This window comes from Pseudarthrobacter albicanus, from assembly GCF_018224015.1.
GTDB lineage: Bacteria > Actinomycetota > Actinomycetes > Actinomycetales > Micrococcaceae > Arthrobacter > Arthrobacter albicanus.
Map to the genome: position 1 here is coordinate 1 of NZ_JAGPOT010000017.1, position 84,958 is coordinate 84,958.

At 66.9% G+C, this 84,958-nt stretch carries 83 protein-coding genes and 4 pseudogenes; 44 read left to right on the forward strand and 43 right to left on the reverse strand.

Features of this window, described 5'->3' with window-relative positions:
- Nucleotides 1-388: 388 nt before the first annotated feature.
- Nucleotides 389-1,432, forward strand: coding sequence for a M4 family metallopeptidase (locus J9611_RS05450; RefSeq protein ID WP_372447763.1), 1,044 nt, complete (start codon nt 389-391; stop codon nt 1,430-1,432).
- Between the two features lie 95 nt (nt 1,433-1,527).
- Entirely contained in the window at nt 1,528-1,875 is a 348-nt protein-coding gene (locus tag J9611_RS05455) for a protealysin inhibitor emfourin (protein ID WP_211878386.1), read from the forward strand.
- A gap of 12 nt (nt 1,876-1,887) precedes the next feature.
- Here J9611_RS05455 and J9611_RS05460 read toward each other — a convergent pair whose 3' ends face one another.
- Nucleotides 1,888-2,853, reverse strand: a complete 966-nt coding sequence (locus J9611_RS05460; protein ID WP_211878389.1) for a GlxA family transcriptional regulator — start codon at nt 2,851-2,853, stop codon at nt 1,888-1,890.
- A gap of 81 nt (nt 2,854-2,934) precedes the next feature.
- Between J9611_RS05460 and J9611_RS05465 the strand changes: the two genes are divergently transcribed.
- A complete protein-coding gene (locus J9611_RS05465) occupies nt 2,935-3,102 on the forward strand; it encodes a hypothetical protein (RefSeq protein ID WP_211878391.1) in 168 nt (55 codons plus the stop codon).
- Nucleotides 3,103-3,187: 85 nt separating this feature from the next.
- Here J9611_RS05465 and J9611_RS05470 read toward each other — a convergent pair.
- The 4 genes and pseudogenes from J9611_RS05470 to J9611_RS05485 all read right to left on the reverse strand — a co-directional run.
- Nucleotides 3,188-3,808: pseudogene (locus J9611_RS05470) on the reverse strand (dioxygenase family protein); the annotation flags it as partial.
- 45 nt (nt 3,809-3,853) lie between these two features.
- Nucleotides 3,854-4,936, reverse strand: coding sequence for a DUF1648 domain-containing protein (locus tag J9611_RS05475; RefSeq protein WP_211878395.1), 1,083 nt, complete (start codon nt 4,934-4,936; stop codon nt 3,854-3,856).
- Nucleotides 4,933-5,325 carry a GntR family transcriptional regulator gene (locus J9611_RS05480; RefSeq protein WP_211878397.1) on the reverse strand — a complete coding sequence of 131 codons (393 nt, stop codon included), beginning with the start codon at nt 5,323-5,325 and terminating at the stop codon, nt 4,933-4,935. Before J9611_RS05480 ends, J9611_RS05475 begins: the two co-directional genes overlap by 4 nt.
- A gap of 292 nt (nt 5,326-5,617) precedes the next feature.
- Complete coding sequence (locus J9611_RS05485) at nt 5,618-6,064, reverse strand: LysR family substrate-binding domain-containing protein (RefSeq protein ID WP_307857027.1); 447 nt, start codon at nt 6,062-6,064, stop codon at nt 5,618-5,620.
- A gap of 200 nt (nt 6,065-6,264) precedes the next feature.
- Here J9611_RS05485 and benA point away from each other — a divergent pair, with 200 nt between their 5' ends.
- The 7 genes from benA to hrpA all read left to right on the forward strand — a co-directional run bounded on the left by benA (nt 6,265) and on the right by hrpA (nt 18,512).
- Nucleotides 6,265-7,635: a benzoate 1,2-dioxygenase large subunit gene (gene benA, locus J9611_RS05490; protein ID WP_211878399.1), complete on the forward strand. Its 1,371-nt coding sequence runs from the start codon at nt 6,265-6,267 to the stop codon at nt 7,633-7,635.
- A 27-nt stretch (nt 7,636-7,662) separates the two neighbouring features.
- Nucleotides 7,663-8,202: a benzoate 1,2-dioxygenase small subunit gene (gene benB / locus J9611_RS05495; RefSeq protein ID WP_211878401.1), complete on the forward strand. Its 540-nt coding sequence runs from the start codon at nt 7,663-7,665 to the stop codon at nt 8,200-8,202.
- 14 nt (nt 8,203-8,216) lie between these two features.
- Nucleotides 8,217-9,305, forward strand: a complete 1,089-nt coding sequence (gene benC / locus J9611_RS05500) for a benzoate 1,2-dioxygenase electron transfer component BenC (protein WP_211878403.1) — start codon at nt 8,217-8,219, stop codon at nt 9,303-9,305.
- Nucleotides 9,302-10,096 carry a 1,6-dihydroxycyclohexa-2,4-diene-1-carboxylate dehydrogenase gene (locus J9611_RS05505; protein ID WP_211878405.1) on the forward strand — a complete coding sequence of 265 codons (795 nt, stop codon included), beginning with the start codon at nt 9,302-9,304 and terminating at the stop codon, nt 10,094-10,096. The genes benC and J9611_RS05505 overlap by 4 nt, the downstream gene beginning before the upstream one ends.
- A gap of 117 nt (nt 10,097-10,213) precedes the next feature.
- Nucleotides 10,214-11,623 carry an MFS transporter gene (locus J9611_RS05510; RefSeq protein WP_211878407.1) on the forward strand — a complete coding sequence of 470 codons (1,410 nt, stop codon included), beginning with the start codon at nt 10,214-10,216 and terminating at the stop codon, nt 11,621-11,623.
- A gap of 45 nt (nt 11,624-11,668) precedes the next feature.
- Entirely contained in the window at nt 11,669-14,551 is a 2,883-nt protein-coding gene (locus J9611_RS05515; protein WP_211878409.1) for a helix-turn-helix transcriptional regulator, read from the forward strand.
- Nucleotides 14,552-14,564: 13 nt separating this feature from the next.
- Nucleotides 14,565-18,512, forward strand: a complete 3,948-nt coding sequence (gene hrpA / locus J9611_RS05520; RefSeq protein WP_211878411.1) for an ATP-dependent RNA helicase HrpA — start codon at nt 14,565-14,567, stop codon at nt 18,510-18,512.
- Between the two features lie 64 nt (nt 18,513-18,576).
- On the opposite strand, the gene J9611_RS05525 is transcribed toward hrpA, so the two are convergent.
- Both J9611_RS05525 and J9611_RS05530 read right to left on the reverse strand, forming a co-directional pair.
- Nucleotides 18,577-19,005, reverse strand: a complete 429-nt coding sequence (locus tag J9611_RS05525) for an HIT family protein (protein ID WP_211878414.1) — start codon at nt 19,003-19,005, stop codon at nt 18,577-18,579.
- Nucleotides 19,002-20,174: an NAD(P)-dependent alcohol dehydrogenase gene (locus J9611_RS05530; RefSeq protein WP_211878415.1), complete on the reverse strand. Its 1,173-nt coding sequence runs from the start codon at nt 20,172-20,174 to the stop codon at nt 19,002-19,004. Before J9611_RS05530 ends, J9611_RS05525 begins: the two co-directional genes overlap by 4 nt.
- A 203-nt stretch (nt 20,175-20,377) precedes the next feature.
- On the opposite strand from J9611_RS05530, the gene J9611_RS05535 reads away from it, so the two are divergent.
- The 4 genes from J9611_RS05535 (at nt 20,378) to J9611_RS05550 (ending at nt 23,819) form a co-directional block, all read left to right on the forward strand.
- A complete protein-coding gene (locus J9611_RS05535) occupies nt 20,378-21,553 on the forward strand; it encodes an efflux RND transporter periplasmic adaptor subunit (protein ID WP_211878417.1) in 1,176 nt (391 codons plus the stop codon).
- A gap of 11 nt (nt 21,554-21,564) precedes the next feature.
- Nucleotides 21,565-22,263 (forward strand): ABC transporter ATP-binding protein, encoded by a 699-nt coding sequence (locus J9611_RS05540; protein ID WP_211878498.1) that lies wholly within the window; start codon nt 21,565-21,567, stop codon nt 22,261-22,263.
- Nucleotides 22,260-23,453 carry an ABC transporter permease gene (locus tag J9611_RS05545; protein WP_211878419.1) on the forward strand — a complete coding sequence of 398 codons (1,194 nt, stop codon included), beginning with the start codon at nt 22,260-22,262 and terminating at the stop codon, nt 23,451-23,453. The genes J9611_RS05540 and J9611_RS05545 overlap by 4 nt, the downstream gene beginning before the upstream one ends.
- 63 nt (nt 23,454-23,516) lie before the next feature.
- Entirely contained in the window at nt 23,517-23,819 is a 303-nt protein-coding gene (locus tag J9611_RS05550) for a hypothetical protein (protein ID WP_211878421.1), read from the forward strand.
- A gap of 167 nt (nt 23,820-23,986) precedes the next feature.
- Here the strand turns inward: J9611_RS05550 and J9611_RS05555 are convergent, their stop codons facing one another.
- From J9611_RS05555 to J9611_RS05565, 3 genes are all read right to left on the reverse strand, one after another.
- Nucleotides 23,987-24,628 carry a ScbR family autoregulator-binding transcription factor gene (locus J9611_RS05555; RefSeq protein ID WP_211878424.1) on the reverse strand — a complete coding sequence of 214 codons (642 nt, stop codon included), beginning with the start codon at nt 24,626-24,628 and terminating at the stop codon, nt 23,987-23,989.
- A 101-nt stretch (nt 24,629-24,729) separates the two neighbouring features.
- The gene (locus J9611_RS05560) at nt 24,730-25,722 is read right to left on the reverse strand and encodes a hypothetical protein (protein ID WP_211878425.1); all 993 of its coding nucleotides are present in this window, start codon (nt 25,720-25,722) and stop codon (nt 24,730-24,732) included.
- Nucleotides 25,719-27,173 carry a glycosyltransferase 87 family protein gene (locus tag J9611_RS05565; protein WP_211878427.1) on the reverse strand — a complete coding sequence of 485 codons (1,455 nt, stop codon included), beginning with the start codon at nt 27,171-27,173 and terminating at the stop codon, nt 25,719-25,721. The genes J9611_RS05560 and J9611_RS05565 overlap by 4 nt, the downstream gene beginning before the upstream one ends.
- Before the next feature lie 454 nt (nt 27,174-27,627).
- Here J9611_RS05565 and J9611_RS05570 point away from each other — a divergent pair, with 454 nt between their 5' ends.
- A complete protein-coding gene (locus tag J9611_RS05570; RefSeq protein WP_211878429.1) occupies nt 27,628-28,248 on the forward strand; it encodes a PASTA domain-containing protein in 621 nt (206 codons plus the stop codon).
- A 58-nt stretch (nt 28,249-28,306) separates the two neighbouring features.
- Here J9611_RS05570 and J9611_RS05575 read toward each other — a convergent pair whose 3' ends face one another.
- The 7 genes and pseudogenes from J9611_RS05575 to J9611_RS05605 form a co-directional block, all read right to left on the reverse strand.
- Nucleotides 28,307-29,149, reverse strand: a complete 843-nt coding sequence (locus tag J9611_RS05575) for an amino acid ABC transporter permease (protein WP_211878431.1) — start codon at nt 29,147-29,149, stop codon at nt 28,307-28,309.
- Nucleotides 29,146-29,793, reverse strand: a complete 648-nt coding sequence (locus J9611_RS05580) for an amino acid ABC transporter permease (RefSeq protein ID WP_211878433.1) — start codon at nt 29,791-29,793, stop codon at nt 29,146-29,148. The genes J9611_RS05575 and J9611_RS05580 overlap by 4 nt, the downstream gene beginning before the upstream one ends.
- Before the next feature lie 10 nt (nt 29,794-29,803).
- Nucleotides 29,804-30,784, reverse strand: coding sequence for a glutamate ABC transporter substrate-binding protein (locus J9611_RS05585; RefSeq protein ID WP_211878435.1), 981 nt, complete (start codon nt 30,782-30,784; stop codon nt 29,804-29,806).
- A gap of 125 nt (nt 30,785-30,909) precedes the next feature.
- Nucleotides 30,910-31,647: a polysaccharide deacetylase family protein gene (locus J9611_RS05590; protein ID WP_211878437.1), complete on the reverse strand. Its 738-nt coding sequence runs from the start codon at nt 31,645-31,647 to the stop codon at nt 30,910-30,912.
- A 219-nt stretch (nt 31,648-31,866) separates the two neighbouring features.
- The gene (locus tag J9611_RS05595; RefSeq protein ID WP_211878439.1) at nt 31,867-32,178 is read right to left on the reverse strand and encodes a thioredoxin family protein; all 312 of its coding nucleotides are present in this window, start codon (nt 32,176-32,178) and stop codon (nt 31,867-31,869) included.
- A gap of 585 nt (nt 32,179-32,763) precedes the next feature.
- Entirely contained in the window at nt 32,764-33,108 is a 345-nt protein-coding gene (locus J9611_RS05600; protein WP_211878441.1) for a hypothetical protein, read from the reverse strand.
- Nucleotides 33,109-33,297: 189 nt separating this feature from the next.
- Nucleotides 33,298-33,518, reverse strand: a pseudogene (locus J9611_RS05605) (transposase); the annotation flags it as partial.
- A 101-nt stretch (nt 33,519-33,619) separates the two neighbouring features.
- Here J9611_RS05605 and J9611_RS05610 point away from each other — a divergent pair.
- The 6 genes from J9611_RS05610 (at nt 33,620) to J9611_RS05635 (ending at nt 38,179) form a co-directional block, all read left to right on the forward strand.
- Nucleotides 33,620-34,117 carry an SRPBCC family protein gene (locus J9611_RS05610; RefSeq protein ID WP_307857028.1) on the forward strand — a complete coding sequence of 166 codons (498 nt, stop codon included), beginning with the start codon at nt 33,620-33,622 and terminating at the stop codon, nt 34,115-34,117.
- 8 nt (nt 34,118-34,125) lie between these two features.
- Nucleotides 34,126-34,476 (forward strand): ArsR/SmtB family transcription factor, encoded by a 351-nt coding sequence (locus J9611_RS05615; RefSeq protein ID WP_307857029.1) that lies wholly within the window; start codon nt 34,126-34,128, stop codon nt 34,474-34,476.
- A gap of 3 nt (nt 34,477-34,479) precedes the next feature.
- Nucleotides 34,480-34,923 carry an SRPBCC family protein gene (locus J9611_RS05620; RefSeq protein WP_211878445.1) on the forward strand — a complete coding sequence of 148 codons (444 nt, stop codon included), beginning with the start codon at nt 34,480-34,482 and terminating at the stop codon, nt 34,921-34,923.
- A gap of 321 nt (nt 34,924-35,244) precedes the next feature.
- Nucleotides 35,245-36,828, forward strand: a complete 1,584-nt coding sequence (locus J9611_RS05625) for an ISL3 family transposase (protein ID WP_211878446.1) — start codon at nt 35,245-35,247, stop codon at nt 36,826-36,828.
- A gap of 195 nt (nt 36,829-37,023) precedes the next feature.
- The gene (locus J9611_RS05630; RefSeq protein WP_211878448.1) at nt 37,024-37,329 is read left to right on the forward strand and encodes an EthD family reductase; all 306 of its coding nucleotides are present in this window, start codon (nt 37,024-37,026) and stop codon (nt 37,327-37,329) included.
- 466 nt (nt 37,330-37,795) lie between these two features.
- Complete coding sequence (locus tag J9611_RS05635) at nt 37,796-38,179, forward strand: hypothetical protein (RefSeq protein ID WP_246527416.1); 384 nt, start codon at nt 37,796-37,798, stop codon at nt 38,177-38,179.
- A gap of 40 nt (nt 38,180-38,219) precedes the next feature.
- Here J9611_RS05635 and J9611_RS21735 read toward each other — a convergent pair whose 3' ends face one another.
- Together J9611_RS21735 and J9611_RS22695 are read right to left on the reverse strand one after the other, a co-directional pair.
- Complete coding sequence (locus tag J9611_RS21735) at nt 38,220-38,369, reverse strand: low affinity iron permease family protein (RefSeq protein WP_307857032.1); 150 nt, start codon at nt 38,367-38,369, stop codon at nt 38,220-38,222.
- Nucleotides 38,370-38,681: 312 nt separating this feature from the next.
- Nucleotides 38,682-39,095 (reverse strand): GGDEF domain-containing protein, encoded by a 414-nt coding sequence (locus J9611_RS22695; protein ID WP_372447764.1) that lies wholly within the window; start codon nt 39,093-39,095, stop codon nt 38,682-38,684.
- Nucleotides 39,096-39,126: 31 nt separating this feature from the next.
- Here J9611_RS22695 and J9611_RS05645 point away from each other — a divergent pair, with 31 nt between their 5' ends.
- Nucleotides 39,127-40,038, forward strand: a complete 912-nt coding sequence (locus tag J9611_RS05645) for an NADP-dependent oxidoreductase (RefSeq protein ID WP_307857030.1) — start codon at nt 39,127-39,129, stop codon at nt 40,036-40,038.
- 404 nt (nt 40,039-40,442) lie between these two features.
- On the opposite strand, the gene J9611_RS05650 is transcribed toward J9611_RS05645, so the two are convergent.
- Both J9611_RS05650 and J9611_RS05655 read right to left on the reverse strand, forming a co-directional pair.
- Nucleotides 40,443-41,177 carry a phosphatase PAP2 family protein gene (locus J9611_RS05650; RefSeq protein WP_211878452.1) on the reverse strand — a complete coding sequence of 245 codons (735 nt, stop codon included), beginning with the start codon at nt 41,175-41,177 and terminating at the stop codon, nt 40,443-40,445.
- Nucleotides 41,178-41,292: 115 nt separating this feature from the next.
- The gene (locus J9611_RS05655) at nt 41,293-41,835 is read right to left on the reverse strand and encodes a Chromate resistance protein ChrB (protein ID WP_211878454.1); all 543 of its coding nucleotides are present in this window, start codon (nt 41,833-41,835) and stop codon (nt 41,293-41,295) included.
- Between the two features lie 247 nt (nt 41,836-42,082).
- Here J9611_RS05655 and J9611_RS05660 point away from each other — a divergent pair, with 247 nt between their 5' ends.
- Nucleotides 42,083-42,754, forward strand: coding sequence for a DedA family protein (locus tag J9611_RS05660; RefSeq protein WP_211878456.1), 672 nt, complete (start codon nt 42,083-42,085; stop codon nt 42,752-42,754).
- A 168-nt stretch (nt 42,755-42,922) separates the two neighbouring features.
- On the opposite strand, the gene J9611_RS22880 is transcribed toward J9611_RS05660, so the two are convergent.
- Nucleotides 42,923-43,102 carry a hypothetical protein gene (locus J9611_RS22880; protein ID WP_281414534.1) on the reverse strand — a complete coding sequence of 60 codons (180 nt, stop codon included), beginning with the start codon at nt 43,100-43,102 and terminating at the stop codon, nt 42,923-42,925.
- Here J9611_RS22880 and J9611_RS22300 point away from each other — a divergent pair.
- Nucleotides 43,016-43,228: a recombinase family protein gene (locus tag J9611_RS22300; protein WP_281414531.1), complete on the forward strand. Its 213-nt coding sequence runs from the start codon at nt 43,016-43,018 to the stop codon at nt 43,226-43,228. The genes J9611_RS22880 and J9611_RS22300 overlap by 87 nt on opposite strands.
- Nucleotides 43,229-43,283: 55 nt before the next feature.
- Here the strand turns inward: J9611_RS22300 and J9611_RS05670 are convergent, their stop codons facing one another.
- The 4 genes from J9611_RS05670 to J9611_RS05685 all read right to left on the reverse strand — a co-directional run bounded on the left by J9611_RS05670 (nt 43,284) and on the right by J9611_RS05685 (nt 45,406).
- Complete coding sequence (locus J9611_RS05670; protein WP_307857031.1) at nt 43,284-43,625, reverse strand: ArsR/SmtB family transcription factor; 342 nt, start codon at nt 43,623-43,625, stop codon at nt 43,284-43,286.
- The gene (locus J9611_RS05675) at nt 43,622-44,086 is read right to left on the reverse strand and encodes an SRPBCC family protein (protein ID WP_211878457.1); all 465 of its coding nucleotides are present in this window, start codon (nt 44,084-44,086) and stop codon (nt 43,622-43,624) included. The genes J9611_RS05670 and J9611_RS05675 overlap by 4 nt, the downstream gene beginning before the upstream one ends.
- A gap of 274 nt (nt 44,087-44,360) precedes the next feature.
- Nucleotides 44,361-44,783, reverse strand: coding sequence for a YkvA family protein (locus J9611_RS05680; RefSeq protein WP_211878459.1), 423 nt, complete (start codon nt 44,781-44,783; stop codon nt 44,361-44,363).
- Entirely contained in the window at nt 44,780-45,406 is a 627-nt protein-coding gene (locus J9611_RS05685) for a cation efflux transmembrane domain-containing protein (protein ID WP_211878461.1), read from the reverse strand. Before J9611_RS05685 ends, J9611_RS05680 begins: the two co-directional genes overlap by 4 nt.
- Before the next feature lie 399 nt (nt 45,407-45,805).
- On the opposite strand from J9611_RS05685, the pseudogene J9611_RS05690 reads away from it, so the two are divergent.
- The 5 genes and pseudogenes from J9611_RS05690 to J9611_RS05710 form a co-directional block, all read left to right on the forward strand.
- Nucleotides 45,806-46,002: pseudogene (locus tag J9611_RS05690) on the forward strand (hypothetical protein); the annotation flags it as partial.
- Between the two features lie 321 nt (nt 46,003-46,323).
- Nucleotides 46,324-46,659: a MoaF-related domain-containing protein gene (locus J9611_RS05695; protein WP_211878464.1), complete on the forward strand. Its 336-nt coding sequence runs from the start codon at nt 46,324-46,326 to the stop codon at nt 46,657-46,659.
- Nucleotides 46,660-46,830: 171 nt separating this feature from the next.
- Entirely contained in the window at nt 46,831-47,475 is a 645-nt protein-coding gene (locus J9611_RS05700) for an NAD(P)-dependent oxidoreductase (protein WP_211878466.1), read from the forward strand.
- A 94-nt stretch (nt 47,476-47,569) separates the two neighbouring features.
- Nucleotides 47,570-48,007 carry an ester cyclase gene (locus J9611_RS05705; protein ID WP_211878468.1) on the forward strand — a complete coding sequence of 146 codons (438 nt, stop codon included), beginning with the start codon at nt 47,570-47,572 and terminating at the stop codon, nt 48,005-48,007.
- Nucleotides 48,008-48,624: 617 nt separating this feature from the next.
- A complete protein-coding gene (locus J9611_RS05710; RefSeq protein WP_211878469.1) occupies nt 48,625-49,725 on the forward strand; it encodes a VIT1/CCC1 transporter family protein in 1,101 nt (366 codons plus the stop codon).
- A gap of 770 nt (nt 49,726-50,495) precedes the next feature.
- Here the strand turns inward: J9611_RS05710 and J9611_RS05715 are convergent.
- The gene (locus J9611_RS05715) at nt 50,496-51,476 is read right to left on the reverse strand and encodes an Lrp/AsnC family transcriptional regulator (protein WP_246527419.1); all 981 of its coding nucleotides are present in this window, start codon (nt 51,474-51,476) and stop codon (nt 50,496-50,498) included.
- Nucleotides 51,477-51,634: 158 nt separating this feature from the next.
- On the opposite strand from J9611_RS05715, the gene J9611_RS05720 reads away from it, so the two are divergent.
- Both J9611_RS05720 and J9611_RS05725 read left to right on the forward strand, forming a co-directional pair.
- Nucleotides 51,635-52,882 carry a M20 metallopeptidase family protein gene (locus J9611_RS05720; protein WP_211878470.1) on the forward strand — a complete coding sequence of 416 codons (1,248 nt, stop codon included), beginning with the start codon at nt 51,635-51,637 and terminating at the stop codon, nt 52,880-52,882.
- Between the two features lie 57 nt (nt 52,883-52,939).
- On the forward strand, nt 52,940-54,271 hold the full coding sequence (locus J9611_RS05725; protein WP_211878471.1) for an MFS transporter: 1,332 nt from the start codon (nt 52,940-52,942) through the stop codon (nt 54,269-54,271).
- 86 nt (nt 54,272-54,357) lie between these two features.
- Here J9611_RS05725 and J9611_RS05730 read toward each other — a convergent pair whose 3' ends face one another.
- Nucleotides 54,358-54,705 (reverse strand): hypothetical protein, encoded by a 348-nt coding sequence (locus J9611_RS05730; RefSeq protein ID WP_211878472.1) that lies wholly within the window; start codon nt 54,703-54,705, stop codon nt 54,358-54,360.
- Nucleotides 54,706-54,976: 271 nt separating this feature from the next.
- Between J9611_RS05730 and J9611_RS05735 the strand changes: the two genes are divergently transcribed.
- The gene (locus J9611_RS05735; protein WP_246527420.1) at nt 54,977-55,339 is read left to right on the forward strand and encodes a hypothetical protein; all 363 of its coding nucleotides are present in this window, start codon (nt 54,977-54,979) and stop codon (nt 55,337-55,339) included.
- A gap of 27 nt (nt 55,340-55,366) precedes the next feature.
- Here the strand turns inward: J9611_RS05735 and J9611_RS05740 are convergent, their stop codons facing one another.
- Nucleotides 55,367-56,641 (reverse strand): MFS transporter, encoded by a 1,275-nt coding sequence (locus J9611_RS05740; protein WP_211878473.1) that lies wholly within the window; start codon nt 56,639-56,641, stop codon nt 55,367-55,369.
- Nucleotides 56,642-56,734: 93 nt separating this feature from the next.
- Between J9611_RS05740 and J9611_RS05745 the strand changes: the two genes are divergently transcribed.
- Complete coding sequence (locus J9611_RS05745; RefSeq protein ID WP_211878474.1) at nt 56,735-57,436, forward strand: MmyB family transcriptional regulator; 702 nt, start codon at nt 56,735-56,737, stop codon at nt 57,434-57,436.
- A 50-nt stretch (nt 57,437-57,486) separates the two neighbouring features.
- Here J9611_RS05745 and J9611_RS05750 read toward each other — a convergent pair whose 3' ends face one another.
- From J9611_RS05750 to J9611_RS05770, 5 genes and pseudogenes are all read right to left on the reverse strand, one after another.
- On the reverse strand, nt 57,487-58,527 hold the full coding sequence (locus J9611_RS05750; protein ID WP_211878475.1) for an NAD(P)-dependent alcohol dehydrogenase: 1,041 nt from the start codon (nt 58,525-58,527) through the stop codon (nt 57,487-57,489).
- Nucleotides 58,528-58,607: 80 nt separating this feature from the next.
- On the reverse strand, nt 58,608-59,882 hold the full coding sequence (locus J9611_RS05755; RefSeq protein WP_246527421.1) for an MFS transporter: 1,275 nt from the start codon (nt 59,880-59,882) through the stop codon (nt 58,608-58,610).
- A gap of 254 nt (nt 59,883-60,136) precedes the next feature.
- Nucleotides 60,137-61,081, reverse strand: coding sequence for a helix-turn-helix transcriptional regulator (locus tag J9611_RS05760; protein ID WP_211878476.1), 945 nt, complete (start codon nt 61,079-61,081; stop codon nt 60,137-60,139).
- Nucleotides 61,082-61,277: 196 nt separating this feature from the next.
- On the reverse strand, nt 61,278-61,658 hold the full coding sequence (locus tag J9611_RS05765; protein WP_211878477.1) for a VOC family protein: 381 nt from the start codon (nt 61,656-61,658) through the stop codon (nt 61,278-61,280).
- A 256-nt stretch (nt 61,659-61,914) separates the two neighbouring features.
- A pseudogene (locus J9611_RS05770) lies at nt 61,915-62,807 on the reverse strand (sulfurtransferase).
- Nucleotides 62,808-62,856: 49 nt separating this feature from the next.
- Here J9611_RS05770 and J9611_RS05775 point away from each other — a divergent pair.
- Nucleotides 62,857-63,963, forward strand: a complete 1,107-nt coding sequence (locus tag J9611_RS05775; RefSeq protein WP_211878478.1) for a PLP-dependent cysteine synthase family protein — start codon at nt 62,857-62,859, stop codon at nt 63,961-63,963.
- 14 nt (nt 63,964-63,977) lie between these two features.
- Here J9611_RS05775 and J9611_RS05780 read toward each other — a convergent pair whose 3' ends face one another.
- Nucleotides 63,978-64,634 (reverse strand): MBL fold metallo-hydrolase, encoded by a 657-nt coding sequence (locus J9611_RS05780; RefSeq protein ID WP_211878479.1) that lies wholly within the window; start codon nt 64,632-64,634, stop codon nt 63,978-63,980.
- Nucleotides 64,635-64,726: 92 nt separating this feature from the next.
- On the opposite strand from J9611_RS05780, the gene J9611_RS05785 reads away from it, so the two are divergent.
- Nucleotides 64,727-65,191 (forward strand): Fur family transcriptional regulator, encoded by a 465-nt coding sequence (locus tag J9611_RS05785; RefSeq protein WP_211878480.1) that lies wholly within the window; start codon nt 64,727-64,729, stop codon nt 65,189-65,191.
- 374 nt (nt 65,192-65,565) lie between these two features.
- Here the strand turns inward: J9611_RS05785 and J9611_RS05790 are convergent, their stop codons facing one another.
- The 6 genes from J9611_RS05790 to guaB1 form a co-directional block, all read right to left on the reverse strand.
- The gene (locus tag J9611_RS05790) at nt 65,566-66,453 is read right to left on the reverse strand and encodes a metal ABC transporter permease (RefSeq protein WP_211878481.1); all 888 of its coding nucleotides are present in this window, start codon (nt 66,451-66,453) and stop codon (nt 65,566-65,568) included.
- Nucleotides 66,454-67,269 carry a metal ABC transporter ATP-binding protein gene (locus tag J9611_RS05795; RefSeq protein ID WP_211878482.1) on the reverse strand — a complete coding sequence of 272 codons (816 nt, stop codon included), beginning with the start codon at nt 67,267-67,269 and terminating at the stop codon, nt 66,454-66,456.
- A gap of 147 nt (nt 67,270-67,416) precedes the next feature.
- Nucleotides 67,417-68,343, reverse strand: a complete 927-nt coding sequence (locus J9611_RS05800) for a metal ABC transporter solute-binding protein, Zn/Mn family (RefSeq protein ID WP_211878483.1) — start codon at nt 68,341-68,343, stop codon at nt 67,417-67,419.
- A 115-nt stretch (nt 68,344-68,458) separates the two neighbouring features.
- Nucleotides 68,459-69,520, reverse strand: a complete 1,062-nt coding sequence (locus tag J9611_RS05805; protein ID WP_211878484.1) for a hemolysin family protein — start codon at nt 69,518-69,520, stop codon at nt 68,459-68,461.
- Entirely contained in the window at nt 69,517-70,854 is a 1,338-nt protein-coding gene (locus J9611_RS05810; protein WP_211878485.1) for a hemolysin family protein, read from the reverse strand. The genes J9611_RS05805 and J9611_RS05810 overlap by 4 nt, the downstream gene beginning before the upstream one ends.
- 312 nt (nt 70,855-71,166) lie before the next feature.
- Nucleotides 71,167-72,630 carry a GMP reductase gene (gene guaB1 / locus J9611_RS05815; RefSeq protein WP_211878486.1) on the reverse strand — a complete coding sequence of 488 codons (1,464 nt, stop codon included), beginning with the start codon at nt 72,628-72,630 and terminating at the stop codon, nt 71,167-71,169.
- 314 nt (nt 72,631-72,944) lie between these two features.
- Here guaB1 and J9611_RS05820 point away from each other — a divergent pair, with 314 nt between their 5' ends.
- The 5 genes from J9611_RS05820 to J9611_RS22700 all read left to right on the forward strand — a co-directional run bounded on the left by J9611_RS05820 (nt 72,945) and on the right by J9611_RS22700 (nt 79,314).
- On the forward strand, nt 72,945-76,754 hold the full coding sequence (locus tag J9611_RS05820) for a multifunctional oxoglutarate decarboxylase/oxoglutarate dehydrogenase thiamine pyrophosphate-binding subunit/dihydrolipoyllysine-residue succinyltransferase subunit (protein WP_211878487.1): 3,810 nt from the start codon (nt 72,945-72,947) through the stop codon (nt 76,752-76,754).
- A 166-nt stretch (nt 76,755-76,920) separates the two neighbouring features.
- On the forward strand, nt 76,921-77,520 hold the full coding sequence (locus J9611_RS05825) for a GDSL-type esterase/lipase family protein (RefSeq protein WP_211878488.1): 600 nt from the start codon (nt 76,921-76,923) through the stop codon (nt 77,518-77,520).
- A gap of 155 nt (nt 77,521-77,675) precedes the next feature.
- Entirely contained in the window at nt 77,676-78,503 is an 828-nt protein-coding gene (locus J9611_RS05830; RefSeq protein WP_211878489.1) for a DUF4097 family beta strand repeat-containing protein, read from the forward strand.
- Nucleotides 78,503-79,150 carry a PadR family transcriptional regulator gene (locus J9611_RS05835; RefSeq protein ID WP_211878490.1) on the forward strand — a complete coding sequence of 216 codons (648 nt, stop codon included), beginning with the start codon at nt 78,503-78,505 and terminating at the stop codon, nt 79,148-79,150. The genes J9611_RS05830 and J9611_RS05835 overlap by 1 nt, the downstream gene beginning before the upstream one ends.
- A gap of 89 nt (nt 79,151-79,239) precedes the next feature.
- Nucleotides 79,240-79,314, forward strand: a complete 75-nt coding sequence (locus tag J9611_RS22700; protein ID WP_104061284.1) for a 50S ribosomal protein bL37 — start codon at nt 79,240-79,242, stop codon at nt 79,312-79,314.
- 111 nt (nt 79,315-79,425) lie between these two features.
- On the opposite strand, the gene rsrA is transcribed toward J9611_RS22700, so the two are convergent.
- Nucleotides 79,426-79,686, reverse strand: coding sequence for a mycothiol system anti-sigma-R factor (gene rsrA / locus J9611_RS05840; protein WP_211878491.1), 261 nt, complete (start codon nt 79,684-79,686; stop codon nt 79,426-79,428).
- Nucleotides 79,683-80,525, reverse strand: a complete 843-nt coding sequence (locus tag J9611_RS05845) for a sigma-70 family RNA polymerase sigma factor (protein ID WP_211878492.1) — start codon at nt 80,523-80,525, stop codon at nt 79,683-79,685. The genes rsrA and J9611_RS05845 overlap by 4 nt, the downstream gene beginning before the upstream one ends.
- A gap of 383 nt (nt 80,526-80,908) precedes the next feature.
- Here J9611_RS05845 and J9611_RS05850 point away from each other — a divergent pair, with 383 nt between their 5' ends.
- The 4 genes from J9611_RS05850 (at nt 80,909) to hisN (ending at nt 84,822) form a co-directional block, all read left to right on the forward strand.
- Nucleotides 80,909-81,412: a DoxX family protein gene (locus J9611_RS05850; protein ID WP_211878493.1), complete on the forward strand. Its 504-nt coding sequence runs from the start codon at nt 80,909-80,911 to the stop codon at nt 81,410-81,412.
- A 7-nt stretch (nt 81,413-81,419) separates the two neighbouring features.
- On the forward strand, nt 81,420-82,844 hold the full coding sequence (gene aroA / locus J9611_RS05855) for a 3-phosphoshikimate 1-carboxyvinyltransferase (RefSeq protein ID WP_211878494.1): 1,425 nt from the start codon (nt 81,420-81,422) through the stop codon (nt 82,842-82,844).
- A complete protein-coding gene (gene rsgA / locus J9611_RS05860; protein WP_211878495.1) occupies nt 82,828-83,943 on the forward strand; it encodes a ribosome small subunit-dependent GTPase A in 1,116 nt (371 codons plus the stop codon). Before aroA ends, rsgA begins: the two co-directional genes overlap by 17 nt.
- Before the next feature lie 66 nt (nt 83,944-84,009).
- Complete coding sequence (gene hisN, locus J9611_RS05865; RefSeq protein WP_211878496.1) at nt 84,010-84,822, forward strand: histidinol-phosphatase; 813 nt, start codon at nt 84,010-84,012, stop codon at nt 84,820-84,822.
- The last annotated feature ends 136 nt before the right edge of the window (nt 84,823-84,958 follow it).

Genomic DNA, 84,958 nt, shown 5'->3' on the forward strand with positions numbered 1-84,958 from the left:
TCGACAGCACCTCCAACGCGGCACGCTGACCATCGGAGACCACCAAAGCAGGAGCTGGATTCGACATGCCCCCAGCTTAACGGAACACTCATAAACTATTTTGGAGACACACCACTAGGAGCCGGTCCGGACGCCAGGGCCAGGGCTGATCCTTTCCGGTGAAATATCGGGCTAACGTCGGATATTTCACTTTTTCACAAGCCCAGCTAGGCCCCGGCCGTTACGGGGCCAAAGCCGCGCCCCGCCAGGACCATCTCCTGCAAATAGTCGGCCACCCCTCGTAGGCTGTCCCTATCGGCAGCGGGGTTGCGGGCGGCCGGCGGCCGGCTCGACTCCGGATCGGCCGCCGCACCGCCCCGTGCCCCGCCGGAGCACTAAGGGGTCTCATATGTACTGTTCCATCGTCCCTCCATACATGTTGCGCCGGCTGGCAGCGCAGGACAGGCCGCATCTCCTCGAGGCTGCCGAGGCTGCCAGGAAGGCCCTGCGGCACGTCGAGAGCTTCCAGGCGTCCCGCGCCGTGCCATCACCGGCTGTTTCCCCGGGCATGCGCGAGCTGAAGCCGGGGCCACCCGAGCGAACCATCTACGACGCCAAGTCCCTGGAGAACCTACCGGGCAGCTTGGTCCGCAAGGAGGGGAAACCGCCCACCGGCGACGTCGCCGCCGATGAGGCCTACGACGGGCTGGGAGACACCCACAGGCTTTACGCGGAGGCCTTCGGCCGCAACTCCATCGACGGCAACGGACTCCCGCTCGATGCCACAGTCCACTACGGCGAACGCTATGACAACGCCTTCTGGGACGGACAGCAGATGGTCTTCGGCGACGGCGACGGCCAGATATTTCAACGGTTCACGAAGTCCCTGAGTGTGATCGGCCACGAGCTTACCCACGGCGTCACCCAGTATTCGGGGGGCCTGGTCTACCGGAACCAGGCTGGCGCGCTCAATGAGTCACTGTCCGACGTCTTCGGGGCACTCGTGGAGCAGTATGCGAAGCAGCAATCCACCACCGAGGCGAGCTGGCTCATCGGCGAGGGACTGTTCACGGACCAGGTCCAGGGCGCAGCCCTGCGTTCCATGAAGGCGCCGGGGACCGCCTACGACGACGACATCCTCGGCAAGGACCCGCAGCCGGACACGATGGATTCCTATGTGCGCACGAGCTCCGACAACGGGGGCGTGCACATCAATTCGGGCATCCCGAACCGTGCGTTCTGCCTGGTTGCCTTGGCTCTTGGCGGCAACGCCTGGGACGCGCCGGCCAGGATCTGGTACGAGACGCTGACCGGCGGAACGTTGAAGCCGAACGCCACGTTCGGCGCCTTTGCCAGGGCCACCGCAGCCTCGGCCAAGGAACTCTTCGGGGGCGGGTCCGCGGAGCATGACGCCGTGCGGTCGGCGTGGGAAACTGTGAAGGTAAGGCTCTGACCGGGTTGCCGCCGGTCCGCCGCACCGGCGGCCGACGGCGGCCAGGCACAGCATCCATTCCATGAAAATCACCGCCTGATGGAGATCACAGGCTCATGAAAATAACTGTCGAGCGCAGCGGCGGGTTTGCCGGGATGACGCGGACCTGGGCGGTCCAGACGGCGCCGCCGGACGACACCGACTGCTGGCAGCCCCTCATTGAGGCGTGCCCGTGGGACACCGTTCCGCCGCCGGGCCGGGCCGTGTCCGCCGGCCAGGCCGACCGCTTCACCTACAGCATCCGCGCCGGGCAGCGCCGGGCGACCCTTCCGGAACAGGCCCTGACGGGGCCGTGGCGGGACCTGGTCGAGCGCGCCAAGGCGGCCGCCGAGTCGGAGCAGGCCCCCGCCGGGTGGCCCGACGACCCGCCGTCGGACACCCCTGAAGCGGGGCCTGCGCAATAGCCCGGTCAAGGCTCAGACGGGGGCCAGATGCCCCCGGAAGGTGCGCCGGTAGGACTGCGGGCTGGTGTCCAGCGCCTTGGTGAAGTGGTGCCGCAGGAGAACCGTGTGGCCGAATCCGGATTCCCGGGCGACTTCGTCGATATTGAGCTCCGTGGTCTCCAGGAGTTCCTGCGCCCGCAGCACCCGCTGCGAATTGAGCCAGGCGGCGGGCGTTGCCCCCGTTTCCGACCGGAAGCGCCGCGCGAACGTCCGCGGCGACATATGGACGCGGGCCGCGAGCCCGTTGACCGGATGGTCCTTCTCCAGATGGCCGAGCATCCATTGCAGCAGTTCCTCCATGGGCTCCGAGCCGCAGCGCGGGACGGGACGGTCGATGTACTGTGCCTGGCCGCCGTCCCGGTGCGGGGGGACCACCATGTCCCGGGCAATGCCGGCGGCCACCTTCGCGCCGAACTCGAGCCGGATCAGGTGCAGGCAGGCGTCGATGCCGGCGGCCGTGCCCGCGCTCGTGATGATGCGGCCGTCCTGGACGTAGAGCACATTTTCGTCCACCAGCGCCGCGGGATACTTGGCCGCCAGCTCCTGTGAGTAGTGCCAGTGCGTCGTGCAACGCCGGCCGTCGAGCAGGCCTGCCCGCGCCAGGGCGAAAGCCCCGGAGCAGATGGACATGACCCAGGCCCCGCGCTCATGCGCCGCCCGGAGCACCTCCAGGACCGCCTCCGAGACGTCCTCATCCCGCCCGAACGGAGCCATGATGACAAGGTCCGCGTCCGCGGCGGCTTCCAGCCCCAGTCCCACTTGCATGGACAGGCCCGACTTCATCGGCACATCGCCCGGCTCCGGGGTGCAGACCCGGAAATCGAAGGCGGGGACGCCGCTTCCCCGAGCCGAGCGGTCGATACCGAACACCTCAAATGCGGTCCCGAACTCGAAGATCGAGAAGTTGGGGACCACGATCATGGCTACTGATGTGATCATGAATCCATTGTGGCAGAAATTAGATCTTTTTGGGCATTTCTGCCACTTTTTTTGGTTCCCGGAACGGAGAACCATGGAGGTATGGAATTCATCGGATTTGCCCTCATCATCCTCATCAGCGCCGCCGTCGCAGCCACCATCTCAGGCCTGCGCAACGATGGACGGGGCCATACCCCACCCGTCCGCTCGGAGAACGATTGGTCAGCCCTTGACCTGCCCAGCGTCAACTACACGCTGCGGATCTTCTGAGCCCAACCGGAACGTACAAGGGGCCGGCCCCGCCTGGGAATCCAGGCCGGGCCGGCCCCGTGAGGTGCCGGTGCGTGGCGCGATCTCAGCCGCGGACGGCGTCCAGCACGAAATCGTACGTGACCTCATTTCCGGCTGCACCGGCACGGGCCTGCGGGTGCAAGACAAGCTCAGGCTTGACCGCCGAGGCGATGTCATCGGACAGGTGCTGGTCGCCCTCGAAGTAAAGCTGCGCGGTGAGCAGCTGGCGGCCAGGAGCGGAGACCTTCAGGTGCAGGTGGGCCGGGCGCCAGGCGTGCCAGCTGGCGGCTGCGATCAGCTTGCCGCAGGCACCGTCGGCGGGGATCTGGTACGGGGCCGGCTGCACGGTGTTCAGCGCGAAGTTTCCCTGTGCATCGGCCACGACGGTGCCGCGGAGGTTCCACTCCGGCAGGCCCGGGGCGTACTGGGAGTAGAAACCGTTGTCATCGGCGTGCCAGATTTCCACGTGCGCACCGGCGAGCGGCGTCCCGTCAACGGCGCGGACCTGGCCCGGGAACAGCAGGGGAGTGCCGCTTTCGTCCGCACGCATCGGCAGGGTGGCCGGGGTCTCGAGGCTCGGCGAACCGGGCACGTAGTAGGGTCCCTCGATGGTGCCCTTGTTGCCTTCGCGGTCTTCCGTGGAGACCTCTTCGATCACGTGTTCGACCCAGACGTCAAGGAACAGCGACTTTGCGCAGGGACGGAAGTCCACTTGCGACGCGGGTCGTGGTCAGCCGCCAAAACGGAGGGTGATCAGCAGGCCGATCAGCGCGACCACGCCGGCCAGAAGCATTGCTGCCCTGGGATTGCCGAAGTTGAGCGTCCATCCCAGACCGAACCGGCGGGGAACCAGCAGCGCATGGTCTTCGGGGTTGATGTAGAACAGGCCGCCCCGCCAGTGCTTGTCGTCGTCCCGGTGGGTCAGGCCGGTGTCCTCCTCGCCCTCGTCCCGCTCGAGGTTGTGCCTGGCCAGGACCACGACGGCCACCACGACGCCGGTCAGGATCGGGAGCACGACCACCAGCGGCGCCCACGGCGTGACCGTCCCGGTCCATATCAGCAGCGATGATCCCAGCATCCCCAGGTCGATCATCGCGACCAGCCCGAGCAGCGCCTTGGCGCCCAGTGACATGTACTGGCGGTACCAGCGCGCGGAGCCGACCGGGTGTGCCGGGTCGATGTCGGGCCGGCTGCGGAAGATGGCCGCCGCGATACCCGCGAGCAGCGCGGTCACGCCGATCTGCACGAACACCAGAGAGAAGGCGGTCCCGACCGATTTGGCGGCCAACCGGTTGGGCACGCCCTTCGCGCCGTAGTGCACCGCGAGCATCTCGGGCATTGACGGGTAGCTGATCACGCCGATCGCCACCGTGGCGGCCGTGACGATCAGCGCCGGCGCCAGCCAGAGCCAGGGAAACCGCGGTGGATCGGTCCGCAGTCCGGTGTCCACCGCGATGCCTTGGTGCAGGCCCTCGTACCAGCCCCCGGCGGCCTTGGCGGCGCGGATCTCGTGGTTGGCCAGGAAGAAGCAGCCCCACCAGACGCCGTCGAGCACCAGCACCGACAACGGCAGCAGCAACGTTTCGCCGGTGATGCCGTAGATGACGACGCAGACACCGGCGGCGACGATCCCGCTGACGAGTACCCGCCATCGGTAGATGCGGGTCTGCCTGACCACCGCCGGGTCCTCGGCACGCTGGGCCGGTATCCGAACGCCGAAGGGCACGGCCGGGCTGGTGATCGAGGGCAGCACCAGGGCGAGTGCGAGCACCAGTGCTGACAACCCGGAGCTCAGGGCGATGGCAACGGTCATGGCGTGTCCTCTGGCTGCGTGGTACCGAATGAATCGAGTATCGACCGGCAGGTCTTGAGAACCTCGTCGGCCGGTAATCCTCTGGCGACGGCCTCGGCCAGCAGGGTCCGTGCCCTCGCGGTCCACTCCGCGGGGAACGGCGGGTCCGCGCCCGTCGGGGTCACCACCGCGCCGGTCTTGCGGTTGAGCCGGATCAGGCCCTGCTGGCGCAGGAGATCGTAGGCCTTGTTCACGGTGTGGAAGTTGATCCCGAAGTCCGCAGCGAGCGTCCTGGTGGCCGGCAACGAGCTGCCCTCGGCCAGCACGCCCTCGGCGATCGCCTCCACGATCCGGTCCCGAAGCTGCTGGTAGATCGGCACCTCGCTGGCCAGGTCGACGTTGAGGATCATCACTCCCACCTCCCGCCTTTGCTCTATAAGTTATAGAACAAATAGCGGCCGGCGGCAACGTCGAACCGTCCGGCCAACTACAGTGCTCAACTGGCCGGACGAAGTGCCCAAGTCCCACGCAGGGGCCGTCTAGGCCGAGCGCGACCGCATCATCGCAGAACGCGAGTCCCAGCCCTGAAAAGTAACCACGGCTGCCCAATAATCCTGCGTTCTCGAGAGCTATTCGTTCAAAAGCTACTCCGCAAACTACCGATACATTTGCCGTCCTCGCCCACGCCGATCAGCCACGCCTTCAAGGCAGGACGGCCACGCCCAGGCCCGCCGCCACGAGGGAGAGTTGGGTGGACGTCTTGGCTGATTCGTGGGCAATGCGCGGATGGAAACCGGCAGCCCGGCACGCCCGGATCACCGCATCATTGACCACCGACCGGGAGCCGGCGGTGTACATGATGAAATCCTCGATCCGCAGTTCACCGACGGCCACCGACTCCGTCGCGGCAAGCCGGTGGCCCTCCGGGAGTGCCACGACAAGCTGCTCGCGGGCTTCCAGCTGCCGGATCTGCTGGGACAACGGCGGCTGCGCCATCTGCAGCCGTTCGGCCGCCTGGCCGAAATGGCAGGTCTCCGCAGCCACCACGAAATAGCGCAGGTGCCGAAGTTCCAGGCTGCACCTGCTCCTTCCGGGCCTCTCGGTTCGTTGTTGGTTCAACAGCGTAGGGCCGTATTTGGTATTCAACACATAGGGAATTCGTCTTCTTTCAGACTTTCAGCGTCTGAATCGATGCCTAGGCGAGGCTAGGCAAATGCCTAGTGTGACGCGCACCACCCTCTGGCAGAGTTAAGGGCACTCACCATTGACCGACCGATCGTTCGGCGGTCCGCACGGGCAACGCAGCCCGTCACCCCGGGCAGCGAGGCCCGACACCGATAGGAGCCAACATGACCGAGACCCTGGCGGGCATCCGCGCCCAGCTTGACCAAGCCCTCGTGGAGGATCACGAAAACGGCATCTTCCGCGCGAACAGGAGCATCTTCACGGACGAAGACCTGTTTGACCTCGAAATGAAGCACATTTTCGAGGGCAACTGGGTGTACCTGGCGCACGACAGCCAGATCCCCAACGTGGGTGACTACTTCACCACGTACATCGGCCGCCAGCCGGTCATCATCTCCCGCGACAAGCAGGGTGGCCTGAACGCCCTGATCAACGCCTGCAGCCACCGCGGCGCGATGCTGTGCCGCCGCAAGACGGACAACCGCACCACGTTCACCTGCCCGTTCCATGGCTGGACCTTCAACAACACCGGCAAGCTGCTCAAGGTCAAGGATCCCCGCGACGCCGGCTACCCGGAGCAGTTCAACAAGGACGGCTCCCACGACCTCACCAAGGTGGCCCGGTTCGAGAGCTACCGGGGGTTCCTCTTCGGCAGCATCAACCCGGACGTGCTGCCGCTGGAGGAACACCTGGGCGAATCCACCAAGATCATCGACATGATCGTGGACCAGTCCCCCGACGGCCTGGAGGTGCTGCGCGGCGCGTCCACCTACACCTATGACGGCAACTGGAAGCTGCAGGCCGAGAACGGTGCCGACGGCTACCACGTGTCCGCGACGCACTGGAACTACGCGGCCACCACCTCACGCCGGACGACGGGCGAGTCCGCCAATGAAACCAAGAACATGGATGCGGGCGGCTGGGCCAAGCAGAAGGGCGGCTACTACTCCTTCGAGCACGGCCACCTGCTGCTCTGGACCGAGTGGCTGGACCCCAGCAACCGTCCGTTGTTCGACCGCCGCGACGAACTCGTGGCGAAGTACGGGGAGGCAAAGGCGGACTGGATGATCAACATCTCCCGCAACCTCCTCCTGTACCCCAACGTGTACCTGATGGACCAGTTCGGCTCGCAGATCCGCCACTTCCGCCCCATCTCCGTGGACAAGACCGAGGTCACCATCTACTGCATAGCCCCCAAGGGCGAGTCCGATGAGAACCGCGCCAACCGCATCCGCCAGTACGAGGACTTCTTCAATGCCTCCGGCATGGCCACCCCGGATGACCTCGAGGAGTTCCGGTCCTGCCAGAAAACCTACCTCGCCACCGCCGCCAAGTGGAACGACCTCAGCCGCGGAGCGATGCACCAGATCCAGGGCCCCAACGAGAACGCCGACAAGATCGGCCTCAAGCCGATCTCCAGCGGCGCCCGCACCGAGGACGAAGGCCTGTACGGCGTCCACCACGGCTACTGGGTGGAAGCCATGCGCAAGGCGGCAGCCGCCGAAGAAGAAGCCCAAGCCGCCGCACAGAACTAGGCCCCTACCGAGCCTGAGGAGAACACCATGACAGAGATAATCAACATCGGAGCCCAGGACGCTGCAGCGCCGGCCGGCGCCGTCACCCTGGAAGATATCCGGCAGTTCCTGTACCGCGAATCGCGGTTCCTGGATGACCGGGACTTTGACCGCTGGCTGGACTGCTACCACCCGGACGCCGAGTTCTGGATGCCGGCCTGGGCCGACGACGACCAGCTCACCAGCGACCCCCAGCGCGAAATCTCGCTGATCTACTACGCCAACCGCGGCGGCCTCGAGGACCGGGTGTTCCGCATCAAGACCGACCGCTCCAGCGCCACCAGCCTGCCCGAACCGCGCACCGGGCACAACATCACCAACGTCGAGATCGTCGAGGCCCGCGGCGCCGTCGTGGATATCCGGTTCAACTGGTTCACCCTGTACTACCGCTACCAGAACATCGACCCCTACTTCGGGACCTCGTTCTACACCATCGACTTCTCCGGCACGCAGCCGGTCATCACGAAGAAAAAAGTCGTCCTCAAGAACGACTACATCCACCACATCGTGGACATCTACCACATCTGAAAAGAGCAATTCACATGACGTATCAGGTTGCCCTGAGCTTCGAAGACGGCGTGACGAGTTTCGTCACGGTCAATGGCTATGAAACCGTGGCCGACGCCGCCTACAAGTCCCGCATCAACATCCCCTTCGACTGCCGCGACGGCGCCTGCGGGACGTGCAAGGCGTTCTGCGAGTCCGGCACGTACGACGGGGGCGATTACATCGATGAGGCCCTCACCGACGAGGAAGCCGAGAAGGGCTTCTGCCTGCCCTGCCAGATGACGCCCCAGAGCGATCTGGTGCTGCAGATCTCGGGCACGTCCGAGATGGCCAAGGTGACCGCCAAGACCTACAAGGCGGCGGTCCAGGATCTCCGCTGGCTCTCCGACAACACCGCGGCGCTGTCACTGCGGATCCAGGACCGCGGAACGCTGCAATTCCTCCCGGGCCAGTACATGAACCTGGCGGTCCCCGGGACGGACGCCGTCCGTTCCTACTCCTTCAGCAGCGGACCGGCGCTGGAGGAGCTGGCATTCCTGATCCGCACGGCCCCCGACGGCGCCATGACCGGCTACCTGAAGGACGCCGCCGCCGGGGACGAGCTGGAACTGACCGGCCCGATGGGGAGCTTCTTCCTGCGGGACGTCAAGCGTCCCGTGCTCATGCTGGCAGGCGGCACCGGCATCGCACCCCTGCTGGCCATGCTGGAAACAATCGCCACCACCCCACAAGGCCATCCCCTGCATCCGATCCACCTGGTCTACGGCGTGACCTTCGACAAGGACCTTGTCGAACTGGACAAGCTGGAGCACTATGCCGGCGTGATCGACCAGTTCACGTTCGATTACTGCGTGGCCGACAAGGACAGCACCGCGGAGAAAAAGGGCTACGTCACCCAGCACATCACCGGGACGATGCTCAACGACGGGGACGTGGACGTCTACCTCTGCGGCCCTCCGGCCATGGTGGACGCCGTCCGCGGCTATTGGGCAGAGCAGGGCATCACCCCCGAGAATTTCTACTACGAACGCTTCGCTGTCGGCTCCACCAGCTCGGTCAAGGAAACGGTGGAGGAACACGAGGGCCAGCGCACCTACGCCGAGGTCTCCGGGGACAACCATTGAGCCGATTCATCTCACCGAAGAGATTTGAGGGCAAGGTCGTCGTCGTCACCGGAGCGGCGCAGGGCATCGGCCGCGCCGTTGCCGAGCGCGTCGCTGCAGAAGGAGCAGACACGGTCCTGGTGGACCGCGCCGAACTGGTCCATGAAACCGCCGCCGAACTTGCGGCGGACGGCGCATCCGCGTTCGCCGTCACCGCGGACCTTGAGCAATATGACGGGGCCAGCGCCGCCATCGACGCGGCGCTGGCCCGGCACGGCCGGATCGACGTCCTGATCAACAACGTGGGCGGCACCATCTGGGCCAAGCCCTTTGAACACTACGAACCCGAAGAAATAAGCAAGGAAATCCAGCGCTCCCTGTTCCCGACGCTCTGGACCTGCCGCGCGGTCCTGCCGCACATGATCAGCCGGCGGGGCGGCGTGATCGTCAATGTCTCCTCGGTCGCCACGCGCGGCGTCAACCGGGTTCCCTATGCGGCGGCCAAAGGCGGCGTGAAAGCCATCACCGCCGCCCTCGCCCTCGAGGCCGCGCCGTACGGGATCCGCGTGGTGGCCACGGCACCGGGCGGGACGGAAGCTCCGCCCCGCCAGGTGGTCCGCGGCCCCCAGCCCGAAGGGGCGGAGGAAAAGGCCTGGTACCAGCAGATCGTGGACCAGACCCTCGATTCCTCGCTCATGAAGCGGTACGGCACCCTCGAAGAACAGGCCGGTCCCATCGCGTTCCTCGCCTCCGACGAGGCCTCCTACATCACCGGCAGCGTCCTCGCCGTCGCCGGCGGCGACCTGGGCTGAGCAACCGCCACCGCGGACGTCCAGCCACCGGGGATTCCCGGCCCCAGCTCAACCCCCAGCTCAACCCTGCCCACCCCACCCTGCCGCAATGACGCGGCCCAGGCACCGGAGCCACCTATGAACGCTCTACCCGCATCCACGGATGCAACCCGCAAGAAGACCCTCCGCTGGGTGATGGCCATTGCGGCCGCCGCCCTGCTCTTTGACGGCTACGACCTCGTCGTCTACGGGACCGTTGTCCCGTCCCTGCTGCGCGACCCCAGCCAGTTGGGTGCCCTGGACGCGGCCCAGGCCGGCGTCCTGGGAAGCTACGCCCTGATGGGCGTCATGGTCGGCGCGCTCACCGCCGGCGCCGTGGGTGACTTTCTCGGCCGCCGGAAGCTCATGCTCATCAATATCGTCTGGTTTTCGGTGGGCATGGCGTTGACGTCCATGGCTACCAGCATCCCGGCGTTCGGCTTCCAGCGCTTCCTGACCGGGATCGGCGTCGGTGCCCTCGTCGCGACGGCCGGCGCCGTCGTCGCCGAATTCGCCCCCGCCGGCAAGCGCAACTTCTACAATGCCCTTGTCTACTCGGGTGTGCCCGCCGGAGGACTGCTCGCGTCCCTGCTGGCCATTGTGCTGAACGGCGTGACAGATTGGCGTGGCCTCTTCATCATCGGCGCGCTTCCCCTCGTCATCCTCTTTCCCTTGGCCTTGCTGAAGCTGCCGGAGTCTCCCCGGTGGCTGCTGGCCCGCGGCCGCACCGAGCAGGCCCTCCAGCTCTCGATCACGACCGGTATTCCGCTGGAGGACGGCACGCCCGACGCCGGCACGACGTCCGTGCGTTCCCGTACCTCAGAGCAGCCTCCGCCAGCGGCAAGAAAGGACGGCCGTCCGCTCGCCGGTTTCGCGGCGCTCGCCTCCGGCAACTACCGCACGCCCACGATCCTGCTGGGCCTGATGAGCTTCTGCGGCCTGCTGCTGACCTACGGCCTGAACACCTGGCTCCCTGAAATCATGGGACAGCACGGTTACGGGAAGACCTATTCGCTGACATTCCTTCTGGCCCTGAACGGCGGCGCCGTGATCGGCGGCCTCGTCGCTTCGCGGAGCGCAGACAGGTTCGGACCCCGGGCCATTATTTCCACGACGTTTGTTATCGCAGCGGCCGCCCTGGTCCTGCTGACAGTCGACTTCCCGTTCGCGGTGCTGCTGACCGCCGTCGCTTTCGCCGGAGTGGGCAGCCTGGGAACCCAGGTGCTCGTGTACGGGTTCGTGTCCAACTACTACCCGACGCCGGCACGTGCGGCAGGCGTCGCCTGGTGCGCAGGCTTCGGCCGCCTCGGCGGCATCGTTGGGCCGCTGGCCGGCGGGTTCCTGATCAGCGCCAAGGCACCCAGCAATGTGGCGTTTGTGGTATTTGCCGCCGTGGCGCTGGCGGGTGGGCTCGTCACCTTCTTCGTCCGCAGGCACCGGGCGTCCACTGCACCGGATGCTGCACCGCTCGCAGCAGCGGACGAGGCGCCGGCAACCGCCCAACTGTAATGCCGCTCCCCGTGGCGATGAGTCCGTCCGCTACTGTTGGGAACCATGCCTGACAACGACGCCAGAGGACTCCATTACGCACGGACCGCGCAGGCCCAGCAGTTGCTGGGCCTGCTGCGGTCCGCTAGAACGGCCCGGCCCGCGCTGGCTGTCATCAGCGGCGGCGCAGGCATGGGCAAGACGGCCCTGGTGGAGAGCTTCCTCGAGTCCGACGCAGCCCGTGAAGACACCCTCATCCTGCGGGCCGCCGGCGCTGCGTGGGAGCAACAGCTGGAATTCGGCGTTCTGGAACAACTGCTCGCGAAGTGCCCGGACGGGACGGCGGGCGCCGGATGGCCCGGGCCGGGAGGCAGCCCGGCCGGCACCCTTCGGGCCAGCGGCGAAACCCTTCTGGCGGTCCTGGACAGCCTGGCCGGCCAGGACACCACCCTGATCCTCTGGCTGGACAACGTCCAGCTGGCGGACGTCCCGTCCCTGCAGGCGCTCCTGTACGCGCTCCGCCGGGTGGGCCCGCTGGCACTGTTGACCATCCTGTGCGTCGATCCCGGGCCCGGCGGACCGGCTTCCGGACTCGCCGACCTTTTCGGCATCCCCGGCGCCGCGGCGATCAGGCTTGGACCGCTGACGCCGGATGACGTGCTGGCAATGTGGCGCGGTGCCCCCGGCCCCGGCCTCACGGCGTCGGGCGCCCGGGCTTTGGTGGACCACACCGGCGGCAACCCGGCACTGATCCGGCCCCTCCTGGAGCAGTTCCCGGTGTCGGCCTGGTCGGAGGGCCCTGACACCTTGCCCGCACCCGCGGACTATGTCGCTTCGATCACCTCGTGCCTGAACGGACTCCCGCCGGACGGCGCTGCCCTTACCGAGGCGGCGGCCGTACTGGGCGTCCGATCGCCGCTTGCCCTGGCCGCGGAGCTGGCCGGCATCACCGACGTCGTGGCTGCCGTGGATTCCGCGCACACTGCCGGCCTGCTTCGCGTCAGCACGGCCGGACCGGAAACGATGCTGCAGTTCCCGTTGCCTGTCCTCCGGTCCGCGGTTTACCAGCATCTCGGGCCGGCCCGCCGGGCGGCCCTGCATACCGCGGCCGCCGCCATCCTGCCCGCCCCGGCCCAGCGGCTGAACCATCGTGCCGCCGCTGCCCTGCTCCCTGACGCCGCCCTCGCCGGTGAACTTGAGGAGACCGCCGAGGGATTCGCCTCGGCGGGCGCCTGGCACCGGGCGGCGGATGCCTATGCCACGGCGGCACGCCTGAATCCCTGGGCGCCGGCGCGTGAATTGCTCCTCGTCAAGGCCGTCGACGCCATGGTGGGCGCCGGCGAACTCCCCCGTGCCGTGGCGGCGCTTGATGCCCTGGACTCTTTCGCGCCCAGTCCGCGGACCGACGCCGTCCGCGGCTACCTTGCCGTTCTCCGGGGGCGCCCTGCGCAGGCGGACGCACTGCTCCAGAAGGCGTGGACCAGCGTCGACCCTGCCACCGACGCCGGGACGGCTGCCCGGATCTGCCAGCGGCAGGTCCTGCACGCCCTGGCCCGCTTCCACGGACCGGACCTCGTTTCCTGGGCGGAGCGGGCCAGACGCCTGGCTGCACCCGGCAGCCCGCCGGCGGTGGAGGCGCAGGCCATCGAAGGGCTGGGCCTGGGCGCCATGGGCCGTTACGCCGAGGCCGTGAAGAGTTACCAGGCCGCGGACCGCCTGCCGGAACGGAGCGCACAGCACCAGCGCATCGACATGGGCAAGGGCTGGCTCCATCTGGCCATGGACCGGGTGGAGGAAGCCCGGGCCGAGCTGGCCGGAGCCGTCCCGACGGAGTTCGCCCACGGTTCGCAGCGCATCTCGCTGTGGGCGCAAGGGTGGCTGGCCAGGACGGACTTCGCGCTGGGAGCCTGGGACGACGCCCTGACGACGGTGGAGCACGCGGTTGCCATGCAGGAGGAGTCCGGAGTCGAACTCACGCGGCCGCTGCTGCACTGGAGCGGAGCCCAGATCCACGCCCTCCGCGGGAATTGGGACGCAGCCGCCCACCATTTGGAACGCGGCGCTGCCGCGAGCGACAGCTACGCCACCATGCTGTTGCCCTTTTGCCTGGCGCAGGCCCAGGTCGCCGAGACGAGGGCCGACTACGACGGCGTCATCCGCGCGTTGATACCGGTGCTGCGGATGCAGCGCGACAACGGGATCGACGAACCGGGGTTCTGGCCGTGGCAGGACCACTACGCCAACGCCCTGGTGATGGTGGGCCGCGTGGCGGAAGCCGATGCCTTCCTTGTCCCGCACGAGCACCTGGCGGCGCGCCGCCGGCACCGGTCCACGCTTGCACGCCTCGCCTACGTCCGCGGCCGGATCCAGGCAGCCGCCGGAGATCTGGACGCGGCCCGCACCAGCTTCCAGGGCGGCCTCGCCCAGCTCGACAGCCTTCCCCTGCCGTTCGCGCGCGCCCGGGTTAAGTTTGCCTACGGCCAGTCCTTCCGCCGCGCCGGGAAACGCCGGGAGGCCGCCGCCATCCTGGCCGAAGCACGCGAGCTGTTTGCGGTATTGGGTGCCCGGGCCTATGTGGAGCGGTGCTCACGTGAAATACGGGCGAGCGGCGTCAGCACGGCAGGCACCTCCGGCCAGGCAGGAAACGGCCAGGCAGGAACCGGCCACGCCGGAAACGTCGACGCTGGAACCGGCCGGGCGGACCCGGGGGCCCCTGCCGGCCCCGACGACCTTACCGAGCAGGAAAAGGCGGTAGCCGCGCTCGTCGCCTCCGGGCTGAGCAACAAGGAGGCCGCGGCGGAGCTCTACGTCTCCGTGAAGACCGTCCAGTACCACCTCACCCGGATTTACGCCAAGCTCCGGGTCACCTCCCGCTCGGGTCTGGCCGCCATCTACGTCGGTAAACGATCCGACACCGCGGAACGGACAGCCCAGGCCCGCCCCCAGTAGACTGGGTCCAGCCATGACACTGCATATTTCCTACCCCGCCGAGCTGCCGGTCTCCGAGCGCCGCGAAGACCTGATGGCAGCCATCGCGGCCAACCAGGTGACCATCATCGCCGGCGAGACCGGCTCCGGCAAGACCACCCAGATCCCCAAGATGTGCCTGGAACTGGGCTTGGGCGAGGGCGGCCTGATCGGGCACACCCAGCCGCGCCGGCTCGCCGCCCGCACCGTCGCCGAACGCATCGCCGAGGAACTCGGCGTCGAGATCGGCCAGGAAGTCGGCTTCCAGGTCCGCTTCACCGGCGAGGTCGGCCGCAACACCAGGATCAAGCTCATGACCGACGGCATCCTGCTGGCGGAAATCCGGCGCGACAAGCTCCTGCGCAAATACAACGCCATCATCATCGACGAGGCCCACGAGCGCAGCCTCAACATCGACTTCATCCTCGGCTACCTCAAGCGGATCCTGCCGCAGCGGCCGGACCTGAAGATCATCATCACCTCGGCCACCATTGATCCGCAGCGCTTCGCCAGGCACTTCGGCACCGAGGAAGAACCGTCGCCGATCATCGAGGTCTCCGGCCGCACCTATCCGGTCGAAATCCGCTACCGCCCGCTCTCCCAGCCGGCCGGCGGCGCCCCCACCGGCGACGATGCCAGCGACGACGGCGTAGCTGCCTCCGACGACGAACTCGAGGAGGACCGCGACCCCCTCGACGCCGTGTGCGACGCCGTCGACGAACTCGCCCTCGAAGCCCCGGGCGACATCCTGGTCTTTTTCTCCGGCGAGCGCGAGATCCGGGACGCGGCCGAGGCGCTGGCCGCCCGGATCCAGAGCAACCGCCGGCTGGCCGGCACGGAGATCCTGCCCCTGTTCGCCCGGCTGAGCCTGCAGGAACAGCACAAGGTCTTCCACCCGGGCAGCAAGCGCCGGATCGTGCTGGCCACCAACGTCGCAGAAACCTCCCTCACCGTGCCCGGCATCAAGTACGTCATCGACACCGGCACCGCGCGCATCTCGCGCTACTCACACCGCACCAAGGTCCAGCGCCTGCCGATCGAGCGGGTCTCGCAGGCCTCCGCCAACCAGCGCTCCGGCCGCTGCGGCCGCGTGTCCGACGGCATCGCGATCAGGCTTTACGCGGAAGAGGATTTCGAGTCCCGTCCGCCGTTCACCGACCCAGAGATCCTGCGCACCAACCTGGCCGCCGTCATCCTGCAGATGACCGCCATGGGCGTGGCCCGCGGGCCCAAGGACGTGGAAAACTTCCCGTTTGTGGAGCCCCCGGACTCCCGCGCCATCAACGACGGCGTCAGCCTCCTCCGCGAACTCGGCGCCCTGCGTCCGGCCGGTACAGGCGACGGCGGCGGGCTGACCGCCGTCGGGCAGCAGCTTGCCCAGCTGCCCGTGGACCCGCGGCTCGGCCGGATGATCGTGGAATCCGGCAGGCGCGGCTGCGTCCGCGAGGTCATGATCCTGGCGGCGGCGCTCACCATCCAGGACCCGCGGGAACGCCCGACGGACAAGCAGCAGCTCGCGGCCGAAAAGCATGCGCGCTTCCGGGACGAGAACTCGGACTTCACCGGGTTCCTGAACCTCTGGAACTACCTCCAGGAGAAGCAGCAGGAGCTCTCCTCCACCGCGTTCCGCCGGCTGTGCCGCAACGAGTTCATCAACTACCTCCGCGTGCGCGAATGGCAGGACCTGTTCGGCCAGCTCCGCCAGCTCGCCCGCCCGCTGGGCATTGCCCTGGACAACAACCGGCTGACGGACCCCGTGGGCCACCACGAGGGCATCCACATCAGCCTGCTCGCGGGCCTGCTGAGCCACATCGGCATCCTCGACGAGCGCAAGCGCGAGTACGCCGGCGCCCGCGGCAGCCGCTTCGCGATCTTCCCCGGCTCGGCCTTGTTCAAGAAGTCCCCCACCTTCGTCATGGCGGCCGAACTGGTCGAGACCAGCCGGCTCTGGGCCCGCGTGGCCGCGAAATTCGATCCGCTCTGGGTGGAGCAGGTGGCGCCGGACCTGGTCAAGCGCAGCTACAGCGAACCGCACTGGTCCAAGAAAATGGGCTCGGTGATGGCCCATGAAAAGGTCACCCTGTACGGGGTGCCCATCATCCCCAGCCGGCGCATCAACTACGGCAAGGTGGATCCGGAGCTGTGCCGCGAGCTGTTCATCCGGCACGCCCTCGTGGAAGGCGACTGGCAGACCCACCACAAGTTCTTCCACCGCAACCGTGCCCTGCTCCACGAGGTCGAGGAGCTCGAGGCCCGGATGCGCCGCCGGGACATCCTGGTGGACGACGAGACGCTCTTCGAGTTCTACGACGCCCGGATCGGCCCGGACGTCGTCTCCGAACGGCACTTCGACAAGTGGTGGAAAGAAGCCCGGCAGCAGGATCCCACGCTGCTCGACTTCGACCAGTCGCTGCTGATCAGCGATGGCGCGGACGCCCTGGATGATTCGGCGTACCCCAGGACCCTCCTGCACAAGGGCTTCGAGCTGCCGCTGAGCTACGAGTTCCACCCCGTGGCGCCCGGCTCCCCGCCCAACCCCTCGGACGGCGTCACCGCCGAGGTCCCGGTGCTGTTCCTGAACCAGCTCGACGACGCCGCGTTCCGCTGGCTGATCCCCGGCCAGCGGGTGGAACTCGTGACCGCCCTGATCAAGTCGCTGCCCAAGCAGGTGCGCAAGAACTTCGTGCCGGCACCGGATGTGGCCCGGCAGGCCGTGGCGGCCCTCGAGGCCGGCTTCGATCCCGCCGCCGATGCCCTCGAGGCCTCCCTGGAGCTCGTGCTGCGCCGGATCCGCGGGCAAGTCATCCCGCCCGGTTCCTGGAACTGGGACGCCGTTCCCCCGCACCTGCGGGTCAGCTTCCGGGTGGTGGACTCCCAGGGCAGGGTCCTGGATGAGGGCAAGGACCTGTCCGGGCTGCAGGAACGCCTGGCACCGGCCACCCGCCGCGCGATCGCCGAATCCCTCGGCGCCACCCCCGGGACGACGGCGCCGAAGTCACCGGCCCGGACGGGGAAGGCTTCCGGCAACGGCGCCGCCCCGGACGCGGCCGCCGCGAGCTCTCCTGCGGGCTTCACCGAGAAGTCCGGGCTCACCGGATGGTCCTTCGGAACGGTGCAGCGCCAGGTCCAGGGCACCGTGAAGGGCCACACCGTCACCGGCTATCCGGCCCTGGTCGATGAGGGCAGCTCCGTGGCCCTGCGGCTTTTCCAGACCTCCTCCGAACAGGAACAGGCCATGCGCGGCGGCGTCATCCGCCTGCTCGCCCTCAAGGTTCCGCCGCCGGACCGCTACGTCCTGGAACACCTGAACAACACCGAAAAGCTGACATTCAGCCAGAACCCGCACGGCTCCGTCTCGGCCCTGATCGCGGACTGCGCCCTGGCCGCCATCGACAAACTCACCCCGGCCGGGCTGCCCTGGGACGAGGCGTCCTTCAAGGCCCTCTACGAGCAGGTCCGGGCCGAGCTGATCGACACAGTCTTCACCGTCACGGCCGTCGTCGAACGCATCCTCGCCAGCACCCGCCGGATCGAAAAGCAGCTCAAGGGCACCACCAGCCTGGCGCTGATCAGTGCGCTCAATGACATCAGGAGCCAGCTGCAGCAGCTCGTCTACCCCGGTTTCGTGGCACGCACGGGCTACGCCCAGCTCAGCCAGCTGCCGCGCTACCTCGCCGCGATCGAGAAGCGCCTCGAGAAGCTCCCCGGCAACGTCGCGCGCGACGCCCTGAACCTGGCCGCCGTGCAGGCCCTTGAGGATGACTACGACGACGCCGTGTCGGCCCTGCTGCCCGGACGGCGGGCCGGGACCGAGCTCGGCCAGGTCCGCTGGATGATCGAGGAACTCCGGGTGAGCCTGTTCGCCGTCGAACTGGGAACCGCCTATTCGGTCTCCGAAAAGCGGATCCGCGCGGTGCTGAACAAGGCGCTGGCGCCGGCCTGACGCCAGGCGGGGGCCTCCCGGCCGGCGCCGGTTCCTTCATCGTTGTGTAGGACGCCGTCCGGGCTCAGGCGCCGGGGACGTGCGCCGCGTAGCCGGCGTCGCGGAGGCCCCCGCGGAGCTTCTCCGCGTTGGCATCCAGTTTCGCGGGCTCGGGGTGCTGGTCCGCGGACCCGAAGTCGAAGTCCGCCATCGAGTTCGAGGGCCACACGTGCACGTGCAGGTGGTTGATCTCGTAGCCGGCCACGATCAGTCCGGCCCGCGCGGCGTCGAACACGTCCACCTGGACGGCGCCGATCTTCCGGGCCACCTCCATGACCCGGCCCAGCAGTTCAGGGGAGGCATCCGTCCAGCGGTCCACTTCCTCGGTCGGGACCACCAGGGTGTGGCCGTCGGCGAGCGGGCCGGCCGTCAGGAACGCCACGACGTCGTCCTCGCGCCAGACGAAACGGCCGGGGATCTCGCCCTTGATGATCCTGGTGAATAGCGTGCTCATGCGTCGGCCCTTTCCGTAGGTGACCCCAGGGTGCTGGTGTCCAAAACAAAACGGTACTTCACGTCGCCGGCGACCATGCGGTCATAGGCCTCGTTGAGCTGGTCCGCCCGGACCATCTCGACGTCGGAGACGACGCCGTGTTCGGCGCAGAAATCCAGCAGCTCCTGGGTCTCGGCGATCCCGCCGATCAGGGAGCCCGCGTAGGCGATCCTGCGCCCGATGAGCGCGCCCGGGTTCACCGGCGGCATGGCCTCGGAGGGCAGGCCCAGCTGGAACAGTGCACCGTCCACGCGCAGGGTGCGGAAGTACGGGTTGAGGTCGTGCGGCGCGGCGACGGTGTCGATGATGACGTCGATGCTGCGGTCAGCGGCCGCCATGGCGGCGGCGTCGCGGGAGAGGATGACGTCATCCGCGCCGAGTGCGCGGGCCGCGGCAATCTTGGACTCGGAGGTGGTGAAGACCTTCACTTCCGCGCCCATCGCCTTGGCGAGCTTCACGGCCATGTGGCCCAGGCCGCCCAGGCCGACGACGCCGACGACGTCGCCCTCCTCGACGTCGAAGTGGCGCAGCGGGGAGAACGTGGTGACGCCGGCGCAGAGCAGCGGCGCGGCCGCGGCGGGGTCCAGGCTCTCCGGGACCCGCAGCACGTAGCGGCGGTCCACCACGATGGAGGTGGAGTAGCCGCCCTGGGTGATCGCATCGCCGTTGCGGGCGTCCTTGGCGCCGTACGTTCCGGTCATGCCGTTCTCGCAGTACTGCTCCAGTCCGTCCAGGCAGCTCTCGCACTCGCGGCAGGAATCCACCAGGCAGCCGACGCCGACCCTGTCGCCGGGGGCGAAGCCGTCCACGGCGGATCCCACCCGGCTGACGCGGCCGACGATTTCGTGGCCGGGCACCAGCGGGTAGTTCTGGGTTCCCCATTCGCCCCGGGTGGCGTGGACGTCCGAGTGGCACAGCCCGCAGAACTCGATGGCGATCTCGACGTCGTCGTCGTTCGGCGCGCGCCGGGCGACGGTCAGCGGCACGAGTCCGCTGCCGTCGGACGTTGCGCCGTAGGCGGCGGCAAGGGAGGCTCCGGTGGCAAGCCGGGCGCCGGTGGCGGGTCCGGCGCCGTTGACGTCGGGCAGCGGCTTGGCAAGGGGCGGCGGTACGGGGCGTCCAGGAGTCATCCCTCGACGCTACCCCCGGTCCCGGCAACTGTTCCAATCAGAAGCGGCCGCTGCGGCAGGCCCATCCACGACCTGGCTGGACCAGCAGGCATGACCGCCTCGCCGGACTGATGCGTCGCTGACCGTTTCCGGCACGATGGCCCTATAGGCTGTGAATGCATCTCTCGCAGAGGTTCTGTGGGGAGTTACCGATTGGGGCAGAGATGAGGATTTTCAGGCGTGTCGTCATGCCGGTGGCATGGCTGGCCGTGTTCGCCGTCATAGCAGTGGCCTTGGTCAAGATTGCGTTCGTCGACGGAATGAAGCCGGAGCAGGCCCTGGCCGGTCCGGCGGCCGAAGTCGCCGTTCCCGTCATCCAGGCAACGCGGGCCACCGTGACCAATAAAGTCCAGGTCACGGCAACTGTGCAAAGTGACGCGCCGGTCGGCGTCCGGAACACGGCTGCCGGAGTGGTGACACACATTTATTTGGCCGCGGGGACCAACGTGAACTCCGGGGAACGGCTGTTTCAGGTCCGTGCCGAAGTTCAGCCTGAGCCCACTGCGCGGGTCGCTTCCGAGCCGACGGCGGCCACGGGACAGCCGGGCGGCGCAGCCGCCGCGCAGGTCCGGCCGGTTGCTTCCCCCACCTATACGTATACAGATGTGCTGGCTCCGGCTTCGGGTGTTCTGGAGACCCTGACGGTGCTCATCGACCAGCAGGTGAGCGTGGGCGAGGCTGCCGGAACGGTCAACCCCGGGACCTTCACGGTCAGCGGTTCGGTCGACGCCGCACAACAGTACCGGCTGTTGGCCAAACCCGGATCCGCGCAGATTTCCGTGGTGGGCGGCCCGGCTCCCTTTACCTGTGCCTCCGTGGTGTTGACGAGCGCCGCCGGCGCTCAAGGCAATGCCACCGGGGGTCTTTCCGGCGGTGTGAGCCGCTCGGTCCCCTACGCCGCGAGCCCCGTGCCTGGTGGCGGTATCCCCGAGCAGGGTGGAACGCCCACCGGAACGCTCAGCTGCGCCGTCCCGCCTGAGGTTGAGGTTTTTGCGGGACTGGGCGCCACAATGACCGTCACAGCCGGCGAGGCCGCCGATGTCATCACCGTGCCGCTCACGGCCGTGGAGGGCAGTGTCAAGGAAGGCCTGGTCTGGTTGGCCGGGTCGGGCACGGCTCCCGAGCCCGGCGGCAATGGCGCCAATGGTCCTGCCGGCGGTCCGGCCGGCGGGCCGCAGCAACGGAAGGTCCAGCTGGGCCTCAACGACGGCTCCATGGTCGAGGTCGTCTCCGGCCTGGCCGAAGGGGAAGCCGTCCTTGAGTTCATTCCCGGTGCCCCGGCACAGGTGCCAACGGGACCGCAGTTCGCCGGGCCCGGCTCGTACCGGACCGGAGGCTGACCGTGGAGGAACTGGTGTCCCTCAAAGGCGTGACGCGGACCGTCCTGCTGCCGGACGACCAGGAACTGCACATTCTTCGCGGCGTCGACCTCGCTGTTCACAGTGGTGACCACACCGCGGTGATCGGACGATCCGGGTGCGGAAAGTCAACCTTGCTCAACCTGCTCGGGCTGCTGGACCTCCCCACCAGTGGTGAACTCACGTTCCAGGGAACGCCCGTGCGGCAGCTCCACAGCAACGCCCGGGCAAAACTGAGGGGCGAGGCGGTGGGTTTCGTTTTCCAGCAATTCAACCTGCTGCCTGGCCGCACCGCCCTGGACAACGTGGTCACGCCCCTGCTCTATGCCCGCGGCCCTGCATTCTGGCGGCGCCGGGAAATCGCCATGGACATCCTGGACCGTGTCGGCCTTGCCCGGCGTGCACAGACCTTGCCCAACATGCTCTCCGGCGGGGAACAGCAAAGAGTCGCGATAGCACGGGCCCTGGTCCGCCGGCCGCGCCTGATCCTGGCGGACGAACCGACCGGCGCCCTCGACGTGGACACCGGGCAGTCCGTCATGGCCCTGCTCGACACTGTGGCGACGGAATCGGGTGCCGCCCTCATCACCATCACCCATGACGTGAATGTCGCCGCCCTGGCGCGGGCCTGCTACCGGTTGGAATCGGGTGTTCTCACCCCGGCCGCCATCCCGGCGGGGGTGACGGCATGACCGGAATAATTTCGGCCCTCGTGGAAGCCTGGCAGGAACTGCGGATCAACAAGACCCGGATCCTCCTGGCACTGCTGGGAGTGGCGCTTTCGGTCGCGGCCCTGACCTCGGTGGTGGGCCTTGGAAATCTGGCGCGTGAAGGCTTCAAAGCGGCCTCCGAGCGCAACGGCGGACGCTCCGCAACCCTGGGCATCGGAGTCTACGGTCCCACCCAGCCGGATCCGCAGAAACTCGAGGACGCCTACCGGGGCATCATCGACCGCTACGGAATCGCGCATTACACCCATGTGACCCAAGCCCAGCAGGGATTCCAGTTCCCCCGCGGCGTGCAGCAGGTGCAGCTCCAGGTCGTGGATCCGGGCTACGGCGTCATTCACCGGCTGGAGGTCAGCCAAGGAAGCTGGTTTGCGGCCGACGACGAAAAACGGCTCGCCCCGGCACTTGTCGTGTCAGAGGCGTTCTACGACGCCGCCGGGCGGCCAAACCTGGTCACAAACCCGACGGTGAAGCTGGCGGGCGGCCGGGCAACAACCGCGGTGATGATCGGGGTGGTTCCTGACCTGTACCCGGAGATGCCGCCGTCGGCGTATATGCTGACGGGCGCCGCGGAACGGGCGGGGGCTGCCGGGATCGGCGGGGCAGGACCTGGGCAGTTCAAATTCTGGGTCCAGGACGGCCAGGCCGAAACGCTCAAGGCCGCCGTCACGTCAGATCTCCAACGGCAGTTCCCGGGCATGCAGGCGCAGGTCGACCGGATGGACTACGCGAGCCAGGGCGATCCCTTCGCCACGGTCGAGCTCGCCGTAGGCGGCATCGCCGGACTGGTCCTGCTCCTGGGCGCGGTCGGAATGCTGAACATTTCCATGGTCACCGTGCGGTACCGCGTGCGCGAAATCGGCATCCGCCGAAGCTTTGGGGCCACGTCCCGGCGTATTTTCCTTGGCGTCATGATGGAATCCGTGGTGGCGACGGCGGTGGCCGGGATCGTCGGCGTGATGCTCTCCGTCGCCGTCGTCAAAAACCCCTGGATCCAGTCCAAGATCGCGCCGGGCCTGACTGAATATCCTGCCTTTCCGGTTGAAGCTGCCATGCTGGGCCTGGGATCGGCGGTACTGGTCGGTGCACTGGCCGGAGCAATACCTGCCCTCGTGGCAGTCCGGATCAAGGTGATCGACGCCATCCGCTTCTAGCAACTAGCCCATGGCGGGCGGCCTCTCCCCCGCCGCCCTTGATCACATCGAAAGGCTGACCCCATGCAACCCGACCTCGGCCAGCACGCGGCCAACGAACACGCGGACCTTGCAAAATCACTGCTGGCAGCTGCCGAAACCGCCCTTGCACAACGCCCGGGCAGCACGGAACTCCAAATCGAACTCGCCCAGGCCCACGCCACCCTGGCCCTCGCCCTCGAAACCCGCGCAGCAGCCTACGACACCCGCACCGCCGCCTACGTCGCATACTTGGCAACCCTGTCCACCGGACCCCACGCGGACAAGCAGCACGCCGCCATCGTGGAGAAACTGGTCCGCGACCGGCTCGGCTTCGAACGCGCCTGACCGGCCGCCTGCCGGCAGGCGGAAGGACCGCTGTGCCGACGCCCCCAATGACTACGTCGGCACAGCTGCCGGCTTACCGTGCCCGGCGGCCGCTCCCGGTAAAAGACCCGCCAGCGCCCAGCCAAGAGTAAACGGTCGACGTCGGAAAAACAATCCGGTTACCCGGTTTATGCGCTTTCTGTGGCAACCAGTCCGGACAGGGCCTGCGGGTCCTCGTCGGCATCTTCATGCATGATCCCGGGCAGCAGGATGGCCCACATCTCCTCGATCCGCTGCATGACGTCGGCGCGGCCGGCCAGGACACCGGAGACCATCTGGACCCCGGTGAACGACGCCACCAGGTATCTGGCAAGTGCCGCGGAGCCAACGGAGGACCGTACCTGCTTTTCTTCCTTGGCCCGGTCGGCCAGCTGTTCCATGGCAGCGATCCAGTCCTCGTACGGCTTTTGCACGGGCTGGCCGAATGCTGTCGCTTCCAGCGTGAGACGGATGCCTGCCCGGACAACCGGCTCGTGCACCAGCTGGAGCCCGAACGCGCGGCACATCAGGATCATGGTCGCCAGGGCAGGCCGGTGCTCGGCGAGGATCCCTTCGCTCTCCGCGACGACGATGCGGTGCTGCTCCTCGATCACGGCCCTGGCCAGATCTTCCTTGGACTGGAAGTGGAAGTAGAGCGCCCCCTTGGTCACCCTGGCCGCATTGGATACCTGGGCCAGACTGGCACTGCCGTAGCCGTGCTCCTCAAAGACCGCTGCCGCCCCGGCAATGATCGCCTCCCGCGTTGCCCTTGCCCGATCCTGAAGGACCATAATGAACCTCAACTCTGGTATTCGGCATGTTTCCCGGACCCGCATTCATTCCGTCCATTTTCGATCCTAGCAAGACGGACGACCGGTCCGGTTCCAGGCCTCTAGTAGGTCAGAAGCGGTGTGACCCTGATGGTGTCTGCGGTGATGTCGAGGCGGGTGGTGAAGCTGAAATCCACCTTTTCGTCCAGGGGAAACTCCGCGCCGGTGAAGAGGTCGATCTGGCGTCCGGTGACCCTGGCCTTGCCGTCAAGCGGGGCAACCACCCAGCGCCCGCCGAAGGGCTCGATGCTGATTTCGGGGTACGTACTGACTGCCCACTGGATGGTGCCGGGAACGACGCGGTTAGTGGTGACGTGATAGAACGGGCAGTCCGGCTGAAGCCTTTGCTCTTTGCTCGCTTCGGCGGCGCAAACGTCCAGGTATTCGCTGGTCATCGTCCCGACGTCGGCCTTCAGCTTCTCCGTGGCAACAGTCAGCAGAGTAAGCCCGGCGGAGGGCGCGGCAGCCGAAGATACCGTGCCACGGCGGGCCGGGGCGGCGAAGTGTTCGCCGATCAGGGTGGCCTCATACTCGCCCGGGTAGAACACGGCAAAGGAATTCCTGCCATCAGGCAGGTTCACCGGGATCCCGTTGACAGTGGCCTGGACGGCATTGACGACGGTGACGTCCACGGTGGGCAGCTGCGCGGGCACGAAGGCCCAGGTGCTGAAGAACAGCCACTGGGTTCCGGTCTTCGCCAGAAGGAATTCGGTGCGCAGCGGGCTGCCGCCGATGCTGTACTCCATGGGCACCGTGACCTGGTTTCCGGGGCGCTCCTGGGCGTCCCCGATTTTCACGTTCTCGATCCGTGACGCGGCGGTCTGCAGCGCCGTCCCGTCCAGCATGGCGGCATTGCCGGGCGGGACTGTGGCGTGCAGCAGTCCCAGCGCCTTTCCGCCCTGGCCATTTTGCAGGGCGCCCAGGTAGTCGCGGACGGGCTGCTGCGGGCCGGCGATGGTGCTGTTGACGAGGCCGACGGCAAGAACGGCTGCGGCGATGGCCAGCATCAGGCACAACAGCCATCCGGCGGCAATCTTCACCATTGCGTGGCTCATCTGCGCCTACGGGACAGCGGATCTTCCGGACTTCTGAACCATCCGAGGGGCGGCAAGACCGGCGATACCTTGGCCGGGGAGCTGTCCCCGTGGAGCTGGAAGGCCGGTGCCAGGGATCCGCGGCGCAGCACGACGAGCCAGCAGGCCAGGATGGCCAGGGCGCAGAAGACGCCGGCGCTGGAGGCCATGATCCAGGGCCCGGGCGTCTGGATGTCCAGGTTTTCCGCGCCCAGGGCGGTGCCGATGGTCTTCGGCGGGAGCAGGAACACGAGCACCGAGATGCCCACCACCCCGCCCGTCAGCCAGCGCGTGATCCGGTACCGGGCCGGCGTCCCGCGCAGGGTCCAGGCGAAGGCGGGAAGCACGGCGGCGACCCAGACCCGGTGGTGGGCCCAGGAGACGGGGCTGATCAGCAGCATGGTGAGCGCCGTCGTCGAGATGGCGATGACCCGGGCGCCCTGGTCGCTGGCGGTCTTGATGATCACGGCGGCCAGCACCACCACCAGCAGGCTCAGCACCAGCCAGGGGGCGGGGGCGGGGGCGGGGGCGGCGGTCTCGGGGACGCCGAAGTGCAGCAGTGTGCCTTTGATGGACAGGTTGTCCACGTAGCCGGCGCCGCCGATCCGGGACGTGTCGGGCAGGACTTCCAGCCAGAACTGCAGGGATTCGGCGGGGCGCAGCAGGAACCCGGTCAGTACGGTGGAGGCGAAGCCGGCGCCCATGTTCAGCAGTCCGCGCCAGTCCTTGCGCATCAGGAAGTAGAGGCCGAAGACCAGCGGCGTGAGCTTGATGCCGGCCGCGACGCCGACCAGGAAGCCGCTGCCGGGCAGGGCCCGGGTCCAGCGCGGGTGGCGTGCCAGCAGGTCCGCGGCCATCAGGCCCATCAGCAGGATGTTGATCTGGCCGAAAGCCAGCGTCTCGCGCCACGGGCCAAGGTTCAGCACGGCCAGGACCAGCAGGAGGGCAGCCCAGCGGGCGCCGGTGGAGCGGAAGGCGCTGCGCCAGTCCGACTTGGCGTTCCAGTAGCGGACTGCGCGGACGGCAACCCAGACCGCCACGACGGCCCCGGCGGTGTTGAAGAGGTTCAGGGCGAGCTTTTCCGGAAGCCGGGCCAGCAGGCTGAAGAGCAGCGCGGCGAACGGCGGGTAGGTGAACGGCAGCCCCGGTCCGCCGGCCCCGGCGACGGAGGATCCGTAGAGGTCCGACGCCGCCGGGCCGGCCCCGTTGAGGATCTTGCCGCCGTGCCAGTAGACGCTGAAGTCGACACCCTGCTTGGACCAGACGCCGAGCCAGACGGCCACCAGGGCCACCACCCCGGCAAGGGCCAACGGCGCAGCCAGCCGGGTGGCGAGCGGAAGCAGGTCGGCCGGGCGGCGCCCCGGCCTGCGGTCCGGCCCGCGGCCCGGCCGGCCCCAGGTCCGTCCGGACCGGTTCGGACTGGTGTCCGGCATGGCCCCAAGAGAGGGCCCCGCAGGCGGGGGTGCGTTTCTTCGGTGTCGAGCAGTGACATTCGCGTATCCCCCAACTTTGACTGCCGATGTCGGCACGTTCTCGAAAGCATCCGGGCCGGCCGGTCTTTATTAAACCGGGCAACCGTCTTGTTACATCCTACCGAAGCCGGCTAAAGACGCCGTGTCCGGCGGCGCGCCGTGACCGCCCGTCTTTGTCTTTGCGACCATGCCGTGTCTCTTGACGGCGGCTCCCAGTGGATGGAGACCGGGCAGTTCCTATGTATTGCCCGCGCACCCCGCGCATTTTCTCCGGGATTACACTGGGGCCAACAGGGGCGGAGCCACACCGTGAATTCTCAAGAGCGAATATTGCAGGTCGCGGCCGGTGTCGGACTGGTGATCATCCTGGCACCTCTTTCTGCCGCTTCTTTGGACAGACGGCTTTCCTATCCGGATGTTCTCCCTCTCATTGGTCCTCGTCGGGTTCGGCACCGGCATGGCCGGCATGTCCATCAGCAGGCTCCTGGCCGCCGGAAGCCGGGCCAGGGAGTTCACCTTCATCGGCGGCGGCATGATGGGGATGGCGATGGTGGTTATCGGCCTATTAATCACTGAGCGCGACTGGAGGGGCCGACGAACGGTGCCGTATTGCCGGTGTGCTGCAACGGGGCGGACAATACCGACAGGAGGAAAAATGCCGAACAAGCCCGACGACCAGCGAGCCGCGGACCTCGTCACTGTCCCCGACGTTGTGGGGGAACCCTTCCTCAAAGCGCGGAACATAGCGCAGGCCGCTGGCCTGACCCTGGCGAGTCCGGACCCGGACGGGCCACCAATAGGCGCGATCGTATGGCCCAACAATCCGACCGTTCAGAGCCAGTTCCCCGTGCCCGGCAGCGTTTTGTGCCGGCATGATTCGCTTCGGGTCTGGCTGCGCTCGGACCTTGAGCCAGATTTGGCCCGGAAGCTCGAGGATCCGCCGCCTTCGGTTGATTGGGCTCATGCCACGCCGGAACTCCCGGTTCAAACCGTCGAACTCGCCAACGACAGCCCGGCGGACGAAACGGCCCCATGAAGGTGCCCGCCGAAGCCGGCCTGCTGGATCTCGACAAAGGCTGTTGACCGGCCGCCGCCTACCCGAATCCCGCTTCCAGGGCTTCCTGTCCGATCCGGGCTGCCCGCCCGGACATGCGGCGTTCCAGGTACCGCGCCAGGTGGGAGATGAAGACGTTGGTGACCACGTAGACCGCGGCGATGATCAGGTACGTCTGGATCAGGTGGTTGGTGTAGGCCGTGAGATTGTTGGAGGTCTTCATCAGCTCCGGATAGCTGACGGCGTAGCCCAGGGTGGTGTCTTTGAGCAGGACCACCAGTTGGGCCACCATGGAGGGCACCACGATTCTGACCGCCTGCGGAAGCACGACGCTGCGCATGACCTGGCCCCGGGACAGGCCCACGCTCAGCCCGGCCTCGCTCTGACCGGCGGGAAGGGCCTTGATGCCGGCCCGGAAGATCTCGGCCATCACCGCCGAACTGCACAGGGTGATGGGGATGACCAGCTTCCAGAAGATATCCGGGTTGATCCCGTATTGCGGGAGTCCGCTGACGAAGATGTAGACCACCAGCAGCAGCGGAACGGAGCGGAAGAACTCGATCCAGCCCGTGGCGAGCCGCCGAAGGGGTGTGCGCACCGACAGCCGGCCGAGGGCGAGGACCAGTCCCAGCGGCAAGGCAAAGACCGCGGACGCCGCCGCGGCGGTGACCGTGTTGCCCAGGCCGGCCAGCAGGAAGATCAGGTACGGCCCCTGGGTGAATTCAACCCAGCGGTCGGCCGCGAGCTGGCCCGCCTGCCCGAAGCGCAGGAGAACCACGGCAGCGAGGCCGGCGATGCCGAGCAGGCTGAGCACGGTGAGGATCCGGATCCGGCGTCGGGCCCTCGGGCCGGCGGCGTCGAAGAGACTGTCTACCGTACTCATCGTTGGACCCTCAGCCGTTCTTCCAGCCGCGCTCCCAGTCCGCCGGCCAGCAGTGAAATGACCACATAGGCGACGGCGGCCAACAGGTAGGTGGTCAGTCCCAGGGCTGCTTCGTTATTGATCTCCGAAACCTGCAGGGTGAGGTCCTTCACCCCGATGACACCGGCCAGCGAGGAGCTGAGCAGGATGCCGATGAACACGTTGACGATCGGCTGGATCACGCTGCGGAAGGCCTGGGGAAACAGCACAAAGCGCAGCACTCCGAAAAAGTCCAGGCCGATGGAGCGGGCGGCCTCAACCTGGCCCACCGACACCGCATTGACGCCGGTCCTGATGGCCTCACAGGTGAACGCGCCGCCCAGCAGGATCATGGAGATGGCGGCGCAGCTGAACAGGTCGAACGTGATGCCGATGTCCGGGAGGCCGAAGGTCACCACCACCAGCAGGCTGATCAGCGGGATGTTGACGAAGAGGTCCACATACAGCCGCCCCACGGCGCGCAACGGCACGATGGGGCTCACCCGGCAGGCGGCCACGGCCGTTCCTACCACCAGCGAACCGAAGAAGGCGACGGCGGTCAGCCGTGCCGTCACCCAGAGGCCCGCCAGCAGCTCGTCGAGGTAGGTGGTGAGCAGCTGGTCCACCTGCTGCGCCTCAGGCGCCGATGGCAGGCGGCTTCGGCGGGTCTGTCTTCAGGACCTGGCCCACGGTGGCTTTCCACAGGGCATCCCAGGAGCCGTCGTCCTCCGCGGTCTTCAGCCACGCGTTGACGAAGGCCAGCGCATCCGAGCCCTTGTGCAGCCCGATTCCGTACTTGTCGCTGTTGCCGAACGTATCGCCGACGATCTTCACGTCCTTGTTCTTGGCCGCATTGGACAACAGGATGGATTGGTCGATCACGTAGGCCTCGACACGGCCCTGTTGAACGGCGGCGAGGCATTTGGGGTTGTCATCGAAGGTCTGCACGTTTGCTTCCGGGGCCACCTCTTTCAGCAGGGTGACACCGGTGGACGCGCTCTGCGTGGCGACCGTCTTGCCCGCGAGGTCCGCCACGGACTTGATGGAGGTGTTGTCCGCCTTCACCAGGATGGCTGATTTCGATTCGTAGTAGGGGCCGCCGAAATCCACCTTTTCGGCGCGCTTGGGGGTAATGGAGTAGGTGGCAAAGATGACGTCCACCGAGTTGTTCTGCAGCAGCGTCTCCCGCGTATCCACGGTGACCTGCGAAAGGTTCTCCCTGGGCTCACCGATGATGTACTTCGCGAGGAGCTGTGACAGGCCGGCGTCGAACCCTGCCACCTTGCCGGTGGCCGGATCCCGCAGCGAAAAGAGCGTGGAGGTATCCGTGCCGCCGCGCACCAGCTGCCCCTTGGCCTTGATGGCTTTTGCCCACTCGCTGGCCTGAACCACGGAGTCCGCGGCCACGGCCCCCTTGGCCAGCACGGCGTCGAAGGCTGCCAGATCCATGACCGAACCGCCCGCCGCCCCGCTGGCGCTGGCAGAGCCCGACGGCGCCGGCAGCGTGGGCGTACCCCCGCAGCCCGCGAGGGCACCGGCGCCGAAGGCTCCAAGCCCCAGCACAATCGCTCCCCGCCGGGTCAACAGCCGGGACGAAAACCTTTCAAGTTCTGACATGATCTGGTCCTCTGGTGGCCGGCGACACCCAACCGATCGCCGTCGTCGGTTCCAACCTACGACTGAATCCCCATCGAATTCGTGGACGCCACAAAAAACAGTCCCGGATCGTAACAAAGATCGTGTCAATTGATGTGGAACGTAGCGTAGCCGCGGTCGATCAGTGCCTGTCGGATGCCGGGCAGTGCTTCGAGGGTATGGGGACCGGTGCCGTGCATCAGGATGACCCCGCCGGGGTAGACACGCGGGGTTGTGGCGTCGCCGTACTTGACCCGCCCGATGATGGTCGCCGCCGTCGAGCCGTCCCAGTCCCGTGTGTCCACCGTCCAGAAGGCCGGGCGGCAGCCGGCCTGGGCGAGGGCGTCATAGACCCCGACGCTGAAGGCACCGGCGCCGTACGGTGGCCTGCATAGCTTGGGCGTGGTCGTGGGAATGACGCTGCCGTAGCGACGGACCTCATCCTTGATCTGGGCGGCGGTCATGCGCGAATAGTCGCCGTGGTCGTAGCTGTGGTTTGCCAGAAGTTGACCCGCCTGGACCAGCTGCGACGCGTACGTGGGATGCGCCAGCATGCACCGCCCGGTGAAGAAGAACATCGCCTGGATGTTGTAGGCCTTCAACCAGTTCTCCATCCCGGTGAGCCTCGCCTGCGTCGCGCAGTCATCAAACGTGAGACGGACCTTGGGCCCGGCGTAATACAGATGCGAGATGTTGTACTGCTCGGCGGCGGTGATAATCGAGACCCCGGGGAGGGGCGGCATCGCGTTGTCCGCGGCTTGCGACGGTGCCGGGGCAATCGTTAATCCCATGGCGGCCAGAGCGACGGCGACGATGGACCGGAAGAACGTCAGGTGTGGCATCATTTCCCTCCGCAAGGGAACCGGGCGAACAGGGCACCCCATGCACCATAGGTATAGGAGATTCATTGCCTAAATGCAACGGCTGGAATAAACCTCTTTGATCACCCGCAGCCGACGGCCCGATTCCCGGGACACGGGACCGCGCATCAGCCGCTCCCCTACCTGTCAGCTGTCAGTTTCCGCCGCTGCATGACTCTGCCGCAGCAGGAGCAAGTGCGGGCGTCAGAGTCCATTGTTCCTGAGGGCTTCCATTAGCTGATCAAGCGTAGGCAGGCCTGCGTAGCCGCTGGGGGTCATGTAGATCCGGCACGCCAAATCGCTCGTGGCGGCACCAGCGGGGAAGATGTCGGCTCCGTTGACGGTGATCGTCGGTGAACCGGCAAATCCGGTGTCCCTGATGTCTGATGGGGACTCCAGAAGCCGCACATGAACTGGAACGTCGGTTCGTCCCAAGGCGGTAAGGGCTGCTTCAAGTTGCTCGTGCGCTTTGGCCGAGTTGGGGCACTCGTCAATATGGAGCAGTTCTAGTCTCATGAAGTTATTGTCCTCGTCCGGCTGCTGGATGCGGTAACGCCGGCTGGCTGGGACAGGTTTGGATGGCCCGGTGGGGCGGTTGTCCCTGGCCCCACTTCGTGACTCGCCGGAGCGCTTGCGGCGGCTATTAGTGGCAGCAGGCCGCTGGCCCGGTCAGGGTTGGGCGCCTGAACGCCGGCCACAGGGACGCCCCTCCCTGTCGGATTCCTACAACGTCCCAAGGCCTGTCCACATCCTGGGAAGTGGAACGCCCAGGACTGGTCCTTCCAAATGTCAGTTTCCGAAGACGATTGCACGAATGTCCAAAGTCGCATGCACGGCCACTACCTGTCCGTATGGGGAACCCTCGCCGGACCTTTCCCGGACAGCCATGGGCGAATCACCACCCCACCTTCCACAGGGGATTCCTGGCGCCGGCTCGGGCGTGAAATGCGTCGCGGCCCGGTGCCCTTCGCGTGAAGGGTGCCGGGCCGCCGTCGTTTAACTCCGGTGTGTGATGTCTCGGGACATCGGTGACAGTTCGGCCTCAGGACATTGGTGACACTCGATGTCTCAGGACATCGGTGACGCTTCCCCGTGCATGGCTTATTTGCGGAAGCGGGTGCGGGCCTTGCTGATCCCCACGTATGCGGTGCCTTCGGGCGGCCAGAAGTACTCCGCAATGACCTCACCTTCGGTACTGGCGAACACGATGCCTTCAAGGTCCCAATCAGCGATGACGATTCGCCCACCCATCCGTTTGGTCAAAGAGAACAGGGTCCTGCCCATACTGACGACGCCGTTGGGATAGACCCGTAGCTTCTGGCTACCGGTGCCTGCCGGGTGGGCAATGCTGCCGCTGATTTTCTGGGACGGGTCGGTCTCCTGAGGTGTTGGTGCCGGCAACGCGGTGGTGGTGCGCCATGCTGTTTCCGTACCGGCGGCCACCACGGGTTCGGTAGCGCCCGGAAGCTGAGCCACCGGCCCCGGGCCCCGAGGCCCGGGAAGAACCGACACGGGGTTTCGGCACGGTTAAATCGCAGCTTGAAATGGCGGTTTTTGCCGTTCCGTTAGGGGAACGCTGAGCGGACGGTTCACCGACTCCAAGGGATGAGTGCAATTACAAGCGAAGCCAGGAGAAGCTAACTGTTGGTGACGGGCCATCTCCTCGCCCTGGTCCCAGGTCAGCGAGCCACGTAGGTGCGCGGGCAGGGTCATTATCGTGTTGACCAGCCCATCACGGACCTGCTCGGCATTGTGGCCCTCAGGTAGATGGACCAGCATTGTGTAGCGGGTGGTGCGCTCGACCAGGGTGGCAATCGCGGTCTTGTTGAGTTCCCCACGATCAGCTCGCCCTCCCAGCACGGCCGCGGTCACGCCGACCGAGGACGTGACGTTCAGCAGCTGAAGGAGATATGCGCAACCAGGGGTTGCGCATCTGATTTCCATGAACTACCGTGATGTGCAACCAAACATTGCAGGAAGCGGGACGACCATGGAGTACGGAAGCATCGAGCGCGAGATCCACGTGGATGCCTCTCCTGAGGTCGTCTTCGAGGTCGTCAGCAGTCCCGAGCACCTCAAGGAGTGGTGGCCGGACGAGGCGGAGATCGAGCCGGCGGCCGGCGCCACGGGCCGCATCGTCTTCCATCGCGCCGCACCCGAGGAGGCGCTGGTCGTTCCGATCATCGTCGTCGACGCCCAGCCGCCGCGCCGCTTCTCGTTCCGCTGGGTCTACGAGGCGGGAGCGGTGCCAGGGCCGAGCAACTCGCTGCTGGTGACCTTCGATCTCGAGCCGTCGGGGGAGGGGACCCGGGTGAGGATGACCGAGACCGGCTTCCGCGAGCGGGGCTGGGAGGCGGCCGTTCTGGAGCAGGCCTACCAGGAGCACAGCGAGGGTTGGGACTACTTCATCCCCCGCCTCGGTGAGTACGTCGCACGGCTGGTGTCGTCGTCATGACGGTCGCTGTGGACGACGACCTCTGGTCGGCGATCGGGGACCCCACGCGTCGGCGGATGCTCGACCTGCTCCTGGCCGATGGCGAGGGAACAGCCACGAGCCTCAGCGAGCACCTGCCGGTGACGCGTCAAGCGGTCGCGAAGCATCTCGGCGTGCTCGACCGCGCCGGCCTGGTCCACGTCACACCCGCCGGTCGCGAGATGCGCTACCGGGTCGACGACGCGCAGTTCGCCCGCGCGGTGGCCCAGCTGGCCGCGGTCGGGACGGCCTGGGACGCACGGCTGCGGCGCATCAAGCGGATCGCCGAGGCGATCCAGCGCACTCAAGACCAGACCAACCAAGACAAGACGAAGGAGTAGGACATGGTGGACATCCTCCACAGAATCGGCGTCAAGGACTCGTCCCCGGACAAGGTCTACGACGCGTTGACCACGCTCGACGGCCTGTCCGGCTGGTGGGCCAGCGACACGAAGGGATCCGTCGAGGTCGGCGGAGTGATCGAGTTCCGCTTCGAGCCGGGTGGCTTCGACATGCAGGTCGTCGAGCTCAAACCGGCAGAGCGCGTCCTCTGGCAGGTCGTCGACGGCCCGGCCGAGTGGATCGGCACGACGGTGAACTGGGAGATCAAGCAGGAAGGTGAGTACACCATCGTCCTGTTCAGCCACGTTGGCTGGAAGGAGCCGGTCGAGTTCATGCACCACTGCAGCACCAAGTGGGCCGTCTTCCTGATGAGCCTGAAGTCGCTTCTCGAGTCCGGCACCGGCAACCCGGAGCCGCGCGACGTCAAGATCAGCAACTGGCACTGACCTCGCTGCCACAGGGGACCCCTGCAGGGACATGGCGGATTCAAGGGGTCGTCGCAACACCGATCCGGTTTCTAGCCGGTGAGTAGACCACGCAAGACGCTAACCACAACGAAGCAACCAGGGCCCAAAACCCTCGTGGCTACATAACGGACAGCGGCTGGAGGACTAGAGATATCGACCGTTTTCGCTACAACCCAGGCCTTTCCGTGAGAAGGACTTGTGACTGTTAACTTGGTTTGGTTCTGGCATGAATTTCGTGAATGGTGCCGGATTGTCGCTGCGGTGGCATCGTTGCGACAGTGTGAGGATTTGCTGCGGGTGGTGTTCCCGCATTTAGACAGGGTGCTGGTGGAGCGGGTCCGCCGGGTGGGCGGGACGGTGCGGGTATCGGCCCGGACCCGTCCGGACAGTGCGTTCCCGTGCCCGGACTGCGGGGCGCTGTCGCGGCGGGCGCATAGCCGCTACCTGCGCCTGATCGCGGACACCGCTGTGGGCGGGCAACCGGTAGCCATCGAGGTGTCGGTGCGGCGCCTGTTCTGCGACGAGGCGGGCTGCCCCCGGTGTACCTTCTCCGAGCAGGTCAACGGCATGACTACCCGCTATGGGCGGCGCACCCCGGCGCTGGTGACGATGCTCCAGGCTGTCGGCCTGGCCCTGGCCGGGCGGGCCGGGTCCAGGCTCACCGCCGTCCTGGGTGCCACGGTGAGCAGGACAACCCTGCTCCGCCTGGTGATGCTGCTGGCCGCCCCCACTCCGGCCGGCGCGCCAAACGTGCTGGGGGTGGACGACTTCGCACTGCGCAAACGCGAGGTTTACGGAACGGTCCTGGTGGACTGCGGCTCCCGCCGTCCCATTGACCTGTTGCCGGACCGGCAGTCCAGCACCTTCGCCGGATGGCTGCGTGAGCACCCGGGCGCGCAGGTCATCTGCCGCGACCGGGCCGGGGCCTACGCGGAAGGCGCCCGCACCGGAGCGCCGGAAGCGGTGCAGGTCGCCGACCGCTGGCACCTGTGGCACAACTTGGGCGAGCATGTGGAAAAGGAGGTCGCCCGGCACCGGTTGTGCCTGCCCGGGCCCGGCGCGCAGCACGTCCCCGATGACCGTCAAAGGCCTTCCGGGGAGGTCGGCAAGGCGGCCGCCGACGCCCACGCCGCCAGCCATGTCCTTTCCGGGCGGACGCACGAGCGCTACCGGCGCGTGCACGAGCTCCTCGGGCAGGGCGCCAGCATGCAGGCAGCCGCCCGGGAGCTTGGCCTGGCCTACAACACGGTGCGCAAGTATGCGCGCGCCGACAGTGCGGACACGCTGACCGCCACGTCCTGGGCCCACCGGAGGACCATCCTCGATGCCTACAAGCCCTACATGCACCAGCGGCTGAGCGAGGGCCCGGCCAGCACCGCCGAGCTGCACCGGCAGATCACCGCGAGGGGTTACCGGGGCAGCTATGGCACGGTATTGGTCTACCTGCGCGCGCTCCGCGCCACCGGAATCGTCCCCTCGCCGGGTCCTGCGCCGCCGACAGCACGGCAAGTGGCTGGCTGGATCATGTCCGATCCCGACACTCTGGGCGAAGACGAGCGGGCCAGGCTCAAGGCCGTGCTGGCAAACTGCCCGGAGCTGGAGTCCACCACCGCGCACGTACGCGGCTTCGCCGCCATGCTCACCGAGCTGCACGGTGACCGGCTCCGGGACTGGCTGGGCAAGGTCTACATCGACACCTTGCCGAATCTGCATTCCTTCGCCAACGGCATCGACCGTGACCGGGACGCGGTCATCGCCGGACTGACCCTGCCCTACAGCTCCGGCGTCGTTGAAGGACACATCAACCGGATCAAGATGATCAAACGCCAGATGTTCGGCCGGGCCGGCTTCCAGCTCCTCCGACAAAGAGTCCTTCTCTCATGACCGCAACCACAACCAATTCACGAAATTCATGCCAGAACCCTTGGTTTGGCGGTTAAATCGCAGCTTCGATTGGCGGTTCCGTGGTCCCGTTTGGGGAACCTCGAACGGTCTTGGCCTTTTCCGCGGTTCGAACACGTCCGGATTCGGAAGCGGAAACCCATTGCTGGAGCGACGAGGCGGTGACAGCATGATGTGATGTTCTGTGCATCGGTTGTGTACCAGGCCCACGAGAATGGATCGTTTGATTTCAACTACTTCGCTGGACGGCATGCGCCGTTGTTCGCCCGCCTTCTGGGCGAGAACTGTGTGCGTTACGAGGTGCATCAGGGTTTGGACACTCCGGGTGCACCACCGGCGCCGTTCCTCGGTGCCGCATACTTCTGGGTCACCTCAGCTGAGGAATTCGGTGCAACGCTGGCCGAGCATGGCGAGGAACTCTACGCAGATATTCCCGAGTTCAGTGACCACCAGCCGGTACGCGGATGGGCCATGGTCGTGTAGGGCGTCCGGACACAAACGCCGGCGCGTCGAAGGTCCCTGAGAGAGCGGCTCGTTCCCGCCCGGAAGCCCGACGATTAGCGGGCACATAGAAGCGTGAATCCGCTCGCATCAAAGCTCTACGTCAGATGCCCCCGCAAGCGGGTCCCCCCCACCGCAACACCTCCCGGTCACTCCCCCGGCGGCCAAAATCCCATACAGATACTGGGATCTCAGATTCGTGTATACCCCGCCCGCAAAACTGTCCCGCTTAGGTAGCTCAACAGCTAGATTCAAGACAAGCCCCTTACGGCCGTCAGTCTCACAACGGGTCATACCCAGCGAAACACCTAATCTCATTATCAACGTCTCACATCCTTGACACACCTCAACCGGGAAGGGGCCGGGACCCATGCCAGTCGGGCGGCTTTCATGGTCCGGGTCCGCGCAGGACCCTGAGTGCCGCGAATTGTTGCGTACATCACAATTCATGCCTACGCTTGGCGGGGCTGCAGCGTCGCAGCCCCGCACGGAGGGCATAGGCATCATTAACGACAAGCTCAGCATCCTGGTCCGCGTCGATCTCGATTGTGCCCGGGCCCAGGTCGCAACCAAGGGCCACGTGACGTCCCGGAGCATTCAGGCCGTCTATGCGGTCATGAAACGCGCCAACGCACTGGTGGACGGGCTGGCCATGGAAATCGACATGACACACGCCCTGGTCGACCCGGCTGCTTTGGAGCAGCTGCACGCCTGCTCGCGGTCCCACCACCTGCCCGAGCACATTGATCCGTTCCAGGCCGAGTGCAGGCTCAGCATCCTGGCACCCGAGGATGGGCTGCCGCTCGCCGGAGCCATGAGTCGGGCAGCCTGACCTGCCCAAGGCCGTAACCGGCGGAGCGGGCCCGGCCAATTCAGGACATCATCAGTGACCGGCTGCCAGTGTCAGAGATGCCGAGCAGCGGTCCGGTGTGCGCCCGCACCAGCAGAATGGCCACGGCGACGGCGAATACCCAGACGTGCCCCAGCACCTTGGCGGTCCTGGTCGTAAAGCGCGTAAAGATATCCGGGCGATCAACTTTCCGGCGCCAGTCATGCCCACATCACCGCCGCAGCGGCGGTGAGTTCCCCGAAGGCTGCAGCCAGCGGCGGTGCACGGGGAAGCCGGTGAGACACGCACCCGGAACTGACAACCACCACGCGAGCCAGCCACCGGCCCCGCGGCTATCATGGCGCAGGAGGTAATACGTGACCCAGATCATGCTCGCGGGTGGAAAGGGCACGCTCGGACTCGGCGCCGACGGGATTCTTCATCTGGTGTGGGCTCCCGGTTCCATGCTCGAACTCCAAGACGCGGCGGAATCCGTGCTGGCTGTTCAGGGTCTCAGCTTCGGCCGGATGCTGCCACTGCTGATCGAAATTACCGACGTCCGCCTGACTCCGGCTGAGATCGTGAGAGAACCCACGCCCGGGAACGGAGCCGAGGCGATGGCCAACCTGGCCCGTTCGGCTGCCTGCAGCGCGCCCTCGCCGTTGGCTCCTGGAAGCAGCCAGACGAACTCCTCACCACCGAATCTGGCCATGAACTCGCCCTCTCTTCTGCCGGCTGTCCCGGATCTGCCCCGAGCACATGAGGGAAGACGGCCGTATATCACGACGGGGGAACCGAGTTGATGGCCGTTGCCGGAGAGTTCGATAAGCTGCGACGCCGGTACGTGATGTAGGGGCCGCATATTTCCGGAATACTTGCCCCGCCCAGCTGCGGTGGGCATTATGAGAAAAGCACTCATGCCGCGAACTCACACACACAGGGAGAATGCCGTGAAAGCTGTTCAGTTTGCCGAGTACGGCGGTCCGGACGTCCTCAAGGTCGTCGACGTCGAGGAGCCCCACGCCAACCCCGGCCAGGTCCGCATCGCCGTTCGTGCGGCGGGCGTGAATGCCTTCGACTGGAAGATTCGCAGCGGGGCGCTGGCAGCCTTCATGCCGATCGGTTTTCCTGCCGGGGTGGGGATGGACGCCTCGGGTGTCGTGGACGAGGTCGGTGATGGTGCCGAGGAGGTCGCCGTCGGCGACGAGGTCTTCGGCACCGCCACCACCGGTGCCGCGGCCCAGTACGCGGTGCTGGCTGAGTGGGCGAGGAAGCCGGAGAGTCTCTCCTTCGAAGAGGCTGCCGGATATCCGATGTCGACCGAAACGGCGCGCCGGGCGTTGAATCTGTTGCCCCTGGAGTCCGGTCAGACTCTCCTCGTCAACGGGGCCGCAGGCGGCGTGGGCCTGGCCGCAGTCCAGTTCGCCCTCGCCAGCGGAGCCACCGTGATTGGCACGGCCAGTGAAGGGAATCACGAGTATCTGCGCTCTCTGGGTGCGATCCCGACGACGTACGGCCCGGGTCTGGTCGGCCGTGTGCGGGAGCTTGCCACGCACGGCGTCGATGTCGCCTTCGACGCGGTGGGCTCCGGGGTCTTGCCGGAGCTTATTGAACTCACGGGCAGTGCCGGAAAGGTCATCACCATCGCCGACAACAGGGCCGCCGAGTATGGTGTGCGGTTCACCGGCGGCCAGGGCCCAGGCCATGCGCCGGAAGCACGCGCCGAAGCGGCAGCGTTGTTCGAGCAGGGAAAATTTCGGCTGCCGGTCGGGGAAACTTTTTCGCTGGAGAATGTCGCGGCCGCGCACGCGAAAAGCGAACAGGGCCACGTGCTCGGCAAATTCATCGTGACCGTCAGCTGACCCGGGACGCCTGGACCCGGCCACAATTTAGCTTGCTATTGGGCCGCGATTTAGTATGCGATTAAACCTTATTTCCTAATCGCCGGGCAGCAGGTCCGTCGTTCCCGGCGGGTGCCTTGGCCCGTCCCGGGCCCGGTGTCTGGGTTTCGGAGGACTGGCTGTAGTACCAGGGGTGGTGGGGTGTGAAAAAAGGGAAATATCAGACGCTAAGGATCCCTGTACGGTGAATGTCCGTTATCGTTCGTAACCATTGCAATGGGGCGGACATGGCATTCTTTACACTCCTGACCTGCGGAAACGTTCAGCACCCAATGTAAAACGTACGAACGTTGCCGAGACGGCCAAGCTCGTGCGGTGGAATCGGGAGGCGTCGTCCTCCGCGATTCGAAGGGCCCGAGCTGAAGTCAGTTGTTGGCGGCGCGGCGGGGCTGGGGAAGCGGGGTCAGTTTGCGGATCAGTGATGTGTGGCGGAGCCGGGGCTCGATGAGCCTGTTCCAGAGGGGTAGCCAGAGCAATATGCCGGCTGTGCTGATCAGCAGTGAGCCCAGCACGTCGGTGGGATAGTGCACACCCAGATACAGCCGCGACAGTGCGACAGTAACAGCAAACAGTGCGCCGATGACGGCTGTGATGATGCGCTGTCCGCGCGTTCGGGCCAGGATGAGAATCGCGGCCCACGCCACGGAGGCGGCGAAAGCGGTGTGGCCGCTGGGGAAGCTGTCATGTCCGCTTTCCAGGACCAGCGCGTGGGTGATCGAAGAGGGAGGGCGGAGGCGGGCGACCGTGAATTTCCCGATTTCCGAAGAGAGCCATCCAACGCTCGCGGTGGAACCAAACGCCAGGGCCGTGAGAGGTTTGCGGCGTACTACCAACAGCACCAGGCAGGTCACTAGAAGGATGCCGAGGTTACCTGCAGGAGAGAGGACAACATTTACCGCCAGGGCAAGAGCTGTCAGCACCGGGGCCCGGTCCTGGATCATATTGACATCCCATACCAGGTCCGGACCCGGGGAACCATAGACCTTCGCCAAGAAGCCGATGGTCAGGGTGAGGGCGAACAGGACTAACGAAACGAGCACGAACCACCAGGAGCGCAGGGGCAGCCCCAAGGGAGGAACGGGAGGGGCAGAGTGCTTCATGACTTTCCTTACAAGCAGTGGGCGGTGGGACATATCGGGACGCTACTGTCTCACAGCACCTTGGGAGGAGGCATCCCGGGGAGAATCAGCGGTGGGCGGTGCAGGTGCGAGTGTTTTATGGAAGGACGGCGGCGTAGACCTGCCGGGCGTATCCATCCAAAACCTCTGCGCACCGGGCCAGCCGCTCTTCCGCTGCATCGGCCTGGGGCAGGCGCAGCACATCCCGGGATTTCAGTTCCCGGTACCAGCGGCGCAGCCGTTCCAGGCTTTGCTCCTCCTCTTCGAGTTCTCCGAAGGTGAACTTGGACTTGGCGATCTCGCGGGCTATTTCATCTTCGAAATTGCCGCAATCGGCAATCAGCTCCGCCCATTCCTCGGCCCTCGCGGCCATGAAGGTCTCACGGAAAAACGCTGCTCCGGCGTCATCCCGGGGAACGGCATCGACGATGGCCAGTGTGCCGGAACCCCGTCGTGCCAGTTCCCCCGCCCGCCCCAGGGCCGCTTCAAAGGCGGGAAGTGCGGGCAGGACCCATGTTCCAGGGGAAACGGGTACCGCCCCGGCACGGCGCAGCTCACGCCAGACCGCGACCCGGTGCCGCGACGGCTCGGCCGGGATCTGCACCAGCACCAGCACCCACGAAAAAGTTTCATTACTCACAAATATGAATGTATCATCTGTTACATCCGTGACGGCATCGTGGAGCCCCGCCTTCCACCGGGACCGCACGCACCACGGATACCAGCCCGCGCCGGACCGCAAGGAGACCAACCGTGAAACGCAGACCCGCACTTCCTGCCCTGTGGTTCGGACCGTCCAGGCCCACGGCGCGCTCACGGGTTAGCGCCGGCGCCGAACCTGTCAGGCTGCGGTACGGCGTACCGTCCGAGCTGACAGGAGGGCGGTGATGGGCGGGTTCGTGGACGGCATCCTGAACGTCACCCCTGCTCTGGCGTTGACCCTTGTGGGGCTGCTGGTGTTCGCCGAGGACGCCCTCTTCGTCGGATTCGTGATCCCCGGAGAGACCGCCGCGGTCCTGGGCGGGGTGGTGGCCAGCCGCGGTCACGTGGCTTTATGGACGATGATGGCCCTGGTTGTGCTGGCCGCAACCATCGGGGACACGGTCGGTTACGAAATCGGCAAACACTTCGGTCCCCGGGTGCTGAACCTGAAGGTAATGGACAAGCGGCGGGCGAAACTGGAAAAGGCGCAGGACTTCCTGCGCCGGCGCGGAGGCTCGGCCGTGTTCCTGGGCCGGTTCATCGCGTTCTTCCGGGCGGTCATGCCTGCCCTTGCCGGTACCTCACGCATGCCTTATCCGAGGTTCCTGGCCTTCAACGCCGCCGGCGGCCTGGTCTGGGGTGTGGGTTTTGTCCTGCTGGGCTTTCTCGCCGGCAACTCCTACGAAGCTGTGGCCAAAATCGCCGGCCGCGACGTCACCGTCATTATCGCTCTGGTGGCCGTCGCCGCTCTCATAATCTGGCGCGTTCGAAAGGCACGCCGGGAACGGCGCCGCACCGGCGCCCCGCCAGCCGGACCACGGAATGACTCCGTGGACGATGCGCCGGAAGCCCGGTAATGTCCGGCCACCTCACAACCTGCTCCGGGCCGACCCCCGATCCCCGAACACCCCGTGGCTACAGTGCACCTTCCACACAGGCCCGAAGGGCGTGAGCATGTCCGCTGCTTCGCGGACCGGACACTCTGCGGGCCGGCAGCTTTGGCCGCTGTACGCCGCCGGGTTCCATCACGAGGGCATCGGGTTCCGGTCACTGACTGACGCGATCGATACGACGACCCGGGCCGGTTCTTCTTCCACGTCATTGCCTCGCTGGCGCAGATGGAACGCGAACTCACGATCGAGCGCACCCACGCCGGTCTGGCCGCCGCCCGTGCGCAAGGTCCTGCCTGGACGAAAACGCCTCATGACCGACAGCAAAATCAGTGCTGCGAAGAAACTCCCCGCCCAGGGAACACCGGCTATCGACGTCGCGGACGACGTCGGGGTCTCATCCCAACCCTCTATTGCTGGATCCCCGCCCGCGACCGCTAGAAACGCCAGTACTGATCCTTTAGCGTGCTATTTTTCCGTTTCGCGAGCTGGACCCTTATTGTTCGGCGGCCCGTTTGATGGCGGCCAGCCGGGTGTCCCACAACTTGGCCGCACTGGCGAGCCATGCGGCGGTCTGATCCAGCGGTTCCCGACGGACGGAGTACAGGACCTGTTTGCCGGACCGTTTGGATTCCACCAGCCCGGCCGCTTTGAGCACCTCCAGGTGTTTCGCGACGGCCTGGCGCGTCACGCCCAACGGTTCCGCCAGCGTCGTGGCGGTGGCCGCCCCGGCGATGCCCAGCAGCTCCAGCAGGCGCTGCCGGGCAGGATCACCCAAGGCGGCAAAGATGGCCACCGGGGGATGGAGGCCACCACCGGGCCGTGCGTCGTCGTTCACTCGGCCGCGGTGACGTCCGCCAGGGAGAACGTCCGTGCGGCGGCCAGCTCGATGCGCCAGCCCTCGGTGTTGCCGTTGAACGCCTTGACCCGGTCTTCCTCGCTCAGGGGCAGCGCTGCGAAGCCACTCTCCACCACCTTGAGAGTGACCCCGCCAGGACGCTCCTCGAGGAAGAACTCCACCAGGGTCTGCTTGCCTTCGGCGCGCTTGTCCCCGGGCACGCTGCCGGGCTCCCAGCGGAAGCTCGCGAACGTCGGTTCGCGGAATTCGACGGTGCTGATGGAGAAGACGCCGTGCGTGGCGTCGTGGACCACGGTCAGCCCGTCCCGCTCCTCCAGCCGGTGCTCGCGGATTTCGCCCTCGTTGATCCACCAGCCTGGCTCGGACACCAGCTGCCAGACCCGGCCGATCGGCGCGTCGATGTCGATCTGCCGTTCAATACTGTCGCTAAAAGTGCTCATGGGAAGCTCCAATCAAGAAAATTAACGTGCAACTAAATGGTTGCACGTTAGGTGGCTGGAGTCTAGCCCTGCCCAAGATTCAAAGACACCCACCGCCTGACAACCCGGCCCTCATGAAAGATCCGAGTCAGCGTCACTGCTGTTTACCTGGCTGGTTTGGTGTCAGCCACGGACCGCAGATTCCAGCCACCGGGAGGCGGACGATGGCGCCTGCCGGCACCTGCCGATCAGAGTTCGATGCGGGCAAACCAGCGCCGACCCCTCCGTATGCCGCTCATGGCGTGGTTGTGGCAGTACCTGCCAGTCGCTGGATCAGGGCGAGGCCGGCTGGTGTTCCGGGCCAGTGCCGTTCCAAGGGACCGTGGCCCGCTTTGCGGATGACCGAGCGCAGGACCAGGGCCACGATGATGGCGTCATCGGCGTACCCGATGACCGGAAGGAAGTCCGGGACCAGATCAATAGGTGAGGCGAGGTAGACCAGCAGCAGGACCAGGCGGACACGGATTGAGCGCGGCAGGGTCCGGTCCGCGGTCAGCCGGCGCAGCAGGGTCAGCAGATCCGGCAGGAGCCGCAGGGCTTCCTTCATGCCCACCGCCTCCGGATGCTTTCGGGCGTAGAGGGCCAGAAGGACCAGCAGCACGGCGTAGATCAGGACCACCCCGCCGCCGACCGCGATCGCCGCATCCCAGAAGTTCATGCCGTGGCCTCTTCGGCGGTGTGCTGGAAGGCGTGGCGTGCTTCCCGGGCGGCGTAGTAAATGATCGCCAGGCCCGCCAGAGGATCGGCCCACCACCACCCGAACACAGCATTCAGGACCAGCCCTGCCAGTACAGCGCCCGCCAGGTAGGCATCGACCAGGGTCACCTTTCCCTCCGCGCGCAGCACCTGATTGCCCAAAGCCCGGCCGGTGCGGATCTTGCCCCAGGCCAGGGCGAGCATGACCGCGAAGGTCAGTGCCGTCCAGACAATGCCCGGACCGGAGGTGGCAGGGCGGACGCCTGTGACAAACACGATGACCAGCTGGATCACCAGATAGGCGACGAGGACCGCGAAGGCCGCCCCGATCAGCCGCATCGCCCGGTTCTCCCGGTCCGCGTGGATGCCTTTGAGCTGCCAGACCACGACCAGGGAGGCGAAGATCTCGATCAGCGAATCCAGACCGAAACCGGCCAGCGCCGGGGAACCGGCGCCCACGGCGGCGGCGGCAAGTACACCCAGGCCGATCACGTTCCAGCCCAGGGTCGCGTATTCAAGGCGCAGTCCACGGCGCACCAAGCCTTCGTGCTGCAATGTGGCGGCAGCGCCGTCTGTACTGGCCATGGGTGCCTGTTTCCTTGTCGTGGATCTGTTCCTGATCACGCGGGCCGCTCCGGCGCGCACAAGCCTCAAGTACAGCGTAGTTGGCACTAGGACACCACCCGGACTGGGCCCCATAGAACGCTGGCGTCGGATAATTCACGAATTCACAAGCCACCCCTACAACACCGCGATGACCATCGCGCGGGAGATCCGCACGAACACCGGCTACAAACGTGCCGCCGACGAAGCCCACGCGCTCATGCGCCAGGCCTTCAACCAGCCGGGCGACATCGACCCCGGCCATCGACGAGCTCTGCGAACACCTCACCAGCACCGCAACACCGGGCTGACCCTCAAATTCGCCATGTCGGGAGTCCTGGGGCCTGGGCCCGGGCCAAGATGTCGTCGCAGACCAGGTGCCTCGCCCGGGCCGTCTTCTTCAACCGGTCCAGAGAGATCCACGACCGGCTCCTTCGAGCAGCAACGCCACCGGCCCAGCGGGCTGATCACCCCTGGGATGGGAACACATCAACCTCACCGGCGACTACACCTGGCCACCCACCATCCACCTCAAACCCGGCAAATACAGGCCGCTACGACGCCCGGCAAAACCTTAGCGTCGGATGTTTCATTTTTCACAAGCCACCCCGGGGAGGGACAATGCCGCTCGCCCCTGTCGGTTTGGTCCATGGCGTTCCCGGGAGTGCGGACTGGTCCGTGTCCTCGTGAGCGCCATGGGCTGATAACCACTGACCGTTTGGTCCTTGACCCGGTCCCCCTGCGCGGGGATAGCCTGTTCCTGACGGACGGACGGACGCGTCCGCCGAAGCCGGACCGGGCCGTTAACCGTTCCGACAAATGAGGGGGGATCCTCCACCGCATAGGCCATTCGGCTGCACACCGTTTTCCGCGGCCGCCCATATCCACAGAAGGCTGCCATGTCAGAGAAGACTCAGATCATCGGACGAAAATTTGTTTTCGATTTCGGCGACGACGCCAAATACGAACTGAATTTCGTTGCCGAGGACAAACTCGAGGTCACCGTCGTCGCCGACAGCAGCTACCCGGCCGGGACACTGAACAAATTCGATATCACCCGCACGCAGCTCCGCCCCGACCTGTATCTGGTCACCTGGGTCGAGGACGACACCGGCAACACCGTCACCCACGTCCAGGACTACGCAAACCTGACCGCCTACACCAGCATCACTGACCTGGCCTCCCGCGGCTTCTGGAACCTTAGGGGGCGAATCATCCCGGTCACTGGTCAGTGACCCGCCCACAGGCCATCATCGGCTCCGTGCCGCACGGATCAGCGCAGCCGCTGCCCCGGGCGCCCCGACCCCGGCGGGGAAGGCCCGCGCGCACGGCGCCGGGACCTCCGACGCAATTGTCGGCCCCCGCCTGCACCGGCCGCAGGTGACCGCCTCAGGAAGGAAGCACAGATGAAGATCGGCATCATCGGAGCCACCGGCAACGCCGGGCGCGCCATCGTCATCCAGGCCCTCTCTCGCGGGCACGAGGCCACCGCCATCGTCAGGGATCCGTCGAAGGCCGCCGAGGTGCTTGGCGCCGATGTTCCCGTCCTGGCCCGCGATGCGTTCGACCTGACTGCCGAGGACCTCCGCACCTTCGACGTCGTGGTGAACGCATTCGCCACCGCCCCGAACCATGCCCGCCGGCATGTCGACCTCGCCCGGGAGCTGGTGGAACTCACCCGGGGCAATGAATCACCGCGGCTGGTGTTCATCCTCGGCGCCGGCAGCCTGAGAACCGACGGGGACCACCACCTCCTCATCGAGGATCTCCGCCAGATGCCCGGTGCCGACGCCTGGGTGTCGATCCCCGAGAACCAGCTCAGAGAGCTCGAGTACCTGCGCAGCGTAACCGACGTCGACTGGGTAGGGATCTCGCCCTCTGCCCAATTCGAACCGGGCGAGGCACGGGGCGTGGTCCTGGGCACCGACGAACTCCTGGTCGCAGGCGACGGGACGTCCCACACGACGACGGGCACCATGGCCGTGGCCATCCTTGACGAGATCGAGCACCCCGCCCACCGCCGGCAGCGGTTCACCGTCGGCGACCGCTGACCCGAGCCGCAGACACGACAAACACAACACGGCACAACGAAGGTTGCCTCACTCCTTCCTAACCAGGAAAGTCACCGCCGAAAGGAAGAACCCAATGGGTGCCGAAGAGGACATGCAGCTCATGCAGACCTTTGATGATGCGTGGAACGCCGAGGACTGGGACACCTTCGCGAGCAGGCACAAGGAGGACACCGTGCTGAGCTGGCTCGGTGGCCAGCCACCCACCCATGGCGTCGCCGCCCATCGGGCCGAGAGCGAGGCGATGTTCAGGACGTTCCCCGACAACAAGGTCGGCAACCGGCCCTACAAGACGCTGTTCGCCAGCGGCGACTGCACCTTTTCGATCGCCAGCTTCACCGGGACCATGACCGGGCCGATGGTCCTTGCCGACGGCACGGAAATCCCGCCGACCGGAAAGTCCTTCGAAGTCGGCTTCTGCACCGTGGCGCGTTGGGACAACGGCCAGATCGTCGAGGAGAACCTCTTCTATGACATGCCCGGAATGATGTCCCAACTGGGCCTGGGCGGCTGATCTCGGAGGGCGCAGGACCCGGCGTGCACTTCCATGGGTGCACTGCGTGTCGGAGGGACGACCCGGGCCACACCCATCCACCTGGACCGCCAACCTCAAAGTCAATCCTTTAAATTGGGTTGCGCCAGCGGGGGCAAGCTTGGCGATTTCCTCGGCAGCGGACGTACCTGGGTCGCCACTGCCGCGGGCTCCGGTTATCCCTCGCTCGGTGCCGCCATTGACGTCGACACGGCGGTGATCGGCGGCGGCGTTGCGGGTTTGACCGCAGCACTGGCGCTGAAGCGTGCAGGCCACTCGTTCGCAGGCGGCTGGCGTACCGAAACGGAACATCATGGCCTTCCGGGAGACGGAAATTCGGCGAACCGAAAAACATGCAAATGCATGGACCGAGCCGATAAGTATGGAAGACTTGTCTCATCGAAGGGGAGTAGTTCTCACCGTCCGCGTCGCGGACGCAGCGGCGCATCGACATGCTGGCATCCCCCTACGGGATGCCCGGTGCGCCACCCGGGCCAGTAGGTTGCCGGGCGAGCGAGACCTTCGGTCAGACACCACTCTGACCGAAGCTCCGTTGGATACCAGCGGGTTCCGGCCGGGGTATTGCCTTGAGGACAACCATGACCAACCTGCCCAAGACAGAAACCACACCCGCTTCCCGGAGCGCCCGTTCAGCGGACCTCCGCCGCTGGCGCCAATATCTGGCCGATGAACGGGCCGAAGCGGGCGTGTACCGGGATTTGGCCGGGCGCAGGACCGGAGAGGAGCGTGAGATACTCCTGGCCCTGGCCGAGGCCGAATCCCGGCACAAACAGCACTGGAAGGATCTACTCGGCGACAAGGCGGGCAGGCCCCGCCGCGGAAGCCTCAGGACCCGGTTCGTTGGCTTCCTGGCCCGCCACTTCGGGTCCGTCTTCGTACTTGCCCTGGCCCAGCGCGCCGAAGCACGGTCACCGTACGCGCGCGATGTTCACGCCACCGACGCCATGGCCGCCGACGAGCAGATCCACGAGGAAATCGTCCGCGCCCTGGCCACGCGCGGGCGGAACCGGCTCTCCGGCAGCTTCCGTGCCGCGGTCTTCGGCGCCAACGATGGACTCGTCAGCAACCTCTCCCTCGTGATGGGCATCAGCGCCAGCGGCGCCTCCAACGGCGTCGTCCTACTCAGCGGCGTGGCCGGGCTCCTCGCCGGCGCCCTGTCCATGGGGGCAGGAGAATACGTCTCCGTCCGCTCCCAGCGCGAACTGCTCGAAGCGTCAACGCCGAACGAGGAAGCACAGGAGAGACTCCCGTACCTGAACGTCGACTCCAACGAACTGGCCCTCCTCTACCGTGCGCGGGGCATGGCAGCCGACGAAGCGAACGCCAGGGCCGCAGAGACCCTGCAAAACCCGCACGAAGAATCGATCGTGACATCCCCGGAGCACGACAAACACGAAGCCGTCGGTACCGGGCTGGGCGCGGCCACATCCAGCTTCCTGTTCTTCGGCTCCGGCGCCATCCTGCCCGTACTTCCCTACCTCTTCGGGCTGGAGGGCATCACCGCGCTGATCGTCGCCGGCATCATCGTCGGCCTGGCGCTGTTGACCACCGGCGCTATCGTTGCACTGCTGTCCGGCGGGGCTCCGCTGAAAATGGCACTACGCCAGCTCGCTATCGGATACGGCGCAGCAGCCGTGACGTACCTGCTCGGGATGCTGTTCGGAACCAGCACGGCGTAGACGGCACGACACTGCCAGGCCGACCCTGCCGACGGGCCGGCCTGGCAGCCTCGTTTCCACCCAGACCCCGTCCCGCACATGGACGGTCCTGGCACAGCACCCCCCAAATCTCCGGATTCGAATCCCGCGGTTTGTGCAGTCGGTTTCTGACATTCCGTGCAGACGACTTCGGAAAATGACATTCGGAGGAACAGTCCTGGGCGTTCCACTTCCAGGAACTGAGACGGCCCCGCAATCCTGCGCTTCTGAAATGGCCAGTCCGTGGAATCGCCCGATCCAGACCCACCTCCAAGGCCATGTCTACGCCCATCTTTCCTGGCGCTTTGCCCACCTATCGGGGCGGATGGCCGAGAGTTAGCTGCCAGGCGTGGAAGTCGAAGTGAAGCGTCGGGTAGGCGTAGACGTCATTGAGTGTCATTGTCGGTGCGAAAAACGGGTCCCACCGGTCGGGAAACGGCATGGCCCTGGCCAGGGACCTGGTGCTTTCCCGTTCCAGCCGGCGGGAGATGGCGGTGATGGTGCCTGTTGTAGACGAGGGATGCGGCCCGGGAGCCCCAGTAATTCACGACGTCAAAGGGACGGGTTCCCGCGTTCAGGGCTGCAGCGAAGGCCTTGCCGACTGGTTCCACGTGTCATCCCCGGCTTCAGGCCTGGATCCGGCTGCGGTCCAGGCGGGTCCGCGATTCGTTGCACATGGCTTGGTCACCGGCGCCGGCGCCAATCCGGGGATTACCGCGACCGTTTACGACGTCGCGTGACCGTGCGCCGGATCACTCGGGGAGCGGCCGTGGGACCACCACCTCGTGGGTCGACGTCGTATTTGGGTGCAGCAGCACGCCCACGCGCTTAAGGTAGTTCACTGTGAGCGAGCTTTCGATAATGCGGGCACCGGGAACAGCGGAGAGGAAGCGGTCTTCGATGTCGAGGACCTCCGCGGGCGAACCCAGCCACATGGTGAAAGTGAAGTTGCTGGTACCGGTGGTCGAGGCGCAGAGACGTAGTTCACGGAAGCCCCGCAGCGCATCGACGGCACGACGCCGGTCATCCGGCGGGAGGCTGGCGAACCACTGGCACTGGACGGGGTATCCAGAGTAGTTCTGTGCTACTTCGCAGCGGAAAAGCAGGGTGTCGCCGGCTAATACACGGTTCAACTGCCGGCGGGCTGTGACCGGGTGCAGTCCCGTGGCCTCCGCGGCCTCCACCGCGGTTGCCCTTCCGTTTCGGCTGAGGGCCTGGACGATCGGCCAGTATGATGACGGCTGCGGCCCGGCGTAGGTGCCCGTGCCTTGCCGGGCCAAGCTGCGCAGCTGCGCGCGCTGTGGTGCGTTGAGCGCATTGAGGCTCCAGGCATCAGCACTGGCGTGCAGGGCAGTGCACATGGCACTGCGGTACCTGGCGATGTTCGGAATCCGCGCGATCTCTGGAAGCACAATACGGGTCAGCTCCGCCCAGCTGGGAGTCACGACGGTGAGCACGAAATCGCGGTTGCGTGCCGATTCCTCGACGGAAACCACCTCCGGAATCGCACAGAGCGCAGCCCCCACCTCGCCCCGGTGCCGCAGCTCGCAGTCCACTTCCACGAAACTCATGGTCATCGCGGCCGGATCGCCGATCAGGTGGGCCGTCACCCATGCGACACCGGCGCTCCGGAGATGCTCCCAATGGGCGGCCAATGTGGTCGGATGCCTGTCCAGCACGGCGCCGGCATCCTGCCAGCTGATCCGCGGCACCAGCTGGAGAACATTGATCAACGCTCGGTCATCCTCGGAAAGATCGATGACTGCCTTACCCCCCTTGTGATCGTTATTTCGGTATTTCCTATAGATTCTGATCCTTTACTGGATTCTAGGACACTGTGAGTCGAGCCACACAATAATTGTCTTCGTTGCTATCCCAAGGAGTACCACCCATGACAGCTATTGCTGACGCTTACCAGCTCAAGGACGACGTCGTCCGCCTGCGCCACCGCCTGCACCAGGAACCCGAGATCGGGCTGGCTCTGCCGCGAACACAGGAAAAAGTCCTCCAAGCGCTGGAGGGGCTGCCGTACGAAATCACGCTCGGCCAGGACACCACCTCCGTCACGGCAGTGCTCCGCGGCACCGCGCCGGCTTCCGGCAGCAAAGCAGTCAGCGCTGCCGACAGCGCCGCCCCTCGTCCGGTGGTGCTGCTGCGCGCAGACATGGACGGGCTGCCCGTCCAAGAGGCCACCGGGGTGGACTACAGCTCCCGGATCGACGGTGCGATGCACGCGTGCGGTCACGACCTGCACACCGCGATGCTCGCCGGAGCCGCCACGCTGCTGGCCGACCGCAGACATCAGCTGGCCGGCGACGTCGTCCTGATGTTCCAGCCCGGCGAGGAAGGCTTCGACGGTGCGGGAGTGATGCTTCGCGAGGGCGTGCTGGATGCCGCCGGACGGCGTCCGGACGCAGCCTACGGGCTGCACGTGCAGTCCGCGGTGGAGCCCAATGGACGGTTCTCCACCAAGCCGGACATCCTGATGTCCGCCTCGGACGGGCTCGTGGTCACCGTGCATGGCGCCGGGGGGCACGGCTCCGCGCCGCTTGCCGGCAAGGACCCGGTAACGGCCGTGTCCGAGATGGTCACGGCGCTTCAGGTGATGGTCACGCGCCAATTCAACATGTTTGATCCCGTAGTGCTCAGCGTTGGCATCCTGCAGGCCGGCACCACGCGCAACGTCATTCCTGACTCGGCCCGATTTGAGGCGACGGTGCGCACCTTTTCTGAAACGAACCGGGAAAAGATGATGACCGCGGTGCCCAGGCTGCTTGAAGGCATCGCCGCCGCGCACGGGCTGGAGGTCACGGTCAGCTACCGGCCCGAGTATCCGCTGACCGTCACGGACCGCGGCGAGACGGAGAACGCCGAACGGATCATCACCGAGCTTTTCGGCGACTCACGGTACTCGCGCCTCGCCCATCCGCTCAGCGCCTCCGAGGACTTCTCCCGGGTCCTCGCCGAGGTGCCGGGGAGCTTTATCTGCCTCTCCGCCGCGGATCCGGAGACGGACCACCGCACCGCCGCCTTCAATCACTCGCCGTTCGCCACCTTCGACGACAACGTCCTGGCCGACGGCACCGCCCTCTATGCGACGCTCGCGCTGACCCGCATCGCCGAGCTGGCAGCGCTCTGATCCGAAGTCCCTATCCCACACGTTTGATTCAGTTCTTTCACCTTGAGGAGCCATTCCATGGAAACACCCACTCAATCTGCGCTGGACGCCGGCCGCCCGGCCCGGCACACGCCGCCAGCACCTCCGGGCAGCAAGCTTCGGACCATTATCGGCACTGGCCTCGGCAACGCCGTGGAATGGTATGACTGGGCGATCTACGCGACCTTCGCGCCGTTCTTCGCGGGCCAGCTGTTCAACAATGCCGACCCTGCCTCGGCGGTTCTGGCCACGCTGGCGATCTTCGCCGTGGGTTTCCTGGCTCGGCCCCTCGGGGGCTTCGTCTTCGGCTGGCTGAGCGACCGGGTCGGACGCAAATACTCCATGACCCTGGCTGTCGGCCTGGCCTCACTGGGCAGCCTGCTCATCGCCATCGCTCCGACCTACACAGCCATGGGCGCCTTCGCGTCGGTGACCCTGCTGGCGGCCCGGTTGATCCAGGGCCTCGCCCACGGAGGTGAGCTGCCTTCCTCCCAGACCTACCTTTCCGAGATGGCCCCGCCGGCGAAACGCGGTTTCTGGTCCACCCTGATCTACATCTCGGGAACCATTGGCATTATTTTCGGCACGTTGCTCGGAGCGGTGTTGACGGTGGTGTTGAGCAAGGAAGAAATGCTGGCCTGGGGCTGGCGGGTACCGTTCCTTCTCGGTGCGGTGATGGGCTTGTACGCCCTGTTTATGCGGTCGGGGATGAAGGAGTCCGAGGTCTTCGATCGTGTGACAGCGGCGGCTCAGAAACGCGAGCCGATATGGCCGCAGATTGTCCGTCACCGTAAGCAGGCTCTGCAGGTGATCGGCCTGACGGTTGGCGGAACTGTTGTTTACTACACTTGGGGCGTGCTGGCTCCCACGTACGCCGCTACTTCTCTCGGCATGGACCGGGGGGCCGCCCTGTGGTCGGGCGTCATCGCCAACCTGGTCTTCCTGGCCGCCCTGCCGTTGTGGGGAAAGGTTTCGGATAGGTTCGGCCGCAAGCCAGTCATGTGGGCGGGCATGATTGGTGCAGCCGTGATGCACTTTCCCATGACCTGGCTGCTAAAGGACTCGCCGTGGCAACTGGTGGTTTCCATGTCAGTCATGCTGATTTTCATCGCGGCCTCTGCGGGTATCATGCCGGCGCTCTATGCCGAGCTGTTCCCGACCCACATCCGCACCGTGGGAGTGGGAGTGCCCTACTCCCTCTGCGTGGCAATCTTCGGCGGCACGGCACCGTACCTGAACGTCTGGCTGACCACTGAGGTCGGTCCCAACGCCTTCGGCTTCTATACCGTGGCCCTGCTGACGGTCAGCATACTCTTCATCTTCACGCTGCCCGAGACCAAGGGCAAAGACCTGCACCAGGCCGCAGGCTGACATACTCACCCTGTCTGGAGCATGGCGCTCTACGAGGAAATGGACGCGACTGATACTGCAGTCGCGTCCATTTCCTGCACGGGGACCTAGGCCCAGATGTACTCTTCGGTGATCGCTCCGTCACGCCACTTCGCGACGGTCACCATGCGGCTTCCATCCTCGAATTCGCCGATGACGCAGGTCCACTCACCGGATCCGAACGCGATCGGGTGTGAGGTGATCCGGGGCGGCGTGCCGCCGGCGGAATCGACGTAAGCCTTCATCGCGTCAATGTGCTGTTCGACCCCACGCGTGGGGTCCTGGCCCTTCCAGTCCACGAGAACGTCATCCGTGTGGTGGTGGGCAAAGACGCCGTTCCAGTCGGCCTTGTTCCAGCCGTCGAAGTCGAGATCGTCCATTCCCTTGAGGTTGCGGTCAACCTGCTCGTCCTGCATGGGTTCCTCCGTTCTCCAGGCGCGTCGACCTCGGTGTCCGGCCGCGCTGCCGTGCCAACCTTGAGCTTGACCGGACCAGCGTAGATGAGCGGTCAACGACGTACAAGGTTCTGCCGGGCATCAATCCGCTGGCCCGCATTAGCGAGGAAACCCGGCGGTGCACATGATGGCGGTGGCCTCGTGCCCCCGAGAGAGTGCCTGGGCGACGATGGCGTGCCCGGCGTTGCCGGTTGCGCCGATTGGGGCAGCAACTTTACGCTTTGATGGAAGCATGGATTATGTGCACAAACCACTGGCGCCAGAATCTGAATTCCGGCGCGGCCAACGGCGCACTGTTTTCTCTGTGCTCGTGGTCCTGCTCAGCACCTGGTTTCTGCTCTGGGCGATCCAGGGCGTTCCCATTTACTGCGCGCTTGCCTTTCCTTGCCCGAAGCCGGAAGCGCGGGTATTCCCCGCACTCTTGTTCGGCGGTCTGATGATCGTTCCGCTGGTCATCATCATCCTGACCAGCTTTGGCAGGACACGGCGCCTAAACCGCGGGTTGGTGAATGGTTCCTTCGTTGTCATGGTCTTGCTGGCGCTGATTGGCATGGCCGCCACGTTATTCTCTGGCGGATTCGGGATCGGATTCTAAGCGATGGACCTGTGGTGTTGGGGACGACTACGGCGGCGGTAATTCTGCGTCCGACGTATCGGTCGAGGCGTTGGCCTGATCGGCCTGGGCGTGCTGCTGACGGCTCGCCAGCAGGAACGGCACCGCGATCAACTCGATCGTTCCGCTGATCGCCAGCGAGGCAGGGTAGCCGTACACATCGGCTGCCCGACCAAGCAGCGGCTGCACCACGACGCCACCGCTTGATCCCATGAGGGAGTCGAAGCTCAGCACCGTCGCCCGCTGCTTCGAGGCGATCATGTCGTTCAGGTAGGCCTGCCGCACCGGAGTACCCGCAGAGGCGACCAATGCCCAGAGCGCCAGCAGCAGCAGGGCCGCCCAGAACACCCGGGTGAACCCGAGCACAACCAGAATCAATGCGCCCGCGATGCTGCTCAGAATGAGCACCGTTGTGCGTTTGCGAACGAGGCGCCGGATGCGTGGCGCCACCCAGCCGCCGAGCACCTGCGCGCCGGCCACGATTGCCGCCGCCAGACCCGCCACGGAGTAAGCGCGCGGGTCCCCGAAGAGCTCAAGCAGGAACGGCTGCAGGGCGTAGAACACATAGATCCCGACGCCGGCGCTGAACGGCGCGGCCAGCATCACGTAACGCACCGGCGGATTCTTCAATCCGTTCTCGATCGAGGCCGAGAATACGGCACGGGTTGCCTGAAGGGGATGGGTCGAGCGTTCGGGCGTGAAACCGACGTCGCGCATGAGCCAGAAGGCCACGACGAACAGGGCCACCAGCACGCCCACGCGCAGCAGGAACGGCACGCCCAGGTTGGTCGCCTGCGCGATCACACCGCCGGCCACCGAGCCGACGAGCATCGCCACGCCCGCCACGATCTGCCCCCGCCCGAGCACGGCCTCCAGCCCGCCGTCGTATCCCGAGAAGCGCAACGCGTCGACGAGCCAGGCCTCGACCGCGCCCGAAAAGAACGTGAAGCCCAGACCGAGCAAAACCGACACCACAGCCCACGACCAGAACGGGGCGGAAAGCTGCCAGAGCACGTAGTAAAGGTAGGTCGATACGGCCAGGGTCACAGTGCCGAGCAGGAACGAAACACGGCGCCCCCAACCGTCGGCAATGACTCCGGTGGGGACCTCGAACAGCACCATCCCGGCCGTGAAAAAGGCGTTCGCGGCAAAAGCCTCCAGGTTGCTGAGTCCGGCATCCAACAGGAAGAGTGTGTTGATTCCCCAGATGAACGAGGCAGCAAGCGTATTGCCCAGCGTCAACGTGAGATAGATGCGCTGGGTCTTCCGGGCGCCGGCGTTCATCGAACCGCCGTCCCCGCCAGGGCGAGGGGGGATCACGAGCCCATTCTCGTCCCGTTCGCCGGCGACCGCCAGAGCAGATGTCAGGCTGAAGGAATGACGCAGCACTGCAGGAGGCACGGCGGATGCCGGGCACCGGGAACGCGTGGCACGACCGACGTTGAAGAGCTGCACCTGCGCGACCTGATCCGTGCCTGCGACACCACCATCCGCCCGGCGCGGCAACGGCCCATTCAGACAAAGATCCGTCCCTCGGTGCGGCGCATGCTTGACGCCATGACGGACCTGCCCGCGGTCATCCAGAACGGCAGGCTCGACATCGTAGCGGCCAACCGGATGGGGCGAGCACTGTACTTCGACCAATTCGACACCCCAACACCCCCGGCGAACCACGCGCGGTTCACCTTCCTCGATCCCCGCGGGCGGCAGTTTGCCCCCAACTGGGAGCAGGCAGCCAGTGACATCGTGGCCATGCTCCGCGCCGAAGCAGGACGCAACCCGCAGGATCGCCAGTTGTCGGACCTCATCGGCGAACTATCCACCCGCAGCGATGAGTTCCGCATCCGATGGGCAGCCCACAACGTCCATCAGCACAGGAGCGGCTCGAAGCGGATCCGCCATCGGGCGGTGGGCGACCTGACCCTCGACTTCGAGGTGGTAACCCTCGAGGGGGACCCCGCGCTGCGGCTCGTCGTCTTCAGCGCCGAACCACAATCACCGTCCCACGATGGTTTGCAGCTGCTTTCCGATTGGGCAGCGTCATTGGAGGAGGGTGCCCCCGTCAGGGAAACGACCTAGCATTCGCCTCAGATTTTCCAGGACTTGGCCGGCCGTCTGCCGGTCGTTGCTTAGAGCGTCGAGGTGTCGATGACGAAGCGGTACCGGACGTCGGAGGCCAGGACGCGTTCGTAGGCGTCGTTGATCTTCGCGGCCGGGATGACCTCGATCTCGGCGCCGAGGTGGTGTTCGGCGCAGAAGTCGAGCATCTCCTGGGTTTCGCGGATGCCGCCGATGGCGGATCCGGCGAAGGACCGGCGGCCCATGATGAGGGAGAACACGTTCACCGGGAGCGGTTCGGCCGGCGCGCCGACGTTCACCAGGGCGCCGTCGAGGGTGAGCAGCTGCAGGTAGGCGCTGATGTCGATCGGGGCGCTGACGGTGTTGATGATCAGGTCGAAGGTGCCGGCCAGGTCCGTGAAGGTGTTCTCGTCGCTCGTGGCGTAGTAGGAGTCGGCGCCCAGGTTCAGGCCGTCTTCCATCTTCTTCAGCGACTGGGACAGGACGGTCACCTCGGCGCCCATGGCGTGGGCGAGCTTGACGGCCATGTGTCCGAGGCCGCCGAGGCCGACGACGGCGACCTTCTTGCCGGGGCCGGCGCCCCAGTGCCGCAGCGGGGAGTAGGTGGTGATCCCGGCGCAGAGCAGCGGCGCGGCGACGTCGAGCTCGATGCCCTCCGGGATCCGCACGACGAAGTCTTCGGTCACCACCGCGTGGGTGGAGTAGCCGCCCTGGGTGATGGTGCCGTCCCGGTCGACGGCGCCGTAGGTGCCGGTCATTCCCTTCAGGCAGTACTGCTCCTCGCCTGCCCGGCAGTTGACGCACTCGCGGCAGGAGTTCACCATGCAGCCGACGCCCACCCGGTCCCCGACCTTGTGCCTGGTGACGGCGGAGCCGGTCTCGGTGACGATTCCGGCGATTTCGTGGCCGGGAACGAGGGGGTACTGCTGGGGTCCCCAGTCGCCGCGGACGGTGTGGATGTCGGAGTGGCAGATGCCGGCGTACTTGATCTCGATCAGGACGTCGTGCGGGCCGACGTCCCGGCGTTCGATGGTGGTCGGGACGAGGTCCCCGGTCGCGGACGGGGCGGCGTAGGCATTAACGGTAAGCATAGTGATTCTCCTGTTTAACAGTCGGTCGGGTGGGCTGGGTGGTGAGCTGAGTGGGATCCGGTGGCGGGCATTTTGTTCGGTTACCGCCCGGTGGGAAACGCCGTGCGGCGGCCGGCGAACGCGATGACGAGGGCGATGAGTGCGAGGCCGATCATGACGGCGGGGAGAGCCAGGCCGTCGTAGCTGCCGATCAGGACGGCACCGGTGACACCGGCGGCGAAGATGGCGAGGTTGAAGGCGACGCCGAGCATGGAGTTCGCGATGTCGGCGTTCTCGCCGCCTGCTGTGCTGATCGCGGTCTGCAGTTGGGCTGCTGCACCTCCGAAGGCAATGCCCCAGAGGACGATCGCGATGCGGACTGCGATGAGTGACTGGTGGCCGACAATGAAGATCACGCCGGCGGTGATGAACAGGGCGATGCTGACGAAAACCAGGGCCCGGAGGGCGCGGTCGATCACGGCACCGGTGATGCCGATGCCGATCAGGGCGGCGACGCCGAAGGTCACGAGTGCGAGGTCGACTGGGAGTTGAAGGCCGGCGGAGCGGAGGTAGGACGCGATGTAGGTGTAGACGGTGTTGTGCGCAAGCATCCAGGCGACGATGACAGCGAGGATTACTGCGACGCCGGGAATGGCGAAGACGCGGATCAGCGGGACGCGGGACGCCGCCGGCTGGCCGGCGGCATCGGGTACGACGGTGGCGGCGAGTATGGCCGTGATGATCGTCAGCAGCGAGAGCACGCCGAAGGACCAGCGCCAGTCGAATGTCGTCCCGAGCCAGGAACCGAAGGGCGTTCCGACTGCCAGGCCGATCGGGGTGCCGATCGACGCGACCGCCAGGGCCCGTCCGGCGTGTTCGGGAGCAGTGATCCGGCGTGCATATCCGGCCAGCATCCCCCAGATCAGGCCGGAGAAGGCGCCGGCGAGGAAGCGCGCCCCGAGAGAGAGCACAATGTCACTGGAAAACGCGGTGATGATGTTGGCAGCAAGGAACCCCATAATGCCGACGACGAAAACGGGCTTTCGGCGCATGCCCCGGGTCAGGGCGACCGCGGGCATCGTCGCGGCCACTGTTCCCAGGGCGTAGGCGCTGACGAACTGCCCCGCGGTTCCCTCGGTGATGTTCAGGCCCGCTGCGATTTGCGGCAGCAGGCCGGCGGGCATCGTTTCCGTGGCGATGAGGATGAACCCCATCAGGGCCACGACCAGCAGTGCAGCCCACGGCAGGCGGCCGATGGCTGCAGGAACAGGCGTTGGTGCAGAGGCCGCCGTCTCCCCAAAGGCGCCCAGGTCCTCGTGGGGCAAGGTCTCCGGGCGCACGTCGACGGCGTCATCCGGAAGGTTTGCTCGAGTCAAAAGTGGTTCCATTTCCTCATCATGCGGAAGCCTCCAAGGGTGGCCTGCGAGGGCATTGCTGCCTGTCTTCCATCTACTCAACACCAGCCGGACGGCCGGAGGCAGACCCTGATGTAAGGGGGTACTGCCAGGGACCCCCAAGGCTTTCGGTCCGTTGTCACCCTCGGCGGCAGGCGTCCTTCAGGGCCGGACAGCATCATTCGTTGCATGCGCCGGGGGCGAAGAGGAAGCGGGTCGCGGCCGCCTGCGACGGCTTACGCGTGCGGGTCGCGGCCGGGTTGACGTATGCGTCCCCCGTGAACGTCGTCGTCGGTCCTGTCGCGGTGCGCAGGGTCTTGTCGATCTTCATGGGCTTCTTTGATGGTTGCTGCCCAGCTGGCCAGCAACCGTAAACCATCCTCGGAGGGGGAGCCTGGTTCGGCAGTGTAGGCAATCATGGTCAGGCCGGGTGCGGCCGGCAACTCAAGGGCGTCGAAGTGTACTTCCAGGTCGCCCACTACCGGGTGCCGGAACGTCTTGGTCCCGTGCAGGTGCAGGCGGACATTGTGCTGTGCCCACCGCTTGCGGAATTCCTCACTGCGGGTCGACAGTTCCCCGATGAGGTCAGTCAGGCCCTTGTCGAACGGGTTGCGGCCGGCCTCGGTGTGCAGCATCGCTACAGACGTGTCGGCCGCCAGGTTCCAGTCCGGATACAGCTCCTCCGAGCGAGGGTTGAGGAACGCGAACCGGGCGAAGTTCACGGGCCGTGCCGGGTCCTCGAATGCTGCCGAATACAAAGCACGGCCAAGCTCGTTGATGGCGAGGATGTCCAGACGGCCGCTTTGGACGAATGCGGGAATGCCTGTCATGCCGTCGAGGATGCGCTGCACGCTCGGGTGGATCGACTGCGCGGGCTGTCGTCGCCTTCGGGTGGCGGGTCCGGCGCCCCGGGCGAGGTTGAACAGGTGCTCGCGTTCCGCCTCGTTCAGCTTCAGCGCCCGCGCGATGGCCTCCAGGACCGAGTCGGACACGCCTGCAAGGCTGCCGCGTTCCACCCGGGTGTAGTACTCGACGCTCATGCCGGCCAGCAGCGATACCTCTTCGCGGCGCAGCCCGGGTACCCGCCGCACGCCGCCGAAGTCGGGCAGTCCTGCCTGCTCGGGCGTGAGCTTGGCTCGCCGGGAGGCGAGGAACTCTCGAATCTCATTCCGGTTGTCCATGCACACCACGGTACGTCCCGCGGGCGGCACCGAGGCAGTCCCTGTCAGGGCCTGCCTGAACAAGGCCCTTTCCCGGCGGTTCGTCCGTTAAGCCGCACGGTCGTTGCAACTCCCGAAGTCCGGGTGCTGCAACGACCATTACAATCCAGGCCTGGCGATCAGGAACCCTGCGGGATAGACGCTGAGTGGTGTGCGGCTACCGGCTCTGGAAGAGGTTGAGAATATTGCCCTCGCTGTCCAGGAACCAGGCAGCCTTCCCTACGTCCGTTGTGGCGATGCCATTCTCAGTCTTCAGGCCGGGAAGGTCGTACTCCTCGAAGACGACGCCGCGGCCGCGCAGTTCCTCGGCCTCGGCCTCGACGTTGTCGGTCCCCCAGCCCATCTGCGTGTTCTTCGCGGTACCCGCATTGTCGGTCTTGTAAAGCAGGAAAGCCGTTCCGTTCCCGCAACGGTAGAGCAGGTTCTCCTCGTCCAACACGTCCGCGGGCTCGAGTCCAAGCACGTCGCGATAGAAATCTTTCGCCCTGGCGATATCCTTCGCGGGAAGGACAGCGATGATATCCAGATCCTTAAGCATGCCCGTTTCTCCTTCTTGCAATGATGCCGGCGCTCTCCCCCCGAATCCGGTCCGCGGGACGTTCTCCCCGCACTGGGCCGGGGCCCGGTTGCCGCTTTCCGCGACGCGCCGGGACAGCGACCGGGGAGCTCTTCGATGCCGTGTTAGAGACGGCCGCCGCGAGAGTCTCCACAGCGCTCATATCGCCATTATGGCCAAAGACAGGCACTCGCGGATATAGGGGAACGGAACCGGGCGTGGCTGCGTCCGCCGATTTCTAGTCCCCGCCGGCGCTGCCCTCGGCGTACGGCCCCGCGCCGGCCACGACGTCGTTGGCGGGGTCGTTGGACCATTCGGAGAACGAGCCCGGATACAGCGCGGCCGGGAATCCGGCGATGTCCAGCGCCGCGATTTCGTGGGCCGCGGTCACCCCGGAACCGCAGTACACGGCGGTGGGGACTCCGGGCCGCACGCCCAGCCGGGAGAAGCGTTCCCGCAGTTCCGCCGGCGGCAGGAAGCGGCCGTCCGCGGCCAGGTTGGCCGTGGTGGGCGCGCTGACGGCACCCGGGATGTGGCCGGCGCGCGGATCCACCGGTTCGATCTCGCCGCGGTACCGCTCCCCCGCGCGGGCATCGAGCAGCAGGCCCTGCCGTCCCCAGGCGGCTGCCTGCCCGGCGTCGATCATGGGCATCGCCCCCTCGGTCAGGGCAGTGGCGGTCCGGCCGGTGTCGGAGAGGCCGGCGTCGCCCGGCGGGACGGCGTGTCCGCCGTCGTCGCCGCTCTCCAGGTCGAAGCCGGCAGCGCGCCAGGCGGCCAGGCCGCCGTCGAGCAGGTGCACCGTGCTGAAGCCAGCGTTCCGCAGCATCCACCAGAGCCGGGCGGCGGACATGTTGCCGCTGTCATCGTAGGCCACCACGACGTCGCCGCCGCGGACGCCCCAGCGGCGCACCGAGGCCTGGAACCGTTCCAGCGGCGGCAGCGGATGGCGGCCCCGGCGGGGCCCGCCAGCTCGGTGGCCAGATCCACGAAGGCGGCGCCCGGGATGTGTCCCTTGCGGTAGTGGTCCCGGCCGTGCGGGTCGCCGAGCGCCCAGCGCACGTCCAGCAGAACCGTGCGCCGGCCCGAGTCGATCCGGTCCCTGAGGGTCGCCACGTCCATGAGTGTGTCCATTGGCCCACTCTAGCCTCGGCGCCGGTCCGGCCCCCGGTAGGCTGGAGCGGTGATCAGAACACGTGCACAGGACCGGGACTGGGCCGATGAGGCCATCCGCAGGATCAATGCCGAGAACAACAGGTCCGCCGATACGCACCTGCATGCCGTCCCGCTCCCGGAGCACTGGGGCGTCCAGCTCTACCTCAAGGACGAGTCCACGCACCGCACCGGAAGCCTCAAGCACCGGCTGGCCCGCTCACTCTTCCTGTTTGGCCTGGTGAACGGCTGGATCACCGAAGGCACCACGATCGTGGAAGCCTCGAGCGGGAGCACGGCCGTCTCGGAGGCGTACTTCGCGCAGCGGCTGGGGCTGCCCTTCATCGCCGTGATGGCGCGGACCACGAGCCGGGAGAAGATCGCCCTGATTGAGCAGTTCGGCGGTTCCTGCCTGCTGGTGGACCACGCCTCGGAAGTGTACGGGGCCGCCGAGGAGCTGGCGCGGAGTACCGGCGGCCACTACATGGACCAGTTCACGTACGCCGAACGCGCCACAGACTGGCGCGGGAACAACAACATCGCCGAGTCGATCTTCGGCCAGCTGGCCCTGGAGGAACACCCGGTCCCCCGCTGGATCGTGGTGGGCGCCGGCACCGGCGGCACGAGCGCCACGATCGGCCGGTACCTCCGCTACCACCGCCACCGCACGGAGCTTGCCGTGGTGGATCCGGAGAACTCCGCGTTCTATCCCGGCTGGCTGGAGTCCCGCGACGGCGGCGCCGCCTCCGTGACAGCCGCCCCTGCCAAAGGCCTGCCCTCCCGGATCGAGGGCATCGGCCGGCCGCGGCTGGAGCCGAGCTTCGTCCCGACGGTGATCGACCACATGATCCAGGTCCCGGACGCGGCGTCGGTGGCCGCCATGCGGCACCTGCGGGAGTTCGCCGGGCTCCATGCCGGGCCGTCCACCGGGACGAACCTGTGGGGCGTCTGGCAGCTCATCGCCGGGATGATCGCCGAGGGCCGCCGCGGCAGCGTCGTGTCGTTGCTGTGCGACGGCGGCGAACGCTACGCCGGCAACTACTACAACCCGGAGTGGCTGCGCAGCCAGGGCCTGGATCCGGAACCGCACGAGGCGACCATCCGCGGGTTCTTCGCGAGCGGCGCCTGGACGCCCTAAAGCCGCCGGCGGCCCTAGACCTCCACCGAATCGCCGCTGCTGAGGTGCCGGTATTCGGTCCCGTATTTCGTGCCGATCCGGGTCACGTGGCCCTCGATGAGCCCCTGCCCGTTCGGATTGAGCAGGGCGTCGTGGATCGGGAAGGCCTTCGCTGCCCGGACGCTGATCACGAAGTCCACCACCTCGCCTATCTTGTTCCAGGGTGCGTGGACGGGAACCAGCAGGGTTTTCACGTCCACGCCGTCGGGCACCACGAACGAATCCCCGGGGTGATAGACGTTGGAGTCGATCAGGTAGCCGATGTTGGCGACCACCGGGATCGTCGGATGGATCAGGGCGTGCTGGCCGCCGAAACTCCGGACGGCGAAGCCGGCAGCCTCGAAGTCCTCGCCGGGGACCACCGTATGGATCCGTCCGGCCGCCTCGGGTGCCTTGCCGCGAAGCTGGGCAGCCACCCCGTCGGGGGCGAACAAGGCCAGCGCACCGTTGCCCAGCAGCGCTGCCGTCACGGCGTCGACGTCGACGTGGTCCGCGTGTTCGTGGGTGACCAGCACGGCGTCCGCGCCGGCCAGGGCCGTCTCCGTCTCCGAAAAATTGCCGGGGTCCAGGACCAGCACCTTGCCGTCCTTCTCGAGGCGGACACAGGCGTGGGTGAATTTCGTCAGCTTCATCCGGCCAGCCTATGGATCCGGGATCCCGGTGTCCACGGACCCGGCTGGTAATCTTGGACATTGCCTACCCCCTAAGCGAAACGAGTTCCGCAATGTCCCAGGGCGCCCCAGCCGACGGCAGCCGGACGCCGGCCCCGGCTCCCGCCGCGGGCAAGGAGCAGCGTGTCACCAAGCAGCGCCTGGCGGTCAGTGCCGCCCTGGATGACCTGGCGGATTTCGTCAGCACCCAGGAGCTGCACCGCATCCTGCAGGAGCGGGGCACCACGGTTTCGCTCGCCACCTCGTACCGGATCCTCCAGTCCCTCGCCGACGACGGCCTGGTTGATGTGCTCAGGAACGCCGACGGCGAGGCCGTGTACCGGCGCTGCGCCGTCACCGGGCACCACCACCATCTGCTCTGCAGGAACTGCGGCAAGGCGGTGGAGGTGGAGGCCCCCGCCGTTGAAGCCTGGGCCGCGCGGACCGCGAAAGAGCACGGCTTCACCGCCGTGGAGCACACCGTGGAGATTTTCGGGCTCTGCCCCGACTGCACGGCCCAGGGGCTTCTTACGGGGTGAATCTCCCGGCTTTGAAGGGCCGGTCCGGCGGGTTCCTCGGAATCACCGGGGATTTCCGGGCCCGCGAAGCCAAAGCCGGGGAATTTCAACGCACGCCGGTCCGGCTGCATATCTGGTCCGCGCGGTCCGGGGGGACTTTGGCGCCGACACGCCGTCGCCGGGCCGGGATTCCGTGGCTGGGGGCTTCAAAGTAGCCCCGGACCGCGGCCACCGGCATCCCCGGAATGGAACGACCCGCCGCGAAGGGGAAATCGCTCCAAGCCCCGAAGACATGGACGATCAGCACGATCCAGGCGGTCAGCCCGTTCCAACACCGCAAGGGCTGAGTTGACCGGATAGGCATGGGTGGGGGAATTCCGCCGGTGTACGGGGACTCAGGCAGCCGAGACCGGGCTCCGCAGGACCCGCCCGTTGATCCCCCGCCTGGCGCGGAAGCCGCCGATCGTCCGGCATGCCACGTAGATCAGGAAGGACAGCGTGGTCACATAGGGGCTGATCGGGAGCCGCCCGCCGAGGGCCAGCAGGATCCCGCCCACCGTGGCCGTCATGGCGAAGGCCACGCTCAGGATCACCACCAGGCGGGGCGAGGAAGTCACGCGCAGCGCAGCAGCCGCCGGCGTGATCAGCAGGGCCAGCACCAGCAGGGCGCCCACGATCTGGATGGACAGCGCCACGCTGATGCCCAGCAGCACCATGAAGGCAAGGGAGAGCGCCCGGACGGGCACGCCGCGTGCGGTGGCGACATGCGGGTCCACGCTGGCAAAGGTCAGCGGACGCCAGATGGCGACCAATGCCAGCATCACGAGGACGGCGACGACTGCCAGCACCTGCAGCTGGACGGTCCCGACGGACACGATCTGCCCCGTGAGCAGGCCGAACTTGTTGGCCGCCCGCCCCTCGTAAAGCGAGAGGAAAAGGATGCCCAGGCCCAGGCCGAAGGGCATGATGACGCCGATGATCGAGTTCTTCTCCCGGGCACGGACGCCCATCAGCCCCAGGACCAGGGCGGCAATCACGGATCCCGCCAGGGAGCCCAGGACGATGTCCGCGCCGATCAGCAGCGCGAAGGCCGCCCCGGCGAAGGATAATTCGGAGATGCCGTGGACGGCGAAGGCGAGGTCCCGCTTCATCACGAAGGTCCCCATCAGCCCGCCCAGCAGGCCGAGGACCGCGCCGGCCCAGATGGAGTTCTGCACCAGGACCAGCAGTTCGCCGTAGTTCTCGAAGTTGAAGATTGAATGAAGCACGTTGTCCAGATCCACTCAGCCCACCTCCTCCGCCACCGCATGCGCGTCCTCGTGGTGGTGTGTCGCCGCGTCCGGCAGGCCCACGACGATCATCCGGCCGTTCGCCTGGATGACCTCGACATGGCTGCCGTAGAGATCGGACAGCACCTCGGTGGTCATGACCTCCTCCGGTGTGCCCACCCGGAACCGTCCGCCGGCCAGGTACAGCACCCGGTCCACATAGTCCATGATGGGGTTGATCTCGTGGGTCACGAACACCACGGCGCTGTCCCGCTCATGGCATTGCTTGTTGATCAGGGCGCTGACAGCCTGCTGGTGCTGCAGGTCCAGGGACAGCAGCGGCTCGTCGCACAAGAGCACCTTCGGGTCCGTCGCGAGGGCCTGGGCCACCCGCAGCCGCTGCTGCTCACCGCCGGAGAGCTGGCCCACCGGCACCTTCGCATAGTCGGCGGCGCCCACGAGGCCGAGGAGTTCATCGATCCTGCGGTTCACCCTGGCGGCCCCGATGCGCAGCCCCCAGCGGTGGCCGTCGACGCCGAGCCCCACCAGGTCCCGCGCCCGCAGCGGCGTGTCCGGGTCGAAGGATTTCTGCTGCGGGACGTAGCCGATCCCGCGGCTGCCCCGGGCCACGGGCCTGCCGTCGAGCACGGCCGTGCCGGCGCTCAGCTCCTGCAGCCCGAGCAGGACCTTCAGGAAGGTGGTCTTGCCGCTCCCGTTCGGGCCGAGGACGGCAAAGAATTCACCCGGGTTGATGTCCAGGTCCAGCCCCTCCCACAGCGTCCGCTGGCCGAACGCCAGGGAGGCGCCGCGGAGGCTTACTACGGGTGTCAACTGGGTTTCCTCGATTTTCTGCGGGGCCTGGCCCGCACGCTCATGACGGTTTGAATGCTTTGGGGTATCTGCCGGCCCGGCTGGCCGGCCGGCGGCCGGTGCCGGCGGCCGGTGCCGGCGCCCCGGGCACCGGCCGTTGTGAATATCTTAGGCCAGGGCCTTGGCGATGCCGTCCACGTTCCCGGTCATCCACTGGAGGTAGGACTTGCCGTCCGGCAATGTCTCGCTGAAGTTCACCACGGGCACGCCGGCCGCCTCGGCTGCCTTCTTCAGGGCCAGGGTCTGCGGCCCCTCGGTCTGCGTGTTGTAGGCCAGCAGCCGGATTTCACCGGATCCCACCAGCCGGATGGTCTCGCTGAGTACGGCAGGCGGGACGTCGGCATTTTCTTCGATCGCGGCGGTGTACCCGCCGGGGGTCTTGTTCTCCAGGCCCGCGGCCTGCAGAAGGTACAGCGGCACCGGCTCGGTGACGGCTACCGGCACCGGGGCGCCTGCGGCCTTGATGGCGGCGAGCCTGGCGTCCAGGCCGGTGAGTCCCTGGCTGAAGGCGGCCGCGTTTTTCTTGAAGGTTTCGGCGGACGACGGCTCTAGGTCGCCGAGCCTGGCGGCGAGGGCCTCGGCCAGGCGGCTCATGGCGGGCAGGCTGTACCAGACATGCTCGTTGAAGCCGCTCGGCACCTGCCCGTCCTGGACAAGCCCGGAGACCTCCACGACGTTGAGGACATTTTTGTGGTCCATCCCGGTGTCATCGGCGAGCTTCTGGATGAAGCCGTCATAGCCGCCCCCGTTTTCCACCACCAGCCCGGCCTTGGAGACGGCCAGCTTGTCCTGGGTGGTCACCTCGTAGGAGTGCGGGTCCTGGCTGGTGCGCGTGATGAGGGAGGTGACACTGACCTTGTCCCCGCCGATGCTGCGGACGATGTCCCCGTACACGCTCGTGGAGGCGACCACCTCCACGATGCCGTCTCCGGCGGACGCCCGCGGGGAGCCCCCCGCCGTCGTACTGCAGGCCGAGAGCAGCAGGCCAAGACCGGCGAAGGAGGCCACCAGGGCGAGGGAAGCGGGACGGCGCACGGGAAAACCTCGATCTGTTATTGAGAATCAGGAGCATTAGTGAGTGTAGCCCTAAATGGGAACCATTCCTATTTAGGGGCTACACCCGTCCGCGCCGGTGCCGGCGGCCGGCAGCCTAGCTCCGGCCCAGCCGGCGGTAGCCGGTCGCCTGCGTGGCATCCCTGATCTCGCCGACGAGCTGCTCGATCACGTCCTCCAGGAACAGCACGCCCTGCGTGTTCCCGTCCGGGCCGATCACGCGGGCCAGGTGCGAGCCTGTCCGCTGCATGACGGACATCGCCTTCTCGATTTCATCGTCCATGGCGAGGTTGGCCAGGGACCGGATGCGGCTGTCCGCGATCGGCTCGTGGTACCCGCCATTCGGGATGGACAGCACATCCTTGATATGCAGGTAGCCCGAGAGCATGCCTTCGTCGTCGAGCATCGGAAAGCGGGAAAACCCGGTACGGCTCACGGCCCTTTCGAATTCCACCGGAGTGGTGGCAGGCTTGAGCATCACGAGCTTCTCCAGCGGAACCATCACCTGGGAGGCGGTGCGTTCCGAGAACTCCAGCGCCCCGGTGATCAGCCCGGCGTCGTCGTCCACGAGCCCGTGGCGGGTGGACTCCTGCACGATCGACTGGACTTCCTCCAGGGTGAAGGACGACGTGACCTCGTCCTTGGGCTCGATCCGCATCAGCTTGAGGATGTGGTTGGCGGACCAGTTCAGGGCCACGATCACCGGCCTGAACATCCGCGCGACGAAGATCAGCGGCGGCGCCAGCAGCAGGGCCGCCTTGTCCGCCACCGAGACGGAGATGTTCTTCGGGACCATCTCGCCGAACGTGACGTGCAGGAACGTGACCAAGAGAAGGGCGACGGCGAAGGCCACCACGTCCGCAATTTCCATCGGCATGCCCACGGCATGCAAAGGCACCGCCATCAGGTGGTGGATCGCGGGCTCCGCGACCTGCAGGATCAGCAGCGAGCAGACGGTGATGCCGAGCTGGGCACACGCCAGCATCAGCGAGACGTTTTCCATCGCCCGGAGGGTGGTCTGCGCCCGCTTGGACCCGGCCTCGGCCAGCGGCTCGATCTGGCTGCGGCGGGCGGACATCACCGCGAATTCGGCGGCCACGAAGAAGGCGTTGCCGAGCAAGAGGACGGCGAGCCAGAGGATACCTGCCCAGTCGCTCATGCGGCCCCGGCCTTGCCGTCGGCGTGATCCCCGCTGTGGACCCGGGCGGGCCTGAAGCAGATCCTGTCGATCCTGCGCCCGTCCATCCGGGTCACGCTCAGGGTGCCGCCGCCCACCTCCACGGTGTCCCCCACTGCCGCGATCCGGCCCAGCTCGCTCATGACGTAGCCTCCCACCGTTTCGTACGCAGCTTCGTCGGGCACGGTCAGGCCCGGGATCTGTTCGGAGAGTTCATCGGGGCGGAGCAGCCCCGGGAAGTACCAGTCCCCGGAGGCACTTTGCAGCAGCCCGGGCCGGACCCTGTCGTGTTCATCGGCCACTTCACCGACGATTTCCTCCACGAGGTCCTCCAGCGTGGCGATGCCGGCGGTTCCGCCGTACTCGTCCAGGACCACGGCCAGCTGCAGGTTGCCTTCACGGAGTTCGGCCAGCAGGGCATCGAGGTGGATGGTTTCGGGCACGCGGAGCACATCCGTCATGATGGCGCCGGCTTCCAGCTGGGCGCGCCGTTCCCACGGAACGGCGATGGCCTTCTTGATGTGGACCAGGCCGCGGATGTCGTCGGAGGACTCCCCGATGACCGGGAAGCGCGAGTAGCCGGTCCGTTTGGCGGCCTCCACGATGTCGGAGACGGGCTGGTCGGCATCGATGGTCTCGACGCGGATCCGAGGCGTCATGACGTCCGCCGCTGTCCGTCCGGAAAACTTGAGCGTCCGGTCGATGAAGTTGGCGGTGCCGGCGTCGAGCGTTCCCATCGCCGCCGAGCGGCGCACCAGCGATGCCAGTTCGGCCGGCGTGCGGGCGCCGGAAATCTCCTCCTTGGCCTCGAGCCCGAAGACGTTGAGGACCTTGTTGGAAAAACCGTTCAGGAGCACGATGGCGGGCTTGAAGATGGCGGTGAAGACCAGCTGGGGGCGGGCGAGCGCCTTGCCGATGGGAAAGGACAGCGCAATGGCCATGTTCTTCGGCACGAGTTCGCCGAGCAGCATGGACAGCAGGGTGGCGAAGGCCATCGCGATCACCAGCGACACGGACGCTGCCGCGGCCTCCGGGAGCCCGACGGCGGCCAGCGGCCTCTCGAGCAGCTTGCCGACGGAGGGTTGCATGACGTAGCCGGTCAGCAGGGTGGTCATGGTGATGCCCAGCTGGCAGCTGGACAGCTGGGTGGACAGGGATTTGACGCATCGCAGCAGGGGCTCGGCGGCGGTGTCGCCGTTGGCCACGGCCCGCTGGACCGTGGCCTGGTCAACGGCCACCAGGGAGAATTCAACGGCCACGAAGAAGCCGGTGCCAAGGATGAGCAGGAGGCCCGTCCCGAGAAGGATCCACTCCACTCAGCGGCCCGCTTCCGCGGCGCAGTGCCGGGGGAAACTGCCAGGCGGAGGATGGTCAGCGGACGCCGACCCTGATTCCTGAAAGGCTCCGGGCTGTGCTGCCGCCGGAGAGTGATGGGCGCGTGAACGGGGTTTGCCGGCTCTGCGGGTGGACTGCGCGGTAACGGTTTCCGTTCTCCGCTGACAGCCCCCAGGCCGGCACCTAGATTTACTGTCCATAAGGATGCCAGTCTACAGGAGCAGCCGCCGCGGACAGCCGCCGCGCACAGCCGCCGTGCCGTGACAGTGTCCCCCGGCGTTGCCGGGTGCCGGTTACCAGCTTTGCGGAACCGGCCGGCCCTCCTCATAGCCAGCCGCCGACTGGATGCCCGCGACGGCCCGTTCCCGGAAGGCGGCAAGGTCCGCGGCCCCGGCGTAGCTCATCGAGCTGCGCAGCCCGGCGGTGATCATGTCCAGCAGGTCCTCGACGCCCGGCCGGACCGGGTCCAGGAACATCCGGGACGTGGAAATGCCCTCCTCGAACAGGGCCTTGCGGTCCTTCTCGAAGGCACCCTCGCGCTGGTTGCGGTTCTGCACGGCCCGGGCCGAGGCCATGCCGAAGCTTTCCTTGTACTGCCGGCCGGCAGCGTCCAGCTGCAGGTCCCCGGGGCTCTCGTGCGTGCCGGCGAACCAGGAACCGATCATGACCTGGCTGGCCCCGGCCGCCAGGGCCAGGGCCACATCGCGCGGATAGCGGACGCCGCCGTCCGCCCACACCCTGCCGCCGGCCTCGCGCGCGGCGGCGGAACACTCCAGGACGGCGGAGAACTGCGGGCGGCCGACGGCGGTCATCATGCGGGTGGTGCACATGGCGCCGGGGCCGACGCCGACCTTGACGATGTCCGCCCCGGCCCGGATGAGTTCCCGGGTTGCCTCGGCGGTGACCACATTGCCGGCCACGACGGGGACGCCTGGGCTCAGGCTCTTCACGGCGGCCAGCGCATCGAACATCTTCTGCTGGTGGCCGTGCGCGGTGTCCAGGACCAGCACGTCCACGCCGGCGGCCAGGAGCTGGGCCGCCCGGCCCGCGACGTCGCCGTTGATCCCGACGGCGGCGGCAACCTTGAGCCTGCCGTCCGCGTCCAGGGACGGGCGGTACAGGGTCGAACGCAGGGCACCCTTCCGGGTCAGGACGCCCATCAGGGCGCCGCCCTGCTGCACCGGCGCGTAGTCGGTGCCGGCCGCGTCCATCGTGTCGAACGCCCGGCGCAGGGCCTGCGCGGAATCCGCGCCCGTTCCGGCGTCGAGCGTTTCAGCCTCCAGCACGAGCGGCTGGTGGCGGATGACGGAGGCCAGCGAGGCGAAACGGTCCTGGCCTTCGAAGTCGGCCCCGCGGACCACGCCGGTCACGTCGCCGGACCCGTCCACCACCACGACGGCGCCGTGGGGCCGCTTGCCCATCAGGTGGAGCGCGTCGATCACGGTGTCCGACGGCGACAGGCTGACCGGGGTTTCCAGGACCGGATGCCGGGTCTTGAGCCAGGCCGTGACGTCCCGGAGCACGTCCAGCGGGACATCCTGGGGCAGGACAGCCAGCCCGCCACGGCGGGCCATCGTCTCCGCCATCCGCTTGCCGGTCACCGCCGTCATGTTTGCGGCGACCAGGGGAATGCTCGAGCCTGTCCCGTCATCCGCGGCCAGATCCACGTCCAGCCGCGAGATGACATCCGAGCGGGACGGGACCAGGAAGAGGTCCGAATAGGTCAGGTCTGTGGTCGGCTCATTCAGAAAGCGCACGGCTGCTCCTCCATAGGAATTCTCTGTGCAATAAGGGGTCTCAAAGATGATTCTAGGCGAGGTCCGGCGCCGCCGCGGCGGCCTTTCCGGACGCACCGGCGCCGATCCGGAGCCCGCCGGCAGCGGATCAGGCGACGATCGCCCGCAGCGGACGGACGACTTGATGATTTGAGTCACCGTTATTGGCAGTTTGACGAGAATCGTCACTAGACTGGCATGGGTCCGGTTCACGGGACGCAGAAACTGGTTCGATCGCTGTGCAGAGGCACTGTGAAACCAGAGGGATTCAAACTCATGGAAGAGGCGTATTTCAAGTGCCAGAGCAGCCCAGCCACCGTCTACCAGAGGAATTTGGCGGAAACGAGTGGCTCGTTGACGAACTGTACGAGCGTTACCAGCAGGACAAGAACACGGTTGACGCCAAGTGGTGGCCCCTGTTCGAATCCTTCGAGGCCGGCGGCAACTCCTCCACTAACGGGGCCTCGGGCGTGGCGTCCGTTGCGCGCCCTGCCACCCGCGAACTTCCCGTAGCAGCTCCGGCAGCGGCAGCACCTGCCCCGGCGGCGGACGCTCCGGCCCCTGCACCTTCTCCGGCCGCACCTGCTCCGGCCCCCGCCGCGAGGAAGGCCCCGGCCAGCGTTGCCCGCGACGGCGCCAAGACCACTAAGACCACTGAAGCCGGCCCCGGCACGGCGCCGATCCCGGCCCAGCTGCCCAAGAACATCAAGGCCCCGACGGCGCCCGAGGAAGACGTCGTCTCCGTCCTCCGCGGCCCGGCCAAGGCCATCGCCACCAACATGATCACCAGCCTGGAGGTCCCGACCGCCACCAGCGTCCGCGCCATCCCGGCCAAGCTGCTGATCGACAACCGCGTGGTCATCAATTCCAACCTGGCCCGCGCCCGGGGCGGGAAGGTCTCCTTCACGCACCTGATCGGCTACGCCGTCATCCGTGCCCTGTCCCAGTTCCCGTCCATGAACGTGTACTACGACGAGGTGGACGGCAAGCCCGTCGCCGTCCAGCCCGCGCACGTGAACTTCGGCATTGCCATCGACATGCCCAAGCCTGACGGCACCCGCCTGCTCATGGTGCCGAACATCAAGAAGGCGGAGACCCTCAACTTCTCCGAGTTCTGGCACACCTACGAGGACCTGATCAAGCGTGCCCGCGCCGGCAAGCTGACGGCGGACGACCACTCCGGCACCACCGTCTCACTGACCAACCCGGGCGGCATCGGCACGGTGCACTCGGTGCCGCGCCTGTCCAAGGGACAGGCTGCCATCATCGGCGTCGGCGCACTGGACTACCCCGCAGAATTCCAGGGTGCCAGCGCAAAGATCATCGCGCAGAATGCGATCAGCAAGGTCCTGACCCTGACCTCCACGTACGACCACCGCGTCATCCAGGGTGCCGGCAGCGGCGAGTTCCTGAAACTGGTCCACCAGCTCCTGCTCGGCGCCCAGAACTTCTACGACGAGATCTTCGAGTCGCTGCGCATCCCGTACGAGCCCGTGCGCTGGAGCCCGGACCTGCAGGTGGACCCGGCCGACGAGATCAACAAGGTTGCCCGGATCCAGCAGCTGATCCACGCCTACCGCGTCCGCGGCCACCTGATGGCGGACACCGACCCGCTCGAGTATGTCCAGCGCAAGCACCCGGACCTCGACGTCCTGACCTACGGCCTGACCCTGTGGGACCTGGACCGTGAATGGCCCACGGGCGGCTTCGGCGGCAAGCCGATGCTGGCGTTCCGCGACATCCTCGGCGTCCTCCGCGACGCCTACTGCCGCACCACCGGCATCGAGTACATGCACATCCAGGACCCGGCCGAGCGCAAGTGGTTCCAGGACCAGATCGAGCACCCGTACTCCAAGCCGAGCCGCGACGAGCAGCTGCGCATCGTCTCCAAGCTCAACGCGGCCGAGGCCTTCGAGACCTTCCTGCAGACGAAGTTCGTCGGGCAGAAGCGCTTCTCGCTCGAAGGCGGCGAGTCCCTGATTCCGCTGCTGGACGCCATCATCTCCGACGCCGCCGACGACGAACTCGACGAGGTGGCGATCGGCATGGCCCACCGCGGCCGGCTGAACGTGCTCACCAACATCGCCGGCAAGACCTACGCCCAGGTCTTCCGCGAATTCGAGGGCACCCAGGATCCGCGTTCCGTGCAGGGCTCCGGCGACGTCAAGTACCACCTCGGCACCGAAGGCACCTTCACTTCGGATAACGGCAAGGAGACCAAGGTCTACCTCGCCGCCAACCCGTCCCACCTCGAGGCCGTGGACTCGGTCCTGGAGGGCATCGTCCGCGCCAAGCAGGACCGCCTGGACCAGGGCGAGGCGTTCCCCGTGCTGCCGATCATGGTGCACGGCGACGCCGCCTTCGCCGGCCAGGGCGTCGTGGCGGAGACGCTCAACCTCTCCCAGCTGCGCGGCTACCGCACCGGCGGAACCATCCACATCGTGGTCAACAACCAGGTCGGCTTCACCACCGCCCCGTCCTCGTCGCGTTCCTCCACGTACTCCACCGACGTCGCCAAGATGATCCAGGCGCCGGTGTTCCACGTGAACGGCGACGACCCGGAGGCCGTCGTGCGCATCGGCCAGCTTGCCTACGAGTTCCGCCAGCGTTTCCACAAGGACGTTGTGATCGACATGGTCTGCTACCGCCGCCGCGGGCACAACGAGGGCGATGACCCCTCGATGACCCAGCCGCTGATGTACAACCTGATCGAGGCCAAGCGTTCGGTCCGCAAGCTGTACACCGAGTCGCTGATCGGCCGCGGTGACATCACCGAGGAAGAAGCCGAGCAGCTGCTGCGCGACTATCAGGAACGCCTGGAGCGCGTCTTCGCCGAAACCCACGCGGCCCAGACCTCGCCGATTCCGATCATCACGGCCGACACTGCCGCGGTGGCCGACCTCGAGCGCCCGAAGGCCCAGCAGACCGATTCGTCCGTCAGCACCCCGGCGTCCACCGCGATCTCCGCCGGGATGCTCGCCCGCATCGGCCAGGCCCACGTCCAGATCCCCGAGGGCTTCACCGTCCATGCCAAGCTCAAGCAGCTGCTCGAGAAGCGTGAATTGATGTCCCGGGAGGGCGGCATCGACTGGGGCTTCGGCGAGCTCGCGGCGTTCGGCTCGCTCGTCATGGAAGGCGTCCCCGTCCGGCTCGCCGGCCAGGACTCGCGCCGCGGCACCTTCGTGCAGCGCCACGCCGTCTTCCACGACCGCGCCAACGGCGACGAATGGCTGCCCCTGGCCCACCTCTCCGAGGACCAGGCCAAGCTGTGGATCTACGACTCCCTGCTCTCGGAATACGCGGCCATGGGCTTCGAGTACGGCTACTCGGTGGAACGCCCGGACGCCCTGGTGCTCTGGGAAGCGCAGTTCGGCGACTTCGTCAACGGCGCCCAGACCATCATCGACGAGTTCATCTCCTCCGCCGAGCAGAAGTGGGGCCAGCGCTCCTCGCTCGTGCTGATGCTGCCGCACGGCTACGAGGGCCAGGGCCCGGACCACTCCTCCGCCCGCATCGAACGCTTCCTGCAGATGTGCGCCGAAGAGAACATGATCGTCGCCAACCCGACGACGTCGGCCTCGCACTTCCACCTGCTGCGCCGCCAGGCGTACAGCCGGCCGCGCAAGCCGCTGATCATCTTCACGCCGAAGCAGCTGCTCCGCCTCAAGGCAGCAGCATCGTCCGTGGAGGACTTCACGACGGGCACCTTCCAGCCGGTGATCCCCGATCACGAGCAGCTGCCGGCGGACGCCGTGGAGCGTGTGCTGCTGGTCTCGGGCCGCCTGTACTACGACCTCCTGTCCACCCGGCAGAAGACCGAGAACAAGACGACGGCCATCGTCCGCGTCGAGCAGCTCTACCCGCTGCCCGCCGCCCGGATCGCCGAGGAGCTCGCCAAGTACCCGAACGCCGAGGTTGTCTGGGCGCAGGACGAGCCCGCCAACCAGGGTCCGTGGCCGTTCATGGGCCTGAACCTTCCGGACGCGCTGGACCGCCGGGTGCGCCTCATCTCGCGCCCCGCCTCGGCCTCCACCGCGGCCGGGTCCATGAAACGCCACGCAGCCGAGCAGGACGCCCTGCTCAAGCAGGCGTTCGCGCGTAAATAGGGTCAATGCTGCCCGGCCGGAGATCAAAACGCGACTCCGGCCGGGCAGCCCTGTTTAATGGGCCGGGTCATATGGCCGGGTCTTATGGGCGGGGCTTTAGGGGCAAGGTTTCATGCAGGTCTGAATGACAGGGTCCAATGGACAGCTTTGAAGTGAAGAGGTAGTCGTGGAAGATCGGAAGCTGCGAATCGCAGCCGTGGGAGACGAGCTGTTGGCCGGTCTCGGCGATCCGCGCGCGCTGGGGTGGCTGGGCCGCGTGCTGGCCCGCACGCCGCAGGACGGCATCGCCCTTGAGAGCTACGCGCTGCCCTGCCCGGAGGAAGGCACCGAGGGGCTGGCCGCCCGCTGGCTCGAGGAGGCCGGCCGCCGCTACAGCGATCTCCACGAGAACCGGCTGGTGATCGGGCTGTCCGGACGCGACATTGTCTTCGGGCTCTCCACCGCGCGCAGCCGGCTGAACCTCGCCAACATCCTGGACTCCGCCACGCAGAACAGGATCGAGGTCTTTGTCGTGGGGCCGCCGCCGAGCCTGGACCCGGCGCAGAACCGCAGGCTGGGCGAGCTCAACACCGCATTTGCCGATGTCACCACCCGGCGGAAGCACCTTTACGTGGACACGTTTTCCCCGCTGCTCAACCATGAGCAGTGGCGCCAGGATCTGGCGGCCAACGGCGGAACCCCGGGCCAGGCCGGGTACGGCCTGATGGCCTGGCTGGTGCTCCACCGGGGCTGGTTCCAGTGGCTGGGCCTGCCCGCCCCGGAGTAGCCGGCCGGGAGTAGCCGGCCGGGAGTAGCCGGCCGGGCCGACCGCCGCATGGTTTGCGCCGTATGGCTTGACGGCCACCCAACCGCGATATATCGTGACTTCATCATCACGATATATCGCAAACCGGGCACCGCGCAGCACCCCTCGGAGGAACCATGGCAGAGACTTCCTGGACCGTCACCGGCCCTGTGACCATCGACGTCGACGGCGTCAGCTCGCTCAGGCTCGGCATAGTCCGCGGCCGCTTCGACATCGTCACCCACGATGAGGACGTCGCCCGGATCGAGGTCTCCGAAATCCACGGCGACCCCCTGTCCGTCAGCCTGGTCAACGGCCGGCTGGAGGTCCGCCACCAGCTGCACGGGGCGCAGGGCTGGTTCAAGAACCTCATGGGCACCGTGAACAATAACAGCAGCAACTCCGTGGTCATCAGCATCGCCCTGCCGGCCGGCGCCGGGGTTGAGGCGGGCACCGTCAGCGGCGACGGCATGGTGTCCGGGATCAGCGGGCACACCCGGCTGAACACGGTCTCCGGCTCCGTCCTGGCCGACGAAACCTCCGGCGACCTGGCCGTCAACACGGTCAGCGGCGAAGTCATCGCCCGCAACCACCGCGGCGTCCTGACCGCCAGGAGCGTCTCGGGCGAGGTGACGGCCTCCGGTGAGTTCAGCAACATCCGCGCCAACACCGTCAGCGGCGACCTGAGCTTCGACCTCCACGGCTTCACCCAGGATTTCGGCGCCAATTCCGTCTCCGGAGACGTCACCATCCGGCTGCCGCACGACGTCGGCGCCGACATCATCGCCAAGTCAGCCACCGGCGCCGTCGTGATCGACGACCAGCAGTACCCCCAGCCTGGCGGCACGGTGCAGACCATCGCCGGGCCCGACACCCAGCTGATGCTGGTCCGGACCAACTCGGTCTCGGGAAAGACCTCGATTTTCCACGGCGGGCCCCCCGCGGATACAGGGACGGGGCCCTGATGGCTCCCGTCTTTGCCCACGGCGCACTGCGGCTGTATCTGCTCGCACTGCTCGAGTCCGGGCCCAAACACGGCTATGAGCTCATGAAGGCCCTCAGCGAACGCTTCGGCGGCACCTACTCCCCCAGCGCCGGCACCATCTACCCGCGCCTTGGCAAACTGGAACAGGAGGGGCTGGTGGCAACCCGGGCAGAGGGCCGGCGCACCAACTACAGCATCACCCCGGCGGGCCTGCAGGAGCTGGACAGCCGGCGGAACGAACTCGCCGGCGTGGAGGAAGACATCTCCGCCTCGGTCCGCCGGCTCGCCGACACGCTGCGCCAGGACATCCGTGCCAACATGCGGGGACTGCGGGCGGACCTGGCCGCCACGGCCGAGGCGGCCAGGTCCACCGTCCGCGCAGCGGGAAGATCAGCCGGATCAGCCGCGGGAGCAACCTCTGGATCCGGCGGAGCGCCGCGCTACTCGCCGGAGGGCGACCGCCGCCTGCGCGAAGCGGAAATGCTGGTCCAGGCCTTCCGCGACGACATCCGCGTCGAGCTGCGCCGCCATGCCGGCCGGCGCCCCGTCACCCCCGTGACGCTGGAGACGGTGAAGACCGTGCTGGACCAGGCGCGGATCTCCATCCGCGCCTCCTTGGATGACTGATCCGATGACCGACCGGTTCGCGGCCGGTGCCCCGATGTGGGAGACTTGAGGGCAGCTCTTTTGAGTACCAACATTTAAGGAGGCCAGCTATGAGCAAACGTGCACGTAAACGTCGTGACCGTAAGCGTGGCGGCGCGAACCACGGCAAGCGCCCCAACGCCTAAGCCTCGGCTTGGAGTGACAGCTTTAACCGGATGACCCCGGGAACCTGATGGTTCCCGGGGTCATTCGTTTCCGCACCCGGCGGGATGGGCCTCCGCCCGGCCGGGCTGGAATCAGGCTTCGACCGGCCGGATCGAATGGATCCGGTCAAGGATCGAGTTCTTGAGGTTTTCCGGCGCGGCCTCCGTGCACGACCGCTTCACCAACACACGGATGACGCATTCGAGGTCATACTGCTCGAAACATTCCGGGCAACCGTCCAGGTGGTCCTTGATCTCGGCGATGTCATCGTGCGTGAGCGCCCCGTCCAGATACTCGTAGATCCGTTGCATCCGGACGTCGTCGCAGTCGCCCAGTCCCTGGCAGTCGCTCATTTCCCGTTCTCCTGTTTGTTGCTCTCGGCTTTGTTGCTCTCGGCCGCCGCGGTGGAATCTGCGGCCCTGAATCCCCGCTCGGCGGCATAGTCGGCCAGCATGTCCCGGAGCATCTTCCGGCCGCGGTGCAACCGGGACATGACGGTCCCGATGGGGGTGTTCATGATCTCTGAAATTTCCTTGTAGGCGAAGCCCTCGACGTCGGCGAAATAGACAGCCAGCCGGAACTCCTCCGGGATCGATTGCAGTGCCCGCTTCACATCGGAATCCGGCAGGTGGTCCAGGGCCTCGGCCTCGGCTGACCGCAGCCCGGACGAGGTGTGGGACCCGGCCCGCGCCAGCTGCCAGTCCTCGATGGTGTCCGAATTCGATTGCAGCGGTTCGCGCTGCCGCTTGCGGTACAAATTGATGTAGGTATTGGTGAGGATCCGGTACAGCCAGGCCTTGAGATTTGTCCCCGGCTTGTACTGGTGGAAGGCGGAAAACGCCTTCGTGTACGCCTCCTGGACCAGGTCCTCGGCATCGGCGGGGTTCCGCGCCATCCGCATCGCAGCGGAATACAGCTGGTCAACGTACTGCATTGCGTCACGCTCAAAGCGGACCCGACGCTCTTCCGCCGTTTCCGCGGCCACGTCCAGCGGCTGCTCACCCTCAAGCCCGTCCCCGCCCGTCGCTGCGGGTTCCGCCGCGGGTCCGGCGGCAGGCACCGGCACCCGGACGGCCGGCGCCGCGGAAGATCCCGGTGCGTCGGCTGTGCCGGCCAGGGGCGTCCTGGCGGGTTCGGCGCCGTTTCCGGCAACCCCGTTCATGGCCGCAACGGCCCGGTCCATAGTGCTCATTGCCTTCAAGTCTACTGTCACCTTCCGGCGGCCCCCCGGAATTTCCGCCGCGGCTTCCGCTTCGAGGCGCGGCAAAGTCAGGGTCCAAGGATCGCGGGGACCGGTGTCCAGCTCTTCGCTGTCCTTCACCAGTATCAAATCGCTGCCTCCCTTGGTCACGAACTGCCCCCGGCCCGCCGGAACGGGCCGGACCAATTCATAGTCGCCTACTGCTAATCCGGCTGATAGTCCGGCTGCTAATCCGGCTGATAGTCCGGCATCGGAACGCTGCTGGAACCTGCCATTGACAACCACGCACAACGGGCAAATATTCCGCAAAAGTGCAAGACTAGAACCGGTTCTCCCGCATCGATTCCGCGGATCGTCCATCCAGGAGGAAATTCATGTCCCTTGTCCGTTTTCTCGCCCGGCCCATGCTCGCGTCCAGTTTCGTCCTCGCAGGCATGGACAAGCTCAAGAATGCGGATGACACGGCGGCACAGTTATCCCCCCTGCTGCGCCGCGCGGCTGAATCCCTGCCGTTCCGGGCCAACGAGAAGGTCCTGGCCCGCGTCATCGGCGGAACCCAGGTCGGCGCGGGTGTGTGCTTGGCCCTCGGCAAGTCGGCCCGCCTTGCGGCCACGGTCCTGGCCGTCATCTCGGCATTGAACGGCTACGTCGAATGGCGCAGCGCGGACATCTCCTCGAAGGACGGCCGCGATGCCCGCCGCAAGCAGCTGCTGAAAAACGTCTCGCTGACCGGCGGCGTGCTGCTGGCCTCCGTGGACACCGCCGGAAAGCCCAGCCTGGCCTGGCGCGCCGAGCACCTGGCCGCGGACGCCCGGAAGAGCACGGGAAAGCAGCTGAAGAAGGCCGACAAAGCCGTCCGCAAAGCCGTCGGAGCATAAGACGGCAATGACAGGCGCCACCTCCACCGCAGCAGCCACCCCCCTCCCGCCCGACGGCGGCCCGCACTGGCCGGCACCGTTCGCCGCACGGCCCGTCGACGCGACGGTCACCGTGCCCGGATCCAAGTCCCTGACCAACCGGTACCTGGTGCTGGCGGCTCTGGCCGACGGTCCGTCCCGGCTGCGGACTCCCCTGCACTCCCGTGATTCGGCCCTGATGATCGGGGCACTCCGCCAGCTCGGTGCCACCATCACCGAGGTCCCCGGCGACGGCGCCTTCGGCCCCGACCTTCACGTCACCCCCATCCCCCTGGGCACGATCCCCCCGGATGCGCCCGAAGCCGGCGCCGCGATCGACTGCGGCCTGGCCGGCACCGTCATGCGGTTCGTTCCACCGGTCGCTGCCCTGCGCCGGGGCGCGACCGTGTTCGACGGCGACCCCCACGCCCGGAACCGTCCGATGGGAACGATCATTGAGGCCCTGGGCGGGCTCGGCGTCACTGTCGGCGCCCCCGACGGCGGCACGGCGACCTCGCTGCCGTTCACCGTGCAGGGCACGGGCGAGGTCCGCGGCGGCCACCTCGTCATCGATGCCAGCGCGTCGTCGCAGTTTGTCTCCGCCCTGCTGCTGGCGGGGGCACGCTTCACGGACGGGCTGCACCTGGAGCATGTGGGCGGCCCGGTCCCCAGCCTGGACCACATCAACATGACCGTGGCCGTGCTGCGCGGCGTCGGCGTGGCCGTGGACGATTCACGCCCGGACCACTGGATCGTCGCGCCCGGCAGGATACGGGCCTTCGACCACCGGATCGAGCAGGACCTCTCCAACGCCGGCCCGTTCCTGGCCGCGGCGCTGGCCACCCGCGGCACCGTGCGGATCCCGGACTGGCCTGCCGGCACCACCCAGGTCGGCGACCTCTGGCGCAGCATCCTCGCCACCATGGGCGCCACCGTGACGCTGGCGGACGGCACCCTCACCGTGACCGGCGGCCCGGAGATCAAGGGCGCGGACTTCAACGAAACTTCCGAGCTCGCCCCGACCGTCGCCGCACTCTGCGCGCTGGCCACGGGCCCCTCGCGCCTGAGCGGCATCGCCCACCTCAGGGGGCACGAAACGGACCGGCTGGCCGCCCTCGTGGCGGAGATCAACCGCCTCGGCGGCGACGCCGAGGAAACCCCCGACGGCCTGGTCATCCGGCCCGCCCCGCTGCACGGCGGCGTCGTCCACAGTTACGCGGACCACCGCATGGCAACCGCGGGCGCCATCCTGGGGCTGGCCGTGCGCGGCGTCGAGGTCGAGGACATCGCGACCACGGCCAAGACCATGCCGGGATTCCCCGAACTGTGGGCCGCCATGCTGGGCCAGGGCCCCGCCGGCGAAACCCGGCCGGACCCGGCAGACAAGGACGCCAGCGGTGGCACGCAGCACTGACTCCTGGGACGAATCCGACGCACGGATCCGCCCCAACAAGAAGGGCTCCCGCCCGCGCACGAAGGACCGGCCCAGCCACGACGACGCCGTCACCGGGCGCATCATCACCGTCGACCGCGGCCGCTACACCGCCGTTGTCGGCGAAGGCACTTCGGACGAACGCAAGATCATCGCCGCCCGGGCCAGGGAACTGCGCCGCAACCCCGTCGTGGCCGGGGACTTCGTCTCCCTCGTCGGGGACGTCAGCGGGGAATCGGACACCCTGGCCCGGCTCGTGAAAATCCAGGACCGCAGGACCCTCCTGCGGCGCAGCGCCGACGACACGGACCCGATCGAACGCGCGGTCGTCGCCAACGCCGACCAGCTCGTGATCGTGGTCGCCGCCGCCAACCCCGAGCCGCGGACAGGCTTCATCGACCGCGCCCTGGTGGCCGCGTACGACGCCGGCATCGAGCCGCTGCTGCTCGTCACCAAAGCAGATGTCAAGGATCCAGCCGAGCTGCTGTCCAACTACCGGCACCTCGATTTCCCCGTCATCATCTCCAGGACGGCGGACTCGGCCGCCTCCGGGATCGATGCCCGCTCGGACGACGGGCTGTCCGCCCGGCTGGACCGGGACGCGGTATCCGCGCTGCGCGGCTACCTCGACAGCAAGGTCACCGTCATGCTGGGCCATTCCGGCGTCGGGAAGTCCACCATGGTCAACGCCCTGACCGGCGCCGAGCGCGCCACCGGCGGGGTCAACGCCGTGACCGGCCGGGGACGCCACACCTCCTCCTCGGCCCTGGCCCTCAAGGTCAACGACGCCCCGGCCGGGAGCTGGATCATCGACACCCCCGGCATCCGGTCCTTCGGCCTGGCCCATGTGGACCCGGACCGGATCCTGCACTCCTTCCCGGACCTCGAGCCGGGCACCGACGACTGCGAGCGGGGCTGCAAGCACGACTCGACCGCCGTCAACTGCGGCGTCGACGCCTGGGTGGCGGGCGGCCATGCGGGGCCCTCGGGGCCGGCACGGCTGGCCTCGCTGCGACGGCTGCTCGGCACGGACCCGCGGATGGAAGCCCAGGAAACCAAGGAACTGGGCAGCGTCTCCTAGCCGCCGCACCGTGCCCTGCACCGCGCCCTGCCCCCCGGGCGCCGCCTTTGGCGGTAGTTTGGAACCATGAGTCAACCCGCTTCAAGCTACAACGATGACCTGCGCCTTGCCCATGTACTGGCAGATTCCGTGGATTCCCAGACCATGAGCCGCTTCAAGGCGCTCGACCTCCGGATCGAAACGAAGCCGGACCTGACACCGGTCACCGATGCCGACAAGTCCGCGGAGGAAGCCATCCGCGGCCAGCTGTCCCGCTCCCGCCCGCGCGATGCCGTCCTCGGCGAGGAATTCGGCAGCTCCGGCCACGGCTCCCGCCGCTGGATCATCGACCCCATCGACGGGACGAAGAACTTCGTCCGCGGCGTCCCGGTCTGGGCCACCCTGATTGCGCTCGTCGACGAGGGCGAGCCTGTCGTCGGCGTCGTCAGCGCGCCGGCGCTGGGCAAACGATGGTGGGCGGCCAAGGGTGCGGGCGCCTACACCGGCCGCTCGCTGGCCGCCGCGACCCGGCTCAAGGTCTCCAACGTCTCCCGGCTTGCGGACGCGTCCCTGTCCTACTCGAGCCTGGGCGGCTGGAAGCAGCGCGGAAACCTTGACGAGTTCCTGGGCCTCACCGAGGAAGTCTGGCGGACCCGCGCCTTCGGCGATTTCTGGTCCTACTGCCTGCTCGCGGAGGGCGCTGTGGACATCGCCTGCGAGCCCGAACTGAACCTCTATGACATGGCCGCCCTGGTGCCGATCGTCACCGAGGCCGGCGGCCGCTTCACGTCCCTGGAGGGGGAAGACGGTCCGTTCGGCGGCAACGCCCTCGCCACCAACTCGATCCTGCACTCTGAAGTCCTCAAGCGTCTCAACCCGGGCCTGGACGACCTGCTCTGACGGGCGTCCGCAGCCAGGAACCACGCGACGGCGGATGCCCCCCCCCCCCCCCCCCCCCCCCCCCCCCCCCCCCCCCCCCCCCCCCCCCCCCCCCCCCCCCCCCCCCCCCCCCCCCCCCCCCCCCCCCCCCCCCCCC

Coding starts and splice junctions, on each gene's coding strand:
- J9611_RS05450 (WP_372447763.1), top strand. CDS start 389: ATGTACTGTTCCATCGTCCCTCCATACATGTTGCGCCGGCTGGCAGCG.
- J9611_RS05455 (WP_211878386.1), top strand. CDS start 1,528: ATGAAAATAACTGTCGAGCGCAGCGGCGGGTTTGCCGGGATGACGCGG.
- J9611_RS05460 (WP_211878389.1), bottom strand. CDS start 2,853: ATGATCACATCAGTAGCCATGATCGTGGTCCCCAACTTCTCGATCTTC.
- J9611_RS05465 (WP_211878391.1), top strand. CDS start 2,935: ATGGAATTCATCGGATTTGCCCTCATCATCCTCATCAGCGCCGCCGTC.
- J9611_RS05475 (WP_211878395.1), bottom strand. CDS start 4,936: ATGACCGTTGCCATCGCCCTGAGCTCCGGGTTGTCAGCACTGGTGCTC.
- J9611_RS05480 (WP_211878397.1), bottom strand. CDS start 5,325: ATGATCCTCAACGTCGACCTGGCCAGCGAGGTGCCGATCTACCAGCAG.
- benA (WP_211878399.1), top strand. CDS start 6,265: ATGACCGAGACCCTGGCGGGCATCCGCGCCCAGCTTGACCAAGCCCTC.
- benB (WP_211878401.1), top strand. CDS start 7,663: ATGACAGAGATAATCAACATCGGAGCCCAGGACGCTGCAGCGCCGGCC.
- benC (WP_211878403.1), top strand. CDS start 8,217: ATGACGTATCAGGTTGCCCTGAGCTTCGAAGACGGCGTGACGAGTTTC.
- J9611_RS05510 (WP_211878407.1), top strand. CDS start 10,214: ATGAACGCTCTACCCGCATCCACGGATGCAACCCGCAAGAAGACCCTC.
- J9611_RS05515 (WP_211878409.1), top strand. CDS start 11,669: ATGCCTGACAACGACGCCAGAGGACTCCATTACGCACGGACCGCGCAG.
- hrpA (WP_211878411.1), top strand. CDS start 14,565: ATGACACTGCATATTTCCTACCCCGCCGAGCTGCCGGTCTCCGAGCGC.
- J9611_RS05525 (WP_211878414.1), bottom strand. CDS start 19,005: ATGAGCACGCTATTCACCAGGATCATCAAGGGCGAGATCCCCGGCCGT.
- J9611_RS05530 (WP_211878415.1), bottom strand. CDS start 20,174: ATGACTCCTGGACGCCCCGTACCGCCGCCCCTTGCCAAGCCGCTGCCC.
- J9611_RS05535 (WP_211878417.1), top strand. CDS start 20,378: ATGAGGATTTTCAGGCGTGTCGTCATGCCGGTGGCATGGCTGGCCGTG.
- J9611_RS05545 (WP_211878419.1), top strand. CDS start 22,260: ATGACCGGAATAATTTCGGCCCTCGTGGAAGCCTGGCAGGAACTGCGG.
- J9611_RS05550 (WP_211878421.1), top strand. CDS start 23,517: ATGCAACCCGACCTCGGCCAGCACGCGGCCAACGAACACGCGGACCTT.
- J9611_RS05555 (WP_211878424.1), bottom strand. CDS start 24,628: ATGGTCCTTCAGGATCGGGCAAGGGCAACGCGGGAGGCGATCATTGCC.
- J9611_RS05560 (WP_211878425.1), bottom strand. CDS start 25,722: ATGAGCCACGCAATGGTGAAGATTGCCGCCGGATGGCTGTTGTGCCTG.
- J9611_RS05565 (WP_211878427.1), bottom strand. CDS start 27,173: ATGCCGGACACCAGTCCGAACCGGTCCGGACGGACCTGGGGCCGGCCG.
- J9611_RS05570 (WP_211878429.1), top strand. CDS start 27,628: ATGTTCTCCCTCTCATTGGTCCTCGTCGGGTTCGGCACCGGCATGGCC.
- J9611_RS05575 (WP_211878431.1), bottom strand. CDS start 29,149: ATGAGTACGGTAGACAGTCTCTTCGACGCCGCCGGCCCGAGGGCCCGA.
- J9611_RS05585 (WP_211878435.1), bottom strand. CDS start 30,784: ATGTCAGAACTTGAAAGGTTTTCGTCCCGGCTGTTGACCCGGCGGGGA.
- J9611_RS05590 (WP_211878437.1), bottom strand. CDS start 31,647: ATGATGCCACACCTGACGTTCTTCCGGTCCATCGTCGCCGTCGCTCTG.
- J9611_RS05595 (WP_211878439.1), bottom strand. CDS start 32,178: ATGAGACTAGAACTGCTCCATATTGACGAGTGCCCCAACTCGGCCAAA.
- J9611_RS05620 (WP_211878445.1), top strand. CDS start 34,480: ATGGTGGACATCCTCCACAGAATCGGCGTCAAGGACTCGTCCCCGGAC.
- J9611_RS05630 (WP_211878448.1), top strand. CDS start 37,024: ATGTTCTGTGCATCGGTTGTGTACCAGGCCCACGAGAATGGATCGTTT.
- J9611_RS05635 (WP_246527416.1), top strand. CDS start 37,796: ATGCCTACGCTTGGCGGGGCTGCAGCGTCGCAGCCCCGCACGGAGGGC.
- J9611_RS22695 (WP_372447764.1), bottom strand. CDS start 39,095: ATGAGTGCTTTTCTCATAATGCCCACCGCAGCTGGGCGGGGCAAGTAT.
- J9611_RS05650 (WP_211878452.1), bottom strand. CDS start 41,177: ATGAAGCACTCTGCCCCTCCCGTTCCTCCCTTGGGGCTGCCCCTGCGC.
- J9611_RS05660 (WP_211878456.1), top strand. CDS start 42,083: ATGGGCGGGTTCGTGGACGGCATCCTGAACGTCACCCCTGCTCTGGCG.
- J9611_RS22300 (WP_281414531.1), top strand. CDS start 43,016: ATGGAACGCGAACTCACGATCGAGCGCACCCACGCCGGTCTGGCCGCC.
- J9611_RS22880 (WP_281414534.1), bottom strand. CDS start 43,102: ATGAGGCGTTTTCGTCCAGGCAGGACCTTGCGCACGGGCGGCGGCCAG.
- J9611_RS05675 (WP_211878457.1), bottom strand. CDS start 44,086: ATGAGCACTTTTAGCGACAGTATTGAACGGCAGATCGACATCGACGCG.
- J9611_RS05680 (WP_211878459.1), bottom strand. CDS start 44,783: ATGAACTTCTGGGATGCGGCGATCGCGGTCGGCGGCGGGGTGGTCCTG.
- J9611_RS05685 (WP_211878461.1), bottom strand. CDS start 45,406: ATGGCCAGTACAGACGGCGCTGCCGCCACATTGCAGCACGAAGGCTTG.
- J9611_RS05695 (WP_211878464.1), top strand. CDS start 46,324: ATGTCAGAGAAGACTCAGATCATCGGACGAAAATTTGTTTTCGATTTC.
- J9611_RS05700 (WP_211878466.1), top strand. CDS start 46,831: ATGAAGATCGGCATCATCGGAGCCACCGGCAACGCCGGGCGCGCCATC.
- J9611_RS05705 (WP_211878468.1), top strand. CDS start 47,570: ATGGGTGCCGAAGAGGACATGCAGCTCATGCAGACCTTTGATGATGCG.
- J9611_RS05710 (WP_211878469.1), top strand. CDS start 48,625: ATGACCAACCTGCCCAAGACAGAAACCACACCCGCTTCCCGGAGCGCC.
- J9611_RS05720 (WP_211878470.1), top strand. CDS start 51,635: ATGACAGCTATTGCTGACGCTTACCAGCTCAAGGACGACGTCGTCCGC.
- J9611_RS05725 (WP_211878471.1), top strand. CDS start 52,940: ATGGAAACACCCACTCAATCTGCGCTGGACGCCGGCCGCCCGGCCCGG.
- J9611_RS05730 (WP_211878472.1), bottom strand. CDS start 54,705: ATGCAGGACGAGCAGGTTGACCGCAACCTCAAGGGAATGGACGATCTC.
- J9611_RS05735 (WP_246527420.1), top strand. CDS start 54,977: ATGGATTATGTGCACAAACCACTGGCGCCAGAATCTGAATTCCGGCGC.
- J9611_RS05740 (WP_211878473.1), bottom strand. CDS start 56,641: ATGAACGCCGGCGCCCGGAAGACCCAGCGCATCTATCTCACGTTGACG.
- J9611_RS05745 (WP_211878474.1), top strand. CDS start 56,735: ATGACGCAGCACTGCAGGAGGCACGGCGGATGCCGGGCACCGGGAACG.
- J9611_RS05750 (WP_211878475.1), bottom strand. CDS start 58,527: ATGCTTACCGTTAATGCCTACGCCGCCCCGTCCGCGACCGGGGACCTC.
- J9611_RS05760 (WP_211878476.1), bottom strand. CDS start 61,081: ATGGACAACCGGAATGAGATTCGAGAGTTCCTCGCCTCCCGGCGAGCC.
- J9611_RS05765 (WP_211878477.1), bottom strand. CDS start 61,658: ATGCTTAAGGATCTGGATATCATCGCTGTCCTTCCCGCGAAGGATATC.
- J9611_RS05780 (WP_211878479.1), bottom strand. CDS start 64,634: ATGAAGCTGACGAAATTCACCCACGCCTGTGTCCGCCTCGAGAAGGAC.
- J9611_RS05785 (WP_211878480.1), top strand. CDS start 64,727: ATGTCCCAGGGCGCCCCAGCCGACGGCAGCCGGACGCCGGCCCCGGCT.
- J9611_RS05805 (WP_211878484.1), bottom strand. CDS start 69,520: ATGAGCGACTGGGCAGGTATCCTCTGGCTCGCCGTCCTCTTGCTCGGC.
- J9611_RS05830 (WP_211878489.1), top strand. CDS start 77,676: ATGGCAGAGACTTCCTGGACCGTCACCGGCCCTGTGACCATCGACGTC.
- J9611_RS05835 (WP_211878490.1), top strand. CDS start 78,503: ATGGCTCCCGTCTTTGCCCACGGCGCACTGCGGCTGTATCTGCTCGCA.
- rsrA (WP_211878491.1), bottom strand. CDS start 79,686: ATGAGCGACTGCCAGGGACTGGGCGACTGCGACGACGTCCGGATGCAA.
- J9611_RS05845 (WP_211878492.1), bottom strand. CDS start 80,525: ATGAGCACTATGGACCGGGCCGTTGCGGCCATGAACGGGGTTGCCGGA.
- J9611_RS05850 (WP_211878493.1), top strand. CDS start 80,909: ATGTCCCTTGTCCGTTTTCTCGCCCGGCCCATGCTCGCGTCCAGTTTC.
- aroA (WP_211878494.1), top strand. CDS start 81,420: ATGACAGGCGCCACCTCCACCGCAGCAGCCACCCCCCTCCCGCCCGAC.
- hisN (WP_211878496.1), top strand. CDS start 84,010: ATGAGTCAACCCGCTTCAAGCTACAACGATGACCTGCGCCTTGCCCAT.